101 protein-coding genes and 2 riboswitches (2 of these 103 cut by a window edge) are annotated in these 115343 nt (G+C 63.7%); of the genes, 40 read left to right on the top strand and 61 right to left on the bottom strand.

Annotation, left to right across the window (positions count from 1 at the left end; translation table 11 throughout):
- Window positions 1-138, bottom strand: partial view of a UvrD-helicase domain-containing protein gene (locus G5S42_RS29465; RefSeq protein ID WP_176109948.1) — the 5' end (the start) only. Its footprint begins 1947 nt before the window's first position; only the first 138 of its 2085 coding nucleotides appear in the window; it begins with the start codon at window positions 136-138; its stop codon lies off the left edge, out of view.
- Window positions 139-387: 249 nt separating this feature from the next.
- Between G5S42_RS29465 and G5S42_RS29460 the strand changes: the two genes are divergently transcribed.
- The 8 genes from G5S42_RS29460 (at window position 388) to G5S42_RS29425 (ending at window position 11636) form a co-directional block, all read left to right on the top strand.
- Entirely contained in the window at window positions 388-1437 is a 1050-nt protein-coding gene (locus tag G5S42_RS29460; protein ID WP_176109947.1) for an oxidoreductase, read from the top strand.
- Window positions 1438-1655: 218 nt separating this feature from the next.
- Window positions 1656-2006 carry a hypothetical protein gene (locus G5S42_RS29455; protein ID WP_176109946.1) on the top strand — a complete coding sequence of 117 codons (351 nt, stop codon included), beginning with the start codon at window positions 1656-1658 and terminating at the stop codon, window positions 2004-2006.
- 49 nt (window positions 2007-2055) lie between these two features.
- A riboswitch (glycine riboswitch) is annotated at window positions 2056-2157 on the top strand.
- A gap of 21 nt (window positions 2158-2178) precedes the next feature.
- A riboswitch (glycine riboswitch) is annotated at window positions 2179-2339 on the top strand.
- Window positions 2340-2419: 80 nt separating this feature from the next.
- The gene (gcvT, locus tag G5S42_RS29450; protein WP_176109945.1) at window positions 2420-3538 is read left to right on the top strand and encodes a glycine cleavage system aminomethyltransferase GcvT; all 1119 of its coding nucleotides are present in this window, start codon (window positions 2420-2422) and stop codon (window positions 3536-3538) included.
- A 60-nt stretch (window positions 3539-3598) separates the two neighbouring features.
- Window positions 3599-3979 (top strand): glycine cleavage system protein GcvH, encoded by a 381-nt coding sequence (gcvH, locus tag G5S42_RS29445; RefSeq protein WP_013090937.1) that lies wholly within the window; start codon window positions 3599-3601, stop codon window positions 3977-3979.
- 81 nt (window positions 3980-4060) lie between these two features.
- Complete coding sequence (gcvP, locus tag G5S42_RS29440; RefSeq protein WP_176109944.1) at window positions 4061-6997, top strand: aminomethyl-transferring glycine dehydrogenase; 2937 nt, start codon at window positions 4061-4063, stop codon at window positions 6995-6997.
- 124 nt (window positions 6998-7121) lie between these two features.
- Window positions 7122-8252, top strand: coding sequence for an alginate lyase family protein (locus tag G5S42_RS29435; protein ID WP_176109943.1), 1131 nt, complete (start codon window positions 7122-7124; stop codon window positions 8250-8252).
- 28 nt (window positions 8253-8280) lie between these two features.
- The gene (locus G5S42_RS29430; protein ID WP_176109942.1) at window positions 8281-9669 is read left to right on the top strand and encodes an L-serine ammonia-lyase; all 1389 of its coding nucleotides are present in this window, start codon (window positions 8281-8283) and stop codon (window positions 9667-9669) included.
- A 239-nt stretch (window positions 9670-9908) separates the two neighbouring features.
- Entirely contained in the window at window positions 9909-11636 is a 1728-nt protein-coding gene (locus G5S42_RS29425) for a thiamine pyrophosphate-binding protein (RefSeq protein ID WP_176109941.1), read from the top strand.
- 102 nt (window positions 11637-11738) lie between these two features.
- Here G5S42_RS29425 and G5S42_RS29420 read toward each other — a convergent pair whose 3' ends face one another.
- Window positions 11739-12887 (bottom strand): branched-chain amino acid ABC transporter substrate-binding protein, encoded by a 1149-nt coding sequence (locus G5S42_RS29420; protein ID WP_176109940.1) that lies wholly within the window; start codon window positions 12885-12887, stop codon window positions 11739-11741.
- A gap of 88 nt (window positions 12888-12975) precedes the next feature.
- Window positions 12976-16914, bottom strand: coding sequence for a trifunctional transcriptional regulator/proline dehydrogenase/L-glutamate gamma-semialdehyde dehydrogenase (gene putA, locus G5S42_RS29415; protein WP_176109939.1), 3939 nt, complete (start codon window positions 16912-16914; stop codon window positions 12976-12978).
- 323 nt (window positions 16915-17237) lie between these two features.
- Here putA and G5S42_RS29410 point away from each other — a divergent pair, with 323 nt between their 5' ends.
- On the top strand, window positions 17238-17408 hold the full coding sequence (locus G5S42_RS29410) for a hypothetical protein (protein WP_176109938.1): 171 nt from the start codon (window positions 17238-17240) through the stop codon (window positions 17406-17408).
- Between the two features lie 107 nt (window positions 17409-17515).
- On the opposite strand, the gene G5S42_RS29405 is transcribed toward G5S42_RS29410, so the two are convergent.
- The 4 genes from G5S42_RS29405 to hemE all read right to left on the bottom strand — a co-directional run bounded on the left by G5S42_RS29405 (window position 17516) and on the right by hemE (window position 23167).
- Window positions 17516-17752 (bottom strand): hypothetical protein, encoded by a 237-nt coding sequence (locus G5S42_RS29405; RefSeq protein ID WP_246392092.1) that lies wholly within the window; start codon window positions 17750-17752, stop codon window positions 17516-17518.
- A 5-nt stretch (window positions 17753-17757) separates the two neighbouring features.
- On the bottom strand, window positions 17758-19188 hold the full coding sequence (locus G5S42_RS29400) for a YeiH family protein (RefSeq protein ID WP_176109936.1): 1431 nt from the start codon (window positions 19186-19188) through the stop codon (window positions 17758-17760).
- A gap of 169 nt (window positions 19189-19357) precedes the next feature.
- Window positions 19358-21601: a primosomal protein N' gene (locus G5S42_RS29395; RefSeq protein ID WP_176109935.1), complete on the bottom strand. Its 2244-nt coding sequence runs from the start codon at window positions 21599-21601 to the stop codon at window positions 19358-19360.
- A gap of 465 nt (window positions 21602-22066) precedes the next feature.
- Window positions 22067-23167, bottom strand: coding sequence for a uroporphyrinogen decarboxylase (gene hemE / locus G5S42_RS29390; RefSeq protein WP_176109934.1), 1101 nt, complete (start codon window positions 23165-23167; stop codon window positions 22067-22069).
- A 294-nt stretch (window positions 23168-23461) separates the two neighbouring features.
- Here hemE and G5S42_RS29385 point away from each other — a divergent pair, with 294 nt between their 5' ends.
- Window positions 23462-24253 carry a transporter substrate-binding domain-containing protein gene (locus G5S42_RS29385; protein WP_176109933.1) on the top strand — a complete coding sequence of 264 codons (792 nt, stop codon included), beginning with the start codon at window positions 23462-23464 and terminating at the stop codon, window positions 24251-24253.
- Between the two features lie 818 nt (window positions 24254-25071).
- Here the strand turns inward: G5S42_RS29385 and G5S42_RS29380 are convergent.
- The 26 genes from G5S42_RS29380 to G5S42_RS29255 form a co-directional block, all read right to left on the bottom strand.
- Entirely contained in the window at window positions 25072-26802 is a 1731-nt protein-coding gene (locus tag G5S42_RS29380; protein ID WP_176109932.1) for an AMP-binding protein, read from the bottom strand.
- A 221-nt stretch (window positions 26803-27023) separates the two neighbouring features.
- Window positions 27024-27449 (bottom strand): F0F1 ATP synthase subunit epsilon, encoded by a 426-nt coding sequence (locus tag G5S42_RS29375; RefSeq protein ID WP_008917918.1) that lies wholly within the window; start codon window positions 27447-27449, stop codon window positions 27024-27026.
- Between the two features lie 158 nt (window positions 27450-27607).
- Window positions 27608-29002: a F0F1 ATP synthase subunit beta gene (gene atpD, locus G5S42_RS29370; RefSeq protein WP_176109931.1), complete on the bottom strand. Its 1395-nt coding sequence runs from the start codon at window positions 29000-29002 to the stop codon at window positions 27608-27610.
- A 101-nt stretch (window positions 29003-29103) separates the two neighbouring features.
- On the bottom strand, window positions 29104-29988 hold the full coding sequence (gene atpG, locus G5S42_RS29365; RefSeq protein WP_176109930.1) for a F0F1 ATP synthase subunit gamma: 885 nt from the start codon (window positions 29986-29988) through the stop codon (window positions 29104-29106).
- 140 nt (window positions 29989-30128) lie between these two features.
- Window positions 30129-31670, bottom strand: a complete 1542-nt coding sequence (atpA, locus tag G5S42_RS29360) for a F0F1 ATP synthase subunit alpha (RefSeq protein WP_176109929.1) — start codon at window positions 31668-31670, stop codon at window positions 30129-30131.
- A 56-nt stretch (window positions 31671-31726) separates the two neighbouring features.
- On the bottom strand, window positions 31727-32266 hold the full coding sequence (locus G5S42_RS29355) for a F0F1 ATP synthase subunit delta (RefSeq protein WP_176109928.1): 540 nt from the start codon (window positions 32264-32266) through the stop codon (window positions 31727-31729).
- Window positions 32267-32268: 2 nt separating this feature from the next.
- Window positions 32269-32739, bottom strand: a complete 471-nt coding sequence (locus tag G5S42_RS29350; RefSeq protein ID WP_176109927.1) for a F0F1 ATP synthase subunit B — start codon at window positions 32737-32739, stop codon at window positions 32269-32271.
- A gap of 136 nt (window positions 32740-32875) precedes the next feature.
- Window positions 32876-33145, bottom strand: coding sequence for a F0F1 ATP synthase subunit C (atpE, locus tag G5S42_RS29345; protein WP_007180033.1), 270 nt, complete (start codon window positions 33143-33145; stop codon window positions 32876-32878).
- Between the two features lie 81 nt (window positions 33146-33226).
- A complete protein-coding gene (gene atpB / locus G5S42_RS29340) occupies window positions 33227-34078 on the bottom strand; it encodes a F0F1 ATP synthase subunit A (RefSeq protein WP_013090956.1) in 852 nt (283 codons plus the stop codon).
- Between the two features lie 164 nt (window positions 34079-34242).
- Complete coding sequence (locus G5S42_RS29335) at window positions 34243-34788, bottom strand: ATP synthase subunit I (RefSeq protein WP_176109926.1); 546 nt, start codon at window positions 34786-34788, stop codon at window positions 34243-34245.
- A gap of 574 nt (window positions 34789-35362) precedes the next feature.
- On the bottom strand, window positions 35363-36250 hold the full coding sequence (locus G5S42_RS29330) for a ParB/RepB/Spo0J family partition protein (RefSeq protein WP_129956626.1): 888 nt from the start codon (window positions 36248-36250) through the stop codon (window positions 35363-35365).
- Between the two features lie 18 nt (window positions 36251-36268).
- Window positions 36269-37060, bottom strand: coding sequence for a ParA family protein (locus tag G5S42_RS29325; RefSeq protein ID WP_176109925.1), 792 nt, complete (start codon window positions 37058-37060; stop codon window positions 36269-36271).
- Between the two features lie 70 nt (window positions 37061-37130).
- Complete coding sequence (gene rsmG, locus G5S42_RS29320; protein WP_176109924.1) at window positions 37131-37814, bottom strand: 16S rRNA (guanine(527)-N(7))-methyltransferase RsmG; 684 nt, start codon at window positions 37812-37814, stop codon at window positions 37131-37133.
- Complete coding sequence (gene mnmG, locus G5S42_RS29315) at window positions 37811-39769, bottom strand: tRNA uridine-5-carboxymethylaminomethyl(34) synthesis enzyme MnmG (RefSeq protein WP_176109923.1); 1959 nt, start codon at window positions 39767-39769, stop codon at window positions 37811-37813. Before mnmG ends, rsmG begins: the two co-directional genes overlap by 4 nt.
- A gap of 174 nt (window positions 39770-39943) precedes the next feature.
- Complete coding sequence (locus tag G5S42_RS29310; protein WP_176109922.1) at window positions 39944-40720, bottom strand: ABC transporter ATP-binding protein; 777 nt, start codon at window positions 40718-40720, stop codon at window positions 39944-39946.
- The gene (locus G5S42_RS29305) at window positions 40720-42504 is read right to left on the bottom strand and encodes a branched-chain amino acid ABC transporter ATP-binding protein/permease (RefSeq protein WP_176109921.1); all 1785 of its coding nucleotides are present in this window, start codon (window positions 42502-42504) and stop codon (window positions 40720-40722) included. The genes G5S42_RS29310 and G5S42_RS29305 overlap by 1 nt, the downstream gene beginning before the upstream one ends.
- A gap of 4 nt (window positions 42505-42508) precedes the next feature.
- Window positions 42509-43564 (bottom strand): branched-chain amino acid ABC transporter permease, encoded by a 1056-nt coding sequence (locus G5S42_RS29300; protein ID WP_176109920.1) that lies wholly within the window; start codon window positions 43562-43564, stop codon window positions 42509-42511.
- 220 nt (window positions 43565-43784) lie between these two features.
- On the bottom strand, window positions 43785-44945 hold the full coding sequence (locus G5S42_RS29295; RefSeq protein WP_176109919.1) for an ABC transporter substrate-binding protein: 1161 nt from the start codon (window positions 44943-44945) through the stop codon (window positions 43785-43787).
- 417 nt (window positions 44946-45362) lie between these two features.
- Entirely contained in the window at window positions 45363-46529 is a 1167-nt protein-coding gene (locus G5S42_RS29290) for an ABC transporter substrate-binding protein (protein ID WP_176109918.1), read from the bottom strand.
- 558 nt (window positions 46530-47087) lie between these two features.
- Window positions 47088-48059, bottom strand: coding sequence for a branched-chain amino acid ABC transporter permease (locus tag G5S42_RS29285; RefSeq protein ID WP_176110669.1), 972 nt, complete (start codon window positions 48057-48059; stop codon window positions 47088-47090).
- Complete coding sequence (locus G5S42_RS29280; RefSeq protein ID WP_176109917.1) at window positions 48059-48943, bottom strand: branched-chain amino acid ABC transporter permease; 885 nt, start codon at window positions 48941-48943, stop codon at window positions 48059-48061. Before G5S42_RS29280 ends, G5S42_RS29285 begins: the two co-directional genes overlap by 1 nt.
- A 190-nt stretch (window positions 48944-49133) precedes the next feature.
- Window positions 49134-50348: an ABC transporter substrate-binding protein gene (locus G5S42_RS29275; RefSeq protein ID WP_176109916.1), complete on the bottom strand. Its 1215-nt coding sequence runs from the start codon at window positions 50346-50348 to the stop codon at window positions 49134-49136.
- Window positions 50349-50410: 62 nt separating this feature from the next.
- Window positions 50411-51169, bottom strand: a complete 759-nt coding sequence (locus tag G5S42_RS29270) for an ABC transporter ATP-binding protein (RefSeq protein WP_176109915.1) — start codon at window positions 51167-51169, stop codon at window positions 50411-50413.
- On the bottom strand, window positions 51166-51945 hold the full coding sequence (locus tag G5S42_RS29265) for an ABC transporter ATP-binding protein (RefSeq protein ID WP_018418872.1): 780 nt from the start codon (window positions 51943-51945) through the stop codon (window positions 51166-51168). The genes G5S42_RS29270 and G5S42_RS29265 overlap by 4 nt, the downstream gene beginning before the upstream one ends.
- A 300-nt stretch (window positions 51946-52245) precedes the next feature.
- Window positions 52246-53961: a GMC family oxidoreductase gene (locus tag G5S42_RS29260; RefSeq protein ID WP_176109914.1), complete on the bottom strand. Its 1716-nt coding sequence runs from the start codon at window positions 53959-53961 to the stop codon at window positions 52246-52248.
- Between the two features lie 139 nt (window positions 53962-54100).
- Entirely contained in the window at window positions 54101-55654 is a 1554-nt protein-coding gene (locus tag G5S42_RS29255) for a CoA-acylating methylmalonate-semialdehyde dehydrogenase (protein WP_246392091.1), read from the bottom strand.
- A gap of 147 nt (window positions 55655-55801) precedes the next feature.
- On the opposite strand from G5S42_RS29255, the gene G5S42_RS29250 reads away from it, so the two are divergent.
- Together G5S42_RS29250 and G5S42_RS29245 are read left to right on the top strand one after the other, a co-directional pair.
- Window positions 55802-56701 (top strand): LysR family transcriptional regulator, encoded by a 900-nt coding sequence (locus G5S42_RS29250; RefSeq protein ID WP_176109913.1) that lies wholly within the window; start codon window positions 55802-55804, stop codon window positions 56699-56701.
- 239 nt (window positions 56702-56940) lie between these two features.
- Window positions 56941-57477 carry a class IV adenylate cyclase gene (locus tag G5S42_RS29245; protein ID WP_176109912.1) on the top strand — a complete coding sequence of 179 codons (537 nt, stop codon included), beginning with the start codon at window positions 56941-56943 and terminating at the stop codon, window positions 57475-57477.
- An 87-nt stretch (window positions 57478-57564) separates the two neighbouring features.
- Here the strand turns inward: G5S42_RS29245 and G5S42_RS29240 are convergent, their stop codons facing one another.
- Window positions 57565-58056 (bottom strand): Lrp/AsnC family transcriptional regulator, encoded by a 492-nt coding sequence (locus G5S42_RS29240; protein ID WP_013090976.1) that lies wholly within the window; start codon window positions 58054-58056, stop codon window positions 57565-57567.
- Window positions 58057-58202: 146 nt separating this feature from the next.
- On the opposite strand from G5S42_RS29240, the gene phhA reads away from it, so the two are divergent.
- A complete protein-coding gene (phhA, locus tag G5S42_RS29235; protein ID WP_176109911.1) occupies window positions 58203-59093 on the top strand; it encodes a phenylalanine 4-monooxygenase in 891 nt (296 codons plus the stop codon).
- A 92-nt stretch (window positions 59094-59185) separates the two neighbouring features.
- The gene (locus G5S42_RS29230; RefSeq protein WP_312883622.1) at window positions 59186-59500 is read left to right on the top strand and encodes a 4a-hydroxytetrahydrobiopterin dehydratase; all 315 of its coding nucleotides are present in this window, start codon (window positions 59186-59188) and stop codon (window positions 59498-59500) included.
- Window positions 59501-59604: 104 nt separating this feature from the next.
- On the opposite strand, the gene G5S42_RS29225 is transcribed toward G5S42_RS29230, so the two are convergent.
- On the bottom strand, window positions 59605-59829 hold the full coding sequence (locus tag G5S42_RS29225; protein WP_176109909.1) for a DUF3717 domain-containing protein: 225 nt from the start codon (window positions 59827-59829) through the stop codon (window positions 59605-59607).
- A gap of 149 nt (window positions 59830-59978) precedes the next feature.
- On the opposite strand from G5S42_RS29225, the gene G5S42_RS29220 reads away from it, so the two are divergent.
- Both G5S42_RS29220 and G5S42_RS29215 read left to right on the top strand, forming a co-directional pair.
- Entirely contained in the window at window positions 59979-60665 is a 687-nt protein-coding gene (locus tag G5S42_RS29220) for a response regulator (protein WP_013090980.1), read from the top strand.
- A gap of 155 nt (window positions 60666-60820) precedes the next feature.
- Window positions 60821-62335 (top strand): sensor histidine kinase, encoded by a 1515-nt coding sequence (locus G5S42_RS29215; protein WP_176109908.1) that lies wholly within the window; start codon window positions 60821-60823, stop codon window positions 62333-62335.
- Window positions 62336-62418: 83 nt separating this feature from the next.
- Here the strand turns inward: G5S42_RS29215 and G5S42_RS29210 are convergent, their stop codons facing one another.
- The 7 genes from G5S42_RS29210 to mnmC form a co-directional block, all read right to left on the bottom strand.
- Window positions 62419-62952: an SET domain-containing protein gene (locus G5S42_RS29210; RefSeq protein WP_176109907.1), complete on the bottom strand. Its 534-nt coding sequence runs from the start codon at window positions 62950-62952 to the stop codon at window positions 62419-62421.
- 212 nt (window positions 62953-63164) lie between these two features.
- Window positions 63165-64277, bottom strand: coding sequence for an NADH:flavin oxidoreductase/NADH oxidase (locus G5S42_RS29205; RefSeq protein ID WP_152852608.1), 1113 nt, complete (start codon window positions 64275-64277; stop codon window positions 63165-63167).
- Between the two features lie 110 nt (window positions 64278-64387).
- A complete protein-coding gene (locus tag G5S42_RS29200) occupies window positions 64388-65101 on the bottom strand; it encodes a glutamine amidotransferase (RefSeq protein WP_176109906.1) in 714 nt (237 codons plus the stop codon).
- A gap of 142 nt (window positions 65102-65243) precedes the next feature.
- On the bottom strand, window positions 65244-65882 hold the full coding sequence (locus tag G5S42_RS29195; protein WP_176109905.1) for a MarR family winged helix-turn-helix transcriptional regulator: 639 nt from the start codon (window positions 65880-65882) through the stop codon (window positions 65244-65246).
- Window positions 65883-66451: 569 nt separating this feature from the next.
- On the bottom strand, window positions 66452-67567 hold the full coding sequence (locus G5S42_RS29190) for a YbdK family carboxylate-amine ligase (protein ID WP_176109904.1): 1116 nt from the start codon (window positions 67565-67567) through the stop codon (window positions 66452-66454).
- 87 nt (window positions 67568-67654) lie between these two features.
- Window positions 67655-68860, bottom strand: a complete 1206-nt coding sequence (locus G5S42_RS29185; RefSeq protein WP_176109903.1) for a cation:proton antiporter — start codon at window positions 68858-68860, stop codon at window positions 67655-67657.
- A gap of 971 nt (window positions 68861-69831) precedes the next feature.
- Entirely contained in the window at window positions 69832-71799 is a 1968-nt protein-coding gene (gene mnmC, locus G5S42_RS29180) for a bifunctional tRNA (5-methylaminomethyl-2-thiouridine)(34)-methyltransferase MnmC2/FAD-dependent 5-carboxymethylaminomethyl-2-thiouridine(34) oxidoreductase MnmC1 (RefSeq protein WP_176109902.1), read from the bottom strand.
- A gap of 230 nt (window positions 71800-72029) precedes the next feature.
- On the opposite strand from mnmC, the gene G5S42_RS29175 reads away from it, so the two are divergent.
- A complete protein-coding gene (locus G5S42_RS29175) occupies window positions 72030-72227 on the top strand; it encodes a hypothetical protein (RefSeq protein WP_176109901.1) in 198 nt (65 codons plus the stop codon).
- A gap of 18 nt (window positions 72228-72245) precedes the next feature.
- Window positions 72246-72524 (top strand): HU family DNA-binding protein, encoded by a 279-nt coding sequence (locus tag G5S42_RS29170; protein WP_013090989.1) that lies wholly within the window; start codon window positions 72246-72248, stop codon window positions 72522-72524.
- Window positions 72525-72623: 99 nt separating this feature from the next.
- On the opposite strand, the gene G5S42_RS29165 is transcribed toward G5S42_RS29170, so the two are convergent.
- The gene (locus tag G5S42_RS29165) at window positions 72624-73985 is read right to left on the bottom strand and encodes a GTP-binding protein (RefSeq protein WP_176109900.1); all 1362 of its coding nucleotides are present in this window, start codon (window positions 73983-73985) and stop codon (window positions 72624-72626) included.
- Window positions 73986-74129: 144 nt separating this feature from the next.
- Entirely contained in the window at window positions 74130-74573 is a 444-nt protein-coding gene (locus tag G5S42_RS29160) for a lytic transglycosylase domain-containing protein (RefSeq protein ID WP_176109899.1), read from the bottom strand.
- A 496-nt stretch (window positions 74574-75069) separates the two neighbouring features.
- Between G5S42_RS29160 and gspD the strand changes: the two genes are divergently transcribed.
- Genes gspD through gspF form a run of 3 tightly spaced genes read left to right on the top strand, consistent with a single transcriptional unit; the run spans window position 75070 to window position 80244 of the window.
- Window positions 75070-77502, top strand: coding sequence for a type II secretion system secretin GspD (gspD, locus tag G5S42_RS29155; RefSeq protein WP_176109898.1), 2433 nt, complete (start codon window positions 75070-75072; stop codon window positions 77500-77502).
- A gap of 5 nt (window positions 77503-77507) precedes the next feature.
- Window positions 77508-79022, top strand: a complete 1515-nt coding sequence (gspE, locus tag G5S42_RS29150; protein WP_246392220.1) for a type II secretion system ATPase GspE — start codon at window positions 77508-77510, stop codon at window positions 79020-79022.
- Between the two features lie 4 nt (window positions 79023-79026).
- Window positions 79027-80244: a type II secretion system inner membrane protein GspF gene (gene gspF / locus G5S42_RS29145; protein ID WP_013090994.1), complete on the top strand. Its 1218-nt coding sequence runs from the start codon at window positions 79027-79029 to the stop codon at window positions 80242-80244.
- A 76-nt stretch (window positions 80245-80320) separates the two neighbouring features.
- Here gspF and G5S42_RS29140 read toward each other — a convergent pair whose 3' ends face one another.
- Window positions 80321-80734, bottom strand: a complete 414-nt coding sequence (locus G5S42_RS29140; protein WP_176109897.1) for a type II secretion system protein N — start codon at window positions 80732-80734, stop codon at window positions 80321-80323.
- A gap of 136 nt (window positions 80735-80870) precedes the next feature.
- Between G5S42_RS29140 and gspG the strand changes: the two genes are divergently transcribed.
- From gspG to G5S42_RS29100, 8 genes are all read left to right on the top strand, one after another.
- Complete coding sequence (gspG, locus tag G5S42_RS29135; protein WP_176109896.1) at window positions 80871-81335, top strand: type II secretion system major pseudopilin GspG; 465 nt, start codon at window positions 80871-80873, stop codon at window positions 81333-81335.
- Between the two features lie 177 nt (window positions 81336-81512).
- Entirely contained in the window at window positions 81513-82052 is a 540-nt protein-coding gene (locus G5S42_RS29130; RefSeq protein ID WP_176109895.1) for a GspH/FimT family pseudopilin, read from the top strand.
- Between the two features lie 7 nt (window positions 82053-82059).
- Complete coding sequence (gene gspI, locus G5S42_RS29125) at window positions 82060-82497, top strand: type II secretion system minor pseudopilin GspI (protein ID WP_376776967.1); 438 nt, start codon at window positions 82060-82062, stop codon at window positions 82495-82497.
- Entirely contained in the window at window positions 82475-83149 is a 675-nt protein-coding gene (locus G5S42_RS29120) for a PulJ/GspJ family protein (protein ID WP_176109893.1), read from the top strand. Before gspI ends, G5S42_RS29120 begins: the two co-directional genes overlap by 23 nt.
- A 1-nt stretch (window position 83150) precedes the next feature.
- Entirely contained in the window at window positions 83151-84260 is a 1110-nt protein-coding gene (gene gspK, locus G5S42_RS29115; protein ID WP_176109892.1) for a type II secretion system minor pseudopilin GspK, read from the top strand.
- 28 nt (window positions 84261-84288) lie between these two features.
- Entirely contained in the window at window positions 84289-85698 is a 1410-nt protein-coding gene (gene gspL, locus G5S42_RS29110; RefSeq protein ID WP_176109891.1) for a type II secretion system protein GspL, read from the top strand.
- On the top strand, window positions 85695-86198 hold the full coding sequence (locus G5S42_RS29105; protein ID WP_176109890.1) for a type II secretion system protein M: 504 nt from the start codon (window positions 85695-85697) through the stop codon (window positions 86196-86198). Before gspL ends, G5S42_RS29105 begins: the two co-directional genes overlap by 4 nt.
- A gap of 28 nt (window positions 86199-86226) precedes the next feature.
- Window positions 86227-87006 carry a type II secretion system protein N gene (locus G5S42_RS29100; RefSeq protein WP_176109889.1) on the top strand — a complete coding sequence of 260 codons (780 nt, stop codon included), beginning with the start codon at window positions 86227-86229 and terminating at the stop codon, window positions 87004-87006.
- Window positions 87007-87112: 106 nt separating this feature from the next.
- On the opposite strand, the gene G5S42_RS29095 is transcribed toward G5S42_RS29100, so the two are convergent.
- Window positions 87113-88714: an efflux transporter outer membrane subunit gene (locus G5S42_RS29095; RefSeq protein ID WP_176109888.1), complete on the bottom strand. Its 1602-nt coding sequence runs from the start codon at window positions 88712-88714 to the stop codon at window positions 87113-87115.
- 255 nt (window positions 88715-88969) lie between these two features.
- Entirely contained in the window at window positions 88970-89374 is a 405-nt protein-coding gene (locus G5S42_RS29090) for a hypothetical protein (protein ID WP_176109887.1), read from the bottom strand.
- Between the two features lie 257 nt (window positions 89375-89631).
- Here G5S42_RS29090 and G5S42_RS29085 point away from each other — a divergent pair, with 257 nt between their 5' ends.
- Window positions 89632-90138, top strand: a complete 507-nt coding sequence (locus tag G5S42_RS29085) for a MarR family winged helix-turn-helix transcriptional regulator (protein WP_176109886.1) — start codon at window positions 89632-89634, stop codon at window positions 90136-90138.
- Between the two features lie 212 nt (window positions 90139-90350).
- Window positions 90351-91913, top strand: a complete 1563-nt coding sequence (locus tag G5S42_RS29080) for a DHA2 family efflux MFS transporter permease subunit (protein WP_176109885.1) — start codon at window positions 90351-90353, stop codon at window positions 91911-91913.
- Window positions 91914-91964: 51 nt separating this feature from the next.
- Here the strand turns inward: G5S42_RS29080 and G5S42_RS29075 are convergent, their stop codons facing one another.
- The 4 genes from G5S42_RS29075 to ada all read right to left on the bottom strand — a co-directional run bounded on the left by G5S42_RS29075 (window position 91965) and on the right by ada (window position 96614).
- Window positions 91965-92480 carry a hypothetical protein gene (locus G5S42_RS29075; protein ID WP_176109884.1) on the bottom strand — a complete coding sequence of 172 codons (516 nt, stop codon included), beginning with the start codon at window positions 92478-92480 and terminating at the stop codon, window positions 91965-91967.
- A 221-nt stretch (window positions 92481-92701) separates the two neighbouring features.
- Window positions 92702-94318: a glutamate--cysteine ligase gene (gshA, locus tag G5S42_RS29070; protein ID WP_176109883.1), complete on the bottom strand. Its 1617-nt coding sequence runs from the start codon at window positions 94316-94318 to the stop codon at window positions 92702-92704.
- Window positions 94319-94536: 218 nt separating this feature from the next.
- A complete protein-coding gene (locus G5S42_RS29065) occupies window positions 94537-95457 on the bottom strand; it encodes a DNA-3-methyladenine glycosylase family protein (RefSeq protein WP_176109882.1) in 921 nt (306 codons plus the stop codon).
- A complete protein-coding gene (ada, locus tag G5S42_RS29060) occupies window positions 95454-96614 on the bottom strand; it encodes a bifunctional DNA-binding transcriptional regulator/O6-methylguanine-DNA methyltransferase Ada (protein ID WP_176110666.1) in 1161 nt (386 codons plus the stop codon). The genes G5S42_RS29065 and ada overlap by 4 nt, the downstream gene beginning before the upstream one ends.
- Before the next feature lie 437 nt (window positions 96615-97051).
- Here ada and G5S42_RS29055 point away from each other — a divergent pair, with 437 nt between their 5' ends.
- Window positions 97052-97477: a VOC family protein gene (locus G5S42_RS29055; protein WP_176109881.1), complete on the top strand. Its 426-nt coding sequence runs from the start codon at window positions 97052-97054 to the stop codon at window positions 97475-97477.
- 44 nt (window positions 97478-97521) lie between these two features.
- On the opposite strand, the gene G5S42_RS29050 is transcribed toward G5S42_RS29055, so the two are convergent.
- Entirely contained in the window at window positions 97522-98076 is a 555-nt protein-coding gene (locus G5S42_RS29050; protein ID WP_176110665.1) for a YaeQ family protein, read from the bottom strand.
- Between the two features lie 142 nt (window positions 98077-98218).
- Window positions 98219-99196, bottom strand: a complete 978-nt coding sequence (locus G5S42_RS29045; RefSeq protein ID WP_176109880.1) for a LysR family transcriptional regulator — start codon at window positions 99194-99196, stop codon at window positions 98219-98221.
- Window positions 99197-99367: 171 nt separating this feature from the next.
- On the opposite strand from G5S42_RS29045, the gene G5S42_RS29040 reads away from it, so the two are divergent.
- From G5S42_RS29040 to araH, 4 genes are all read left to right on the top strand, one after another.
- Window positions 99368-100816 (top strand): aldehyde dehydrogenase family protein, encoded by a 1449-nt coding sequence (locus tag G5S42_RS29040; protein WP_176109879.1) that lies wholly within the window; start codon window positions 99368-99370, stop codon window positions 100814-100816.
- A gap of 178 nt (window positions 100817-100994) precedes the next feature.
- Window positions 100995-101999 (top strand): arabinose ABC transporter substrate-binding protein, encoded by a 1005-nt coding sequence (locus G5S42_RS29035; protein WP_176109878.1) that lies wholly within the window; start codon window positions 100995-100997, stop codon window positions 101997-101999.
- A 93-nt stretch (window positions 102000-102092) separates the two neighbouring features.
- Complete coding sequence (gene araG / locus G5S42_RS29030) at window positions 102093-103652, top strand: L-arabinose ABC transporter ATP-binding protein AraG (RefSeq protein ID WP_176109877.1); 1560 nt, start codon at window positions 102093-102095, stop codon at window positions 103650-103652.
- Window positions 103653-103726: 74 nt separating this feature from the next.
- Window positions 103727-104731, top strand: coding sequence for an L-arabinose ABC transporter permease AraH (araH, locus tag G5S42_RS29025; RefSeq protein WP_018436979.1), 1005 nt, complete (start codon window positions 103727-103729; stop codon window positions 104729-104731).
- A gap of 254 nt (window positions 104732-104985) precedes the next feature.
- Here the strand turns inward: araH and sap1 are convergent, their stop codons facing one another.
- Window positions 104986-105324, bottom strand: a complete 339-nt coding sequence (gene sap1 / locus G5S42_RS29020) for a surface attachment protein Sap1 (protein ID WP_013091020.1) — start codon at window positions 105322-105324, stop codon at window positions 104986-104988.
- 491 nt (window positions 105325-105815) lie between these two features.
- Here sap1 and G5S42_RS29015 point away from each other — a divergent pair, with 491 nt between their 5' ends.
- Complete coding sequence (locus G5S42_RS29015) at window positions 105816-105995, top strand: hypothetical protein (protein WP_176109876.1); 180 nt, start codon at window positions 105816-105818, stop codon at window positions 105993-105995.
- Between the two features lie 203 nt (window positions 105996-106198).
- Here the strand turns inward: G5S42_RS29015 and G5S42_RS29010 are convergent, their stop codons facing one another.
- Window positions 106199-106624 (bottom strand): HIT family protein, encoded by a 426-nt coding sequence (locus tag G5S42_RS29010; RefSeq protein WP_176109875.1) that lies wholly within the window; start codon window positions 106622-106624, stop codon window positions 106199-106201.
- A 103-nt stretch (window positions 106625-106727) separates the two neighbouring features.
- A complete protein-coding gene (locus G5S42_RS29005) occupies window positions 106728-107663 on the bottom strand; it encodes a GlxA family transcriptional regulator (protein ID WP_176109874.1) in 936 nt (311 codons plus the stop codon).
- Window positions 107664-107838: 175 nt separating this feature from the next.
- Here G5S42_RS29005 and G5S42_RS29000 point away from each other — a divergent pair, with 175 nt between their 5' ends.
- Window positions 107839-108678, top strand: coding sequence for an SDR family NAD(P)-dependent oxidoreductase (locus tag G5S42_RS29000; protein ID WP_176109873.1), 840 nt, complete (start codon window positions 107839-107841; stop codon window positions 108676-108678).
- A 27-nt stretch (window positions 108679-108705) separates the two neighbouring features.
- Here the strand turns inward: G5S42_RS29000 and G5S42_RS28995 are convergent, their stop codons facing one another.
- A complete protein-coding gene (locus G5S42_RS28995) occupies window positions 108706-109821 on the bottom strand; it encodes a diguanylate cyclase (protein WP_176109872.1) in 1116 nt (371 codons plus the stop codon).
- A gap of 256 nt (window positions 109822-110077) precedes the next feature.
- Between G5S42_RS28995 and G5S42_RS28990 the strand changes: the two genes are divergently transcribed.
- Window positions 110078-110407: an ecotin precursor gene (locus G5S42_RS28990; RefSeq protein WP_176109871.1), complete on the top strand. Its 330-nt coding sequence runs from the start codon at window positions 110078-110080 to the stop codon at window positions 110405-110407.
- Window positions 110408-110505: 98 nt separating this feature from the next.
- Here G5S42_RS28990 and G5S42_RS28985 read toward each other — a convergent pair whose 3' ends face one another.
- The 3 genes from G5S42_RS28985 to mnmE all read right to left on the bottom strand — a co-directional run bounded on the left by G5S42_RS28985 (window position 110506) and on the right by mnmE (window position 113686).
- Complete coding sequence (locus tag G5S42_RS28985) at window positions 110506-110667, bottom strand: hypothetical protein (RefSeq protein WP_176109870.1); 162 nt, start codon at window positions 110665-110667, stop codon at window positions 110506-110508.
- A gap of 245 nt (window positions 110668-110912) precedes the next feature.
- Window positions 110913-112103 carry a tyrosine-type recombinase/integrase gene (locus G5S42_RS28980; protein WP_176109869.1) on the bottom strand — a complete coding sequence of 397 codons (1191 nt, stop codon included), beginning with the start codon at window positions 112101-112103 and terminating at the stop codon, window positions 110913-110915.
- 188 nt (window positions 112104-112291) lie between these two features.
- Complete coding sequence (gene mnmE / locus G5S42_RS28975) at window positions 112292-113686, bottom strand: tRNA uridine-5-carboxymethylaminomethyl(34) synthesis GTPase MnmE (RefSeq protein WP_176109868.1); 1395 nt, start codon at window positions 113684-113686, stop codon at window positions 112292-112294.
- Between the two features lie 379 nt (window positions 113687-114065).
- On the opposite strand from mnmE, the gene G5S42_RS28970 reads away from it, so the two are divergent.
- Window positions 114066-114473 carry an XRE family transcriptional regulator gene (locus tag G5S42_RS28970; RefSeq protein WP_176109867.1) on the top strand — a complete coding sequence of 136 codons (408 nt, stop codon included), beginning with the start codon at window positions 114066-114068 and terminating at the stop codon, window positions 114471-114473.
- A gap of 95 nt (window positions 114474-114568) precedes the next feature.
- Here the strand turns inward: G5S42_RS28970 and yidC are convergent, their stop codons facing one another.
- A protein-coding gene (yidC, locus tag G5S42_RS28965) for a membrane protein insertase YidC (protein WP_176109866.1) crosses the window boundary here: on the bottom strand, window positions 114569-115343 show its final stretch. 884 nt of this gene lie beyond the right edge of the window; the window shows 775 of its 1659 coding nt (coding positions 885-1659); its start codon lies beyond the right edge, outside the window — the gene reads right to left on this strand; its stop codon occupies window positions 114569-114571.

Below are 115343 nucleotides of genomic sequence, written 5' to 3'. Positions count from 1 at the left end.
GCCCTTCGCTTCGATCAGGTGAGCGATTTTCTGCGTGATCACGCGCGTCTTGCCACTGCCGGCGCCGGCGAGTACGAGACAGGGACCGTCGAGATAACGGACCGCTTCACTTTGAGCGGGGTTCAGGCCTGCGGACATCGTTTGTGGATGGGTAAGACGGTTGAGGGCCGCTGAGATCGGACCGGCGGGAGGCGCCGGCCGAAGGCCCGGGACATGCTGCGCGGCTCGATGCGCGCGAGAGGTGCGATGTTAACATGGACAACCGCGATGGACTCCGCGATGGGGGTCATGCTCAGCCCCCGGTCCAGCCCACAAATGCCACAATGATGAGATTGCGCGCCGCCGCCGCGGTGGCAAGGCGGCGCGCCGTTCCTCAGGAAGAATCGCATGTCCGCATCGCTGAAGGTTGGATTGATGGGCTACGGCTTCGCCGGCGCGACGTTTCACGCACCGGTGATCGAACATTGCGGACGCGCGAGCGTCGCCGCGATTGCGACCGGGCAATCCGAGAGAGCGCACGCCGACTATCCGCACGCGAAGATCGTCGCCGATCTCGACGCGTTGCTCGCGCTCGACGACATCGACTGCGTCGTGATCGCAACGCCCAACGACACCCACTTCGACCTCGCGCGCCGCACGCTCGAAGCCGGCAAGCACGTGGTCGTCGACAAGCCTGTCACGCTGAGCGCCGCCGACGCCCACACCCTTGCCAATATCGCGCTCGCCCGCGGCAAGCTGTTCGCACCCTTTCACAACCGCCGCTGGGACGGCGATTTTCTGACCGTACGCGACCTGCTCGCGCGCGTGGAACTGGGTCGCGTCACGCATTACGAATCGCATTTCGACCGCTTCCGGCCGGGCGTGCGTCAGCGCTGGCGCGAGGATGTGACGCGCGGCGGCGGTCTGCTGTTCGATCTCGGTCCGCATCTGATCGATCAGACGCTCGCCCTCTTCGGCGCACCGCAGACCGTCTCGGCGACGGTGCGCACGCATCGCGACGACGCAAGCGCACCCGACTACGTGCACATCCAGCTCGGCTACGAGGAGTTCGAGGTCGTGCTGCATGCAAGCGCGCTGACCGCGTTGCCGGGACCGCGCTTTGCGATCCATGGAACGCGCGGGAGCTATGTGAAACACGGCCTCGACACCCAGGAAGATCAGCTGAAAGCCGGCCTGCGCCCCGGCGACGCAGGCTTCGGCGCCGGCAACACCCCCGGCGTGCTGCGCGTGCTCGAAGGCGACGAGGAAGTCGAGCGTGAATTGCCCACCCGCAACGGCGAGTACGCAGGCTTCTATATTGCGTTGGCCGACACGATCCAGAACGGCGTCGCATTTCCGGTCAGCACGCGCGACGCGGTCGACGTCATGACGATCATCGAACTGGCCGCGCGCAGCTCCGAGCAGGGCGTGCGGCTGCCGTTCGAGCGCATTCGCTGAGCCTTGCATCGCTGCGCGTGGCACCGTGCTCGCGCGGTCTGTGTACCGAAAACAGGATGACCTTCCGCGCCGTAAAGGCCGTCGGCGCGGGCCTTTCCTGACGTTCCAGAAAGGAACATAACGTTACAAATTCGCCCGCTGCCGAGGTCAGCGGGCGTTCCTCGTCATCCGTTGCTAGCGAGGTAGCAATCGATACGACAACGACTCCTGGAGAATCCATGTCTCGAATCATCCGTGCCCTTGTTGCATGCGCGCTGCTCGGCTCCGTCGCCGCCTGCGTGGTAACGCCGCCGCCGGCCCCGCACCCGAGCCCCACTCCGCAGCAGATCGCGGACCAGCGCCTGCATCAGGTCGAGGGCCGCATCGACAATCTCGCGCGCCGTATCGACACTCGGGTGAATCAGGGCTATTACCCCCCGCCGCAAGGCGCCGCGCTGCATCACCGCCTCGAGACGATCCGTCAGGAAGCGCGTGACATGGCCACGCAGCACGGTGGCGGTTTGTCCGCGGAAGAACAGCGCGTGCTGAACCAGGAACTGGACAATGCGGCTCATGCGATCGGCGAGTGAGCGCTCCCGGCCCTTTATTTGACAAGCCCCGGCCCGTCGCGTACATTCGCCGCACGCGTCGGGAGAGCGTGCTGGCAAGCGGAAAATCGCAGGCCGCGCCGCCGAAGGGGCACACCCGCAAACTCTCAGGCAAAAGGACCGACCGCGTCGAAAAACCCGTCTTCCGGCGGTTTTTTCGCACTCTGGAGAGCGGCAGTAGCCATCCGCGTCGCACGTGGTGCACCGCAGGCAAGCTGCCCACCGAAGGGGCGCGCGTTTCCCCGTGACGAATCGAGCTCATTGAGCCAGTCGCGGCGGCGCAATCTCTCAGGTATCGAGGACAGAGGGGTCATGCAGAACCACGCCCGCAGGCACAAGGCCGCGAGGCAGTGCGCCGCATGGCCTTTTTTGTTCCGCGAGACGCCCGAGGCCCCATGACCGAACTCAAACACACCCCGCTCCACGCCGCTCACCGTGCGCTCAATGCCCGCATGGTCGACTTCGGCGGCTGGGACATGCCCGTCAACTACGGCTCGCAGATCGAGGAACATCGCGCAGTGCGCACCGACGCCGGCATGTTCGACGTGTCCCACATGTGCGTGGTCGACTTCACCGGCGAGCGCGTCCGCGCGTTCTTCGAATACGCGCTCGCGAACAACGTCGCGAAGCTGCAAACGCCGGGCCGCGCGCTCTACTCCTGCATGCTGAATCCGAACGGCGGCGTGATCGACGACCTGATCGTCTATTACTTCGGCGAAGACCACTTCCGCGTGGTCGTCAACGCCGGCACCGCCGACAAAGACATCGCCTGGTTCGGCCAGCTCAACGCCGAAGGCGGCTTCGGCCTCACCATCACGCCGCGCCGCGATCTGGCGATCGTCGCGGTGCAAGGCCCGAACGCGCGCGAAAAAGCGTGGCAAACGGTGCCGGCCGCGCGCGCCGCGACCGAAGCGCTGAAGCCGTTCAACGCCGCGCGCATCGACGGCACGCCGTTTGGCGAGCTGACCGTCGCGCGCACAGGCTACACCGGCGAAGACGGTTTCGAGATCATCGTGCCCGCTGCGCATGTCGAAGCGCTGTGGAATGCGCTCGCCGCCCAAGGCGTGCGCCCGGCCGGTCTCGGCGCACGCGATACGCTGCGCCTCGAAGCCGGCATGAATCTTTACGGCCAGGACATGGACGACAATGTCTCGCCGCTCGACGCCGGCCTCGCATGGACCGTCGACCTCACCTCACCGCGCGACTTCATCGGCAAGAGCAGCCTCGAAGCCGACGGCTCGCGCGCCGGGTTCGTCGGCCTGATCCTGCTGAAGGACAACGGCAAGGCTGCCGGCGTGCTGCGCGCGCATCAGAAAGTCGTCACGCCGCACGGCGACGGCGAAATCACCAGCGGCACGTTCTCGCCGACCATGCAGGAATCGATCGCCTTCGCGCGCGTGCCGAAAGGCGTGCAGCCGGGTGACACCGTGCATGTCCAGATTCGCGACAAGGCCTGCCCCGCAAGCGTGGTAAAACTGCCGTTCGTGCGCAACGGCAAGGTGCTGGCGGTCTAAGCGGCCGGCGCACGCCCCTACATTCAAACCACTACCGAACATACCGTTCAGGAGCATCCAATGAGCATCCCGGCCGATCTGAAATACACCGAATCGCACGAATGGGTCCGCACTGAAGCGGACGGCACGCTGACGGTCGGCATCACCGACCACGCGCAGGAAGCGCTCGGCGACATCGTCTTCTTCGAAGTCCAGGAACTCGGCAAGTCCGTGACCGCCGGCGACACCGTCGCCGTGATCGAATCGGTGAAGGCCGCTTCCGATATCTACGCGCCGGTTTCGGGCGAAGTCATCGAAGCGAACACGGCCGTCGGCGACTCGCCGGACACCGTCAACAGCACGCCGTATGACAGCTGGCTGTTCAAGATCAAGCCGGCCGCCGACGCGTCGCTCGAGCGTCTGCTCGACGCCGACGCGTACGCGAAGTCGATCGGCGCCTGAGTTACTGCCTGATTCACTTTCGTTTTAACCGTCAGGCGCGGCGCTCGCACAACGGCGCCCGCCGCGCCGCCAGGAACACCCATGAAGCTCGAACACCCGGATCGTCTGATGAACCGCACTCCTCTCTCGCTCGCCGCGCTCGAAGTGCACGACGCCTTCGCCGAACGGCATATCGGCCCGGATGCGGCCGACCAGCAAGCGATGCTCGAAGCACTCGGCTTCGCATCGCGCGCGGCATTGATCGACGCCGTCATCCCGAAGACGATTCGCCGCACCGAAGCGCTGCCGCTCGGCCCCTTCGCGCAACCGAAGAGCGAGGCCGAAGCGCTCGCCGCCTTGCGCGAGCTCGCGGACAAGAACCAGGTGTTCCGCTCCTACATCGGCCAGGGCTATTACAACGCCCATACGCCGACGGTGATCCTGCGCAACGTGCTGGAAAATCCGGCGTGGTACACCGCGTACACGCCGTATCAGCCTGAAATTTCCCAAGGCCGTCTGGAAGCGCTGCTGAACTTCCAGCAGATGATCACCGACCTGACCGGCCTCGCGATCTCGAACGCATCGCTGCTCGACGAAGCGACCGCCGCCGCCGAAGCGATGACACTGCTGCAACGCGTCGGCAAACCGAAGTCGAACGTGTTCTTCGTCGCCGACGACGTGCTGCCGCAAACCATCGAAGTCGTGAAGACGCGCGCGACGCCGGTCGGCATCGAAGTGAAGGTCGGCCCGGCCGCTGAAGCCACCGACGCCAACGCATTCGGCGTGCTGCTGCAATATCCGGGCGTGAACGGCGACGTGCGCGACTACCGCGCGCTGACCGAAGCGATCCACGCGGCGGGCGGCCATGTGGTCGTCGCCGCCGACCTGCTCGCGTTGACAGTGCTGACGCCGCCGGGCGAATGGGGCGCGGACGTCGCGGTCGGCAATACCCAGCGTTTCGGCGTGCCGGTCGGCTTCGGCGGCCCGCATGCCGCGTACCTCGCGGTGCGCGACGAATTCAAGCGGCAGATGCCGGGACGTCTGGTCGGCGTGACCGTCGACGCGCAAGGCAACCCCGCGCTGCGTCTCGCGCTGCAAACGCGCGAGCAGCACATCCGCCGCGAGAAGGCGACCTCGAACGTGTGTACCGCACAGGCGCTGCTCGCGATCATGGCGAGCATGTACGCGGTCTATCACGGCCCGCGCGGCCTGAAGACGATCGCGCTGCGCGTGAACCGCATCGCCACGCTGCTCGCCGCAGGCGCGAAGCAGCTCGGCTATAAGCTCGTCAACGAAACGTTCTTCGACACGGTCACGTTCGACACCGGCGCACGCACGCAAGCGCTGCACGACGCGGCCACGGCCAGGCGCATCAACCTGCGCCGCGTGAGCGCGACGCAAGTCGGCCTGTCGATCGACGAAACCACCACGCGCCACGATCTGGCCGACCTGCTCGCGGTGTTCGCGCAAGCGGCCTTCGCAAGCGACGTGCCGCAAGTCGACGCGCTCGACGCCGCGCTGAGCGCATCGAACACCGCGTCGGTGCCGGCCGCGCTCGAACGTACGAGCGCGTACCTCACGCATCATGTGTTCAACCGTCATCATTCGGAGACGGAAATGCTGCGCTATCTGCGCAGCCTGTCGGACAAGGACCTCGCGCTCGATCGCTCGATGATCCCGCTCGGCTCGTGCACGATGAAGCTGAACGCGACCTCGGAAATGCTGCCGGTCACGTGGCCCGAGTTCGGCCAGATCCATCCGTTCGCACCGGCCGAACAGACCGTCGGCTACCGCGAGATGATCGATCAGCTCGAAGAGATGCTGGTCGCCGCAACCGGCTATGCGGCCGTGTCGCTGCAACCGAACGCGGGCTCGCAGGGCGAATACGCGGGTCTCTTGATCATCCACGCATATCACGCGTCGCGCGGCGAAGCGCATCGCAACGTCTGTCTGATTCCCGCTTCGGCGCACGGCACGAACCCGGCGTCGGCGCAGATGGCCGGCATGCAGGTCGTGGTCGTCGCATGCGACGCGCAGGGCAACGTCGATATCGAGGATCTGAAGAAGAAGGCCGCGCAGCACGCCGATAAGCTCGCTGCGATCATGATCACGTACCCGTCGACGCACGGCGTGTTCGAGCAGAACGTTCGGGAAATCTGCGAGATCGTGCATGCGCACGGCGGCCAGGTGTACGTGGACGGCGCGAACATGAACGCGATGGTCGGCCTGTGCGCGCCGGGTCAGTTCGGCGGCGACGTCTCGCACCTGAACCTGCACAAGACCTTCTGCATTCCGCACGGCGGCGGCGGACCGGGCGTCGGTCCGGTGGCGGTCGGCGCGCACCTCGCGCAGTTCCTGCCGAACCAGACTTCGTCGGGCTATCAGCGCGCGGAGAACGGCATCGGCGCGGTGTCGGGCGCGCCATACGGCTCGGCGTCGATCCTGCCGATCTCGTGGATGTACATCGCGATGATGGGCGCGAAGAACCTGACCGCCGCGACCGAAACCGCGATCCTCAACGCGAACTACGTCGCGAACAAGCTCGCGCCGCACTATCCTGTGCTGTACTCGGGCCCCGGCGGTCTCGTCGCGCACGAGTGCATTCTCGATCTGCGTCCGATCAAGGACACGAGCGGCATCACCGTCGACGACGTCGCCAAGCGCCTCGCCGACTACGGCTTCCACGCGCCGACGATGAGCTTCCCGGTGCCGGGCACGCTGATGGTAGAGCCGACCGAATCGGAGTCGAAAGAAGAGCTCGATCGCTTCATCGAGGCGATGATCGCGATCCGCGAGGAAATCCGCGCGGTCGAGGAAGACCGCTCGGACCGCGAGGACAATCCGCTGAAGCACGCGCCGCACACCGCGGCGGTCGTGATCGCCGACGACTGGAAGCATGCGTATGCGCGCGAGACCGCTGCGTATCCGCTGAAGACGCTGATCGCGAACAAGTACTGGCCGCCGGTCGGTCGTGCGGACAACGTGTACGGCGATCGCAACCTGTTCTGCTCGTGCGTGCCGATCGCCGATTACGAGTAAGAGCGAGTCAAGGGAAGTCACGCGCGGCGCTGCGAAGGTCCGTCAGCGTCCGCGCGCGATCCTGTTGTTGAAAGCCGCAACCGGCTAACATCACACACCGAATCAGCCTAACGAGGAGTTTCGCATGGCGCGAAAGGTGCGATTGATGCAAAGCCGGGACGAGGCGGCGGGTCTCCGTCCGTGGCGACCCGCTTACGCTGTGCTGCTGGCCGCTACGGCCGTGCTGCTGCCGCTGCGCGAGGCGCAGGCCGCGATGAATTTCTGCGCGGCGCCGGCGCTGCAAACGAGCGAGCGCACCAATGCCGATCCCGGCGTCAAGGCGCTCGTCGCCAACGTGCAGGCGCATCTGAACGAGCCGCCCCATGCGCTCGCGAAACTGCACACCGAAGGCACGCTGCCGCACGAGGGCATCTACGATCAGAGCGTCGAAGCGCAGAAGGATCTCGACCTGCTGCGCGATGCCGCGCTCGCGTGGCGCGCGACCAGCGACGACCGCTTCCTGAAGCTCGTCGATCGTCTGCTGTATGCATGGGTCACGACCTATCAGCCGAGCTTCAATCCGATCGACGAAACGGGTTTCGAAGGGCTGATCCTCGCCTACGACATGACAGCGAGCGCGCTGCCCGTCAAAACGCGCAATGCGGCGATGGCGTTTCTGACGAAGTTCGCCAACGGCTATATCGCACAGATCGACGCGCAGCCGCGGCCGCTCACTGGCACGTTCCGTAACAATTGGCAAAGCCACCGTATCAAGCTGATCGCGATGGCCGCGTTCACGCTCGACAATCGCAAGATGATCAACGCCGCGCAACGACTGTTCGTCGAGCATATCGGCGACAACATCGCGCCGGACGGCTCGACGATCGACTTCGGCGAGCGCGATGCGCTGCACTACGTCACCTACGATCTGCAACCGCTGGTGACGGCCGCGCTCGCCGCGCGCCGCCACAACCGCAACTGGCTGCAGGAGAAGGGCGCGAACGGCGCGACGCTGCTCGCCGCGCTGAACTGGCTCGTGCCGTTTGCGATGGGCGCCCAGACGCATGAGGAATTCGTGCATTCGAACGTCGCGTTCGATGCAAAACGTCGCGAGGCCGGCTTGCCCGGCTATTCGGGTCGGTGGGATCCGAAGAACGCGGCGGAACTGTTTCACCTGGCGGCGCGTCTCGATGGACGCTTTACGCCAGTCGCGCTGCAGCTCGCACCGACGCCGCCCGCGTGGCTCGCCGTGTGCTTGCCGCTGGCGGCGCGCTAAACTCTTATCTATAGGCAGGGAGCAGTACATGGCAGTCAGCGTTTTCGATCTCTTCAAAATCGGCATCGGTCCGTCGAGCTCGCATACGGTCGGGCCTATGCGCGCGGCGCTGATGTTCGTCCAGGGACTCGAGCGCGACGGGCTGCTCGATTCCACCGCAGCGGTGAAAGCGGAGCTGTACGGCTCGCTCGGCGCGACCGGCAAGGGGCACGGCACCGATCGCGGCGTGATGCTAGGCCTGATGGGCGATGCGCCCGACACCGTGAATCCCGACACGATCGCGCAACGGCTGGAAGCGGTGCGCACATCGCGCAAACTCGCGCTGCTCGGCACGCACGAGGTGCCTTTCGTGCAGAAGGAGCAGATCGCGTTTTATCGCCAGGCGTTGCCCGAGCATCCGAACGGCCTGAAGCTGTTCGCGTTCGATGCGCAAGGCGCGACGCTGCGCGAGTCGACCTATCTGTCGGTCGGCGGCGGCTTCGTCGTGACGGCTGGCGCACCGAACACGAAGGTGTTGAGCGCCGTCGATCAGCTTCCGCACTCGTTTCGCACCGCCAACGAGTTGCTCGCACTGTGCGCGTCGAGCGGCAAGAGCATCGCGCAGCTGATGTGGGAAAACGAACGTGTCTGGCATAGCGAGGAAGAGACGCGCGCGGGTCTGTTGAAGATCTGGGACGTGATGCAATCATGCGTCGCGCGCGGATGCGGCATCAACAATCCCGACGCCGATGGTCACTTGCCCGGCCCCTTCCAGGTGAAGCGGCGCGCGCCGCAGCTGTATCGCGCGTTGACGGGCAACCCTGAGCGCGCGTTGCAGGACCCGCTGTCGATGGTCGACTGGATCAATCTGTACGCGATCGCCGTCAACGAAGAGAACGCCGCGGGCGGGCGCGTCGTCACGGCGCCGACCAACGGCGCGGCCGGCATCATTCCGGCGGTGCTGCATTACTACACGCGCTTCATGCCGGGCGCGAACGAGCAGGGCGTGATCGACTTCCTGATGACGGCCGCCGCGATCGGCATCCTGTACAAGCTGAACGCATCGATCTCCGGCGCGGAGGTGGGCTGCCAGGGCGAAGTCGGCGTCGCTTGCTCGATGGCCGCGGGGGCGCTGGCCGCCGTGATGGGCGGCACGCCGAAGCAGGTCGAGAACGCCGCGGAAATCGGCATGGAGCACAACCTCGGGCTCACGTGCGATCCGGTTGGCGGCATGGTGCAGATTCCGTGCATCGAGCGCAATGCGATGGCATCGGTGAAGGCGGTCAATGCCGCGCGCATGGCGCTGCGCGGCGACGGCAGCCACTATGTGTCGCTCGATTCGGTGATCAAGACGATGCGTGAAACCGGCGCGGACATGAAGACCAAGTACAAGGAAACGTCGCGCGGCGGCCTCGCGGTGAATATCGTCGAGTGTTGAGTCGGTGAGCGCGGCATTCAATTGCATGCAATCGCATCGGAAAAGCGCGGGCTCTGTGGCCCGCGTTTTTCATTTGGGCGACCGCGTTGCGCCCACGCCGATCGAACAGTTGCGCTGCGCCATGACAGCGCCCACGTGCTCGGCGTAAGCTGTCGAAGCACCCATCGGCCGCTGTTGCAGGTTCCGCCGATGCGGCTCCATCACAACGCACTCACGCACTGCCAGGAGGCTTCTTCGCAATGTCGCTGCCGAATGCTCCCGCTGCCAATTCCGCTTCCCATACCGCACGCACGACCGGCGCGCGCCTCGTCGTCGATGCGTTGCTCACGCACGGCGTCGAACGTGTGTTCTGCGTTCCCGGTGAAAGCTTTCTCGCCGTGCTCGATTCGCTGCACGACGAAACCGAGCGCATCCAGACGATCGTCTGTCGTCACGAAGCCGCGGCCGCGAACATGGCCGAAGCGGTCGGCAAGCTGACCGGCCGCCCGGGTGTCGCGCTGGTCACGCGCGGACCGGGCGCGACGCATGCGTCGATCGGCGTGCACACCGCGTTTCAGGACTCCACGCCGATGATCCTGCTGATCGGCCAGTGCGCGCGCGAACATCTCGATCGTGAGGCGTTCCAGGAGATCGACTACCGGCGCATGTTCGGTCAGATGGCGAAGTGGGTCGCGCAGATCGACGACCCTAAGCGCATCCCCGAATATCTGAGCCATGCGTTTCATACGGCCACCTCGGGACGGCCGGGGCCGGTCGTGCTGGCGCTGCCCGAAGACGTGTTGAGCGATGCCTGCGACGCGGTGCCTGGCGCGCCCGCTTATCACCGCGTGGCCGCATCGCCTTCAGCAGCGCAGATCGCGCGACTAAGCGAGTTGCTCGAAGGCGCGCAACGGCCGATGGTAATCGCCGGCGGCAGCGGCTGGACAGCGGCCGCATGCGCGGACCTGCGGCGCTTCATCGAAAACTGGCAGTTGCCGATCGGCCTCGCGTTCCGCTTCCAGGACACCTTCGACAACGAGCATCCGAACTATGCGGGCGACGTCGGTCTCGGCGTCAATCCCGCGCTCGCTCAGCGCATTCGCGACGCGGACCTGCTGCTCACGCTCGGTCCGCGCCTCGGCGAAGCGACGACCAACGGCTACACGCTGCTCGACATCCCGAAGACGAAACAGACGCTGGTGCACGTGCATCAGGGTGCGGAAGAACTGGGGCGCGTCTATGCGGCCGATCTGCCGATCGTCTCCGGCATGCCTGAACTCACGGCGATGCTGGCGGAACTGAAGCCGTCGACGTCCGGCAAGCTCGCCTGGGCGGGTGCCGCTGAAGAAGCGCATCGCGCGTATCTGGAATGGCGCAAGCCGCGTCCGACTCCCGGCGACGTGCAGATGGGGGAAGTGATCGAGCAATTGCGCGCGCACTTGCCCGAGGACGCGATCGTCACCAACGGCGCGGGCAATTACGCGACGTGGCTGCATCGACATTTCTCATATCGACACTTCCGTTCGCAGCTCGCACCGACGAGCGGCGCGATGGGTTACGGCGTGCCGGCGGCGCTCGCGGCAAAGTCGCTGTGTCCGCAACGCGCGGTGGTCGCGCTCGCCGGCGATGGCTGCTTCATGATGGCCGCGCAGGAACTGGCGACAGCGATGCAGTATGACCTGCGCGTGCTGTTCATCGTCGTCAACAACAGCCATTTCGGCACGATCCGCATGCACCAGGAGCGGCACTATCCGCATCGCGTGCATGGCACCGGTCTCACGAATCCGGACTTCGCGGCATTCGCGCGGTCGTTCGGTGCGCATGGCGAGACCGTTGAACGTACCGCGGATTTTCTGCCGGCGTTGCAGCGCGCGATCGAATCGCAACTGCCGGCCGTGATCGAAATTCGCATGCCGCAGGAAGCGAGCACGCCCGCGGCGACGCTCGAGATGATTCGAGAGCAGGGGAGGAGAATGCGGGGGGAGTGAAAATCGCCACCTGAACTGACTGCGCGGCTTCGAATGCGCCGTCAATCAAAAAACCCCGCCGAAGCGGGGTTTTTTATGGTCAACCGGGTTCAGCAAATAAACTTACTTGCCGCCCACGCTTTGCAGCGTCGTCCACTTGCCATCGACGACCTTGTACAGCGTGATACCGCCGTTCTTCAGATCGCCGCGCTCGTCGTACGCGAGGTTGGCCGTCGTGACGGCCGGCTTCGAGGTCTTCGCGAGCACCGGCAGGTACTTGGCCGGATCGGTCGAGTTCGCGCTCTTCATCGCGTTGAACATCGCCATCGCGCCATCGAACGCGTACGGCGAGTACGTTTGCACGTCTTCGTTGAAGCGCGCCTTGTACTTCTCGACGTACGCCTTGCCGCCCGGCATTTCATCGAGCGGCAGACCGGCGAGCGATGCCACCGTGCCGTTCGCCGCGTCGCCGGCGAGCTTGATGAAGGTCGGCGTGTGGACCATTTCGCCGCCCATCAGCGGCGCCTTCACGCCGAGCTGCTTCATCTGCTTCACCATCGGTGCCGCTTGCGAATCCGCGCCGCCGTAGTAGATCAGATCGGGGTTCGACGACTTCAGCTTGGTCAGGATCGACTTGAAGTCGACGGCCTTGTCGTTCGTGTATTCACGATCGACGATCGTCGCGCCGGCCGCCTTCGCTGCCTTCTCGAACTGATCCGCGAGGCCCTGGCCGTAAGCGGTGCGATCGTCGACGATCGCGATCTTCTTCATGCCGAGGTTCTTCACCGCGAACGTGCCAGCGACCGAGCCTTGCTGCGTGTCGGACGTCATCATGCGGAAGGTGGTCTTGAAGCCCTGCTGCGTGTATTCCGGCGCGGTCGCCATCGCGATCTGCGGAATGCCCGCGTTCGCATAGATGCGCGAGGCCGGAATCGTCGTGCCCGAGTTGAAGTGGCCGAGCATGCCCTTGATGCCGTCATCCACGAGCTTCTGCGCGACCGTCGTGCCGGTGCGCGGGTCGGCCTGGTCGTCGGCCGAGTCGAGCACGATGCGAACCGGCTTGCCGCCGATCACCGGCTTCGTCGCGTTGAACTCTTCGACCGCGAGCGTGATGCCGTTCTGGAAGTCCTTGCCGTAGTGCGCCTGTGCGCCCGTCATCGGACCGGCGAAGCCGATCTTCACGTCTTCCGTCGATTGAGCGTTGGCCGTCCCCGCCAGCGACATAGCGGCAACCAGAGCTGCGCCTGCCAGCTGTTTCATTTTGTGTTGCATAGCTTCTCCTTGATACCAGGTGTGGATGAAGCGGTGTCGGGGTCGCCGTGCCCGCTTCCTTTCTATTGAAGAAATCGCCGAGGTTCGCTCAACCGATCGTCATCAAATTCGCATTACCGCCTGCCGCCGCGGTATTCACGCTGACCGAGCGCTCGGTCAGCAGACGCTCGAGCGCGTAGTCCTCTTCGCCGCTCGCAAGCGCCCGGGCCGCGACGCCCTGCACCGACACGATCGGCCCCGCGCGCTTCGCGACCTCTTTCACGAGCGTGAGCAGCTCGTCGCTGTCGCCTTCGAACAGCACGGCGTCGAACGGTGCGTCGGCGCTCTTCTTCACGCTCGCATGCGCCTTCAGCGACGCCGGCAATTGCGAGACCAATTGTTCACCGGCCGCGCCTTCGAACAACGCACGATTTCCCGTAGCCAGCGCCGCCGCGAACTGCACGCGCGCGCCGCTCGCCGTCGAGGCGATGCACAGCACCGTGCCGCGCGGGCCCAGCGTGTATGTATTGCGCTCGCCCGTCGGCCCCGACAGTACCGCGGTTGCGCCCGCGGGCACATGCGACAGATAGCCGTCACAACGCGCGGCAAGCTGCGGCTCGCGCTCGGCGATCAGCCAGTCGCGCAACGCGGTCAGCGCGGCCGCCGGATTGTCGCCCTTTTCGGCTGCCTGCGCCGCCTGCGGCACTTCGACCACCAGCGCCTGCGCGAGCGACTTCGGCAAACCAGCCGGACGGGTCGCGAGCAGACGCTGCAGATACAGCGCGCCGCCGGCCTTCGGCCCCGTACCGGACAGTCCTTCGCCGCCGAACGGCTGCACCCCGACCACCGCGCCGATCACGTTGCGGTTCACGTAGATGTTGCCCACGTGTGCGCGGCTGATCACGTGCGCGATCGTTTCGTCGATGCGCGTGTGAATGCCGAGCGTCAAACCGTAACCCGTCGCGCGAATCTGTTCGAGCAGCTTGTCGAGCTGGCTGCGGTGATAGCGCACCACGTGCAGCACCGGGCCGAACACTTCGCGCTTCAGCTCGTCGATGCTGTCGAGCTCGATCAGCGTCGGCGGCACGAACGTACCCTGCGTCGCGCCTTCCGGCAGCGGCAGTTGCTCGACCTTGCGGCCCTTGTCGCGCATCGTCGCGATGTGGGCGTCGATGCCGCGCTTGGCGTCGAGGTCGATCACCGGGCCGACGTCGGTCGACAGCCGGTCCGGGTTGCCGAGCGCGAGCTCGCGCATCGCGCCCGTCAGCATTTCGAGCGTGCGGTCTGCAACATCGTCCTGCAGACATAGAACGCGCAACGCCGAACACCGTTGACCAGCCGAGTCGAATGACGATTGCAGCACGTCGGCGACGACCTGCTCGGCGAGCGCCGACGAGTCGACGATCATCGCGTTCTGGCCGCCGGTTTCGGCGATCAGCGGGATGGGTTTGCCATCCGGATCGAGTCGGCCGGACAGTGTCTTGTTGATCAGACGCGCGACTTCGGTCGAACCGGTGAACATCACCGCCCGCGTACGCGGATCGGCGACCAGCGCGGCGCCGACCGTCTCGCCGTTACCCGGCAGCAGTTGCACCGCGCCCGCCGGCACGCCCGCTTCGCGCAGAATCCGCACAGCTTGAGCTGCGATCAGCGGCGTCTGCTCGGCCGGCTTCGCGAGCACCGTGTTGCCGGCTGCGAGCGCGGCGGCCACCTGGCCCATGAAAATCGCCAGCGGGAAATTCCACGGGCTGATACAGACCACCGGACCGAGCGGCCGATGCGTGTCGTTCGAAAACTCGTCGCGGATCTGCGCCGAGTAATAGCGCAGGAAGTCGATCGCCTCGCGGATTTCCGCGACCGCATTGGCGAGCGACTTGCCCGCTTCGCGCACCACGAGTCCCATCAGCGTGTGCATCTGCGCTTCGAGTAGATCGGCGGCACGCGCGAGGCAATCGGCGCGCGCCTCGACCGGCGTCGCCTGCCAGATCGGCGCGGCGGCCACCGCATGACCGAGCGCGGCGCTCACGTGCTCCGGCGTCGCTTCGACGACCGTGCCGACGAGATCACGATGGTCGGCCGGGTTGCGCACGTCACGTGCGGCGCCGGCGGCGATCTCGTTGTCTTCGAGCATCGGCGCGGCGCGCCACGGATGATGCGCGCTCGCGAGCAGCGCCGATGACAGCGACGCGAGCCGATGCTCGTTCGATAGATCCAGACCCATCGAATTGAGCCGCTCGGCGCCGTACAGATTGCGCGGCAGCGGAATGCGCGCGTGCGGCGCGCCGAGCGGCGCGATCTTCGACGCTTCCTCGACCGGATCGGCGACCAGGTCCTTGATCGCGACGGATTCGTCGGCGATGCGATTCACGAACGACGTGTTCGCGCCGTTTTCGAGCAGCCGGCGCACGAGGTACGCGAGCAGCGTCTCATGCGTGCCGACCGGCGCGTACACGCGGCACGGGCGGTTCAGTTTGTCGCGGCCGGTTACTTCTTCGTACAGCGGCTCGCCCATACCGTGCAGGCACTGGAACTCATACTGGCCGGGGTAGTAGTTGTTGCCGGCGAGGTGATAGATCGCCGACAGCGTGTGCGCGTTGTGCGTCGCGAACTGCGGATACACGGCATCGGGCGCGCCAAGCAGTTTCTTTGCGCAGGCGAGGTACGACACGTCGGTATAGACCTTGCGCGTGTAGACCGGATAGCCCTCGAGGCCATCGACCTGCGCGCGCTTGATTTCCGTATCCCAGTACGCGCCCTTCACGAGCCGCACCATGATGCGGTGACGGCTGCGACGTGCCAGATCGACGATGTAGTCGATCACGAACGGGCAGCGCTTCTGATACGCCTGCACGACGAAGCCGATCCCGTTCCAGCCTTGCAGCTCCGGATCGAAGCACAGCGCTTCGAGCAGATCGAGCGACAGTTCGAGGCGGTCGGCTTCTTCGGCGTCGATATTGAGGCCGATGTCGTAGCGGCGCGCGAGGATCGCGAGCGAACGCACGCGCGGCAGCAGCTCGCTCATCGTGCGTTCCTGCTGCGCGCGCGAGTAGCGCGGATGCAGCGCCGACAGCTTGATCGAAATGCCCGGGCCTTCGTAGATGCCGCGGCCGCCCGCGGCCTTGCCGATCGCGTGGATCGCCTGTTCGTACGAGGCGTAGTAGCGCTGCGCGTCGGCCTCGGTGGTGGCCGCTTCGCCGAGCATGTCGTACGAATAGCGGAAACCGCGCGCCTCGTACTTGCGGCTGTTCGCGAGCGCTTCGGAAATGTTCTCGCCGGTGACGAACTGCTCGCCCATCAGGCGCATCGCCATGTCGACGCCCTTGCGGATCAGCGGCTCGCCACCCTTGCCGATCAGCCGCGTAAGCGCCGACGACAGGCTCGTCTCGCTATTGGTCGTCACCAGCTTGCCGGTGATCATCAGACCCCAGGTCGCCGCGTTGACGAACAGCGACGGCGCCTGGCCGACGTGCGATTTCCAGTCGCCCTTGCTGATCTTGTCGCGGATCAGCGCGTCGCGGGTCGCGCGGTCGGGAATGCGCAGCAGCGCCTCGGCGAGGCACATCAGCGCGACGCCTTCCTGGCTCGACAGCGAAAATTCGTGAATCAGCCCTTCGACGCCCCCGCCCTTGCTCTTCGTGCGCAGCGTTTCGACGAGCTTGCCGGCCATCGCCTGCACGTCGCCCGCGAGGTTGGCCGGCAGACGCGCCTGGCCGAGCAGGAACGGCACGCATTCGGGTTCAGGGCGGCGATACGCGGCGGTGATCGCCGCGCGCAGCACCGACTGCGGCTGCACGTTCTGCGCGAAATCGAGGAACGGATGCGACGCGCCATCTTCCTCGTTCTCGACCGCCGCGCCGTCGGCGAGATCGGCCGTGCCGGTTGCGCCCGACAGTTCGGCCGGCAACTGGCCGTGCTCGATCTTTTCGAGGTAGGCGAAAATCGCCTGCTTGATCAACCAGTGCGGGGTGCGCTCGAGGCGGGTGGCGGCATCTTTGAGCCGGGAACGCAGGAGGTCGTCGACCTTGACGCCAAGGGTGGTGCTAGCCATGTTTCCTTCTTTGATACCGGGCGTGAGCCTGGCGAAAGACTAAAAGTTGGGCGAATCGTACGCCTACAAATAAAAAGGTGCAACCAGTTCGACAGGTTGGTTGCACCATGCCGCGAGCCTTGTGGGACGGGGCTTTCCGCGCGGTGAGCGAGAGTCGGACCGTGGTGTTTTCGATCGGTACTTTCCCTGGCGTGATTCTTTTTGAAATAAGCCTTATCAAACGGCTTCGCGCGCCGATATACAGAAGCACGATGATGGACGGCCGGGAACGTCGGTTTCAGGGCACGCAGAAAAGATAAACGGGGTTCTCGAGGGTTGGTGTGATGGAAAAGTGGCTGGTAATACTGGGCATCTGGGTGATGTGCGCGGCCTGTGCGGTGTTTTTCATTCGAGGCGCGACCAGAAGCTCGAATCCGCGCGAAGACGAGCGCAAACAGGCAAGCGCGGCCTCGCGTGGATCGGCGGGCGATACGCGAAACGCGCTGAACGACTGAGATCGGGGGGAGCCCGCGCAACGGCTCATGAAGCCGGACGCGCGCGGGTGTGCGAACTTGCAGTTGGATTGGTGCGCGGAGCTTGGCGCCTGCAGGTCGCTTACGGGTCAGCGCGGCCCGAGCGACGGCGCAACGGGCTCGAACTGCGCACAGACATCGCCGGGGGAAACCAGCTGGTCGTGCAGACGACACAGCCTGCTATCGGCGACGCTCGCGCCGAACCCCGAACTAAACGCGACAAGCCCTGGAATACGCTGCTCGAGCGCGTCCCGTTCACTCACGCGATGCCGGCATCCGGCGCAGCACGGCGTGTTTGCCGCGCCACGATCGTTGGAAACCTTCACGGGCATTATCCGAGGCTGTTCCAGTACGACGCGAACACGTGCGCGGACAGCGCATAGCCGATCGCGATATTGACCACCACGCCCGCCGTGAACGCGAGGAACGGCTTAAGACCGGTCGCCGCAAGCGAGCGGAAGCGCGTCGTCAGACCGATGCTCAGGAAGCAGAAGGTGAACGCCCACGTGCGCAGCACCGTGATCGGCGCGACGAACTCCGGCGTGACGACCTTGCGGTAGTCGGCGAGCGAATAATGGCTCGCGATCCACGTGACCAACGCCGACGCGATCACGAAACCGATCACGAACTTCGGGAAACGCGCCCAGATCTCACCGGCATTCGCGCGCGCGGTGACGCCGCTGTCCTGCGCTTCCCAGCGCGTCGTCGCGACGATTGCGAGCACGAACGCCCAAATGCCGATCCAGATGTCGCGGCCGACCACCTTCATCAGCGTGAACGCCTGCAACGACGCTTCCGGCGCGCCGGCGATCGCGCCGCCTGCGTGCCGCGCGAAATCGCCGTAGGCCTGGGCGGCGGCGATGCCCGCGGCGTCGGCGAATTCGGAGGTGCCGATCCAGGCGCCGGCGACGGCCGTCGACAGGCCGAGCGAGCGCGACACGAACGGCAGCACGAAGATCATCACGACCGCCCATAGGACGACCAGCGTGATCGCGACCGACGCCTGCTCGCGCTTCGCCCGTACCGCGCCGGCAATCGCGATCGCCGCCGACACGCCGCACACTGCGCCACCGACACCGAGCACGGCGGCAAAGCGCCGATCGAGCCCGAACGCGCGCGCAACGAAGAAGATCACGAAGAACGTCACCAACGACACGATGCTCGCCTGCACGACCGCGACCGGCCCGGCCCACACGAGCAACGTGAACGGAAGCGTCGCGCCGAGCAGCACGATACCGACCTTGATGTAAAACTCGACGCGCAACCCCGCCCCGAGCCACTGCGGCAGCGTGAACAGGTTCGATACGAGGAGCCCGAGCGCGAGCGCCACCAGCGGCGGCTCGAGGTTGTACTTCGACGCGTCGACCCACGCGCCGAGCGTCAGGATCAGCGCGGAAGCGACGAATACGACGACGAACGCCGCGAGAAACGCGCCGACGCGCTGCCTGAGCAGAGCGACGCTCGCTCCGAACAGCACCGCGAATGTCGCGAACAGCGCGAGGTAGTTGGGTAGACGTTTGCCGATGTCCTGCGCGGCCTGCGCGACGCTCGACCATTTGGCCGGCGCGACCGCGAGCCACCTGATGCTGCTGCCCGACGCGAACAGCGCCCACGCAATCACGATCACGAGCAGGCCGACGCCAGCGGCGAGCCAGTCTTCGGTCAGCGAAAAGCCGCTGCCTCGTGCGGTTTGCGCGTCTTGTGTACCTTGCCGATGACCCGGTGCGGCGCCCGCCGGTGCGGGATGATGGGTGTCGCTCATTGCAGATGCCCCGAGAAAGTTGAGTGGCATCGGCGCGAAATTATTGTCGTTTAGCCGCAAAATGCGCCGATTTGGCGAATATAGGCGAGCGCTATCGCAAAGCGAAACGATCATTCGCTCTATGGATATGACTCAAAGAAGTAAGGCCGGCGTCACCTGGGCCGTGGCGTCAGATGTCGAGCGGATCGACTTCGAGATTCCAGCGCAGCACGCCCTTGAGCGCGCGCAACAGCGGCTGCCATGCACGCAACGTGGCCTGCAGCGCGGCGCGCGACGCGCTTTCGATCAGCAGCTGCGCGCGATGAACGTGCATCACCTTGACGATCGTGAGCGGCACCGCGTCGTATACGGTGACACGCTCGGCGGCCGGAATCTGCGCAAGCTCGGCGGCGGCCTGCTGCAGGAACGCGAGCGCCGCTTCGAGCGTGCGGCCTTCGGCTCGCAGCAGCGCCTGATAGACGAACGGCGGCAGGTGCGCGTCGCGTCGCTCCGCGAGCGTCGAGTTGGCGAAACCGACGTAGTCGTGACGGCCCAGCGCGTGATACAGCGCGTGACGCGGATAGCGCGTCTGCACCAGCACTTCGCCCGGCAGACCGGCGCGGCCCGCGCGGCCGCTCACCTGCATCAGCTGTGCGAACAGGCGCTCGCTCGCGCGGAAATCATGCGAAAACAGCGCGGTATCGGCGTTCAGCACGCCTACCAGCGACACGCGCTGGAAATCGTGTCCTTTGGCGATCATCTGTGTACCGACCAGAATATCGACCTCGCCTGCGTGCACGTCGGAGAACAACGCCTGCGCGCTGCCTTTGCGGCGCGTGCTATCGGCATCGATACGCAGCACGCGGGCGCCCGGAACCGCGCTGGCGAGCGTTTCCTCGACGCGCTGCGTGCCGCGTCCGAGCGGTGCGATGTCGACGTTGCCGCACTCCGGGCACGAACGCGGGATACGAGACTCCCAGCCGCAGTGATGGCAGCGCAGCGCGCGCTCGGGCTTGTGCAGCACGACGTAGGCGCTGCAGCGCGGACAACCGGCCACCCAGCCGCACGCGTCGCAGGCGAGTTGCGGCGCGTAGCCACGTCGGTTCAGGAACACGAGGCTCTGCTCGCCGCGTTCGAGCCGCGCCTTCATCGCGGCGATCAACGGACCCGACAAGCCTTCGATCGACGCCCGCCCGCGGCGGCGCTCGTCTTCGAGATCGATCAGGCGTACGGCCGGCAGCGCTGCGTCGGCGACGGCCCGGCGCGACAGCGTGAGCCGCTTGTAGCGGCCCTGATCCGCCTGCCACCAGCTCTCGAGCGATGGCGTCGCCGAGCCGAGCACGACCGGCACATCGAGCTGTTTCGCCCGATAAATCGCGAGATCGCGCGCCGAATAGCGCAAGCCCTCCTGCTGCTTGTAGGCCGGATCGTGCTCTTCGTCGACAACGATGATCGCCAGCCGCGGCAGCGACGCGAGTACCGCGAGCCGTGTGCCGAGCACGATGCGCGCACGGCCGGTGTGGGCGGCAAACCAGTTGCGGGCGCGCTCGCCTTCGGCGAGGCCGCTGTGCAGCGTGACGATCGCGCTGGCGTCGAGCGCGGCGAAGCGGGCACGGAACGCCGCCTCGAACTGCGGCGTCAGGTTGATTTCCGGCACCAGCACGAGCGCTTGCGCATCCGGCCTGGCGGCCAGAATCGCGGCAAGTGCGCGCAGGTACACCTCGGTTTTGCCGCTGCCCGTCACGCCGTGCAGCAGAAACGGCGCGAAGCCGTCGGCGGCGCGGATAGCTTCGACAGCACTCGCCTGCTCGTCGGTGAGGGTCGGCAGAACCGGCGCGGGCGCGTCCGGCAGCGAGGCGGCGGGCACCGCGGCGGCGTCGATCACGTTGAGCGTCACCCAGCCAGCGGCCTGCCATGTGTCGAGTGTCGCCAGCGCTTTCGGATGCAGCGCGCGGGCGTCGGCGGCGAGCAGGAAGTCGGCTTGCGCGAGTGCCTGCGCGAGCCCTCGGAGGGCCGTCGCGCGGGCCGGCAACGCGTCAGGCAATGCCGTGCGACCCTCGGGCGTCAACCGATAGCGCTCTTCCGGCGCGAACAGCCGCGACCAGCGCGACGCGTCGCGCAGCGCCTGCGGCAGCGCGGGCAGCGCCACTTCGCCGAGACCGCGTTGATAGTAGTCCGCGGCGAACCCGGCGAGCGCGAGCCAATGCGCCGACACCGGCGGACACGACGCGCAGACCTTATCCACATCCCGCAGGCGTTCGGCGGGCACCTCGCTGTGAGCGGCCACCTCGCAGATCAGCCCCACCACGTGCCGTTTGCCGAACGGAACGCTGACGAGCGCGCCCACGACAGCCGCCTCGGATGTGCCGCAGCGGTAGTCGAACAAGGTCGGCAGCGGATGATCGAGCGCGACGCGGACGAACACTTCGTTCACTCGGCGAGGCGCTGAGGACGAGCCGGCACGAGGCCAAATCGCGGCGCGCGGTGGCTCGCGCGGGAGGCGATACGGCCGAAGTTAAAGTAAAACCTTAATTTCACCGCTAAGTTTTGGATTCGGCTGAACAATTCCGCTCGGCGCGTGGCCCTGTGGATAACTTTGTTGAGAACTTCGCTTCGACGGGCCGCAAATGGCCTAGCGACGGCCTTGTGTGGGATTCCGCACATTTCATCCCGCTCGCCGCAAAGCCTTGCCCGACAAGGCTCAGATCAAATGCGCCGGCTTTGTGCAAGGGTCCGGCCACGATTAAAGCCTCTACTGCGCCGCAGCGTGCGAAGTGTGCATAAGTCAACTCTTGACTTTCGTAAGACCACCATCTGACGGCCTCTTCACGGAACTACGGTCCTTAGGCCCAGAGCCCAATTCGCTGCGACGCAACACGAAACGGTAACGATTACAGTCTCACGAGGTCGTATGTGCACCACTACGAATCGCGCGGCTGTGACGATGCACTTCGTCGACCAACTCGGCAACATGCTCTGGCGGCGTGAACTGCGAAATGCCATGACCCAGGTTGAAAACGTGGCCGGGATGATTGCCGAAGCTGTCGAGCACCGCGCGCGCTTCCATGCGGATAGCGGCGGGCGGTGCAAACAGCACCGACGGATCGATGTTGCCCTGAAGCGCCACCTTGCCACCGACACGCTCGCGCGCCTTACCGAGGTTCACGGTCCAGTCGAGGCCCACCGCGTCGACACCGCTCGCGGCGATATCGTCGAGCCACAGGCCACCGCCCTTCGTGAAGGCGATCACGGGCACTTTTTCGCCGTCGTGCTCGCGCTTCAGCTGACTTACCACCTGCTCGATGTAGCGCAGCGAAAAGCGCTGATAGATGCCATCGGCGAGCGCTCCGCCCCATGTGTCGAAAATCATCACTGCTTGCGCGCCGGCTTCGATTTGCGCGTTCAGATATGCCGCGACCGAGCGCGCGTTGATCTCGAGAATCCGCTGCAGCAAATCGGGACGCGCATACAGCATCGATTTGATCGTGCGGAAGTCCGCCGAGCCCCCGCCTTCTACCATGTAGCACGCGAGCGTCCACGGACTGCCCGAGAAGCCGATCAAAGGCACCCGCTGGCGGCCTTGCGCGTCCTTTAGCGCCGAGCGGATTTCACGCACGGCGTCGGTCACGTAACGCAGTGTCGCGTCGATGTCCGGCACCGCGAGGCGCGCGACGTCGTCTTCGGTGCGCACCGGACGGGCAAATTTCGGCCCCTCGCCGTTGACGAAATCGAGGCCGAGGCCCATCGCGTCGGGCACGGTCAGGATGTCGGAGAACAGGATCGCGGCGTCGAGCGGATACCGATCGAGCGGCTGCAGCGTGACTTCCGTCGCGAAAGCCGGATTCTTCGCGAGACCGAGGAAACTGCCCGCGCGGCCGCGCGTGGCGTTGTATTCCGGCAAATAGCGGCCAGCTTGCCGCATCAGCCAGATCGGCGTGTAGTCGGTGGGCTGGCGCAGCAGCGCGCGCAGGAAAGTGTCGTTCAGGAGTTGATGGGCCACGTTGCGTGCGACTGTAGAGCTGAGGGCAAAAGAGCATTTTACCGGAGGCGGCCGCGGTCATCGCGCATCGCGGGGTAATCGACGTTGCGACGGCGCGTCGTGGGAAGCGGGCGAAGTACAGCTCGGGCGCACCTCCGCCAGCTGCCGGCCGCCACTGCGTGTACGGCTTCGGGTCGCTGTCTTTCGCTGCCCCGGTCACCCTGGCTGAACGGCCGATGTTCAAGCCCGCGCTGCCAAGCTACTATCCGACAGCTTTACCGATGAATTACACACTACACACCACCAGGAGACTCGATGAAGAAGGCAGCACTCGCAATGCTCGGCGCGCTCGCCGGCGTCCTGATGCATGTCGGCGTGGCCAACGCCCAAAGCACCGCGGCCGCGCCGTCCAGGCTCGACGACATCATCAACCGCGGCACGATACGCGCCTGCACTACCGGCGACTACAAGCCGTACTCGTTCTACAAAGGCGATGGCCAGTTCGAGGGCATTGATATCGACATGGCTGAGTCGCTCGCGAAGTCGCTCGGCGTGAAGGTCGAGTTCGTCAAGACGTCGTGGTCGAACCTGATGAACGACTTCGTCGCGAAGTGCGACATCGGCATCGGCGGTGTGTCGCCGACGCTCGAGCGCCAGAAGCATGCGTTCTTCACTCAGGCTTACATGATCGACGGTAAGACGCCGATCGTCCGTTGCGACGACGTCAACAAATATCAGACGGTCGCGCAGATCGATCAACCGTCCACGCGAGTGATCGTCAACCCGGGTGGCACCAACGAGAAGTTCGCGAAGCAATACTTCACGCACGCGAACGTGACCGTTTATCCGGACAACGTGACGATCTTCAAACAGATTCTCGCGGGCAAGGCGGACGTGATGGTAACGGATGCGTCGGAGACCTTGCTACAGCAGAAGCTCAATCCCGGCCTATGCTCGGTGCATCCGGACAAGCCGTTCCAGTACGGCGAGAAGGCATGGCTGCTGCCGCGCGGCGACGTCGCGTTCCAGCAATACGTCGATCAGTGGCTGCACCTCGCCCGAGCGACCGGCGAGTATCAGGCTATTTCGGACAAGTGGTTGAAATAGGCCGACCGTGTCCGTGCCGGGCCGTCATCTGCTAAATAATTGCGGCAAGGGCGGTTGGCGCAGGCCTGAAGGCGTCGCGTCGGCGAGGATGTAACGAAGGGCGACGTCTTCCAGCTGTAATAACTGCCGGATCAGCTCTATAGGGAAGACATTCGCCCCTTTTTAACCAGCAGCGCACGCGGCTTCGTGTCGCTGCATTGCAGCGCAAATTTTCGCCAGTTTGCGAGTATTTGAAGGCATAGCCGCAGTGCTTGTTGCGCAGGAAGTTCGTCGCTCAAAAGCTGCAAATGCAACCATTTCACGCTGATGAATGACCGAATCTATACTGCGATGTGCGTCATGACTGGCATCAATCATGCGTCTCGAGTTGCGTCGCAGGCATCGGTAAAAACTACGTTTCACACGCTTTTATTTTGGCAATAAATCCCGCAACGCCTTATCTGGCGGGCGTTACAACCTGAAACACTTTGTTACCGCCTTCGTAGGTTAATTCGCCCACAATGCCCTCAACGGTTTCAACACGGATGTGGCTGTGTGCGTGGTGTGAGCGGATACGATGCACTTGCCGGTCGGCGGTTGCCGAAGCCCTGTGAAGGGGCATCCCTGCTGGGGCCGTGATCGACGCAGGGTCGTCGGCATAACCGTCCCATCATTGGTCTCCTCGCGCTAACCCCGTAGCGTGTGGTTTTTAGCGGGCTCCAGGCCCGCTTTTTTTTCGTCTGCTCAAACGTTTGCGCGCGACGAATGTCCGCCGCGCAACTTCAGTTCTACTCCTCACCCATTGCTCATGTTTGGCTGCGGAGCCTGCCGCGGCAGCGTCATGCCGTCTTGTCCTCTCTGAGTTTCAATTCGCTGATCATGCTTTCGCGCATCACGAATTTTTGTACCTTGCCGGTTACGGTCATAGGTAGTTCGTCGACGAAGCGGATATATCGCGGCACCTTGTAGTGCGCAATCTGTCCGTGGCAGAACTGCTGGATCTCTTCTGCCGTTGCCTGTTCACCCGTCCGCAGCACGATCCACGCGCATACTTCTTCGCCGTACCTGGTATCGGGCACGCCGAAGACCTGCACGCTCTGGATCTTCGGATGGCGGAACAGAAACTCCTCGATCTCGCGCGGATAGATGTTTTCGCCGCCGCGAATCAGCATGTCCTTCAGCCGGCCGACGATGTTGCAATAGCCTTCGGCGTCGAGCGTCGCCAGGTCGCCCGTATGCATCCAGCCGTCGACGATGCTCTCGTGCGTCTTCGCTTCGTCGCCCCAGTAACCGAGCATCACCGAGTAGCCGCGCGTGCATAGCTCGCCGGTTTCGCCAACCGGGACGATATTGCCCAGTGGATCGACGATTTTCACTTCGAGATGCGGCTGGATGCGCCCGACAGTCGTCGTCCGCTTATCGAGCGGATCGGTCGTCGAGCTTTGAAATGAGACCGGGCTGGTTTCCGTCATGCCGTAGGCGATCGTGATCTCGCTCAGGTGCATCTTCGAGACGACCTTCTTCATCGTCTCGATCGGGCACGGCGAGCCCGCCATGATGCCGGTGCGCAGCCGCGAGAAGTCGTAAGACGCGAAGGTCGGATGGTCGAGTTCGGCGATGAACATCGTCGGCACGCCGTGCAGCGCGGTGCATTTTTCCTCAGCTGTCGCGGCGAGCGTCGCGGCGGGATCGAAGCCCTCGCCCGGGAACACCATGTTCGCCCCAACCGACACGCATGCGAGCACCGCCAGCACCATCCCGAAGCAGTGGTACAGCGGCACTGGAATGCACAGGCCGTCCTGCTCACTGAGCCGCATCGCCATCGCGATATAGCGCGCGTTGTTCACGATGTTGCGATGCGTCAGCGTCGCGCCCTTTGGATTGCCCGTTGTGCCGCTGGTGAACTGGATGTTGATTGGTTCACGGCACGACAGCGTCGCGCCGATCGCATCGAGCCGGGTGGCGTCGAACGACGCGCGCCCACGCTCGATCACATCGGAAAAGCTCAGCATGCCTGGCGTCTCCGTGTCGCACATGCGGATCACGTAGCGCAGCTCCGGCAGCCGCGCGGCATGCAGTCCGCCCGGCGGCTGCGTCGCGAGTTCGGGCGCAAGCTCCTGCAGCATCTCGAGGTACATCGACGTCTTGAAGCGCTCCGCGGTGATGATCGCCTTGCAACCGACCTTGTTCAGCGCATATTCGAGCTCCGCGAGCCTGTAGGCCGGATTGATATTGACGAGGATCGCGCCGATACGCGCGGTCGCGAACTGCGTCAGCAGCCACTCGACGCGGTTCGGCGACCAGATGCCTACGCGGTCGCCCTTGGCGATGCCGAGTGCAAGCAGCCCGGACGCAAGCACGTCCACTTCTTGCGCGAATTCGCTCCACGTCCAGCGAATGCGCTGCTCGCGAAACACCACGGCCGGTCGTTCGGGAAAGCGCGCCGCGGTGTCGCGCAGAAACTCGCCGACGGTCGCTTCGCTCAACGGATTTTCAGTCGACCCGCGCACGTACGACAGTCCATCTGCGGGTTCGATGAGCGCACCTTCGCCCGAGCTATGCGTTGCCATGGTGTTGTCTCCGTGAGCGCGAGCGCGCTCGATTGAAATGAATTTGAAATCGATTGTGCACCGGCGCGTACCGGGCCGGCATCAAGTCTTACCCGCACCGCATCGCGCCGAGCGACGCCTATGTCTCCACCCTCATGGATTTTGCCGTCCTTTACGTAAACGTCAACCAGATACCAAAAAAAAGCAGCCGCGTGGGCTGCTTTCTTCTGCTACGTGCTGCTTTAGTGCTGGCCGCGCAGCTTGCGCAGACGCTGGATTGCCGCGAGTTGTGCGGTCGCGTACGCGAGCTCCGCTTGTGCGGTCGCGTACTCGAGGTTCGAACCCGTGTTCTGCAGCGCCTCTTCCGCACGCTTGCGTGCGTCTTCGGCCTTGGCTTCGTCGAGATCCTTGCCTCGAATCGCGGTGTCGGCGAGAACCGTCACTGCGCCCGGCTGGACTTCGAGGATGCCGCCGGCGACGAACACAAACTCTTCTTCGCCGTTTTCAACTTCGATGCGCACCGCACCCGGACGGATCCGTGTGATGAGCGGCGTGTGGCCCGGCAGAATGCCGAGTTCACCCGCTTCGCCTGGCAGCGCGACGAACTTCGCCTGGCCCGAGAAGATTTCCTCTTCCGCGCTGACGACGTCTACTTTAATGGTTGCCATATGTGTCGACTCCTGTCGACGAGAGTTAGCGCTTTAGTGCTGACCCCCGTCCCATGCAAGGCGGGTTGAGCGTAATAAGAGACGCTGGCTCTGCTCAACACTACCGTTTTGGCAGTCGTGATGCGCGAGGCCCGCGCCCGCTTCGTTACACCCGACCTTTACTGGATCTTCTTGGCCTTTTCGAAGGCTTCGTCGATCGTGCCGACCATGTAGAACGCTTGCTCCGGCAGGTGATCGCACTCGCCTTCGACGATCATCTTGAAGCCACGGATCGTTTCCTTCAGCGGCACGTACTTGCCCGGCGAACCCGTGAACACTTCAGCGACGTGGAACGGCTGCGACAGGAAACGCTGGATCTTACGAGCACGCGCGACAGCGAGCTTGTCTTCCGGCGCGAGTTCGTCCATGCCCAGAATCGCGATGATGTCGCGCAGTTCCTTGTAGCGCTGCAGCGTTTGCTGCACGCCGCGCGTGATCGAGTAGTGCTCTTCGCCGATCACGTGCGGGTCGATCTGACGCGAGGTCGAATCGAGCGGATCCACTGCGGGGTAGATACCAAGCGAAGCGATGTCACGCGACAGCACGACGGTTGCGTCCAGGTGGCCGAAGGTCGTAGCCGGCGACGGGTCGGTCAAGTCGTCCGCAGGGACGTACACGGCCTGCACAGACGTAATCGAACCAGTCTTGGTCGACGTAATACGCTCTTGCAGCTTACCCATTTCTTCAGCCAGCGTCGGCTGATAGCCCACTGCCGACGGCATACGGCCGAGCAGCGCCGACACTTCGGTACCGGCCAGCGTGAAACGGTAGATGTTGTCGACGAAGAACAGCACGTCGAGGCCTTCGTCACGGAAGTGCTCGGCCATCGTCAGACCGGTCAGCGCAACGCGCAGACGGTTGCCCGGCGGCTCGTTCATCTGGCCGTACACCAGCGCGACCTTGTCGAGAACGTTCGAGTCCTTCATTTCATGATAGAAGTCGTTCCCTTCGCGGGTACGCTCGCCCACACCGGCGAACACGGAATAACCGCCGTGTTCCTTCGCGATGTTGTTGATCAGTTCCATCATGTTCACGGTCTTGCCCACACCGGCGCCACCGAACAGACCCACCTTACCGCCCTTTGCGAACGGGCAGATCAGGTCGATAACCTTGATGCCGGTTTCGAGCAGCTCGGTCGACGGCGACAGTTGGTCGAACGCCGGAGCCTTCTGGTGGATCGCACGCGTGGTTTCGCTCGAAATCGGGCCGGCTTCGTCGATCGGACGGCCCAGCACGTCCATGATACGGCCGAGGGTCGGCTTGCCGACCGGCACGCTGATCGGGTTGCCGGTGTTCTTGACGATCGTGCCGCGGCGCAGACCGTCAGAAGCACCCAGACAGATGGTACGGACCACGCCGTCGCCCAGCTGCTGCTGGACTTCGAGCGTCAGCTCCGAACCTTCGAGAATGAGCGCGTCGTAGATCTTCGGCATGGATTCACGCGGAAATTCCACGTCGATCACCGCGCCGATGCACTGTACGATCTTGCCTTCTACCAAAGCAGTAGTACTCATCGCTTTTCCTTTAGATACTCAATTCTTCACTCGCGCAAAGGCGCAGTTTCTCCGATGGGTGCGCCGCTCGGGCGCACACGCAACGACCTGTCTGACCGAGGTCAGACAGCCGCCGCTCCACCGACGATTTCCGACAGTTCTTTCGTGATCGCGGCCTGACGGCTCTTGTTGTACACGAGCTGCAGATCGCTGATGACCGTCTTCGCGTTGTCCGAAGCGGCTTTCATCGCGACCATGCGGGCCGACTGCTCCGATGCCATGTTTTCCGCGACGGCCTGATAGACCAGCGCTTCGACATAACGCACCAGCAGTTCGTCCACCACTGCTTGCGCATCCGGCTCGTAGATGTAGTCCCACTGCGTGTTCGGCGTCGTACCGTCTTCTTCCGTGCGCTCGAACTGGTCCGCCGACAACGGCAGCAGTTGCTCGATCACCGGCTCCTGCTTCATCGTGTTGACGAAGCGCGTGTACGCGAGGTACACCGCCGAAATCTTGCCTTCCGAGAACAGGTCGAGTTGCACCTTCACGGCGCCGATCAGCTTTTCCAGATGCGGCGTATCGCCCAGTTGCACGACGTTCGACACGACCTTCGCCTGCAGACGGTTCAGGAAGCCCAGACCCTTGCTGCCGATCGCGGTTGCCTCGATCGTCTTGCCCTGACCTTCAAGTTCCTTGAACCTCTGCAGCGACGCGCGCAGCACGTTGGTGTTCATCCCGCCGCAAAGACCTTTATCAGTCGTGACGAGGATGATACCGGCCGCCTTCGCACCTTCGTTCGACACCATGAACGGGTGACGATACTCCGGGTTCGCACGGCTCATGTGCGCGGCGATGTCGCGGACCTTGTCGGCATACGGGCGAGCAGCGCGCATGCGCTCTTGAGCGCGGCGCATCTTTGATGCGGCCACCATCTCCATCGCTTTCGTGATCTTGCGCGTGTTTTGCACGCTCTTGATCTTGCCGCGAATTTCCTTCATTCCAGCCATTGCTTGCTCCTTTGTCGGCCCGGGTTAGCGCTTCAGCGCTCACCCGGGTCCCATGCAAAGCGGCCGAAGCAGCGCGGGAGCATTCGCATGCGGCCCGCGCCGCTTCAAGGTCCGTTTATGCCTTGCGGATCACTCGCGGATCAATAAGCGCCGGACTTCTTGAAGTCTTTGACGGCCGCGTGCAGCAGGCCTTCGTCGTCCTTCGAGAGTTCCTTGGTATCTTCGATACGCTTGACCAGGTCAGCATGGCTCGACTTCAGGTGATCGCGCAGGCCCTTCTCGAACGGCAGGACTTGGGCAACTTCGAGGTCGTCGAGATAGCCGTTGTTCGCTGCGAACAGCGACACAGCCAGTTCCCACACTTGCAGCGGCTGATACTGCGGCTGCTTCAGCAGTTCCGTCACGCGGCGGCCGCGCTCGAGTTGCTTGCGGGTCGCTTCGTCGAGGTCCGAGGCGAACTGCGCGAACGCAGCGAGTTCACGGTACTGCGCGAGGTCGGTACGGATACCGCCCGACAGCTTCTTCACGACCTTCGTCTGAGCCGCACCACCCACACGCGACACCGACACGCCAGCGTTAATTGCCGGGCGGATACCTGCGTTGAAGAGGTCGGTTTCAAGGAAGATCTGGCCGTCGGTAATCGAGATCACGTTCGTCGGAACGAATGCGGTCACGTCGCCTGCCTGCGTTTCGATGACCGGCAGTGCCGTCAGCGAACCGCTCTTGCCCTTCACTTCACCGTTGGTGAACTTCTCGACGTACTCTTCCGAGACGCGAGCAGCACGCTCGAGCAGACGCGAGTGCAGATAGAACACGTCACCCGGGTAAGCTTCACGGCCCGGCGGGCGGCGCAGCAGCAGGGAGATCTGACGGTATGCCCAAGCCTGCTTGGTCAAGTCGTCATAAACGATCAGCGCGTCCTGGCCGCGATCGCGGAAGTATTCGCCCATCGTGCAACCGGCGTACGGCGCGAGGTATTGCATCGCGGCCGAATCCGAAGCCGAAGCGGCCACGACGATCGTGTATTCCAGCGCGCCCGATTCTTCGAGCTTACGCACTACGTTCATGATCGACGAAGCCTTCTGGCCAATCGCGACGTAGATACAAACGAGGTTCTTGCCCTTCTGGTTGATGATCGCGTCCACGGCGACTGCGGTCTTGCCGCACTGGCGGTCGCCGATGATCAGCTCACGCTGGCCACGGCCAATCGGCACCATCGAGTCGATTGACTTCAGACCGGTTTGGACCGGTTCCGAAACCGACTTACGCCAGATCACGCCCGGTGCAATCTTTTCGATTGCGTCGGTCATCTTCGCATTGAGCGGGCCCTTGCCATCGATCGGGTTGCCGAGCGCGTCGACCACACGCCCGAGCAGTTCCGGACCAACCGGCACTTCGAGAATGCGGCCCGTCGTCTTGACGATGTCGCCTTCCGAAATGTGTTCATATTCACCCAGAATCACGGCGCCGACCGAGTCGCGCTCGAGGTTCAGCGCCAGACCGAAGGTGTTGCCCGGGAATTCGAGCATTTCGCCCTGCATCACTTCCGACAGACCGTGGATACGCACGATACCGTCGGTCACGGAGATCACGGTGCCCTGGTTGCGAACGTCTGCGCTCGCTTCAAGGCCCTGGATCCGGCTCTTGATCAGCTCGCTGATCTCAGAGGGATTGAGTTGCATTATTCGCTCCTGATAGTCAATTCTGTTGCGTGCCAGCCGCTAAAGCGCGAAGCGCTTCAGGCCGTCAGGGCCGTTTGCATCCTGGCGAGCCGCGCGCGGACCGAGGTATCGAGCACTTCGTCGCCGACCGTCACGCGTACGCCGCCGATCAGCGACTGATCGATTTCGACCGTCGGCTTCAGCTTGCGCTTGAACTTGCGTTCGAGGCTTGCGACGAGTTCGTTCAACTGCGCACCTTCGAGCGGGAATGCGCTGACGACCAGCACATCTGCCGCGCCTTCGCGGGCGTTCTTCAACTCTTCGAACTGCGAGGCGATTTCAGGCAGCAGCTGCAGGCGATGGTTGTCCACCAGCATCTGCACCAGATTCTTCGCTTGCGCGTTGTCCTTGAGCGGCGACTTGACCGCAGCCAGCAGCAGATCGCTAACCTGGGCGCGGCTCACTTTCGGGCTCGAGGCGATCGACAGCACATCGGGCAGACGCGCAACCTGTGCCAGCTCCTGCACGAGCGTGGACCAGGCGGCGATGTCACCAGCTTCGGCCACGCCAAACAGCGCTTCCGCGTAGGGACGGGCGATGGTTGCAAGTTCGGCCATGATCAGAGCTCGGCTTTCAGTTGATTCAGCAGGTCAGCGTGAGCTGCCTGGTCGACTTCGCGCTTCAGGATCTGTTCAGCGCCCTTCACAGCGAGTGCAGCGACTTCGCCACGCAGCGCTTCGCGCGCCTTCACGACTTGCTGCTCCGCGTCGGCCTTCGCCTGCGCGATGATGCGGGCGGCTTCCGCCTGCGCCTGAGCCTTGATTTCGTCGGCGACTGCGACAGCGCGCTTTTCAGCGTCGGCGATGCGTTGCTGGCCATCGTTGCGAGCCTGAGCCAGTTCCTGGTCGACGCGCTTATGAGCGGCTTCGAGTTCCTGCTTGCCCTTTTCCGCGGCGGACAGACCGTCGGCGATCTTCTTCGCGCGCTCGTCGAGGGCGTTGATCAGCGGCGGCCACACGAATTTCATCGTGAACCACGCGAGGATCAGGAACACGACCATTTGCGCAAACAGGGTTGCGTTGAGATTCACGGTGTTTCCTTAAACGTTGCTTGTTCGGAAAGTGAAACGGCAAGGCGCTCATCGATTCTGCTCGATCAGCGCCCCAGTACCCGTTCCGCCCTGCGCCTTTACTTGTTATAGCTCAGGCGCAAACCTCCGAGGAACCTCAGCCTGCCAGTTTCGAGAGCAGCGGGTTCGCGAACGCAAACAGCATTGCCACACCAACGCCAATCAGGAACGCCGCATCGATCAGACCAGCCAGCAGGAACATCTTGGTTTGCAGCGGGTTCATCAGTTCCGGCTGACGGGCACATGCTTCGATGTACTTGCCGCCCATCAGACCGATACCGATACAGGCGCCGATAGCACCCAGGCCGATGATGATGCCGATACCGATGGCGGTCAGACCCTGGATGTTGGCGATGAAAGCTTGCATGATCACTCCTTTGTGAAAAGTCTTTTAGAACTGGTTGGAACTGGGATTTGAAAAACTACGATTCTTTGCCGACAACGCGGGTTAGTGCGCGTCGTGTGCCTGGCCGATGTACACCAGCGTCAGCATCATGAAAATGAACGCCTGCAGCAGAACGATCAGGATGTGGAAGATTGACCACACTGTGCCGGCGACCACGTGGCCGATGAAGCCAAGCACCGTCGTGTCCGCGCCGAAGCTCCAGATGCTGCCGAGCAGGGCAATCAGCAGGAACAACAGTTCGCCCGCGTACATGTTGCCGAATAGCCGCATGCCGAGCGAGACCGTCTTCGCGACGAACTCGATGATGTTCAGTGCCAGGTTCGGGATCCACAGCAGCGGATGCGCGCCGAACGGAGCGGACAGCAGTTCATGCACGAAGCCGCCAGCGCCCTTGATCTTGAAGTTGTAGTAAATCATCAGCACGAACACGCCGAGTGCGATGCCGATCGTGCCGTTCAGGTCGGCGGTGGGCACGAGGCGGTGGTGCGGAATGACTTCGGAGAGGCCCAGCCAGCCGATCAAGCGGCCCGGCAGGTCGACGGGGATAAAGTCGAGCGAGTTCATCAGCGCGACCCAGACGAACACCGTCAGCGCGAGCGGCGCGATGAAGGTGCGCGAGCCGTGGATCATGGCCTTCGATTGATCCTCGACCATTTCGACCAGCATTTCGATCGCGCATTGGAAGCGGCCCGGCACGCCGGACGTCGCCTTGCGGGCTGCCAGATGCAGCACGAGGATCGTGACGAGACCGCACACGATCGACCAGAAAAGGGTGTCGAGATTCCACACATGGATGTCGAAAATCGACGTCTGGTGTGCGGTGGAAAAGTTCTGCAAGTGGTGCGCGATGTACTCGGACGGATCCATTGCGCGCGTGCCTTCGCTAGCTGCCATATCGTTAAAGCCACCCAAATTGTCGAAAATCGTTCTAGGCCGTTCCCACCGAAATACCGTATGCGGGAACGCGCCGGGTGCGGGCCCAGTCTCGTCCGCACACCCGTGCCGGCGCTCCGCGCCGGCCTTAAATTCTTTTTGCTACTATTTTTTGTGCTGCTACCTTAGCGCCACGCCAAGGCGATCCAGTAAGTCTTCAGCGCGATGAGGTAGGTCACCAGCAGCGGAATCCAACGTACGTCGTGATACCAGAAGGCGATTGCGACAAACATCGCAATCGTTGTCCCCATCTTTAATGCTTCGCCGATCATCCAACTCATCACGGTCTCGGCGCCGCCCAGCTTTTCCAGTCGCGCCGCGAACAACGCACCCGGCACCCAGCAGATCGCCCCCCCCAGGAACGCTGACAGCGCAGTAGCACCCGGCGGCTTGTAGAACAGCCACCACAACAGCGTTGCAACCAGGGACAAAACCATTTGCGCTGCGACGACCCTGAACGGCGTCACGCGCGATGGACGACCCACGCCGGGACCAAACAGCTTTTCCGCCTCGGCCCGCGTGAGCGGAACGATATTGTTATCTTCATGCGCGTCATCCCACGCTTCGGCCGGATCGAACTGCCGACTGGCGGACGTCTCGGGTGCGGAGCGTTCAGCGCGGTGTCTGTCGTCACCATTTTCCGGCGACAGATTCGACGTTTTAACCGCCATCCCAATGTTCCGAAAGTCTCGTTCAGCCCGCGAATTTACGCAGCGCTTACGGGGTTGCCGTGCAATTAAATCCGGGCGATTGTAAGCGATAGTTGCAGGCAATTCAAGACTTTAGGCCAACCTATAACGGCGTGAAACGTGCCTTCACGATGCGGTAAAACATATGCTAACGACGCGAATCACGTCAAATGTAAGGTGGACGGGGGGCGGCAAAATCCGTGGGGGTAGTCGCGTGGATCGAAGCTCTTTGGCAGGCCGTTTCGACGCTGCGGCGGACGTCTCGAAAATGCAACAAACGCCGCTTTTTTAAGGGCTAAACGGGACGGATCTTCAATTGAACTGAGCCATAATCGCCGCGATTTTCATGATGATCGAGCCGCTTTGCGATAGTGGCTCGTAAGGATGATTACCGCGTCGATGTCGAAGGCTTGAAACTAGGATTCCTGATTATTTTTGCATCGTTTGTTTGGAATCCACGATAGTTGCTCGCGCTGAGGTAAACCAACTCGCGGCAGTGCTCATGCACAGGCCGCCAGCCGTTCACCACCCTTCCCTGCTAAGCGCCATTCTGCGCTCAGACGTTCGCGTTCCCGCGCAAGCGGACAAGAATGCCTTCCAACGCGTCGAGATCGCCAAAGTCCACCAGCACCTGGCCGCGACCGCGTCGACCGAGCTTGATTTTCACCGTCGCCGACAACAGGTCCGACAGTTCCTCTTCTAGCCGTCGCGTGTCGCGGCCGCCATCCGGGTTCGCGCGCGCCTTGACCGCCGGCGTCACTTTCGTAGTCATCGCGACCAGCTTTTCGGTCTCGCGCACAGACAGGCGCTTATTGACGACCTGATTGGCCAGCGTGATCTGCGTCGCGGCATCGACCGCGAGCAGCGCGCGAGCGTGACCCATGTCGAGATCGCCGGCGAGCAACATCGTCTGTACCGGTGTCGCGAGATTCAGCAACCGCAGGAGGTTCGACACCGCGCTGCGCGAACGGCCCACCGACTCTGCCGCCTGCTCATGCGTGAAATTGAATTCGTCCAGCAGGCGCTGGATGCCCTGAGCCTCTTCGAGCGGATTCAGATCCTCGCGCTGGATGTTCTCAATCAGCGCCATCGCCGCGGCGGCCTGATCGGGCACGTCCTTCACGAGCACCGGCACCTCATCGAGGCCTGCGAGTCGCGCTGCGCGAAAACGCCGCTCGCCCGCGATGATCTCGTAGCGATCCGCCGCGATCGGACGCACGAGAATCGGCTGCATCAGCCCTTGCGCGCGGATGCTTGCCGCGAGTTCCTGCAGCGCACCTTCGTCCATGCGCGTACGCGGCTGGTATTTGCCAGCCTGCATCTTGCCGAGTGGCAGTACGTTCGGCGCACCATCGATCACCGCTGCTTCGGTGATATCCGCGGTGCCGCCGAGCAATGCCTCCAGACCGCGGCCCAGTCCCTTCTTTCTTGCTACTGCGTTCATCGTGCTTCCTCGATCCGCTTAGGATGCCTGGGGCGCGTCATTCAGCGCGCGCACCCGCTCAATCATTTCGACGCCGAACTGCACGTACGCCTGCGCGCCTCGCGACGCCCTGTCGAACACCACACCGGGCAGCCCGTAGCTGGGTGCCTCGGCCAATCGCACATTGCGTGGAATCACCGCGTCGAACACCTTGTCGCCGAAGTGCTCTTTCAATTGATCCGAGACTTGCTGTTGCAACGTGATGCGCGGATCGAACATCACGCGCAGGAGCCCGATCACCTTGAGGTCGCGATTCAGGTTCGCGTGCACCTGCTTGATCGTATTGACGAGGTCGGACAGCCCTTCGAGCGCGAAGTATTCGCACTGCATCGGAATGACGACGCCGTGCGCGGCGCATAGTCCGTTGAGCGTCAGCAGCGACAGAGCCGGCGGGCAATCGATCAGCACGAAATCGTACTCGCCCTCGACCGCAGCGAGCGCCGTCCTAAGTTGACGCTCGCGATTCTGCATTGTGACGAGCTCGACCTCGGCGCCCGCGAGCTCACGGTTCGCGGGCACCACGTCGTATCCGATCGCCTCGGGCCGCACGCGCGCATCGGCCACCGACACGCTGTCAACGAGCACTTCGTAGACCGTGTTCGTACATTCGGCTTTGTCGATACCGCTGCCCATCGTGGCGTTGCCTTGCGGGTCCAGATCGATGAGAAGGACTCGCTGTCCCTGCGCTGCCAGGCTCGCGGCCAGATTGACTGCGGTGGTCGTCTTGCCGACACCGCCCTTCTGGTTCGCAACGCAGAAGATTTTTGCCATCGTTGGTGTGTCCCTTTTGCTGCTTGGATGAAGTGAAAATCGTTGGGGGTGCCTAGAGGCCGCGTGGCCGTTAGCTTTCGCTGTCCACTCGCACCTCAATCAGGTGCCGTTCGGCGTCGAGCGACGGCACGTTCAGCCGGATGATCTGTTCCACGTGGGCACCCGCCGGTAGACGCGCGATTTCGGCATCCGGCCGCACACCCTTCATCGCCCAGATCGCGCCCTGCTCCGCAATCAGATGACGGGCCAGTGTAACGAAATCCGCGAGTTCTGCGAATGCGCGCGAGACGATTACGTCGAACTTTGCCGGTACTTCGGCGCCAGGCTGCAGCGTCTCCACCCGGCCGGTCACGACCGACAGGTTCGCGAGACCCAGTTCGGCCTTTGCCTGCGCTTGAAATGCCGTCTTCTTATGGACGATGTCGTTCGTCGTGACGGTCCAATCGGGCAGCATAATCGCGAGTACGATGCCCGGCATGCCACCGCCCGAGCCCACGTCGAGCACCGACGACGGACCGCGCGGCGCCAGGTGCGGCACGATCGACAGCGAATCAAGGATGTGCTGAATCAGCATCTGCCGCGGATCGCGGATTGCCGTCAGGTTGTAGACGCTGTTCCACTTCGCGAGCAGCGCGACGTAATCGAGCAGCTTGCGCTGCTGCACGTCGCGGAGTTCGAGGCCAAGTTCACGGACACCGTCCGCCAGCAATGACGCCAACGCCTGCTGGTCGATTCCCCTTTGCGCTGCCGTCATTGCACCACCGGCGAGCTGTCGGCGCCGGGCTCGGCAGGTTTCGACGGGCGACGCCCGAGGCCACGCTTCAGATGGACCATCAGCAGCGAGATCGCGGCAGGCGTGATGCCCGAAATACGCGACGCCTGGCCGATCGTTTCCGGCCGGAACTGCATCAGCTTCTGGCGGGCTTCGAACGACAGTCCACGCACCTCGGTGTAGTCCAGCCCTTCGGGCAGACGGGTATTCTCTTGCGCCTCGTTGCGTTCGATCTCACCGGCCTGTCGGTCGATATAGCCTTGATATTTGACGCCGATTTCGATCTGCTCCTTAATCTGCGCGAGCAGCACGGGGTCTTCCGCTAGTGCTTCAGGCGCGCCACAAGTGCCATCGCGCAGCGCGCAGACGCCGTCGTAGCTGACACCCGGACGACGCAGCAAGTCCGCGAGACTGTATTCGTGGTCGATCGGCTTGCCGAGCAATGCGGTGGCTTGTTCCGCGGATAAGGTCTTAGGATTGACCCAGGTTGAACGCAAGCGCTGTGTTTCACGTGAAACAGCGTCACGCTTGCGACTGAAGGCGTCCCAGCGGGCGTCATCGACTACACCGAGCTCGCGCCCGATCTCCGTCAACCGCATGTCGGCATTGTCCTCGCGCAAGCTCAGACGGTACTCCGCACGGCTCGTGAACATCCGGTACGGCTCGGACACCCCGCGCGTGACCAGATCGTCGACGAGGACGCCGAGATAAGCCTGGTCGCGCCGCGGGCACCATGCTTCCTTGCCTTGCACGAACAGGCCCGCATTGATGCCCGCCAGAACGCCCTGCGCTGCCGCCTCCTCGTAGCCAGTCGTACCGTTGATCTGTCCGGCGAAGAACAGCCCACCGATCACCTTGGTTTCCAGCGATGCCTTCAGCCCACGCGGATCGAAATAATCGTACTCGATCGCATAGCCGGGCCGCAGGATATGGGCATGCTCCAGACCGCGCATCGATCGCACCAGCTCGAGCTGCACGTCGAACGGCAGGCTCGTCGAGATCCCGTTCGGATAGAACTCGTTAGTGGTCAGACCTTCCGGCTCGAGATAGATCTGATGCGATTCCTTCGACGCAAACCGGTGAATCTTGTCCTCGATCGACGGGCAATAGCGTGGCCCCACCCCCTCGATCACGCCCGTGTACATCGGTGAACGGTCGAGACCGCCGCGAATGATGTCGTGTGTCCGTTGATTCGTATGCGTGACCCAGCACGGCACCTGGCGCGGGTGCTGCTCGACGCGCCCGAGGAACGAGAACACCGGCACCGGGTCCAGATCGCCCGGCTGCTCTTCGAGTTGCGAATAGTCGATCGTGCGACCGTCGATCCGCGGCGGCGTACCCGTCTTCAGGCGGCCCTGCGGCAGCTTCAGCTCTTTCAGCCGAGCCGACAGCGAGACCGCGGCGGGGTCACCCGCGCGGCCGCCGGTGTAGTTGTTCAAGCCCACGTGAATCTTGCCGTCGAGGAACGTGCCAGCCGTCAGCACCACCGCGCGAGACCGGAAACGAATACCCACTTGCGTGACGGCGCCGACCACGCGGTCGCCCTCGACCATTAGATCGTCGACGGCCTGCTGAAACAGCCACAGATTCGGCTGGTTCTCCAGACGATGGCGGATCGCCGCCTTGTACAGCACGCGGTCGGCCTGAGCGCGCGTCGCGCGGACCGCCGGTCCTTTCGACGAATTGAGGATGCGGAACTGGATGCCGCTTTCGTCGGTGGCAGCCGCCATGGCGCCGCCGAGCGCATCGACCTCCTTGACCAGATGGCCTTTGCCGATGCCGCCAATCGACGGATTGCAGCTCATCTGACCAAGGGTTTCGATGTTATGGGTCAAAAGCAGCGTTCTATTGCCCATGCGCGCCGACGCCAAAGCGGCTTCGGTGCCGGCATGACCGCCGCCGACGACGATTACGTCAAATTCTGTGGGAAAAAGCATCGCGGGATCTCACGCCAGATCGTCGCGTGAGCCTTCAAAGGAAAATGTATGGGCGAATTATAACGGGTTAAGTTTCGGCCCGAATTTCGTCCGAATGATGAAACATAAAAAAACGGTGTGTTTCACGTGAAACACACCGCCTTCAAACACAGCGATCGCCGAAAAAGTGCGCGTTTATGCGACCTTTTTAGCCAGGCCGAGATAGGTTTCGATCACGCGAGGATTCTGCGCGAGGTCGGTCGCTGGTCCCTCCAGCGCCAGCTCACCGGTCTCCAGCACATAGCCGTAGTCCGAGATTTGCAATGCGGCGCGCGCATTCTGCTCGATCAGTAGCGTCGCGACGCCCGTCTGCCGCAACGCGCTGATGATGTGGAAGATTTCCTTCACGATCAGCGGCGCGAGACCGAGGCTCGGCTCGTCCAGCATCAGCAGATCGGGCTTGCCCATCAGCGCGCGGCCGACCGCGAGCATCTGCCGTTCGCCGCCCGAAAGCGTGCCCGCCGCCTGCTTGCGCCGCTCCTTCAGCCGTGGGAACAGTTCGAACACCGGCTCCAGCTGATCGAGAAAGTTGCGCTCTCCTGCCCGCTTGCGTCGGTAAGCTCCAAGCAGCAGATTGTCCTCGACGGTCATCGAAGCGAAAAGCTCGCGCTTCTCCGGCACCAGACACATACCCAGCGCGACCCGCTTTTCCACCGGCATCGAGCTGACGTCCTCTCCCTGATACGAAACCGCGCCTTTCGCATGACCAGACGGCGGCAACGCGCCCATGATCGCATTCAGCAGGGTCGACTTCCCCGCGCCGTTCGGACCGATCACGGAGACGATCTGCCCCGCCCGCACCTTGATCGCCGCATTGTGCAGCGCCTCGACCTTGCCGTACCGGACCGACAGATGGTCCACCTCGAGAATCGGTCCGGCGGCCGCCACGCCGGTCGTTGTCATGTTGTCCATCATTCCACCCCGCCCAGATACGCTTCGAGCACCGCCGGATCCTGCTGCACTTCCTGCGGCAGACCTTCAGCGATTCGCGTGCCGAACTCCATCACCACGAGCCGGTCCGTCAGATTCATCACAAAATCCATGTCGTGCTCGACGAGCAGCACACTCATCCCTTCCGCCTTTAGCTTGCGCAGCAGATCGGCGAGCTGCAGCTTTTCCTGATAGCGCAGACCAGCTGCCGGTTCGTCGAGCAATAGCAGAGTCGGATCGCAGCATAACGCGCGCGCAATTTCGAGAATCCGCTGTTGACCGAGCGCGAGGCTGCCCGCTTCGTCATACATATGCTGTTCGAGGCCGACGCGGCGAATCTGCCGAGCGGCTTCGGCCATCAGCCGCGCCTCTTCCGAGCTGTTCAGCCGCACGACACTGCGCCACACACCTGCATGGCCTCGCAGATGCGCGCCGATCGCGACGTTCTCGAGCACGGTCATGCCCGGCAGCAGCTTTACGTGCTGGAAGGTCCGGCCGATGCCACGCTTAACGATTTCACGTGAACTCAGCGCATCGATGCGCTCGCCGCGGAACGTGATCTCGCCCCTCGTCGCCTGCAGCACGCCGGTCACCAGATTGAACGTGGTCGACTTACCCGCGCCATTCGGTCCGATTAGCCCGATGATCTGCCCCGCTTTGACTTCGAAGCTGACATCGTTCACGGCGACGAGACCGCCGAACTGCTTGCGCGCCTTGTTCACCGTCAGCAGGTCCTCGCCGGCCTGCGGCTTGTTGCGCTGCGGCAGAGGGACCGCGTGGTCTGCGAGATGCGCCCGCGGGCCACGCGGGAAAAAGCGTGCGACGAACGGCCACACGCCCTGCCGCGCATACTGCAGCAACAGCACCATGATGATGCCGAACACGATCACTTCGAAGTTGCCGTTCTCGCCGAGCAGTTTCGGCAGCAGCGTCTGTAGATAATCCTGCAGCACCGTGAGGATTGCCGCGCCAAGCACCGCGCCCCAGACGTGCGAGACACCGCCCACCACTGCCATGAACAGAAACTCGATGCCGTGATTCAGCCCGAACGGCGTCGGATTCACCGCGCGCTGCAAGTGCGCGTACAGAAAGCCCGATACCGACGCAAGCACCGCCGCATAGACGAAGATCACGACGCGCATCCAGCCGGTATTGACACCCATTGCCTCGGCCATCAGACCACCGCCGCGCAGCGCGCGAATTGCGCGACCCGGACGACTATTAAGCAGATTCTGAACAGAAACGACCGAACCGAGCACGACAACCCAGATCAGGTAATAGATATGGCGGCCGGACTCGAGGTTGATCCCAAAAACATTCAGCACCGGGATGCCGTTGATGCCGTCGTACTTGCCGAGCATCTCCAGATTGCCGAACAGGTAGAACAGCGCGAGCCCCCACGCAATCGTGCCGAGCGGCAGGAAGTGGCCGGACAGGCGCATCGTCACGAGACCGAGCATCAGCGCGACCAGCGCAGTCACGATCACGCCCGCGATAAGTGCAAGCCACGGCGACACACCGAAGTTCGTCGTCAGATACGCGGTTGCATAAGCGCCGATGCCGACGAACGCGGCCTGCCCGAAGCTCGTCATGCCGCCGATACCGGTCAGCAGCACGAGGCCGATCGCAACGATCGAATAGAGACCGATGTAGTTCAGCAGCGTGACCCAGTACTCCGGCACATGAATCGGTTGCGGCAGAACCGGCAAAGCGAACAGCACCACGAGGAACAACCAGAAGAACTTCTTTTGCATGGTCCGTTTCATCGTGTCACTCCTCTTCCTCTTCGGCATGCGGGCTCGCAAGGCTGCGCCACAGCAGCACCGGGATGATTAGCGTGAACACGATCACTTCCTTATAAGCACTGGCCCAAAACGACGAATACGACTCCAGCAGACCGACGAGAATCGAGCCGGCCGCCGCGAGCGGATAGCTGACCAGACCGCCGATGATCGCGCCCACGAAGCCCTTCAAACCGATCAGGAAGCCCGAGTCGTAGTAGATCGTCGTGAGCGGCGCGACGAGGATGCCGCACAGGGCGCCGAGTCCAGCCGCCAGCGTGAACGCGAGGCGTCCCGCCTGCGTCGTGCCGATACCGACGAGGCGTGCGCCGAGCCGGTTCACCGACGTCGCGCGCAACGCCTTGCCCGAGATCGAGCGATCGAAATACAGATACAGCGCACCGATCAGCACGACCGCGGTGCCGATCACCCACAGGCTCTGCCCGGAGATCGACAACGTGCCCACGTTGAACGTCGCATCGGAAAACGCGTTGGTGCGCGAGCCTTCGGCGCCGAACATCACGAGGCCGAGACCGACCATCGCGAAATGTACGGCCACCGCGACGATCAACAGCAGCAGCGTGGCCGCCTCCGCGATCGGCTCATAGGCAAGGCGATAAACGAACGGACCCATCGGGATCACGATCAGCAGCGTCAGCGCGATCTGCACGATCATCGGCAGCGGCTGCAGGAAGATGCCGCGCGTGAGCGCGTAGACCGCGATCGGAAACAGCAGGTACTTCCCTGCCAGCACAGGCAGCGTGCGCGCCGCATGACGACGCCGCTCAGCATGCCGCAATACGGCCACCGTCTCGACGACGAAGCATGCTGCGCCCATCGCCATCAACAGCCAGCAGGTGGCGGGAAACCTCTGCGTTTGCAGTGCGGCGAGCGTCAACGCGCCGTACGAAACGAACTCCCCTTGCGGGATGAAGATCACCCGCGTGACGGAGAACACCAGCACCAGCGCAAGCGCGAGCAGCGCGTAGATCGCGCCGGTCGTAATGCCGTCTTGCGCGAGGATCGCCGCGATTGATAGATCCATACTTCCTCGTCCTGAAGCGTCGAAAACGAAAAACCGGGAAACAGTCGTGACGGCGCGGCGCGTAGCCGGCCATCCATCTGCAATGTCTGAAAAGACAACCGCCGCGCCGTGACCCGGCGCGGCGGTCGATGCCATTGTCGTCGAACACAATGGCAATGCGGCGTCATGCACCGCAGATTGCGCGAGAGGCGCGTACCGCTAGTTGTTTTTGTAAATCGTCTCAGTCGTTCTGCAGCTTCCACTTGCCGTCGACGATCTGCACGATCACGCGCGCGCGCTGGTCGAGGCCGTTGTGGTCGTTCGCGGTGGTGTTCATGATGCCGTGCGACACCGGCAGCTCCTTGATGTTTTCGAGCGCGTTGCGCAGCGCCACGCGGAACTCGGGCGTACCCGGCTGTGCGGTCTTCAGCGCGACCGGAATCGCGGCCTGCAACATCTGGCCGGCATCCCATGCGTGACCGCCGAAGGTCGCGACCGAACCCACGCCATAAGCCTTCTCATAGGCGTTCTTATAGGCTTCCGACGACTTCTTCACCGGGTTCGAATCCGGCAATTGATCGACGACGAGAATCGGACCGGCCGGCAGCAGTTCGCCTTCGCAATCCTTGCCGCACACACGCAGGAAGTCGTTGTTCGCGACACCGTGCGTCTGATAGATCTTGCCCTTGTAGCCACGCTCCTTCAGCGTCTTGGCCGGCAGCGCCGACGGCGTACCCGAGCCCGCGATCAGCACCGCGTCGGGATTCGCGCCCATCGTCTTCAGCACCTGGCCCGTCACCGAAGCGTCAGTGCGGTTAAAGCGCTCGTTCGACACGATCTTCAGGTTGTGCGCTTTCGCGACGGCCTCGAACGTCGAGTTCCAGCTGTCGCCATAGGCGTCCGAGAAACCGATGAAGCCGACCGTCTTCACGCCGTGGTGCTGCATGTAATCGGCGATTGCGTCGGCCATCAGGCTGTCGTTCTGAGGCGGCTTGAACGCCCATGCACGCTTCGCATCCATCGGCTGAATGATCGCTGCCGACGCCGCGAGCGAGATCACCGGCGTCTTGCCCTCAGCGGCCGGATCGAGCATCGCGAGCGAATTCGGCGTGACGGTCGAGCCGATGATCGCGTCGACGTGGTCTTCGTCGATCAGCTTGCGCGTGTTCTGCACGGCCTTGCTGGTGTCCGACCCGTCGTCGAGGATGATGTATTGCACGCTCTTGCCGCCGATCTCCTTCGGCAACAACGCGATCGTGTTCTTCTCAGGAATTCCGAGCGACGCGGCCGGCCCCGTCGTCGACAACGTGACGCCGATCTTCACCTGCGCGAATGCCGTCCCCGCGCCGCACATCAGCGCCATCGCGATGCCGGTGCGTACCCAATGCCTTGTCTTTTTCATTGCGAGTCTCCAAACGCCTTCAAAAGCGCCTATCTATAAGCCGGCTTGCTGGGCCGGGTGTCTGAATCTAGTGAGCGAGTTCAGGTGTGCCAAGCATGGTTTTCCCTGCTCGGCGCGCATACCTTCCCCGCTTTATCGGGTACCGCTCCTCTCGCGTCGCGCGAGTGCGCATTCGCGTCATACGCCGCGTTTCTTTGCCGCGGCTCCATTCCAACCAGACCTTCATAAACCACTAATATGTTAGTAGCTTGCGTTCTGCATTATCGACGGTCAAGAGAGCGTGCGCTAAATGCGGGTTTGTCCTGAAGCACCGAAACCACACTTTTAAGCGCTGCAGACACCTCGCCCGGGTAATAAAAAAGACGCGTCAACTGCACGCGTCTTTTTCGATGAGGTCCTGTGGCGCAGAGCCTTCGCTCAGTCGCCGGCCAGCTTCCACTTGCCGTCGACGATCTGCACCATCACACGCGCCCGCTGGTCGAGTCCGGCGTGGTCGTTCGCGCTCATGTTGAAGATGCCGTGTGACGCGGGCTCATCTTTCGTGCCTTCGACTGCGGCACGCAGCGCGTCGCGGAATGCCGGCGTGCCCGGTTGTCCCTTCTTCAACGCGAGCGGGATCGCACGCTGCAGCAGCAGACCCGCGTCCCACGCATGACCACCGAACGTCGACACCGAACCCGCGCCGTACGCCGTTTCATACGCATGCTTGTACGCGAGCGCGCTTTTCTTCACCGGATTCGCCGCGGGCAATTGCTCGGCGACCAGCAGCGGGCCGGCGGGCAGCCACGTGCCTTCGCAATCCTTGCCGCACACGCGCAGGAAGTCGTTGTTCGCGACGCCGTGCGTCTGATAGTACTTGCCCTTGTAGCCGCGCTCCTTCAGCGTTTTCTGCGGCAATGCGGCCGGCGTGCCCGCGCCGGCGATCAGCACCGCGTCCGGATTCTGCGACATCATCTTCAGCACCTGGCCCGTGACCGACGCGTCGTTGCGCGCGAAGCGCTCGTTCGCGACGATCCTGATCTTCGCGAGGTCAGCGGCTTTGCTGAATTCCTTGAACCAGCTCTCGCCGTACGCGTCGGAAAAGCCGATGAACGCGACCGTTTTCACGCCATGATTGGCCATGTGCTGCGCGATCGCCGTGGCCATAAGAATGTCGTTTTGCGGCGTCTTGAAGACCCATGCGCGTTTCGCGTCCATCGGTTCGACGATGCCCGCGGCCGCGGCCAGCGAGATCATCGGCGTGGAGGTTTCGGCGGCAATGTCGATCATGGCGAGCGAATTTGGCACGACGGTCGAGCCGATCAATGCATCGACGTGGTCTTCGCTCGTGAGCTTGCGGGCGTTCTTGACCGCCTGGGTGGAATCGGTTGCGTCGTCGAGGACGATGTAGTCGATCTTCTGGCCCGCTACTTCTTTCGGCAGCAGCGCAATGGTGTCTTTTTCCGGAATACCGAGCGATGCGGCCGGTCCTGTTGCCGACACGGTGACGCCGATTTTCACGTCCGCGAATGCATGGCCGCTCCATGCAGCCAAAATCCCGGTGGCGACCAATGCCGCGCTGATCCAACGCAATGCCGACTTCATCCTGCTCCTCTATTAAATCCGTTATTCAATTGCAATTAAATCCACGGATTTAATTGCCAACCCAGTGGTCGGTGAATAGCGAGTTTAGCGGACGCAAGTGCCGTGCTGCAAGCGCTTCGAAGGCTTCTGATGTTTAGCTGCAGCGGCTGCCGAAGAATAAAAAATGGCGCGCGAAATAAGCGGGAGATCGCATCAAGTAATTCGAAAAACACAAATGAAAAAGCGCTGTTGGATATCAATCCAACAGCGCTTTCTTCTGGGCACTTAGTGCCTCAATTGTCTCCTCGTTCTCCACCTGCAAATTCGTGGTGCATCAGAACTGGATGAAGATTAAACGACGACCCCAGCAGTCACAACTAGCAATTACCCTAGTGGTGCACTGCGGCACCGGATTGGGGCGTGTTATGCCCATTTCATCACAAGGTTCGCCACAGGTTCGCCCACACTCCTGATCCAGCGGACCTTCAGCACAAGCCGCAATTAGATCGGAGATCGAAGCAATCGCGTATCGCACTGCATCAAGCACATGCCCTCCCGAGCGGGACCAGGCAGCCAATGTCAAGCCCGCAACGGTCGCACCCGCGCAACGATCTCACCGACGATGCCGCGCCGGAACGCCAGCACACACGCGATGAAAATCAGCCCCGTGACGATCGTCACCGATTCGCCGAGCGAGCGAAACCACTCGATGCCGGTCATCGACGCGAGCGCCGAGCCGATATCGCCGAGCCGGTCTTCGAGCGACACGATCAGCGCGGCGCCGAGCAGCGGCCCGAACAGCGTGCCCATGCCGCCCACCAGTGTCATCAGGATCACGAGGCCGGACATCGTCCAATAGGCATCGCTCAGCGTTTCGAAGCCTTGCACGAGCACCTTCAGCGAACCCGCGAGACCCGCGATGCCGGCCGACAGAATGAAGGCGAGCAGCTTGAAACGGTCGGTATCGTAGCCGAGCGACACCGCACGCGGCTCGTTTTCCTTGATCGCGACGAGCACCTGCCCGAACGGCGAATGCACGATCCGCACGATCAGCAGGAACGCCAGGACGATCACCGCGAGCACGACGAAATACAGCGCGACATCGGACGAAAGACTCAACAGGCCGAACAGCTTTCCGCGCGGCACGCCTTGCAGACCGTCTTCGCCGTGCGTGAATGGCGCTTGCAGGAACACAAAGTAGACCATCTGCGCGAGCGCGAGCGTCACCATCGCGAAGTAGATGCCTTGACGGCGAATCGCGAAGAAGCCAACGACGAGGCCAAGCAGCGTGGCCGCCGCGGTGCCGCTCAGCACGCCCACCTCAGGCGAAAAGCCGAGCGTCTGCATCGCATAGCCGGTCACATAACCGGCCGACGCGAGAAACATCGCATGGCCGAAGGACAGCAAGCCCGTGTAGCCGATCAGCAGATTGAACGCGGCCGCGAACAGCGCGAAGCACAGCACCTTCATCACGAAGAGCGGATAGATGCCGAGCACCGGCACCGCGAGCAGCACGATCAGCAGCAGACCGTAGAGCACTTTTCTCTGCATCATTTTTCCCTGCCGAAAAGACCCGCCGGACGCACGAGCAACACGAGCGCCATGATCACGAAGACGACGGTCGCCGACGCCTCGGGGTAGTACACACGCGTCAGTCCTTCGACTACGCCGAGCATCAGGCCGGTCAGAATCGAGCCCATGATCGAACCCATGCCGCCGATCACGACCACCGCGAACACCGTGATGATCATCGGCTGGCCCATCAGCGGCGAGACCTGAATCACCGGCGCGGCGAGCACGCCGGCAAACGCCGCGAGCGCGACGCCGAAGCCGTAGGTCAGCGTGATCATCAGCGGCACGTTGACGCCGAATGCCTCGACGAGCTTCGGGTTTTCGGTGCCCGCTCGCAGATACGCGCCAAGCCGTGTCTTCTCGATCACGAACCATGTCACGAAGCACACGATCAACGACGCGACGACCACCCACGCGCGATAGTTCGGCAGATACATGAAGCCGAGATTGGTCGCACCCGACAGCGCCGACGGCACGTCGTACGGCTGGCCCGACGAGCCGTAGATCGAATGGAACACGCCTTCGATCACGAGCGTGATGCCGAACGTCAGCAACAGGCCATACAGATGATCGAGCTTGTAAAGCCAGCGCAGCATCGAGCGCTCGATCGCGACGCCGACGAGTCCGACGATCAGCGGCGCGAGCACGAGCATCACCCAGTACGGCAGATTGAAATACGACAGCCCCATCCACGCGAGCATCGCGCCGAGCATGAAAAGTGCGCCATGCGCGAAGTTGATCACGTTGAGCAGGCCGAAAATCACAGCCAGCCCGAGGCTCAGAATCGCGTAGAACGAGCCGTTCACGAGCCCGAGCAGAAGCTGGCTCAGCATCGCCGGCAGCGGAACGCCAAAGATGTCCATTGAAGCCCTTAGCCCTTCAAGCCATCGTCAAGGTGAGATCGGTAACGCACGGTCCGGCCGGCACGCGACGTGCGGCGACGCTGCCCATCGCGTGCGGCTCTGAAACGGTTACCGCCAGCGCGTACCGCTGCAGCGCCGGCGGTTCTCTCAGGTCTGCGCGGTCCTGGACCGCATCCTGCCCTCCCGGGGCTTACTTCCACAGCGCGCAGCGAGTCTGCGCCTTGGTCGTGAAGGCCTGATCGCCCGGAATCGTCGCCATGATCTTATAGTAGTCCCACGGCTCCTTCGATTCGGCCGGCGTCTTCACCTGCATCAGGTACATGTCGTGGATCATGCTGCCGTCCTGACGGATGTAGCCCTTCGCGTAGAAGTCGTCGATCTTCGTCTTGCGCAACTGCGCCATCACCTTGTCCGGATCGGTCGAGCCCACCGCCTGGACCGCCTTCAGATAGTTCATCGCCGCCGAGTAGTCGGCAGCCTGCAGGCTCGACGGCATCTTCTTCATCTTGTCGAAGTAGCGCTGCGACCACTTGCGCGTGTCGGCGTCCTTGTTCCAGTACCAGCTGTCGGTCAACACGAGACCCTGCGTCGTTTCGAGACCGAGGCTGTGCACGTCGTTGATGAACATCAGCAGCGCAGCGAGCTTCATCGTCTTCGTGATGCCGAATTCCTTCGCGGCCTTGATCGAGTTGATCGTGTCGCCGCCCGCATTCGCGAGGCCGAGGATCTGCGCCTTCGACGCCTGCGCCTGCAACAGGAACGACGAGAAGTCCGACGCCGACAGCGGATGACGCACCGAGCCGAGCACCTGACCGCCATTCGCCTTCACGACGTCCGAGGTCGCTTTTTCGAGCGCCTTCCCGAACGCGTAGTCGGCGGTCAGGAAGTACCACGTCTTGCCACCCTGCTTCGTAACCGCCGAGCCCGTGCCGTTTGCGAGCGCGGTGGTGTCGTATGCGTAGTGGATCGTGTACGGCGTGCATTGCTCGTTGGTCAGCGTATCGGCGCCCGCGCCGACGTTGATGTAGACCTTGTGCTTCTCGCCCGCGACGGTGTTCGTCGACAGAGCGGTCGCCGAGTTGGTGCCGCCGATCACCACGTCGACGCCATCGCGGTCGAACCATTCGCGAGCCCGCGACGCCGCGATGTCCGCCTTGTTCTGGTGATCCGCGTACAGCACCGTGATCGGCTTGCCGTTGACCTTGCCGCCGAAGTCGGCGACCGCCATCCGGATCGCTTCAAGACCGCCCTGCCCGTCGATATCCGCGTACAGTCCCGACAGATCCGTGATAAAGCCGATCTTCACGGCATCGTCGGCCGCTTGCGCGCTGCCCAGCGTCAGTGCGGCGCCGGCGGCGACCGCGAAGCAGAGTGAGGCAATTCGCGCGAGTGGGTTCTTTTTCATGCATGTCTCCTGGTTCTTCGCTTGTGGTTATCAGAGGCAGTCGGGCGCGTGCGTGTCCGTGTCTATACGCCCAGCAAATCATGCAGCACCGGCATCTTGCCTTCGAGCTCGCTAGCCCCGAAATGCTCGACGATCATGCCGTGCTCCATCACATAGAAACGATCCGCGAGCGGCGCCGCGAAGCGGAAGTTCTGCTCGACCATCACGATCGTGTAGCCGCGCGCCTTCAACGTGATGATCATCCGTGCAAGCGCCTGCACGATCACGGGCGCGAGCCCCTCCGAGATTTCGTCGAGCAGCAGCAGATTCGCGCCGGTGCGCAGAATCCGCGCGACCGCGAGCATCTGCTGTTCGCCGCCCGAGAGCCGCGTGCCCTGGCTCATGCGCCGCTCGTGCAGATTCGGGAACATCGCATAGATTTCCTCGAGCGACATCATGTGCGCCTTGTCGCCGACGGGCGGCGGCAGCAGCAGATTTTCCTCGCACGACAGACTCGAAAAAATACCGCGCTCTTCGGGGCAATAGCCGATGCCGCAATGCGCGATGCGATGCGTGGGCAGGCCAATCGTTTCGCGTCCATCGATCCGGATCGAGCCGGTACGGCGGCCGGTGAGACCCATGATCGCGCGAAGCGTCGTGGTGCGGCCCGCGCCATTGCGCCCGAGCAGCGTCACGACCTCGCCACGGCCAACCGACAGATCGACGCCGTGCAGAATATGGGATTCCCCGTACCAGGCTTGCAGTCCCGCGATGTCCAGCGCGGGTGCGCCGCTTTTCGTTTCGTTCGCTTCGAGGCCTTCGCGCTCGACCGTCGTATTCATGCGTGGGCTCCGGCGAGCGCCGCGTCGGCGCTGCCCATGTAGGCTTGCATCACGAGCGGATTCTTCGACACTTCCGCGTAGCTGCCCTCGGCGAGCACTTCACCCCGTTGCAGCACGGTGATCGTGTCGGAGATACCGGCGATCACATTCATGTTGTGTTCGACCATCAGGATCGTGCGGCCCGCCGATACTTTCTTGATCAACGCAGTCACGCGGTCGACGTCCTCATGTCCCATGCCTTGCGTGGGCTCGTCGAGCAGCATCAGTTCGGGCTCCATCGCGAGCGTGGTCGCGATTTCGAGCGCGCGCTTGCGGCCGTAGGCGAGCTCCACCGTCAACACATCGGCGAAATCGGTCAGGCCGACCTGAGTCAACAGATCCATCGCGCGATCGTTCAGACGCCGCAACGTACGCTCGCTCTTCCAGAAGTGAAACGCGGTGCCGAGCGAGCGCTGCAACCCGATGCGCACATTCTGCAATGCCGTCAGATGCGGAAATACCGCGGAAATCTGGAACGAACGGATGATGCCGCGCCGCGCGATCTGCGCCGGACGTTCGCCGGTGATATCGACACCGTTGAAAACGATCTGGCCCGCGGTGGGTTCGAGAAATTTGGTGAGCAGATTGAAGCAGGTGGTCTTGCCCGCTCCATTGGGCCCGATCAGCGCATGGATCGAGCCACGGCGCACGCGCAGATTCACGCCGTTCACGGCGACAAAGCCTTTGAACTCGCGGGTGAGGCCACGCGTTTCGAGAATCGTATCGCCGAGAATCATGTTCCCTTCCATACGGAGTAAGGCGAAGCACTACGATCTTTCCGCGCGAAGTTCTGCGCGACTTGTTATGTTGGCGGCACCCCTTGCCGCTCGTTGGCGTGCTGCACCAATACGGACGGTGATCCATGACGCGGCACGCAGCATGGCTGCCATTGTCGCCCCAATGATGCAGCGCATTCATTGGGATTTGCACTAAGTGAACGAGGCCCGCGCCACGCGCACGTGGCATGCGGTTAGCACGCTTCACGTACGCGGCGGAAAACATGACCGATCCGCTCAGTTTCCATCGCACGGTGCATGTCACACAGACGACATCGACGCAGCCACACCCATTTGCGCTGCGATGCTGCCGCTCACGCGCGCGCGACGATCCTCGCGGATCATGTCGCTCGCGCGTTCGGCGATCATCAGCGTCGGCGAATTGGTGTTGCCCGACGTGATGTTGGGCATCACCGATGCATCGACGACACGCAAGCCTTCCACTCCGATAACCCGTAGCCGGTTGTCGACGACCGCGGCGGGATCGTCGGTCGTGCCCATGCGGCAGGTGCCGACGGGATGGAAGATCGTCGTGCCGACCGCGCCCGCGGCCTGCTGCAATTCTTCTTCACTTTGATACTGCAGGCCCGGCAGAATCTCCCGCGGCTGATAGCGCGCGAGCGCGGGCGCCGCGACGATGCGGCGCGTCAGACGTAGCGCGTTTGCTGCGACGTGGCGGTCGTACCCGGTCGACAGATAATTTGGAGCGATCAATGGTGGTGCGGACGCATCGGCCGACGCAATATGAATGCTGCCGCGCGACGTGGGGCGCAGCTGACACACCGACGCCGTGAACGCATTGAAGCGATGCAGCGGTTCGCCGAAGCGGTCGAGCGACAAAGGCTGCACGTGATACTCGAGATCGGGTCGGGTCAGCGAGCGATCGTCGGCATCGGACTTCGCGAACGCGCCGAGTTGCGACGGCGACATCGACATCGGTCCGCTCTGAAACAACGCGTACTGCATGCCGATCATCAGCTTGCCCCACCAGTGCGCGGACATCGTATTCAACGTGCGCACGCCCTGCACCTGAAACGCCATGCGCAGTTGCAGATGGTCCTGCAGATTCTCGCCGACGCCGCGCAGATCCTGAACGATCTCGATGCCGAGATTCTGCAGACGTGCACCATTGCCGACGCCGGACAATTCGAGCAGTTGCGGCGAGTTGACCGCGCCGGCGGAAAGGATCACTTCACAACGCGCTTTGGCGACATAGTCGACATCGGCGCCACGATATTCGACTCCGGTGCAGCGGCGGCCGTCGAACACGACACGCTGCGTGTGGGCACCGGTAATAACTGTGAGGTTCTCCCGCTTCAACGCGGGCCGCAAAAACGCCTTCGACGCATTCCAGCGAATGCCGCGCTTCTGGTTGACGTCGAAGTAGCCGACGCCGGTGTTGTCGCCGCGATTGAAATCGTCGGTGGCGGGAATGCCGGTTTGCTGCGCCGCTTGCGCGAACTCTTCCAGAATCTTCCATTTGAGGCGCTGCTTCTCGACGCGCCAGGGTCCGCCCGCGCCGTGCGCTTCGGTGGCGCCGCCGTGGTGATCCTCGCTGCGCCTGAAGACCGGCAGCACCGCGTTCCATGACCACGTGCTGTCGTTGGTCACACGCGCCCACTCGTCGTAGTCTTCACGCTGGCCGCGCATATAGATCATGCCGTTGATCGACGAACTGCCGCCGAGCACACGCCCGCGTGGATACGACAGCGTGCGGCCGTTCAGACCCGGCTCTGCCTGAGTCTTGTACAGCCAGTCCGTGCGCGGATTGCCGATGCAATACAGATAGCCGACCGGCACATGAATCCAGTGATAGTCGTCTTTCCCGCCAGCTTCTAGCAGCAGCACGCGGATCTCGGGATCTTCGGTGAGCCGGTTCGCCAGCACGCAGCCCGCAGTGCCCGCGCCGACAATGATGTAGTCGAACTCGCCTTCGAGCCGCCGTACGGCGCGAGGCGTACTGTCGGTATGACCCATCGTTCAGTCTCCTAAGCATTTTTTGCAGCGCAGGCGTGGAAGCTCGATCGCTTCCACGCTTGCGCCGCGACGCGCTTTTATTCGCTTTTACTCTTTTGCTCGCGCGTTCGCCGACTTGATGCGGCGCAAAGCCGCCAGCTTATTTGGCGACCGGCATCGTGAACTCCGCGCCCTTCGCAATGCTGTCGGGCCAGCGCTGCATGATGCTCTTGTAGCGCGTATAGAACCGCACGCCTTCCTCGCCGTACGCGTGATGATCGCCGAACAGCGACTTCTTCCAGCCGCCGAACGAATGCCAGGCCATCGGCACCGGAATCGGCACGTTGATGCCGACCATGCCGATCTCGATCTGCCGGGAAAACGCGCGCGCAATGCCGCCGTCGGTCGTAAATAGCGACACGCCGTTCGCAAACTGATTCGCGTTGATCAGCTCGACCGCCGAGGCAAAGTCGGGCACGCGCACGACGCACAGCACCGGTCCGAAGATTTCTTCGCGGTAGATCTTCATCTCGGGCGACACTTCGTCGAACAGCGTCCCGCCGAGGAAAAAGCCCTTCTCGTGCCCCACGACCTGATGAGCGCGTCCATCGACGACGAGCTTCGCGCCCGCGGCGACGCCGGCGTCGATATAGCCGACCACCTTGTCCCGATGCGCGCCGGTGACGAGCGGCCCCATCTCGGCCGCCGCTTCCATGCCGTTGAGGATCTTCAGGCTCTTCACGCGCGGCGTCAGACGCTCGATCAGTTCATCGGCGATATGCCCCACCGCGACCGCCACCGAAATCGCCATGCAGCGCTCGCCGGCCGAACCGTAGGCGGCGCCGATCAGGGCGTCGACGGCCTGGTCGAGATCGGCGTCGGGCATTACAACCAGATGATTCTTCGCCCCGCCCAACGCCTGCACCCGCTTGCCGTGCTTCGTGCCTTCCGTGTAGATGTATTCGGCGATCGGCGTCGAGCCGACGAACGACAGCGCGCTCACTTCGGGATGTGCGAGCAGCGCATCCACCGCGACCTTGTCGCCGTGCACGACGTTGAACACGCCGTCCGGCAGGCCCGCTTCCTTCAGCAGTTCGGCGAGCCGGATCGATGCGGACGGATCGCGTTCGGACGGCTTCAACACGAAGGTGTTGCCGCACGCGAGCGCGACCGGGAACATCCAGCACGGCACCATCATCGGGAAATTGAACGGCGTGATGCCGGCGACCACACCGAGCGGCTGGCGCAGATTCCAGTTGTCGATGCCGCCGCCGATCTGATCGGTGAAATCGGTCTTCAGCAGGTTCGGGATGCCGCACGCGAATTCGACGATTTCGATGCCGCGCATCACTTCGCCCTTGGCGTCGGAAAACACCTTGCCGTGCTCGCGCGTGATCAGCTCCGCGAGTTCGTCGTGATGGCGGTCAAGCAGTTCCTTGAACTTGAACAGCACCCGCGCGCGTTTGATCGGCGCGGTTTCGCTCCACGCGGGAAACGCGGCGTTGGCCGCGGCAACAGCAGCGTCCACCTCGGCGACGCTCGCGAGCGGCACGCGCGCGCTGACGCTGCCGAGCGCCGGATTGAAGACGTCGCCGAAGCGCCCGCTCGTGCCTTCGACGGTCTTGCCGTTGATGAAATGGCTCAGCGCGCGTGCGCTCGCCGCGCTGCGTGCGGCCTCGTGCTGCGCGGTTGCGTCGGAATATGTCTCACTCATCTCGTTCCTCTTTTGCTGTGAAATCTCCCGCTTCGCGCTCGATACCGCGCGCCGAAGCATTGCTCAACGCTCAGCGTACGGCGTCTAGGAGCGACAAATCCAATGAGTAATGCTCAACTGCGCTATAAGCCGCGCTAATATCAGGATATGGATCTGACTCTGCTTAGGGCTTTCGTCACCGTCGCACGCGAGGGCAACCTCACGCGCGCCGCGGTGCAGCTACATCTGACCCAACCCGCCGTCAGCCTGCAAATCAAGCACTTGCAGGAAACGCTCGGCGTGACGCTGTTCACGCGGACTTCGCACGGGCTCGCGCTGACTCGCGACGGCCAGGCGCTGCTGCCGCACGCCGAACGCGCGCTCGGCGCGGCAGCCGACGTACAGCGCGCCGCGCAGACGCTCCGCCAGGAAGTGCGCGGGCGCCTGCGCATCGGCACCATTCTCGACCCCGAGTTTTTGCGCCTGGGCGGCTTCCTGAAGCAACTCGTCGAGACCTGGCCGCAGATCGAAACCGCGCTGCGCCACGGCATGTCGGGCTGGGTACGCGAGCAGATTCGGGCGGGCGAGCTCGACGTCGGCTATTACATCGGCCTGCCCTCCGACGACGACACCCGCGACGGCGCCACGTTTCACGCGGTCACGCTCACGCATTTCCAGTATCGCGTGCTCGCGCCGGCGGGCTGGAAAGATCGCGTGAAGGGTGCGCGGGACTGGCGCTCGCTCGCGGCGCTGCCGTGGATCTGGACGCCGCCGGCGTCCGCGCACAACCGGCTGCTGTCGCGCTGTTTCGGCGAGGCGGGTGTGAAACCCGTCAAGGTGGCCGAGGTGGACCAGGAGCCGTCGATGCTCGATCTGGTCAAGTCGGGAGTCGGTCTCACGCTTGCTCGCGACGCAACCGCAATCGCCGAGGCGCATGCGCACGCGCTGACGATCGTCGATGGCATCACCGTGCCGACGCAGTTGAGCTTCATCACGCTCGCCGAGCGCAAGGACGAGCCGGCGATCGCGGCGGCCTTGAAGCTGATCGATCAGCAGTGGGCGATCTGAGCGAGGACCGTCTGACGCGCTGCGATATGAGTCTCGCTAATGCCCGCACTCGTCCCACCTGCCGCGCGGGCTGAAAGCATTCGGTCACGAAGTTTTTGCTAGATTGTCGGTTTGCGCTCGCGCAGCGCCCTCGTAGCGCTTTCCGTTCCGCCCGACTTCGTCCTTCCTGGCGGCTTCTCCCCGGCACCACCAGTGGCCCCGGAAGCCGTCGATCACTCCGCCCATCCAAAGGAGCCCACATGGCACGCAACATCGAAATCAAAGCCCGCGCCCAGCATTTCGACCAACTGCGCGAGCGCGCCGCGCAGCTCGCGACGGACGCGCCACTGATCTTTCGCCAGCAGGACTTTTTCTACGACGTGCCGCGCGGCCGCCTGAAGCTGCGCCAGTTCGACGACGGCACGCCGGCCGAGCTGATCTTCTATCAGCGCGACGACCGCGACGGCCCGAAGGCGTCGTACTACACGCGCAGTCCGGTCGCGAATCCCGAAGCAATGCATGCGCTGCTCGCGACCGCACTGACCACGCGCGGCATCGTCTCGAAAGAGCGGCACGTGTATCTGAGCGGGCGCACGCGGATTCATCTGGATCGCGTCGACGGTCTCGGTGATTTCGTCGAACTCGAAGTGGTGCTCGCGCAGGACGACGACGAAGAAGGCGGCCACGCCGAAGCGGAAGCGCTGTTCAAGAGCCTCGGCGTATCCCAAGCGGATCTGGTGCCGGTCGCGTATGTCGATCTGCTGAATGCGGACGACGAGCCGAAGCGAGCGGCATAAGGATCGCGTCACTGCAGGGGCCGCGGCGGCGCGCGCGCGGCTCCCTCTGCCGGCTTGTCGACACCCGCCGGCAACGGCCTCAAACCTTCAGACCGGCGCAGCCCCCGGCGCAAGATGCCCGAGCGGCAACGGCCCATTGCGCTTGAACGTGGTCAGCACGATATTCGAGCGCACGCTATCGACACCCGGCACGCGCATCAGCTTCTTCATCACGAAGGTCGACAGATAATTCAGATCCGGCGCGACGATGCGCAGCAGATAGTCGGCATCGCCGACGACCGCGTGACACTCCAGTACTTCGGGCAGCACGTCGATCTGCTGCTGAAACTGCTCGATAATCGAATCGCCGTGATGCTTCAGCTTCAGGCTCGTGAAAGCGGTGACGCCGAGGCCGAGCTTTTCCGGCCGCAACACGACGCGATAGCCATCCACCACGCCGACCTGTTCCAGCCGCTGCAGCCGTCGCCCGATCTGCGACGGCGACAGCGGCACCTGCTCGGCCAGCTGCTGATGCGTGGCGCGGCCAAAGCGCTGCAGCACGTCGAGCAGCGCTAGATCGAAGTGGTCGAGTTCAAGCATGTTGATGTCCCGCATAAATTGGCTAGTTAACGCACGATTATCGCATACCTGCTGATTTTCACGCCCAACTTGCGCCCCTTCCGCATGTACTCCGCTCTACACTCGCATGTACCGATTTCCTGCGATTTCCCCGTTAAAGCTTCGCCATGTCCGCCGCCAGCACCGCCAAACTCAAAGAACAGTTCGACGCCGGTCTCGAGACCCGAGCCGACTTTACGATCGACCAGCCGCTCGAACGCTACGGCACGGTTGACCATGCCGTCTGGCGACAGTTGTACGCGCGCCAAACCGCCTTGCTGGAAGGCCGTGCGTGCGATGAATTCCTCGCGGGCGTCGAGCGTATCGGCCTGCCGTCGGAGCGCGTGCCGTCTTTCGACGACGTCAACGCGAAGCTGACGCCCTCAACCGGCTGGCGCATCGTCGCCGTGCCTGGCCTCGTGCCGGATCAGGTGTTCTTCGAGCATCTGGCGAATCGCCGCTTTCCGGTTACGTGGTGGATGCGCCGACCCGACCAGCTCGACTACCTGCAGGAGCCCGACTGCTTTCACGATCTGTTCGGCCATGTGCCGCTACTGATCAACCCGGTGTTTGCCGACTACATGGACGCATACGGCCGCGCCGCGCTCGCCGCCAATGAAGCGGGCGCGCTGCCGCTGCTCGCGCGGCTCTATTGGTACACAGTGGAGTTCGGGCTGATCCGCGATGCCGCGAGTCCGAACGGCGTGAAGATCTACGGCGCCGGCATCGTCTCGAGCAAGGCCGAGACGGTATACAGCGAGCAAAGCGCGGCGCCGAACCGGCTCGGCTTCGCGCTGGAACGTGTGATGCGCACGCGTTACCGCATCGATACGTTCCAGCAAACCTACTTCGTCATCGATGACTTCGCGCAACTGTTCCGCGTCGCACAAACGGACTTCGCGCCGCTGCTGGCGAGGCTCGCCAATGCACCGGCCTACGCAGCGGGCGACGTGCTCGACGGCGACCGCGTGATCTCGCGCGGAACCCGCGAGGGATGGCAAACCAGCGGCGACGTTTAAACGCCAAGCCGCCTTAGACCCACCCGGCCCGGCGCACGGCGAGCGTTGCACAATCGTGAAAAAATACCGGTTTCGCCCGCCTGCCGGCGAGCGTGTTCGACCAACGAGGTAACTCCATGATTCAGAAACTGACTTCCGAGGAGCGCACCCAGCAACTGGCCAAACTGGATCGCTGGGAAAGCGTGGCGGAGCGTGACGCGATTCGCCGCAGCTTCGAATTCGCCGACTTCAACGAGGCGTTCGGCTTCATGACGCGCGTGGCGATCAAGGCGCAGGAAATGGATCATCATCCAGAGTGGTTCAACGTGTACAACAAGGTCGATATCACGCTGTCCACCCATGAAGCGAACGGCGTTACCGAGCGCGACATCGCGCTTGCGACATTCATCGACAGTGTTACTACCTAATACAAATAATTACGGGCCCTTATGCGTGTTTATATACAACTTGCCGCGTAATCGGTCCACAATGAAAGGACAATGCAGGCAATACCCTGGGCAAACCTTCAGTTCTACAGGCTATCCTTAAGTTGAACGTAAGCTTCCCAGGCCTGCCTTGCAATCGGGTCAAAACGATCGAGTGATAGCGACTTCTGACGCTGTACAATCAGCAGCGCATACGGCTTGGATAGTGCGCTTGCCTCCTTGCACAGAACGTGTTCGTCGCCGCTCGAAGGTGAGCGGGCGCGCCAGAAGTTGATCGCGGCTTCCAGTTCGTGAATGCTGATCTCGGACATGACTTCGTGATGACTGGCACGGCGCTTCGAGTCGGCTCGACAGCTGCTTCGTGGGGCCTCTGCCGCCGCGTCGCACGCTGGCTGTGTTGCAGGCGCCCCGGCGAACCGCTTGCCAAAACGCCTAAACCCATTGTACTTGAGCGAAATCCATGCGACTCCTTCTGATCGAAGATGACCGCCCCATCGCACGCGGCATCCAAAGCAGTCTCGAACAAGCCGGCTTCACCGTCGACATGGTCCATGACGGCATCTTTGCCGAACAGGCCCTCACCCAAAACCGCCACGAACTCGTGATCCTCGATCTGGGTCTGCCGGGTATCGACGGCATGACGCTGCTGTCGCGTTTCCGCCAGAGCAACCGTCACACGCCGGTGATCATCCTGACCGCGCGCGACGAATTGAACGACCGCGTGCAAGGCCTGAACTCCGGCGCGGACGACTACATGCTGAAGCCTTTCGAGCCGGCCGAGCTGGAAGCGCGCATTCGCGCGGTGATGCGCCGCAGCGGTCCGCACGGTGACATGCCGCGTCCGGAAGTGTCACTGGGTGGCGTGCGGCTGTCGGGCGTCGACCGCCGCATCTTCAACGACGACAAACCGCTCGAACTGTCGCCGCGCGAATTCGCAGTGCTCGAAATGCTGCTGCTGCGTCACGGCCGCGTCGTCAGCAAGGCGCAATTGCAGGATCACCTGACGCACTTCGGCGGCGATCTCGGCGATACCGCGATCGAAGTCTACGTGCACCGTGTGCGCAAGAAGCTCGAGAACTGCCGTGTCGAAATCGTCACCGTGCGTGGCTTTGGCTATCTGTTGCAGGAAATCCGCCAGGCCGCATGATCGTCGTGAAGGCCGCGCATTGCGTCGCGGCCTGACGGCGCCGGACCGGCGCCGCGCATCGGCTGTGCCCGCTGCGCGTCGTGCCGGACACCGGACTGCCTCAAGGCGCTTCGCGCCGTTGCTACCGCAGTCACAACTTTCCCGCGCCTAAGATCATGCACCAGCCGGCCGCCAATAGTCTGCGCCGCACGCTGCTGCGGCGCCTCGCTGCTCCCCTGTCGCTGCTCGCGCTGATGAGCGGCCTGATCGCCTACTGGCTCGCCTGGCAGTACACGCAGCACGTGGTCGACCGTTCGCTCGCGGACCTCGCGACCGCTATTTCCAAACAGATCCAGATTGCCGGACCGGAAGCGGCGATCACGGTGCCGCCGCTCGCGCAAGCGATGTTCTCCGACCCGGTCGAACATCTGGTCTACCGGATCAGCACCGGCGACAGCGAAATCGCCGGCGACCACAATCTGCCGCTGCAAGGCACCAACGTGCGCCGCATGCATTACGCGTACGTATTCGAGACGCAGCACGAAGGCGTGACCGTGCGGGTCGCTCAGGTGCGCGTCGATCAGCCGGGCGGCAATCCGATCGTCGTCGAAGTCGGGCAGCCCGTGCATCACCGTTACCGCATCGCCGCGGAGTTTCTGATCGCGATCATGATGCCGTTGCTGCTGCTGCTGCTCGCCGGCTGGGTGATCGTGTGGCGCGTCGTCAATCAGCAGCTCAATCCGCTGACCGCGCTCGCCGATTCGCTGAACCGGCAAACGCACACGTCGCTCGAGCCGGTCGACGAAACCTATGTGCCGGTCGAGATCCGTCCGCTGACGGGCGCGCTGAACGCGCTGCTCGATCGTCTGAAAGCCGCCCTCGATGCGCAACGTAAATTCATCGCAGATGCCGCGCATCAGCTGCGCACGCCGCTCACCGCGGTGAAGCTGCATGCGGAGCAGGCGGTCGTCGCGCGCGATCCGCAGCAGACGCTCGCCGCCGTGCGCGAACTGCGCGCCGCGGCCGATCGGGCCGTGCGGTTGTCGAATCAATTGCTGTCGCTCGCGCGCGCCGAGCCGGGTGAACAGGCGGCCCGCTTCGTCAATGTCGACATGGCCGGGCTCGCCTTCGACACGGGCGCCGAATGGGTGCCGCGCGCGCTAGCGGTACACGTGGACCTCGGCTTCCAGCGCCTCGACGATCCGTCGAACGACGACCCGTTGATGGCGCGCGGCAACCCGGTACTGCTGCACGAAGTGATCGCGAATCTGCTCGATAACGCGCTGAAGTATGTGCCGCCTTCGCGGGCCGACGGCGGACGCATCACGGTGAGGGTTTCGCAGACCCTGATCGACGATCTGCGCATGGCCGAGATCGTCGTCGAAGACAACGGGCCGGGCGTGCCGCGTTCGCAGCAGGCGGATCTGTTCAAGCGGTTCTTCCGCGGCGACGGGCAGACCGAGGCGGGCGTCGACAGCGGCGCGGGTCTGGGCCTTGCGATCGTCCACGACATCATGGTGCTGCATCACGGCAGCGTGCATTACGAGGACGCGCCGGAGGGTGGCGCACGCTTTATCGTGAGGATTCCGTTGCTGCCGCCCAGTGCGTCGGCAGACGCTGCCACCGCCAGCGATGCCAACGAGCGACGCGCCACGAAAAAACCGGCGCACTCGGCGCCGGTCGATTTGTAGAAGGTTTGCCGGGCTGCCCCGGCGGCATTCGCCTTGGCGCCTCGATCAGTGCAGACAGCTAACGCCGCGCGCCGGCCCGTGGCTCATTTCTTCTTCGATTTCTTCGCCGATTTGCTGGACTTCTGGTCCTTGTCGGCACCTTTACCCGACTTGCCGCCGCCCTTGCCCTTTTGCGGCGGCGCCAGCATCGTGCCGCGGCACTTGCGCGCGCCGCAACGGCATTCGTACTCCTTTTTCAGCTTCTTCGTCTGCCGCGCGTCGATCACGAGGCCGTAGTCGTAAAAGACTTCCTCACCCTCCGCGATATCGCGCAGCGCATGCACGTACACATGTCCGTCGATTTCCTCGGCTTCGCAGTTCGGCGCGCATGAATGATTGATCCAGCGCGCGCTATTGCCATTCACCTTGCCGTCGATAACCTTGCCGTTATCCAGCGCGAAATAAAACGTGTGATTCGGTTCAGCCGGATTATGCGGATGACGGCGCAACGCTTCTTTCCAGGTAATCCGCTCGCCCTTGTATTCGATCAGTCGTTCGCCCGCCGCGATCGGTTCGAGAGCAAACACGCCTTTGCCGTGCACACCCGAACGGCGCACGGCGATCCTGCGTGAATTCATTGAATGAATCCTTGTGAAGAACTGGGGGATCAAGTCTGGCAATCGTCAGGCGCGTCTCGCGCGCGGCTTTTTCTGACGCGAATAGCAAACGCGGCGCCCTGCGAGCGCCGCGTCGACTTGCGACGCGCATCGCGCCACAACCGGCATCCTACACGCTGTCGACGGCTTCCTTCAACCGTCAGCCGATGCGTGTGTTCAACGTGCGACGAGCGTCACCGTTGACCGAACGTAATGTCGCCGAACAGCGCTTTCTGGTCGCGCGGTTGTGAACGCCAGTACTGCGGCGGCGCTTCGACGGTCGCGCCGAGGTTGGCGGCCGCATGCCACGGCCAGCGCGGGTTATAGAGCAGCGCACGAGCCAGCGCGATCAGGTCGGCATCGCCCGCTTCGATCAGCTGCTCGGCGTGCAGCGGATCGGTGATGAGCCCGACGCCGATCGTAGCCAGACCCGTTGCGTGCTTGACCGCCTTCGCGAATGGAATCTGATAGCCCGGCTCAAGCGGAATTTTCTGCAGCGGCGACACGCCGCCCGACGACACGTCGATCCAGTCGCAGCCGCGCCTTTCCAGCTCGTGTGCAAACGCAATCGTGTCTTCCAGCGTCCAGCCGCCCTCGACCCAGTCGGTCGCCGACACGCGCACGCCGACCGGTTTGTCGGCAGGGAATGCGGCCCGCACGATGTCGAAGATTTCGAGCGGGAAACGCATGCGGTTTTCCAGCGAGCCGCCATAGTCGTCGGTGCGCTGATTCGCGATCGGTGACAGGAACTGATGCAGCAGATAGCCATGCGCGGCATGCACTTCGAGCGCATCGATGCCAAGACGCGCGGCGCGGCGCGCGGACGCGGCGAACGCCTCGCGAATCCGGTGCAGGCCGGCGACATCGAGCGCAAGCGGCGGCTCCTCGCCCGGCTTGTGCGGCAGCGCCGACGGCGCATGCGGCAGCCACCCGCCTTGCGACACCGGAATCAGCTGGCCGCCTTCCCACGGCACATGGCTCGATGCCTTGCGGCCCGCGTGCGCCAGTTGCATCGTCACGTTGATGTGCGAATGCTTGCGGATCGCGGCCAGCACCGGCACGAGCGCTTCTTCGGTCGCGTCGTCCCACAAACCGAGATCGCCGGGGGTGATGCGGCCATCCGGCTCGACGGCGGTCGCTTCGATGCACAGCATGCCCGCGCCGGATAGCGCGAGCCCGCCGAGGTGAATCATGTGCCATGCGGTCGCTTCGCCGCGTTCGGCGGAGTACTGGCACATCGGGGAGACGACGATACGGTTGGGAAGCGTCACGCTACGCAGCGTGAGCGGAGAAAAAAGCGCGCTCATGGATTACGTCCAGTGAAAGCCCGAGAGCGATCGAGCATAGCACCGCGCGCGGTTTGCTGCAGAAACGGGGGCACCTCGCTGGCCACTTACGTCGCCATGCGGCCAGCCATTTAGACCTTCGTCTCGACCTGATCGAGCCATTCGCCGAACATCCGACACCCGGCGGCTTCGAGCGCGGGACCGTATCGAGCGGTGTCGGCGCGCAACTGTCGCGCGTCGATGCCGTGACCCGACAGTTCATTGGCATTGCCAATCAGCCAAGGTTCGAACCGATCGGTGCGGATCTCAGGATGACACTGCAAGCCCAGCACGTGATCGCCCCATGCGAAGGCCTGATTCTCGCAGGCCCGAGTCGAAGCCAGACGGGTCGCGTTGGTGGGCAGATCGAAGGTGTCGCCGTGCCAATGCAGCATCGACGTATGAGCGCCATCGAGATGACGCAGTGGCGATGCGCGGCCCGCATCGGTCAGCGTAAGCGGTGCCCAGCCTAGTTCGGCCTGAGCCGCGGGGTAGACGCGCGCACCCAACGCCCGGGCGATCAGCTGTGCGCCAAGGCAGATACCAAGTGTCGGCAAACCGGCCGCAATGCGCTTTTCGATCAACGACAGCAGCGGCGCTAGCGTGGGGTACAGCGCATCGTCGGTGGCACTGATCGGGCCGCCCAGCACGACCATCAGCGACGCGGCAATCGGATTGGGCGCCTCGATACGGGCGACGCCCACGTCGAGATAGCGGACCGGACGCCCGCGCTCACCGAGCACGAGCTCGAGACTGCCCAGATCCTCGAAGTGCACATGGCGGATGGCGAGTACTTCCCGATTCATCGGCCTGCCCTATCTTCAGGTTGACTAACGACTTGCCGCCAACGACTTTATCCTTGCACGGCACCAGCCGGCAAGCAGGCGGCGTATACCGCCCGCCGTAGCCGGCCAGGTCATGTTAGCGGATTGTTCCGGAAGACGCCGGTTATTGCGCGAAGATCTTCCAGGTCTTCTTCTGGGTGGCTACGTCCGCCGTTTCGTGCACGGAACAGTCGAGACGCACATCGGTATCCGACATGTTCAGGTCGAGCAGCGCGCAATGATGCGGCGTCTTCTTCGGATTCTTGCTTGCCTGGAAATGCGTGCAGCTCAGGCACATGCGATGCGACGGAATCGTGTTTTGCGCTTCGAGCTGATAGATGGTCTTGAGCAGCGTGCGATAGAACACCGACTGTTCGTCCTCGCGCAGCGTGCCGACCGCCTTGGACAGGAAGTCCGGCCATTGCGCGGCGCGTTTGGCAGCGGTGCGGCCACGCGAGGTCAGGCGTACCGCGAGCGCGCGACCGTCGTCGAGTGCGCGACGCTTTTCGACGAGACCCTTGGTCTCGAGCGTGCTGACCGCATCGCTGGTGGTCGCGGCGGTCAACGCCGTTTCGCGCGCGATCTCGCCGAGACGCATCGGCCCCTTGCGTTGCATCAACAGCACGAGGATCTCACCCTGGGTCGGCGTCAGGCCCGCGCCTTCCGCCCATTCCCAAGCCTGGCTTCGCATCGCCGTGCTCAATCGCAAGAGGCTGTGGGTCACTCGCCCGTTTGCCTGTTCTCCGTATACGCCTTCGCTCATAATCTTCGATTCGTTTATTTACCGCTTTGGTGCGATGCCGGCGGTTGCCTGCCGGGGTACGCCTGTCGCGTGTGTGGGTAGCTTCGTCCAACCGCGGATGAAGCCGTTTGTACTATCTCAAAAATACACCGCCTTGGAAGCCGAAGGCGGCGAAAAACGACATTCTATGCGAGACCCGCAAATCGTACAGCTAACTTATCCAACGCGAGCTGTGGATAAGCAGGGGAAAACGTTTGGATAGCCTGTGTACCGTTTTGCAACAAGGACTTGCAGCGTGTCGAGCGTTTCCTCGGTTGGGCTTGCCAGGCTTGGCCGGAGCGTCTCTCGTCAGCCCGGTTATCAATTCCCCAGAGCATTGACTTTGCAGGTATTTATTCAGTTGTCCACAGCCTTTGGCAACGCCTGCTCACTGCCCCTAGGCTGGTATACGTAAACTTTCGACAAACCTGAAGGGTTGCGCGCACGAAAAGGCGTAAAAATTTTTTTACGAAAAAAAACCCGCACGGGGCGGGTTTCGTCGGAACGTCGCGTAACTGCCGCACGCAAACGGTTTCATGAGGTATTCGCGGCTAGGCTCGCCACTGCAAACACTGCTGCCGAACCGCTTCATGCAAGGACTTCTCCTGCGCGAACACGCTGCGCAACCACGTCGCGTCGTTGACCTGGCCACGCGCGATCGCGCCGACTTCGGCCAGCGCATTGACCGAGCCGAGCGCTTGCGCATGCGATCCGATCTGTTCGAGCGTTTCGAGGATATCTTCGGAAATCGTCTTTCGTTCACCGGTTTGCGGATTGATGCAGGTGCCGCCGAGTCCGAAACGGCAGGCTTCGAAACGGTTGAACGTGTAGACCAGATAGTCGTCTTCCTGCGGCGTGATCGGCTTGTCGAGCAGCAAATGACGCGCGAGCGTCTGGATGTAGCAGGCGATCGCCGCGGCGCGATCCACCGAAAACGGCGTATCCATCACCCGAACCTCGATCGTGCCGAACCCCGGCTTCGGACGGATATCCCAGTAGAAATCCTTCATGCTGTTGACCACGCCCGTGTGGACCATCTTCGAGAAATACTCCTCAAAGCTGTCCCACGTCAGCACGAACGGCGCGCGGCCCGACAGCGGAAACGCGAACACGGAATTCAGTCGTGCCGAATGAAATCCGGTATCGACACCCTGTACGAAAGGCGACGACGCGGACAGCGCAATGAAATGCGGGATGAAGCGCGACATCGAATGCAGCAGATACAGTGCGCTGTTCGGATTCGGGCAACCGATGTGCACGTGCTGGCCGAACACCGTGAATTGCTTCGCGAGATAGCCGTACAGCTCGGAAAGATACTGAAAACGTGGCGTATCGACGATCTGCCGCTCGCTCCATTGCTGGAAGGGATGCGTTCCGCCGCCGCACAAACCGACGTTCAGATGGTCGGCGGCGGATACCAGCGTGTCACGAATCTTGCGCAGATCGGCGACCGCCTGTTCGTGCGACGTGCAGATGCCGGTCGACAGCTCGATCATGCTTTCGGTGATTTCCGGCGTGATGTTGCCGGGGATTTTTTCGTCCTTGATGAGGCGCAGCAGATCGGTGCCGGCTTTGGTCAGATCATAGTCGTGCGTATTGACGATCTGCATTTCGAGTTCGATACCGAACGTGAACGGTTTCGAATCGATGAAGGGTTCGAGTGACATGGCGTCCCCTGAGTCAGGTCGTTTGAGGCGAAGGAATTGAAAAGACGGGTTCGTGAAACGCGCATGGCACCCACGCGCGTTTCACGCTCACCCCACGCGCCGCTCGGCGACGAGCGCGAGGCTGCGATAGACGAGCCACGGCCCGAGAATCTGCAGCACGAAAATCGAACACATGACGATCGCGCGCAATTGCGGATCGAAGCTCGGATACAGGTTGTACGTGTCGTCGACGAGCAGGTACGCGAGCGCCGACATCGGTGACAACGACAGGCCGAGTGCGATGCCCTGCTTCAGGTTCAGGCCGCTCGGCTTCGCGAAAGCCAGCACGCCGACCAGCTTCGCGACGAGGCGAGCAACGATCAGGCCCAGCGCCGCGACTCCGCCCAACGCGATGTGCCTCCATTCGAACGACGTCAGCGTCAGAACGAACAGGATCACCGTCAGCAGCCAGCCCGCGGTGCCGAAATGCTGCGGCCACAACTGCGGACGCGCTTCGTGATTCTTCACGATGATGCCCGCGGCGAGCAGCGCGAGAATCGTCGATAGCTTGAACAGATGCGCGATTGCGATCGCAAGCAGCACGAGACCGAACAGCGCGACGAACGAATGCTCGTCGTGCATGTTCAGGCGCCGATAGAAGAACGTGCAGGTGCGCGCGAGCAGATATGCGAGCACGAGCGAGCCGACCAGCAGGTACAACGGCTGCAGGATCGTCGCGAACACGTTGCCGTAAACCTCCTGATGCAGCCAGCTCGACACGAGCTTTTCGATCACGACCGCGTACATGCTGTTCAGCGCGGTCAAGGTCAGAAGACGCTGCGTGACCTGGCCTTCGGCGCGCAGTTCGGTTTTGAGCTGGATCACCATCGCGGGAGATGTCGCCATCGCGATCGCGGCCAGTACGGTCGCGACCATCAGCGGCACGTGCAGGAATAGGAGCACCGGCAGCACCAGCACGAAAGTCAGCGTGGCTTCGGCCACGCTCGACAGAATCAGCCACGGATTACGGCGGATCCAGCGCAGATCGAGCCGGCTGCCCAGTTCGAACAGCAACAGGCCGAGCGCGACGTCGAGCAGCGGCCGCGCGGCGCTCGCGGAATCCGCATCGATTACGCCAAAGCCGGCCCCGCCGGCTATGAGGCCGATCACCGCATAGCCGGAAATGCGCGGTAAACGCCACGCGCGAAAGCAAAGCTCGCCGCACAGACCAGCGACAAGCAATGCGAGACCTGCCCAGAAAATGGCGTCGGGTGAAAGCGGCCACGCAGGCAGAAACGAAAACGCCGAATTCATCGTAATGGGTTCTCCTTGGCAGCAACGGCAGACGACACGAACCGGCGCACACGCACGCCGTGGCACGAGCGAACCGAGAGCGCTCGTTGTCGCAAGCGCTTCGCGAAGTCAGCGTTGCGAGGTTTCAATGATCGGATGATCGGAATGCGCCGCGGCCGCAAAAAACCGCACTGAGTCGGGCACATTCACGGGATGCGGCAGTAGCAACAGGCACGGTGAAGGAACGCCGTCGACCTTGAATCAGATTCTGTTTGACCGGCACCGTTCCGTTGCTGCGCGTGCCGTCAGATGCGGTGGCACGACGCGGAAAAGAACCGGGATTGTGCCATAGCTTGTTCCGCGTTAACCGAAAAGACGTTAACTCGCTGGCAAAACGGTAAAAAAGTACGTTATTTTCATACCGAACGGAAAAAGCGACCTTTTTTCGAGGTATCCCGTCAATTTCAACAACATCGCGAACGGTGAATCCGCTCCCTGGCATTACGCCCGCGTGTGTGACCTTGATGTGCGGTTTGGTCTGCGTTTCTTTCGCGCTCTTCCCAGGTTAACCGCGCGCATCGAGCAATCCGTTTACGTCAGCTCGAACGAAATTCATCCAGCCGATAGGCGGGGCGCTAGCCCCCGTCTTTGCTGTTTACTGGTTTACCGTATGTATACGTAGTAACAGTTAACAAGCTGCCTCGGTTTCTGTGGATAACCTATGTTTTCCGAAATAAATCATCAGGTTGTCGGCCGCATAACCGGATGGACAGCATGTGCGGCTGCGGCCGGTATACGCGAGCAACTTTTCGCACTTTTTCGTGATGTCCCAGTTACCCCGTTTACGTCCACAACGGCTCCACACCACTTGCGCCGGCTAACTGCGTGGTTATCCACAGGTTGCGGTGGATAAGCGGAGGTGTCGGTTAACGTGGTTTACAGCGCGGGCGGAGTTAACGTGCCGGGCGTTAACTCCGCAATGGTCGAACCGGTTAACCGATCGTCCCTTGTCGCAACGAACGCAGCAGAAAACGCCCGGGGTCGATGTCCTCGGCGAGATCGCGTTCCAGCGGCCACGGCTCGCCTTCGATCTGTGATGCGATCAGTTCAGCGCCGAGCGCGGCCCACACCAGCCCGCGAGAACCATAAGCGAATGCGCCGTATAGACCGTCGACGCGCGGCAGATCGAGCGGCCAGGCGCCGCGCAGGCGAGCAGCATCGCGTGCGGCGGCGGCTTCGTCAGCGAGCTGGCCGATCATCGGCATGCGGTCCGAGGTCACGCAGCGAAACGCAACGCGTCCGCTGAGCGAGTTCAGCGACGCCTCATCGAGTGCGCTTGCGAACGACGGCAGCATCTGCGCGACGCGCTCGAGATTCTCGCGGTGACCGTCCGCGCGCAGCGACGTGTCGGGGTCGTCGAGCTCATAGGTCGCGCCTGTCAGCGTGACGCCGTTCGCGAGCGGCACGGCATAGCCCTCGCCGATCACCGGCAGCGCGAGCGGCGCGACGGTCCCCGCCGGCAGCAAGCTCAACTGACCGCGAATGCTGCGAGTCGGCGCATGACGCAAGCCAGCGATGCGCGCAGCTTCATGCGCACCGGCGACGATCACGACCGGCGCTCGCGCGACCATCTTTCCCGCGATATCGAAGACGGTCCACTGGTCGCCGCAACGTTCGAGCCGCGCGACTTCGACGCCGAAGCGTCGTTCAAGCAAGCCGCCTGCCGATGCCAATTGCGCCGCGCAAAGAGAGGCGGGATCGATCCAGCCGCCGCGCGGAAAGAACCAGCCGCCACGCGCGAGCGGCATGCCGGCGAGTTGCGCTGCATCGGCCGCGGAGACCGGCGTCACGTATTCGGACGGATAGCGAAACGTGGCGATGGCCGCGCCGATCGCGCGCGATTCGTCGTCGTCCGCGGCGATCTGCAGCAGGCCGCGATCTCCGCGGGCCAGTCGATGCCCTGCGTTTTCGAGTACGGTCCAACGATTGAGCGAGTACAGAAAGCCCGCCCGCGTGACGCGCGACGCGACACTGTCGTCGCGCGAAATCATTGGGTGGAATACGCCGGCCGGATTGCCCGACGCATCCTGGGCAACCGACCCATGCCGCTCGAGCGAAGTCACGCGCCAGCCGCGTGCCGCAAGCCGCTCGATCACTGCGCAGCCGGCCAGCCCCGCTCCGATCACGACCGCATGTCGTTCATCATGGCCGAACGGCGCGGGCGGTTCATAACGGCGCACACGCCAGCGCGGCGCGAAGCGGCCGACCAGCATCGCGCGTTTCCAGCCGAAGCCGTCGACCTTGCGATACTCGAAGCCGCATTGCGTCAACGCGCGTTTGACGTCGCCCGCGCTGCTATAGGTGGAGAAGGTTGCGTCATCGCCGGCGACACGCGCGAGCGCCTTGAAGATCGCCGGACTCCACAGCTCGGGATTTTTCGCGGGCGCGAAGCCATCGAGATAAAACGCATCGGCACGCAGCCGCAATGCGGGCAGGCTGTCGAGCGCATCGGCGAAGATCAACGTCAGCACGACGCGGCCGCCTTCGAATTCGAGCCGGTGCGTACCGGGCACGAGCATCGGCCATGCGTTCACGAGCGTGTCCGCGAGTTCGGTGATGAGCGGATCGGAGATCGTCGATTCGTGGACGCGGCGCAGATCGGCCGCGCTAAACGGATGCTTTTCGGTCGACACGAAATGCAGCCGCTCGCAGCGTGCGGGATCGGCGCGCCACGCGGCCCACGTGACGAGAAAGTTGATGCCGATGCCAAAGCCGGTTTCGAGCACGGTGAAGGTTCGACGGCTCTGCCATCTTTCGGGCAATTCGTTGCCGCGCAGAAAGACGTAGCGAGCCTGCTCGAGCGCGCCGACGGCGCTGTGATAGATGTCGTCGTAGTGCGGTGAAAAGGGGCTGCCGTTGTCGCGGAAAGCGAGGACGGCGGGGATCAGCGGATCGGTCATGCGCGACGGGAAAACACGCTCAAAAGATCGCTCGAAAGAGCGGGTTCGATGGTCGGAGTCGGCGCGCGCCGCGCGCGAGTCGCCGCAAAAGACCCATCAGGACGCTTTCAGACGCTTTGCTGCGTTGGCAAAAACCAACGCTAACCCCCGCCAGGACTGGGTTTCAGCCCTCGTTTAGGGGGTGCTGAAGGGCAAAATTTCGATTTACTTGCAAGAACGGCCCGAAAACCGTGCAATTCCTCGAAACCCTTATCCTGATTGGGTTTGCGCTGCGCTATCATAGCAAGCGCCGCGAAGGGAGCGGCAGCACGGCCGCCGAACAGTATCCTGTCCGGCGTGGGAGATCTTCAGGATCGGGGCCGCAGCTGCTCGACGGCGCGGTGCGCGCACGTATAATCGGCGCGGTCGCGCTGTTCGTATCAACCTAAACTCAGAAAGGAACCTTAATGAACAAACAGGAACTGATCGACGCTGTCGCAGGACAGACGGGCGCCAGCAAGGCTCAAACCGGTGAAACGCTGGACACGTTGCTTGAAGTGATCAAGAAGTCTGTGTCGAAGGGTGAGGCGGTCCAGTTGATCGGCTTCGGTAGCTTTGGTTCGGGCAAGCGCGCAGCGCGTACGGGGCGTAATCCGAAGACCGGCGAAACCATCAAGATCCCGGCTGCCAAGACTGTCAAGTTCACGGCAGGCAAGGCGTTCAAGGACGCAGTCAACAAGCGCTAAGCAGACTACTGCCGGGCAGTTGACACCCGCGAGAAAAACCCGCCAGTGGCGGGTTTTTTTTCGTCCGTGCATGAGGTTCGAATGCGCGGCGTGCTTCGTTCAGTCATGACGATGCGCGTTCTTGCCGTGGTCATGTCCACAATGCTCGCAGTCGTCGCCGTGCCCGTGATGATGATGGTGATGCTGGTCGTCATCGTGATCGTGATCGTGGTCGTCGAACTCCCATGCCGGGAACGGATCGGGGAACTGCTGCCAGGCTTGCGGCCCGAGCGCGTATTCGTCGTCGGTGAGCAGACAGGCATCGAACTTCGCGCGCCACAGGGCGGGATCGATATCGACGCCGATCAGCGCGAACTCCTGACGACGATCGCCGATGCTCATATCGTCCGGCTCGCCGTACCAGTCGGCGGCGATTTCGGCGGCCAGCTCGTCGTCGCCTTCCGGCCATTCGCTGCGATCCTGCGCGGCCCACCACATGCCCGCGGGGCCGTGCCGGCAAGCACCACCGGCCTGCGAGAGCGAACCGCCGATATCGTTGCGCGTCGCGAGCCAGAAGAATCCCTTGCTGCGCAGTACGCCCTTCCACTCCTGGTGCAGCAGCTCCCATAGCCGCTGCGGATGAAACGGCCGGCGTGCGCGATAGACGAAATAGCCGACGCCGTATTCGTCGGCTTCGCTGTGATGCATGCGGCCATCTTTACCGCCGTGCTCATTCTCGTGCTTGTGCTCGAGCGCCGCGAGCCAGCCCTGCGCATTCGACGCTTCGTCGAAATCGAAGCGTCCGGTGTTCAGCACCTGATCGAGCGGCACGTCGGCAAAGCGGCTCACGAGCTGCACCGCGCGCGGGTTCAGGCGCGCGAGGATGCGCTGCAAACGCGCGAGCTCGTCCGCGCTGACGAGATCAATCTTGTTCACGACGAGCACGTCACAAAACTCGATCTGCTCGATCAGCAACTCCCCGATCATGCGGTCGTCGCCTTCGTCGACCGTGACGCCGCGTTCGGAGAGCGCATCGGCAGACGCGTAATCGCGCAGGAAGTTGAACGCATCGACGACCGTGACCATCGTATCGAGCCGGGCGGCTTCGCCGGGCGACGGGGCTTCGTCGCCATCGTATGTGATGGTTTCGGCAATCGACATGGGCTCGGCGATGCCAATCGATTCGATCACCAGCACGTCGAAGCGCTTTTCGCCGGCGAGGCGACGGATGTCGCTTTGCAGATCGTCGCGCGGTGTGCAGCAAATGCAGCCGTTCCTGAGTTCGACGATCTGCTCGCCGACGCCCGGCAGCTCGGCCGCATCACGCACGAGCGTCGGCTCGATATCGACGTCGGCCAGATCGTCGACGATCGCGGCGACGCGCAAACCGGCGCGATTCGCGAGGATGTGGTTCAGGAGCGTGGTCTTGCCAGCGCCCAGAAAACCGGAGAGCACGGTGATGGGCATTAGCGGCTGGTTCATCGCGGTACGAAATACGGGAAGATTGGAAGGCGTGCGGGGCGTGGGGCCAAATCGTCGGCGTCGCTGCGACGGCGCGAAAAAGCACGAAATCGCATTGTGCATTAAAATGCGTGCGGCTCGTGCGAGCGACAGCGTTGGAATGGCTTACTGCGCGGGCATCAACTTCCAGCTGCGCAGAATCGCAGCGATCTGTTGCGCGTATTTGTCCCGCAACGTCGGCGTCTCCGAGTGGTATGCTCCGACCGCCTGCCAGGTATTGCCGTACTTGTTCATCTGGCGGCGCAGATGCCACGCCGCGATGTAAACGTTCTTGCACGGCTCCATCAGCGTGCCCTGCGAGATCCCGTACTGGGAGAGCACCGGCAGATGCACCGAATTGATTTGCATCACACCGTAGTCGGTCGAGCCGTTCGCGTTCTTGTGCTGCGCATCCGGCCGGTTGTGCGACTCCTGCCACGCGATAGCCCGTAAGATCAGCGGATTGACCTTCTGATACTTCGCCGCTTCATCGAAGCAGTCGGCGCGCGCGGAACCGGCTGCGGCGAGCAGCGCGAGGGTGGCGGCAAAGGTGACGAGCGGACGTATCATCGGTCAATAGGACTAAGCAAACCCGAGGTAAGAATCGGTAAGGCAGTTCGCCGACCGCGTCTCGGCCGCAACGGCAAGCTGGCCGGGCGTTCGTCGAGCATCGGGGAAAACCCGCGTCAGCAAACACATAACAGTGGGTCGAACGGCTCGTATCATACCGGCAGTCCGACCTTCGTCAAGTTGGCTAACCGACATAAGACCGTACAAAGCCGGGTAATGGCGTGAGTGTACGGTGATGGTTAGCTTTCAATTTAATAACAGCTCTGCGATCTTCATGGATTCGCATGAGGCCCCTTGTTTTGTTTCAATTCCGACATGAAAAGCTGTTACTGTTCGATTTTTTCGGACGTCGGGACGCTGGAGCTCGAAGCGAAACTCGCTTTTAGGGCCGGCTCACAAACCGACCAGGCGGTAGCTTGCCGCCGGGTCCGCATCGCATGACCGTCGGTGGCAGAGGCTGCCGGCATCGATATCACATCCCATGAGAAGAAATTGTATGGCTTTGCGTCGGGCGGCAACGGCGCTGCTGGTGGCTGGACTGATCACCGCGCAAACTGCACAGGCGCAGGTGACACTCAACTTCGTCAACGCCGACATCGACCAGGTCGCCAAGGCGATCGGCGCGGCAACCGGCAAGACGATCATCGTCGATCCGCGGGTGAAGGGGCAACTGAACCTCGTGTCCGAAAATTCTGTGCCTCAGGATCAGGCGCTCAAAACCCTGCAGTCCGCGCTGCGCATGCAGGGGTTCGCGCTCGTGCAGGATCATGGCGTGCTGAAAGTGGTGCCCGAGGCCGACGCCAAGCTACAGGGCGTGCCGACCTACGTCGGCAACGCGCCGACGGCGCGCGGCGACCAGGTCGTCACGCAGGTTTTCACGCTGAGGAATGAATCGGCCAACAATCTGCTGCCGGTTCTGCGTCCGCTGATCTCGCCGAACAACACGGTCGCGGCCTACCCCTCCAACAATACGATCGTCGTCACCGACTACGCCGACAACGTGCGGCGCATCGCCCAGATCATCGCGGGTGTCGATAGCGCGGCCGGCCAGGCGGTTGCAGTCGTGCCGTTGAAGAACGCGAATGCGATCGACATCGCGCAGCAGATGAACAAGATGCTCGATCCGGGCTCGATCGGCAGCACGGACGCGACGCTCAAGGTGTCGATCTCGTCCGATCCGCGCACCAACTCGCTGCTGATGCGCGCGTCGAACACCGCACGCCTCGCGGCGGCCAAGGAGCTCGCCAAGCAGCTCGACATGCCGACCGCGATGCCGGGCAACATCCACGTCGTGCCGCTACGCAATGCCGACGCGACGAAGCTCGCGCGCACGCTGCGCAGCATGCTCGGCAAGGGCGGCGGCGAGGGCTCGTCGGGCGGCGCGAATGAGGCGAACTCGTTCAACCAGAGCACGAGCGGCGGCGGCGGTGGTGGTGGCGGCGGCGGTGGCGGTCTGTCGAACAGCAGCTATTCGACGGGCTCGTCGGGCACGCCGCCGTTGCCGTCGGGCGGCCTCGGCGGCGGCTCGATGAACTCGCCGATGGGCGGCGGCGCTTCGGGCTCGAGCAGCAGCAGCGGTGGTTTTCTGAGCAGCGACAAGGAGAAGAGCGAGGACCAGGGCGGCGGCATGATCACGGCCGATCCCGCGACGAACTCGCTGATCGTCACGGCGCCCGAAGCGACGTACCGCAACTTGCGCGCGGTGATCGACCAGCTCGATGCGCGTCGCGCGCAGGTGTATATCGAGGCACTGATCGTCGAGCTGAACTCGAATACGAGCGGCAACCTCGGCATTCAGTGGCAGGTCGCGAACGGTAACCTGTTTGCCGGTACCAACCTGGCGACCGGCTCGGGCAACAGCATCATCAACTTGACGGCTGCTGCGGCGGCTGCTGGCTCGACCGGCGGTCTCGCGACGGCGCTGGGCAGCCAGGGCCTGCAACAGGGCTTGAACGTCGGCTGGATCCACAACATCTTCGGCGTGCAGGGTCTCGGCGCGCTGCTGCAGGCGCTGTCGCAGACCGCCGACGCGAACGTGCTGTCCACGCCGAACCTCATCACGCTCGACAACGAAGAAGCGAAGATCATCGTCGGTACCAACGTGCCAATCCAGACCGGTTCGTACTCGAACCTGACGAGCGGCACGACGAGCGCGGCGTTCAATACGTTCGACCGGGTCGACGTCGGTCTGACGCTGCACGTGAAGCCGCAGATCACCGACGGCGGCATCCTGAAGCTGCTGCTCTACACGGAAGATTCGGCAATCGTGAACGGCACGAACAACGCGGCGACGAACCCGGCGGGCCCGGAATTCACGAAGCGTTCGATCCAGTCGACCGTGCTGTGCGATAACGGCGAGATCATCGTGCTCGGCGGCCTGATGCAGGACAACTACCAGGTCAGCAACAGCAAAGTGCCGCTGCTTGGCGACATTCCGTGGCTGGGCCAGCTGTTCCGCTCCGAGCAGAAGACGCGCAACAAGACTAACCTGATGGTGTTCCTGCGTCCGGTCATTCTCGCCGACCGCGACACCACGCAGGCCGTCACGGCGAACCGCTACGACTACATCCAGGGTGTGCAGGGCGCGTACCGTCAGGACAACAACATCATGAGGGATCGCGACGATCCGGTCGTGCCGCCGATGCCGCTCGGCCCGAGCCAGGGCGGGGTGCCGGCGATGAACCTGTTCGACCTGAACCAGATGCGCCGCCAGCAAATGATGCCGCAGCAGGCACCGCAACAGGTTCCACAACAGGTACCGCCGCAGGCCGTACCCCAAGCTGGCGCGCCGGCCGTGCCGCAAGCTGGCGCGCAGACTACAACCCAACCCGTGCCGCAGACGGTGCCGCAAACCATGCCGCAACCGGCCGTCGTCGAGCCGGCGAGCGGCCCGGTGCCGAGCACGGTGTCGCCGGGAGCGCGTCCGTGACGCAGATGCCCGCGCAAACCGCGCCCTCGCAACGTCCGCTGAACGGCGATGCCGCGGCCGGCGAGCGCGCGGCGCCCTCGCCGCTTGCCGCCCGGCTCGTGCCATACGGTTTTGCGCGCAGCGGCCAGATCCTGGTCGCGCATCAGCATGCCGATAGCCTCGAAGTCTGGATCAGCGAACGCACGAGCGAAGCCGCGCTTGCCGAAATCGCGCGCAACTACGGCGTAGTGTCGGTCGTGCGCGTGCCCGCCGACGATCTCGCGCAGGCGATCAACCAGGCCTATGCGCGCCAGGACGGCAGCGCCGCGCAGGTGGTCGGCGAAGTGGAAGGCGAAGTCGATCTGTCGCGGCTGATGCAGGACATCCCCGAGGTCGAGGATCTGCTCGAATCGGAAGACGACGCGCCGATCATCCGCATGATCAACGCGCTGCTCACGCAAGCCGCACGCGAGCAGGCATCGGATATTCATATCGAACCGTTCGAGAATGCGTCGGTAGTGCGTTTTCGCGTCGACGGCACGCTGCGCGACGTGGTGCGGCCCAAGAAAGCGCTGCACGGCGCGCTGATCTCGCGGATCAAGATCATGGCGCAGCTCGACATCGCGGAAAAACGTTTGCCGCAGGACGGCCGCATCACGCTGCGCGTTGGCGGTCGTCCAGTCGACGTGCGGGTATCGACGCTGCCGACGGGCCACGGCGAGCGCGCGGTGCTGCGTCTGCTCGAGAAAGACGCGGCGCGGCTCAATCTCGAAGCGCTCGGCATGGCATCCGACACGCTCGGCCAGTTCGACAAGCTGATCGGCAAGCCGCACGGTATCGTGCTCGTGACGGGCCCGACCGGCTCAGGCAAGACGACGACGCTGTATGCGTCGATGTCGCGACTGGAGACGGCAACCACCAACATCATGACGGTGGAAGACCCGATCGAATACGACCTGTCCGGCATCGGCCAGACCCAGGTCAACGAGCGGATCGGCATGAGCTTCGCGCGCGCATTGCGCTCGATTCTGCGTCAGGACCCGGACGTCATCATGATCGGTGAAATCCGCGACCTCGAAACCGCGCAGATCGCGGTGCAGGCATCGCTGACCGGTCACCTTGTGCTCGCCACGCTGCACACGAACGACGCGGCATCGGCCGTCACGCGTCTGACCGACATGGGCGTCGAGCCGTATCTGCTCGCCTCGTCGCTGCTCGGCGTGCTCGCGCAGCGGCTGGTGCGGCGGCTGTGCCCGGTGTGCCGCGAAGAGCGCACCGAAGAAGATGGCAGCAAACGCTGGCATCCGGTCGGCTGCGACCGTTGTGGCCAGTCCGGTTACGCGGGACGCCGCGGCGTCTACGAGCTGTTGCTGATCGACGAATCGATCCGCTCGCTGATCCACCGCAACGCGGCCGATGCCGAAATTCTCGAAGCGGGCCGCGCCCAAGGCATGCGCACGCTGCGCGAGGATTCGGAGCGCTGGCTCGCATCGGGACTGACGTCGCTCGAAGAAGTGATTCGCGTGACGGGCGGAGCATAAGCGCATGCCGGCATTCCGTTTTGAAGCGATCGACGCGGCGGGCAAGGCACAAAAAGGCGTGCTCGACGCCGACAGTGCGCGCGGCGCGCGCACCAACCTGCGTTCGCAGGGACTCACGCCGCTCGTCGTCGAACCGGCGGCGTCGCGCACGCGCGGCGAGCGCAATCAGCGGCTCGCGCTCGGGCGTCGTCTGTCGCAGCGCGAGCAGGCGATTCTGACGCGGCAGCTCGCGAGTCTGCTGATCGCGGGCCTGCCGCTCGACGAAGCGCTCTCGGTGCTGACCGAGCAGTCGGAGCGCGACTACATCCGCGAGCTGATGGCGGCGATTCGCGCCGAAGTGCTCGGCGGTCATTCGCTTGCGAACGCGCTGCAGCAGCATCCGAAGGATTTCCCCGAGATCTACCGGGCGCTCGTCGCGGCCGGCGAACACACGGGCAAGCTCGGCCTGGTGCTGTCGCGGCTCGCGGATTACATCGAGCAGCGCAATGCCCTGAAGCAGAAGATCGTGCTGGCGTTCACGTATCCGACGATCGTCACGATCATCGCGTTCGGCATCGTTACGTTCCTGCTCAGCTATGTGGTGCCGCAGGTCGTCAACGTGTTCGCGAGCACCAAGCAGCAGCTGCCGTTTCTGACGATCATGATGATGGCGCTGTCCGGTTTCGTGCGGCACTGGTGGTGGGCGATGCTGATCGGCGTGATCGTGGTCGTCTATCTGGTGCGCGCGACGCTCAGGCAACCGGGGCCGCGCCTTGCCTTCGACCGCTGGCTGCTGACCGCGCCGCTGCTCGGCAAGCTGGTGCGCGGCTATAACACCGTGCGCTTCGCCAGCACGCTCGGCATTCTGACCGCGGCGGGCGTGCCGATTCTGCGCGCGTTGCAGGCCGCGGCCGATACGCTCAGCAACAACGCAATGCGCGAGAACATCGACGATGCGATCGTGCGGGTGCGCGAAGGTACGTCGCTGTCGCGCGCGCTGGGCAACACGAAGACGTTTCCGCCGGTGCTCGTGCACCTGATCCGCTCGGGTGAAGCGACCGGCGACGTGACGACGATGCTCGATCGCGCGGCCGACGGCGAAGCGCGCGAACTGGAGCGTCGCACGATGTTCCTGACGAGCCTGCTCGAGCCGCTGCTGATTCTGGCGATGGGGGGCGTGGTGCTCGTGATCGTGCTTGCGGTGATGCTGCCGATCATCGAACTGAACAACCTCGTGCAGTAGCGGCAGCCGTAGCGCGAGGAGGGAAAAGAAAGGATTGGCGCGGCGTGCCGTATCAGCCGCGCAACCGCTTCAAGTTTCAGCGCACGTAAATGGTGGGACCGCTGGAATTGGCGGGCAGGAAGATTTCCGAGTGGGCGCCGTTGCGGTCGATGATGATCGAGCGGGCGCGAACTTCGGAGAGCCTGGTGCCTTGCATCAGCGTGCTGCCGAGCGACACCGCGTGCGGCGGCTCGCCACCGACGCTGACGATCGCCGCGGCGCCTTCGCTCAACGCGAGGATGCCGAACAGATGGATGTCCTGATTGACGTTGCGCGCGAGCTGTCCGCCGAACAGCGTCGCGGCCTGGTCGGTCGAGACCTGCGCGTGTGCGGCGGCAGCCGGTAGCGGCGCGCCGGACATCGTGGTGAGCGTGATGACCCAGTAGGTGAGCGTCGCGCAGAAAGCGGCGAACAGCGCGAGCGACAGGAGGCGGATTTGGATGGCGTTCATGCGCACATTGTACGGACTATTGTGAATATTGCGGTGGGTTGAAAGCCTTCAACTGCATGACATTAAAATGACCGGCCCGGCGTGTTCAATTTGACAACCCGAGCCGAAAATTTCACCTGAAAAGAGGTAGCAAGCTATGCAACTGTCGACCATTCGCCGCGCTGACAACGCGGGTTCACGCGGCCGTCGTCAACGCGGTTTCACGCTGATCGAAATCATGGTCGTGATCGCGATTCTCGGCATTCTAGCCGCGCTCATCGTGCCGAAGATCATGAGCCGTCCGGACGAAGCGCGGCGCGTCGCCGCGAAGCAGGATATCGGCACCGTGATGCAGGCGTTGAAGCTCTATCGCCTCGACAACGGCCGCTATCCGACCCAGGAGCAAGGCCTGCACGCGCTGATCGAAAAACCGTCCACCGACCCGGTGCCGAACAACTGGAAGGACGGCGGCTATCTCGAGCGTCTGCCGAACGATCCGTGGGGCAATGCGTATCAGTATCTGAATCCGGGCGTGCACGGTGAGATCGATGTGTTCAGCTACGGTGCCGATGGCAAGCCGGGCGGCGAAGGCAACGATGCCGACGTCGGGTCCTGGCAATAAGCACGCTGAACAGAGCATCCCGCCAGGCTCGATGATGTTCACGCACGCGCCCTCGTTGCCACTGGGTTGGCCGCTGGTTTCACCGGGCGCCCTGCCCGCCGCGCCGCAATTTGCGTGGCGCGACGAAGCGTGCGTGCTTCACCGATGCATTGCTGTTTGAATATTCGTTGATCGTCGATGGCCGGCACTATGCGCACGTCCGCTTGCAAGTCCCGTCTGGACACTCCGTGTACGGCTTCACGGCCGCGCTCCCGGCAACCCCGCGGCCGCGCGGCTGGCTTCACGCTGCTCGAAATGATGGTCGTGCTCGTGATCGCGGGTCTGCTCGTGTCGCTGACCGCGCTGACGATGACCCGCAATCCGCGCACCGATCTGAACGAAGAAGCGCAGCGTCTCGCGCTGCTGTTCGAATCGGCTGGCGACGAAGCGCAGGTGCGCGCGCGGCCGATCGCGTGGCAGCCGTTCGAAGGCGGCTTCCGTTTCGATCAGCGCACCCAGGACGGCTGGCGTCCGTTGCGTGACGATCTGCTCGGGCCGCGTAAGTGGGAAGGCGGCGTGACCAGTGTCGCGATCAGTTTCCCGGGTTCGGATTCGCACGCCGATCGCATCGTGTTCGGTACCGAGGCGATCGACCTGCCGGTGCAGGTCACGCTGTTTTCGGCGGCCGGACAGGCGACGATCGTCAGTACCGGCAATGGCCGCTACGAGGTGCGCTGACATGCGGATGCGACGTTATGGCAGGGCCACCCATGCCTCTTCTCCTTGCAACACGCGCGCTATAGCGTGCCGCAACCAGCGCGGCTTCACGATGATCGAGGTGCTGGTCGCGCTCGCCATCATCGCGGTGGCGCTTGCCGCGTCGCTGCGCGCGGTCGGCAGTCTGGCGAGCGGCGAAGCGGATCTGCACCGGCGTCTGCTCGCCGGCTGGAGCGCGGACAACGCGCTCGCGGACCTGCATCTGAAGCATGCATGGCCGAACATCGGCTCGACGAGCTTCGATTGCTCGCAAGGCAATCTGCAACTGCGCTGTACCGAGCATGTGACGGCGACGCCGAATCCGGTGTTTCGCCGTGTCGAAGTGATGGTGACGATGCCCGGCCAGTCCGGCAATCTCGCCCAGATGGTCACGGTGGTCGCGAATGAAATCAACCGCTCGCTGTGAGCGCCGCCGCCGTTACGGCGCGCGCGGCTTCACGCTGATCGAACTGCTGGTCGCGATCGCGATCCTCGCGGTGATCGCCGTGCTGTCGTGGCGCGGGCTCGATCAGATCATCCGAGCCCGCTCGACGATCACGAACGCGATGGAAGACGAGCGGGTGTTCGCCCAGCTGTTCGACCAGATGCGCATCGACGCGCGCCAGGCAGCCAGCGATGACGAAGCCAGCCAGGCCGCGGTCTCGGTCTCCGGCAACACGCTGCAGATCGTGCGGCACATGGTGCTGCCGGGCACCGCGCCGCGTCTGCAGGTGGTGCGCTATCAGATCTCGAACGGCCGCGTGGTGCGCTATGCGTCGCCGCCGATCGGTAACGTCGGCGACTTGCGGCGCGCGTTGCACGGCAGCGACGAAGATTGGACCGCGGTGCCGCTGATGGGCGGCGTCGGCTCGATCTCGGCGCGCATGTATGTGCCGAAGCTCGGTTGGACCATCCAGATGAACGACGTGCAAACCGCGATGAACCAGGCCGTCAACAATCTGAAGGTGCCGCAACTTGGCAACGCGCCGATGCCCCGCTCGGTGACGGGGCTCCAGATCAGCATCGGCGCGACATCGCTCGCAAAGCCGGTCACGCGCGTTTTTCTGGTCGGAGAATGACATGACGTTCTCCTCGTCGTTGCCGAAGAAGTCCCCATCCGCTTCGCGCGCACGTGCACGCGAGCGAGGCGCCGCCATCATCAGCGCGCTGCTCGTCGTCGCGTTGTCGGCGATCCTCGTGTCCGGCATGTTGTGGCGCCAGCAGGTGCAGATCCGCCGCATCGAGAATCAGCGGCTGCTGTCCCAGGCGCAATGGGTCGCGCGCGGCGCGCTCGACTGGACCCGGCTGATCCTGCGCTCCGAAGGCGACACGTCGGCGGGCATCACGTATCTGGGCGGCTTGTGGGGCGTGCCGATCGCGAAAACGCGGCTGTCGGATTTTCTCGGCCAGATCGGCGAGGTGCGCGCTGAGCAAGGCGCGGCCACGTATCTGTCGGGCTCGATCGAGGACGCGCAGTCCAGATTCAATCTGCGCAATCTGGTCGCGAGTCCGGCGCCCGGCGTGACGCAAATCAGCGCCGAGCAGACGGCCGCGTATCAGCGCCTGCTGGTGTCGCTCGGCCTGAGCGGGCAGCTGGCCAAAGTGACCGCGCTGCACGTGCGCGCGGGGCTGTCGCAATCGGCGACGCGCTTTCAGACCGGCACGTCGATCAGCAGCTCGCCGCAGGTCGGCGGCGGCGGGATGACGGGCGGCAACTTCACGAACCAGCCCGGCATCGAGGACGGCGAGGACAACGTGGCGGTCGCGCCGCTCTTGATGACGGGCGTCGATTCGCTGCTCGACATTCCGGGCTACACACCGGAGATCGTCGCAAAGCTGCGGCCGTTCGTCACCGTGCTGCCGACCGTCACCGCGATCAACATGAACACCGCGTCGGCCGAAGTGATCGCGGCGGTGGTGCCGGGCATGACCGTGTCGCAGGCGCAGGCCTTGGTCGCGCGGCGCCAGACCGTGTTTTTCCGCAACGCCGGCGACGTGCAGCTCGCGCTGACCGCCGCCGGCGTGCAATCGGCGTCGATCGATCCGAATCAGTTCGACGTCAATTCGAGCTACTTTTTAGTCCACGGCAGTGTGCAGCACGAGCGCGCCGAAGTGGATCGCACGACACTCGTCTATCGCGATCCGCTGACTCACACTACGCGTATCGTGCGGGTACAAGACCAACTATGAATAACGCAATCCACAGAGAGAGTGGCCTTTGAGCACGCTGATCGTCCTATTGCCGCCGCGTGATCCGGCGGTGCCCTCGCAGGAGTGGCAACTGCCCGAGCTGCCGTTCGTGCTGCTCGACAAGGCCGAGCGCACGCAGCGCGCCGGGCGCTCGGCGCTCGCGCTGCTGCCGCGCGCGAACACGACGGTGCTGATGGTCGCCGCGCGCGACCTGCTGCTGATGCCCGCGACGCTGCCGCCGCTGCGCGGCCCGAAGCTGCGCCAGGCGCTGCCCAATATCGTCGAGGATCAACTGATCCAGGACCCGCAGACCTGTCATATCGCGGTCGATCCGCAGGGGCTTGGGGAAGGCCGGCACCTGCTCGCGATCATCGATCGCGGCTGGTTCCGTTTCATCTGCGAGGCGTTCACGGCGGCCGGTCATCGCAGCCTGCGCGCGGTGCCGGTCACGCGTTGCCTGCCGCCGGCGCCGGTGACCGAAGTCGCCGGGAACGTCGACGAAACCGCCGAGGTGCGCGAGCCGGTGATGGCTGGCGCGGCGAGCGTCGCGACGTCGCCGCCGGGCGTCGCGCCGGTGGTCGCGCCCGAAGCGCCGTCCATCGTGCCGATGGTGGCCGCGGTGCTCGGTGCGGTCGTGCAGACCGCGCCCGCGCTGCTGGTCGAAGGCGCGGTCGACAGCGGCGTGCCGCGCGTCGAACTGGCGATTGCGCGCGGCGTGCAGGGCGAGGGTCTCGCGGCCCCGGCCAATGCGGTGAACGCGACGCTCTCCGCACTGGCGGGAGCGGCGCCGGTGTCGCTGTACATGCTGACCGAAGTGCCGGGTAACGAGCCCAACCAACCCACGACGAGTCCCGCGCGGCTCGCCTCGCATATCCACGGCGCGAGTCCGCTGCCGTTCGAGCAGCTCGCTCGGCGCGCGCTCGAATGCCGCTTCGACCTGTGCCAGTTCGAATTCGCGTCGCAGCCGTGGCGCCTCGATCGCGCGACGCTGCGGCGTCTGCGTTTGCCGATCGTGCTCGCGGTCGCCGCGCTCGTCGTCGCGATCATCGGCGCGAACGTGCAGTGGCTGATGCTCGCGCGTCAGCGCGACGCGATCAACACGCAGATGACGGAGCTGCTGCTCAACACGTTCCCGAAGACGACCGTCGTGCTCGACGCGCCTGATCAGATGGCGCGTCAGTTGCAACAGCTGCGCGTCGCGGCGGGCGAGCTGTCGCCGGAGGATTTCCTGTCGCTCGCCGACGGCCTCGCACGCTCGTTGTCGCCGCTGCCGGTCAACGGCATCGCCGCGCTCGACTATCACGAGCACCGCCTCGACGTGACCTTCAAACCCGCGATCAAGGTCGACCCCGACTTCGCCAAGCGCCTCGCGCGCAACGGCCTGACCGGCGCGATCGACAGCAGCACCGGCAAGTGGACCATCAGGAACGGACAATGAAAGCTGAACTCGCTCAAACATGGGCTGGCTTCTGGGACCAGCGCACCGATCGCGAGAAGGCGCTGCTGACGTGGGGCGGCGCCGCGCTCGCGGTGGCGATCGCATGGTCGGTGCTATGGGCGCCCGCGCAGGAAGGCCGCGCGCATTTGCGTCAATCGCTGCCCAGCCTGCAGCGGCAGCTCGCGCAGATGACCGCGCAGGCGAACGAGGCGCGTTCGCTGTCGGCGGCCGCGCAAGGTGTCGCGCCGACCGGCGCGGCGCTGAAGGACGCGCTCTCCGCATCGCTCAGCGAGCACGGCCTCGCCGCGACGCAGGTGCAGTTCGTCGGCAACGCGGTGCAGGTGCAGATGAAAAACGTCGCGTTTCCGGCCTGGACCGCGTGGGTCGATGACGTGCGAAAGCAGTTCAAGGTGCAGGTCTCCGAGGCGCATATCACCGCGTTGAAAGACGACGGCCAGGTGGATCTGACGGTCGCGCTGCAACCGTCGAGCGCGAAATAACGACGCGCCGCTCGCTACAGGATCTCGCATGAATTACTGGATGTGGCGCCTGCGTAGGGCGCTGCCGTGGCTGGTGGTCGCCGCTTTGTCGGTGGCGGCCGTGACGCTCGCGCTGCTGCCGGCCGCGTGGATTACGCCGCAGTTCGCTCGCCAAACGCACGGGCACGTCAATCTTGTCGACGCCGAGGGCTCGCTGTGGCACGGCTCGGCGACGCTGATGCTGGCCGCCGGCTCCGATATGAGCGCGGCGACGCTGCTGCCTGGGCGGATCGAGTGGCGCACCGCGTTCTGGCCGCTTTTCACCGGACGCGTGCGCATGGTCATGCGCCATAGCGAGGCAATGCCCGACCCGATCACGGTCGATGCGACGCCGCGCGGCGCAACCGTCACGCCGGGCGTGCTCGCGGTGCCGGCGTCGCTGCTCGCGGGGCTTGGCGCGCCATTCAACACGCTCGATCTGCAGGGCAATGTGCAGTTGTCGTGGACCGACTGGCGCAGCTTCAACGGCGAAGCGTTCGGCCAGCTGACGATGACGCTCGACGACGTCAGCTCGCGTGTGTCGCTCGTGAAGCCGCTCGGGTCGTACCGGGTCAGGTTTCAGGCGCAGGGCAAGTCGTCGGCGCTCGATCTGAGTACGATCAAAGGACCGTTGACGCTGACCGGCAGCGGCACGATGTCCGCCACATCGACGTCGTTTCGTGGCACGGCGAGCGCCGCGCCGGAACAGCACGATAACCTCGCCGGCCTGCTGAATCTGCTTGGCCGGCCGAGCGGGCCGGATACGGTGGCGCTGACGTTCATGCACTGAGGTGCGCTTCGCGCGCGTAGCGCGATGAAAAAAGAGGCATGGCCGCGAATCGCGGTCATGCCTCTTCTACATTGCGATTCTGCTGCGCGGCGGGCGCAGCGGGCAATTATTTGCTTTGCACCCGCGCTTGCGGCGCGTTGCCCTGTGCGATGGACGCCGCGCCGACTGCCGCTGCCGCTGCCGCAGCCGCCGGAGCCGATGCCGGCAGAGGCGCGGGCGCCGCGACATCGCCGGTCTCGCGATTCATCTGCGACGCATCCCAGCCGCCGCCGAGCGCCTTCACGAGCCCCACCGACGACACCATCCGCTGCCCGGCGATATTCTCGAGCTTCTGTTCGGCCGTGAACGCCGTGGTCTGCGCGGTCAGCACGTTGACGAAGCCGACCGTACCCGCCTTGTACTCGTTCGTCACGATGGCGAGCGCCTGGCGCGCCGAGTCAACCGCCTGCCGTTGCACGACGATTTCCTGCTCGAGGATGCGCAGCGACGCAAGGTTGTCCTCGACGTCCTGGAACGCGGCGAGCACCGTTTGCCGATAGGTCGCGACATCCGCGTCATAGGTGGCGCGCGCGGCCTCGGTTTGGGACTTGCGCAGGCCGGCGTCGAAGATCGTCCCGGCCAGTTGCGGGCCGAGCGTCCAGAAGCGCGACGGCAACGTCAACAATTGCGAGAACACCGAGTTCTCGAAGCCTCCGGTCGCCGACAGCGTGAGCGACGGGAAGAACGCGGCGATCGCCACGCCGATCTGCTCGTTGGCTGCCGCGGCCTTGCGTTCCGCCGATGCGATATCCGGCCTGCGTTCGAGCAGCGCGGACGGCATCTGCGCGGGCACGGCGGGCGGCGTGGCGGTGAGCGGCATCGGCGGCAGCGAGAACATCGACGCGGGCACGCCGATCAGCACCGCGATCGCGTGCTCGTCCTGCGCGCGCTGGATGCCGTTCTCAATTGCGGCGGCCTGCGCCGATTGCAGCTGCGTTTGCGCCTGGATCACGTCCGAGCGCGCGGCGACGCCGGCCGCGTACTGATTCTGCGTGAGCTGCAGTGAGCGCTGATAGGCGAGAACGGTGTCGTCGAGCAGCTTCTGCGTGGAGTCGAGCGCGCGCAGCAGGAAGTAGGTCTGCGCGAGCGTTGCCTGAGCGGACAGGCGCGCGTTTGCGAGTTCGGCGGCCGCGCCCTGCTGGCCGGCTTTCTGTGCGTTGACCGAGCGCGTGACCGAGCCCCACAGGTCCGGCTCCCAGCTCGCCGTCATCTGGACGTTGAAGCTGTTATTGATGCCTTCGCGACTCGTCGCCGTCGTCGCATTGCCGCCGGTTTGCGAGCCGTTGCCCGAGCGGGTCGCGCCCGCCGACGCACCGATGGTCGGGAAGTACGCGGCCCGCGCTTCGCCGACGAGCGCGCGCGCCTGCCGGTAGTTCGCGGCGAATTGCGCGATGGTCTGGTTCGCTGCGTTGAGCTTGTCTTCGAGTTCGTTGAGCTTCGGGTCTTCGTAGATCGCCCACCAGTCGCCGCGGTCGTGTTGATCGGCGGGCTCGGCAACCTTCCAGCCGGGCGCGGCCTCCTTGAACGACGCGGGGATCTCGGTGGCCGGCCGCTGATAGTCCGGGCCGACCGCGCAGGCGGCGACGAGTGCCGCGCAGGCCGCGCTGACGGCAACGGATAGGACGCGCGGTGCAAATGCCCGCGCGCGCGCGATTCGAACAGACTGCATGCAATGAATTCCTTCTGGACGCCGCGGTATGGCTGGGAAGGGCGCCAGCGACCGGGCGAGATCGTGGTCTGCCGGAATGTTAGCGTATGGGCCCGCGCGAGCGCGGGAAACCGAAAGCTGAAAGGTTAATGCGAGGCGGTGCGCAGGTGTGTTACTTGCGGTGACGCGATGGTTACGCGTTGTTACCGGTGGAGCGAGGGGCAGCGGGTTTGCGGTGTTTGAATGGCGAGAAAAGCGCGGCGAATCGGTACCCCTTCAGAGCCTCGTTTTCGTGGATTGGGTCTGCTGGCGTTGACGCTGACGCTGACACGCGAGCTTGCCAGCCGAGGCCCGGCACGACGCACCACCGGATGCGATGCAAGCGTTGCCGCTGTTGGCTGTCGCGGCGGCGACGTTTTCCGTCTCAATCGCGAAGCTTTCCTTCGGCAATACGATTTCGCTGGATTCCACGATTGCGGTGTTGCCCTTCTTCGCCCGCTTCGTTTCCCGTCGATGCTCGGCCCAAGCGAGCAGCGCGACGCCCACGGACCCGCCCGGCAGCACGAGCAATCCCGCGAAAAGCGCGAGCTTCCACCAGCGGTGCCGGCCCTGGAAGCTATGGAGTGCGGAATCGGTCAGTGAGCGGCTGAGGCCGCCAAGCGTGTTTTTGAGGTACAGCATAGGGGAAATCCTTTGGCGCGCGTCGCGAGGCGGGCGGCGTGCGGTCGATCGGTCAGAACATGGTCTCGAATAGCGCAGGACGCGCGAAACTCATTGCTTGTCATAATATTGACCATGCAATCAAATTTCAAGATACTGTGCGGCGCAAATGATTCGACTGTTGTTTTTAGGCTGGCTCGTTGCGCACCGCAAAATGTGATTTGACTTGTCTGCTTAGGCAGCTAAACTTCGTCTTGCCTGGATGTTTCGGATACCCCATGGTTGATGGCCCCTACAAAGCGGACGAAGTCGAGCTCACGAGCAGTCTTGGCTACTACCTGACGAAAGCGCGCAATGTGCTGGTCGAGCGCACGGACCGTGCGGTCAAGCCGCTCGGACTCACCGCGCAGCAGATCGGCGTGATTCTGATGCTGTCGTCGCGCCGCGCGAGCACGCCTTTCGAGCTGTCGCGCGCGATGTCGTACGACAGCGGCTCGATGACGCGACTGCTCGATCGCCTGGAAAAGAAAGGCTTCGTCGTGCGCACGCGCAGCAACGACGACCGACGCATGGTGAAACTGGAGCTGACACCGCAAGGCCATGAGGCCGCGCGGCAACTGCCGAACCTCGGCGCGACCGTGCTGAACGACCAACTGCGCGGCTTTACCGCCGAGGAGCACGCGACGCTGATTCACCTGCTCGCCCGTTTCATCGCAAACGGGCCGGAGGGGGAAGCCGACGTGGGTTGCGGACCGCCGCCACCGCCGGACGAGCCGCAGCGATGAGCCGAAGCGTGCGTCGAGGCGCGATCGTCGTCGGAGGGCGGCGGCGCTTCATCACGAAGTACTAGCAAGACAATCCTAAGGCGCCTTTCCAAGGCGCCATTGTCATCAGATATCTGTCTGGGCAGAGGGTGATCCGGCATGTAAGCATCGGGGCTGGGACGCCCGATAAAGCTGCCACGACAAGCTTTTGCCGCCTGAGGAGAACCAAAATTATGGATGCCACGGCTTCCAACGCCGCGCTGCCCGCCGCCGAACCCGCTCCACTCAAAGGCGGCACGCTCGCGCTGCTGACCGTCGGCCTTGCGCTCGGCACCTTCATGGAGGTGCTCGACACCTCGATTGCGAACGTCGCAGTGCCGACCATTTCCGGCAGCCTCGGCGTCGCGGCCAGTCAGGGCACCTGGGTGATCTCGTCGTACTCGGTCGCCTCGGCGATTGCCGTGCCGCTGACCGGCTGGCTCGCGCGACGCGTCGGCGAAGTTCGGCTCTTCACGCTGTCGGTGCTGCTGTTCACGATCGCGTCGGCGGCCTGCGGTTTCGCGCATAACTTCGAATCGCTGATTGCATTCCGGCTTGCGCAAGGGCTCGTGTCCGGGCCGATGGTGCCGCTGTCGCAGACGATCCTGATGCGCTCCTACCCGCCCGCGAAGCGCGGCCTTGCGCTCGGCTTATGGGCGATGACGGTGATCTGCGCGCCGATCTTCGGCCCGGTGATGGGCGGCTATATCACCGATAACTTCACGTGGCCGTGGATCTTCTACATCAACGTTCCGATCGGCCTGTTCTCGGCGTTCTGCGCGTATCTGCTGCTGCGTGGCCGCGAAACGCAGACGACGCGCCAGCGCATCGACGTGGCGGGCCTCGTGCTGCTCGTGACCGGCGTGTCTTGCCTGCAGATGATGCTCGACCTCGGCAAGGACCGAGACTGGTTCAACTCGACGTTCATCGTCGCGCTCGCCGTGATCGCGCTCGTGTCGATTGCATTCCTGCTCGTGTGGGAGTTGACCGAGGAGGAGCCGATCGTCGACCTGTCGCTGTTCAAGGATCGCAATTTCGCGCTTGGCGTCGTCATCATTTCGTTCGGCTTCATGGCGTTCTTCGGCTCGGTGGTGATCTTTCCGCTATGGCTGCAAACGGTGATGGGCTACACGGCGGGCCTCGCGGGTCTCGCCACGGCACCGGTCGGACTGCTTGCGTTGTTTCTATCGCCGATGATCGGCAAGAACATGCATCGGCTGAATCTGCGCATGGTCGCGAGCTTCGCGTTCATCGTGTTCGCGATCGTGTCGTTCTGGAACTCGACGTTCACACTGGACGTGCCGTTCGGCCACGTGATCCTGCCGCGGCTCGTGCAGGGCATCGGCGTCGCGTGCTTCTTCGTGCCGATGACAACGATCACGCTGTCGAGCGTGCCCGACGAGCGTCTTGCGAGCGCGTCGGGTCTGTCGAACTTTTTCCGCACGTTGTCGGGCGCGATCGGCACTGCGATCAGCACGACGTTCTGGGAAAACGACACGATCTATCACCACGCGATGCTCGCCGATACGGTCAACACGTATTCGGCCAACACGAACGCCTATACGAATGCGCTCGCGGGCGCTGGGCTGTCCGGCGACAGTCTCACCGCGCAGCTGAACCAGGTGGTGACTAGCCAGGCGTACATGATGGCCACCAACGATTTTTTCCGCATCTCGTGCGCGGCGTTTATCGTGCTGGCCTTGCTCGTGTGGATCACCAAGCCACGCAAGGGCAGCGGGCCCTCGTTAGGACACTGAAGCAAACACGCGGCAGCGGCGAATGCATCGCCGCTGCCGCCACAGCTTCAGCTATTGCGACATCGCCTCGCCATTCGGCAGCCTGGTGGTCTTTCCGGGCATCGTCTCCGGATGCGTCGCATCGGGCGCGTTCTGCGATTGCGTCGCACTGCCTTGCGGCGCGCTGGCGGCTGTGCCCGTGGTGCCCCTCACATACTGCTTGAAATCAGCACCGGCTTCCCACGGATTCGGCTTGCAGCCGAGCGAGCTGTCGCAGTGCGCGGAAAAGCCGATCGTAACGGTGCCATCGGGTTCCGAGGCGCGCGTGATCTGAAACGCGAGAGCCCGCTTGCCACCGTCGGGGCCGGCGGTCTGGATTAGCGAGTCGTTAGCGGTCTCGATCTTGTACTTCGAATGACTCGCGACCCACGATTGCGCCCGTTGCCACCAGAGGTCGCATTCGGCCTTGTTCGAACACGTCAACGGCTTGGTCGCGATCTGCATGACGTCCGGATTGACCTGACCCTGCGTTGAGCATCCCGCAGTCGCTACGAGACACAGTGCGGCCAACAGAGCTTTGTTCTTCACGTCGGTACCTCCGCTGCGAAGCCTGTCATAACATTTTGGACCACCCCATCCAGGCGGTGTTTCACCCAGATCAGAGAATCGCGACGGCGCGTGGAGAATTTGCCGATTGCGCGCGCTCGCAGAGAGCAATCCGTAGAGCTTACTTGCGGTTTCGCACGGACAAAGAAAAAGCGGCCACGTGGGCCGCTTGATTACTTCTCGAGTTGTTGTGGTCCGAGCGCTCAGACACTGAAGCGATTGAGCGTATAGGCCCGATACGCGGCGACGAACGCGTCGAACGAACCAACCTCCTCGCGTTCGAGCTTCGCCTGTTCGTCGAGCGATTGCACCGCGAGGTCCGCAAACGCCTTGGACTGCTCGGCATCGAGCGGACGCGCGCGGAAGTACGCGGCGTGCGCTTCGCTTTGCGCGAGGCCGAACGCGAGAAAGCTCTGCTGCTGGTCACGCATCGTTTGCAGCACGCGCGCCGATGGCGTCAGCGATACGTCCGCGAGCTTCGCGCGTTGCGCGGCGACCGCGCGCGCGTGTTCGTCGCCGCCCCTCAAGCCGTCGAGCAGGGCCGCCGCGGCGTCGATTTTCACGAGCAGTTCGTCGGCCCATTCGGTCATCGCGACCGGCTTGCCGTCGCGAACCAGTTCGAGGCCCGGCTTGCGGCCTTCCATCGTCACGCGGCCGAAGTTCTGATTCGCTTCGGTGTAGGCGGGCGGAGGCAATGGCGCGCTGTCGTCGAGCGCGCATACGAGCAGGTACGCGTCGAGAAAGCGCGATGTTTCGAGCGAAATGCCGCTCGGCTCGAACGGATCGATATCCATGCAACGCACTTCGACGTATTGCACGCCGCGCACGGCGAGCGCATGGAGCGGCCGCTCGCCCGGATAAGTGACGCGCTTCGGACGGATCGTCGAATAGAACTCGTTTTCGATCTGCAGCACGTTGGTGTTGATCTGCACCCACTCGCCGTCGCGTTGCGTACCGATCTGCTCGTAGGCGGGATACGGCTGGCTCACGGCTTTCGCGAGCGCGTCGAGATAGCCGGGCAGCGTGTCGTAGTCGGCGTGCAGCGCGGCCTGCGCGGTCGTGTTCGAATAGCCGAGATCGCTCATGCGCAGGCTCGTCGCGTACGGGCGATACAGCGTGTCGGCGTCGAACGTGTCGAGCGTGTGTTTGCGATCGCGGAGGAATCGACGATCGAGCGCCGGCGACGCGCCGAACAGATACATCAGCAGCCAGTTCGTGCGGCGGAAATTGCGGATCAGCGCGAGGTAGCGGTCGGACTGGAAGTCGACGGCGTTCGCGGTGGATTGCTGATCGGCGTGCAGCAGGCGCCACACTTCTTCGTTCAGCGAATAGTTGTAGTGGATGCCCGCGATGCACTGCATCGTGCGGCCATAGCGCAGCGCGAGGCCGACCCGGTACACGTACTTCAGCTTGCCGATGTTCGACGTGCCGTAGTGCGCGATCGGAATGCCGTCGTCGGTGGCGGGCAACAGCCCCGGCATCGAGTTGTTCCACAGGATCTCGTCGCCGAGCTCCGCGTAGACGAAACGATGCAGCACGTCGAGCTGCGCGAGCGTTTCGGCGGCGTCCTGCTCGGCCGGCGTGATCAGCTCGAGCAGCGCCTCGGAGTAGTCGGTCGTCAGCGACGGATGCGTGAGCGCCGAGCCGAGCGCGCGCGGATGCGGCGTCATCGCGAGCTGGCCGTCGCGCGTTACGCGCAGGCTTTCCCTTTCGATGCCGCGCAGGCCGCGTATCAGCGCATCGCGCTGCGGGCTCGAGTCGAGCACGGACAGGCGGTGCGAAAGCACGTCGGTCGTGCCGGATGGTGTGGTGTTTGGCATTGATGCAGGTCGGGCGTTGCCGGTCGCCGTGTATCGCCAGACGATTCACAGGCGATACAGCGGCTGACAACGTTCGGCGGAATTTTCAGTAGCGGGCACTTTAACATCTCGCCAGAACGGCTGCTTGCGGCCGCTTCGGCGGGGTTTGAGCGCGCATGGCGGGGTCGCACTGAACTGCGGCATCGCCATCAGCGCGTCGTGACGACGCTCAGCTCAACTCACCCGCCGCGCGCCGCGCCCGCCCGATCCGCTACCGCGTTCCACAGATGCATCGCGGCATACGCGCGATACGGTCGCCACGCATCGCTGCGGCTGCGTTGCTGTGCAGGCCGTATCAGCGAAGGATCGCGCGCACAGATCGACTGCATCAGCACGAGATCCGACGCGGGCCATGCATCGGGATCGCGCCATGCGCGCATCGCGACGTATTCGACGGTCCATGGGCCGATGCCCGCGAGCGCGAGCAACGCGGCGCGCAGGCTCGCGGCGTCGACGGTGTCGCTGCTGTCGAGCGGGACGTCGCCGCTCGCGACTGCGCGCGCGAAGCCCTGTAACGCGGCGACGCGTTTGCCGGGCATGCCGATCTGCGCGAGATCGACTTCGGCGAGCGCGGCCGGCGTCGGAAAACGCCACGCGGTGTCCTGGTGCTGATGGCCGTCGATGCGTTGGCCCGCGCGCTGCACGAGCCGTCCGATGATGGTCGTCGCGGCCTTCACGCTGACCTGCTGACCGACGATCGCACGCACCACCAGTTCGAAGCCTGACCATGCGCCCGGCACCCGCAGGCCAGGCACCGCGGCGACGAGCGGCGCGAGCCACGGGTCCGCGGCGAGTCCGGCGGCGATCTTCTTCGGATCGGCGCGCAGATCGAACATCTTCACGATCGGCGCGGCGAGTGCATCGGCATGCCGGCTCGCCGGCCCTTCGATGCTCGCGACGACGCAGCGCTTGCGAGGATGCAGCCGCACGCTGAGTGTGCCGCTGTCGCCGTTCCACTCGATCGCGCGACGATACGCGCCGTCCTCGACGGCTTCGACGCCAGGCGTCGCGCGGCCGCTGAAAAAACGCAGCAGCCGCGGCCAGTCGAACGGTGCCTTGAACGGTAATTCCAGAGTTGCGACGTCGTTAAGCGTACTCAAGCGGCGTGATCCAGGTTGGAGTGGCGGGAATCGGCGTCGGGGCGGCTTGCGCGGCGGCGCGGCGCGTCGCCGGCTGAAGCGCCGCCTGCGTGCTGCGCCTCATTGTCGAGCAACGCGGCCTTGCGCGGCAGCCCCCAGCGATAGCCGGCGAGCGCCCCGCCTTTCTGCACGACGCGATGGCAAGGAATCGCGAGCGCGACCGGATTGGTCGCGCAGGCACTTGCGACGGCGCGTACCGCGCGCGGCGAACCGACCGCCTCGGCGATCTGCGAGTAGCTGCGCGTTTCGCCGTACGGAATGCGTCGCAAAGCATCCCACACGCGCTGCTTGAACGCGGTTGACGCGATGTCGAGCGGCAGGTCGAAGTCCTGGCGCGTGCCGCGCAGGTACGCATCGATCTGCGCGATGAACGGTGCTAGGCGCCCAGCGTCCTCGCGCAGCTCTGCGTTCGAGAACTCGCCGCGCAATTCGTCGATCAACAGCGCGGTGTCGTCGCCGAAACCGATCTTGCAGATGCCCTTATCGGTCGCCGCGACCAGCACGAAGCCGAGCGAGGTCGGCGCGCTCGCATAGCGCACCGTGAGCCCGGCGCCCTTGCGCCGGTAAGCGGAGGGCGCCATGCCGAGCTCGGCCGGCGCGCTGTCGTACATGCGCGAAGGCGAGCCGAAACCGGCGTCGAGTGTCGCTCGCGTGACATCGGCGCCGCCCTGTAGCGCGTCGCGCAGCGCGGCGCCGCGCTGCGCGGCCTGGTACTGACGCGGCGACACGCCGACGACGCGCTTGAACAGGCGCTGCAAATGAAACGGGCTCACGTGCACGGCGTCGCTCAGTTGCGCGAGCGTGAGGCGCTGCTGCGGATCGGCGTCGAGCGCCGCGCAGGCCCTCGCGACGATGTCAAGCTCGCGTGGCAGGCCGCCCGGCTGGCAGCGCTTGCAATCGCGGAAGCCCGCGGCGCGCGCGGCGGCGGCATCGGTGAAGAAGGCGACGTTTTCGCGGCGCGGCTGGCGCGACGCGCACGACGGCCGGCAGAACACGCCGGTCGTCCTGACCGCGTAGAAGAATGCGCCGTCGGCATCGTGGTCGCGGTGGGTGACGGCGTCCCAGCGCTCGTCGTCGGTGAGCCACTGGGTGGCACCGACGTCCGCGGTGGTGCGCATGGGGGTGGAATGGCGAGTGGTGGCGTTCATGATGTCCTGGGGCCCGGATGGGCAGTCAGTGTCGATGCTCATCAATCTAGGCCTGTTCGCTGCACAGTACGCGCCGGTTCTTGCTCTGTCATTCGGACGCGCTTGTCCTCACCCGTAGTGGGGTCAAACCGGACAAATCGCGGTCCGAAACGCCGCGGAACGCCCCGCGGCCGGGCGTTTTGCCTCAAACTGCGACAATTTTGCAAGATATCGGGTTTTCCCTTAAAAAGTTATTGCGTCGCACCAAGCCGATGTGTATATTAGTACTTGTCTCCTCCATGTCTCCTCCTGATATGGATTCAGCCCGCTCCACTTGAGCGGGCTTTTTTTTTGCCCGCCGATCCGCCCCCCGCCCTTTCTCCTACACTTCCTAATCGGTTCTCCGTACTAGCGAAAGGGCGTTCAGCATGAAAATCCACATTCGCGAGATCGACCACGTCGTGATCCGGGCGACGCACGTCGACACCCTCGCGCGCTTTTACTGCGACGTACTCGGTTGCAGCGTTGAAAAGGAGCAGCGCGAACTCGGCCTCACGCAGCTGCGCGCGGGCCGATCGCTGATCGATCTGCTGCAGGTCGGCGCTAAGCTCGATCGCGCGGAAAACGGTGAGGCGGGCACGGGGCGCAACATGGATCACCTGTGTCTGCGCGTCGAGTCGTTCGACGCCGACGCGCTGAAGGCGCATCTGAGCGCGCGTGGCGCGCGGCTCGGCGAACAGGGGGTGCGTTATGGCGCGGACGGGTTTGGACCGTCGCTGTATCTGTTCGACCCGGAGGGCAACATGGTCGAACTGAAGGGGCCGCCGGAGGCGGCGCGAATCACGTCGCTCTGAAAGCGAAAACGAAACTGCGCAAAAACCGGTTCAGACCGGTTCCATCATGCGTCGGCGGGCGCTTTCAGTACGGTCCAGTCGATCTTCACCGCGTCGGCTTCGGCACTGCCGAGCCAGGCTTCGCCGTCCTGCACCGTGCATTGCAGCCGCATCGTGCGCTCGGCGAGTGAGCCGAGCGATACCGCGACGTCCTCGCCGAGCGTCCAGACCGTCACGTTGCGCAGGCGCTCGACCTTGTTGCGCACGCCCTGCCACCAGATTTCCGAGGTCCGCCCGCCATACGCGATCACGATCACGTGACTGGCACGGCCGCTCGCCTTCGCGATGCGGCGCTCGTCGGGCTGGCCGACCTCAATCCAGGTGTCGATCGCGCCGGTCAGATCCTTCGCCCACAGATCCGGCTCGTCGACATCCGACAAACCTTTGCAAAACTCCAGCCGCTCCTGTGCGAACAGCGCGAACGCGGCGACGCGGACCATCATCCGTTCGTCGGTTTCCGAGGGGTGACGGGCGATCGTCAGTGAATGGTCGGCGTAATAGTGCCGGTCCATGTCCGCGATCTGCACTTCAGCCTTGTATATCGTCGATTTGAGAGCCATGCCGTTGCTAAACCAGGCGCTCGCTCCACCGGAGCGCAGCGAAAATGAATCGTCGACGGCGCGTTGCCGTTTCTTGTGTTTGCTGTACATCGTCTGTTCCTCCCGCGCCGTCGGCCGGTGCCTATGACACGGAAGGAAGCATTTACCGGGCCACCACCGGTTCCATGGCGGTGCCGTACACGTCGCGGGCCGCCTCCCGCAGCGCCTCGAGCACGACGGCGGCCGCCGGAGACAACAGATGCGACTGGCGCGTGATGATACCGAATGTGTCCATCCTGCACGGTAAATCGATCGGTACGCGTTTCAATACCCCGTACTGTTGGTACTGACGCGCCACTTCATCGGGCAATACAGCCAACATGTCGCTTTGCAGCAGCAGGCTCGAAATCGCGAGGAAGTTATTCGTATTGACGACGTTCTGCGGCGGATTCAGGCCAATCTGCGAAAACATCAGATCGAAGCGGTGGCGCAGCACGCTGCCAGGCGGATGCAGCACCCACGCCGCGTTGACGATACCGCGCAGCGTCAATCCCGTTTCGTTTTCGAGCGGATGGCCAGGCCGGGCGACCACGCACAGCGGTTCGTCGGCGAGCGGCTCGTAGCGCACGTCGGTCTTGAACTGATTCTGCCGTTCGAGCACGCGGCCGATCATGATGTCGAGGTCGCCTTCGGCGAGCCGCGGCAGCATCACGTCGGAGGTCTCGACCTCTGTCCAGATCTGCAACTGCGGATAACGCTCCTTCACGCTCGCGATCGCGCGCGGCACCATCGTCGCGGCAGCCGCGGCGATCACGCCGATGCGCACCTGACCCGCGAGCCCCGAGCGCAGCGCCGAGATTTCGTCGTGCGCCTGGCTCAGGTTCGACAGCACCATGCGCGCGTGGCGGATCATCACCTCGCCGTACAGCGTCGCGTGCATACCGTGCGGCGTGCGGTCGAACAGGCTCACGCCGAGCATGTCCTCGAGTTCTTTCAACAGGCGCGACGCGGCCGGCTGCGTCATGCCGAGCACGTCAGCCGCGCGGCGCACGTTGCCCTCCTCCTCCATCGCGGCAAGCAGCAGCAACTGGCGCGTCTTCAGGCGCGCGCGCACGAACCAGTTCGAATAGCTACGCGTCATCGCAGGGGTCTCCAGGTTTTTACGGGCGATGTTTGTACGTTCTGCTTTGAAGTTCCCATGATGCCATATCGAAACTGATATCGGAGAAGCCTAAAAAGGGATTGGAAAGTTATTGGGACGACTCATACCATTCGTGGACTTTTGTGAACTTCCGGTGCGCCTTTTCCGCCGATGAACCGCGATCCGCTCGTCCCCCTCGTTAACAGCCCGTTTCGCCATTACATCAATGGCGGATGGGAGACGGGTGCGACCGCGGGCGTGTCGCTCAATCCGTCGGATCTCGACGAACCGGTCGGCGAATACGTGCGGGCCGACGTGCGGCAGACCGACAGCGCAATCGAGGCGGCGCACGCGGCGTTTCGCGACTGGTCGCTCGCCTCCGCGCAGCGCCGCGCCGACGCGCTCGACGCGATCGGCAGCGAAATGCTCGCGCGCCGCGAGGAACTGGCGCGTCTGCTCGCGCGTGAAGTCGGCAAGGTGCTGCCCGAGGCGCTCGCCGAAGCGACGCGCGCGGGGCAACTGTTCAAGCTGTTCGCCGCCGAGGCGCTGCGCGCGTTCGCCGAACCGCTCGCGTCCGCGCGTGCCGGCGTCGAAATCGACGTGACGCGCGAGCCGCTCGGGGTGGTCGGCGTCATCGCGCCGTGGAGCGCGCCGCTCGCGATCGCCGCGGCGAAGATCGGTGCCGCGCTCGCGCATGGCAACTGCGTCGTGTACAAGCCGGCCGAATCGGTGCCGGCCTGCGCGGCGGCGCTCGCGTCGATCGTCAGTCGCGCGGGCTTGCCGGCCGGCGTGTTCAACCTCGTGATGGGCAGCGGCCGCAAAGTCGGTGCGCGAATCGTCGCGCATCCGCTCGTCGCCGCGATCAGCTTCACCGGTTCGTCCGATACCGGCACACGTGTGCTACAGGCCGCCGCGACGCGCCAGGCACGCGTGCAGCTCGAGATGGGCGGCAAGAATCCGTTCGTCGTGCTGGCCGACGCCAATCTCGACGGCGCGGTCGATGCCGCGCTGACCGGCGCCTTCAGCGCGACGGGCCAGCGCAGCACCGCGGCCGCGCGGCTGATCGTCGAGCGCGCGGTGTTCGCGCAGTTCGTCGACGCGTTGCAGGCGAAGCTCGCGAAACTCACCGTCGATCACGCGCTGAAGCACGGCACCGACATCGGCCCGGCGGCGAACGCCGCGCAGCTCGAACGCAATCTCGAATACGTGCGCATCGGCGAACAGGAAGGCGCGCAGTTGCTGCGCGGCGGTCGGCAGCTGCAGCGCGCGACGCGCGGCTATTTTTTCGAGCCGGCGCTGTTTGTCGGCGAACCGGAGCATCGCATCGCGCGCGAAGAGATTTTCGGGCCGCTCGCGGTCGTGCTGCGTGCGGACGATTACGAACACGCGCTGCATCTCGCGAACGACACCACCTACGGATTGTGCGCCGGCATTTGCACGCGCTCGCTCGAACGCGCGCGGCATTTCCGCCGCCACGTGCAGAGCGGTCTCGTCACGATCAACCTGCCGACCACGGCCGTCGAACATCACGGACCCGGCGGCGGGCGCAAGGCGTCGGCCTATGGCGCGAGCGATGCCGCGTTCTGGACCGCCGTGAAAACGGCGTACGTGGCGGGCTAGAACCGATGAGCCGCACCACGGTTTTCGCCGCGCCACTGGCCGTGCGCCCCGCTCCACGAATCGCCCGGCTTGCCGAGCCGAGATCCACCCCGATCCGCGCGTCGGCTGACGCCGCCCGCGTTACCCCGCTGCAACTACCACGACATCAATGCAGCTTTTCAACCTCAGGAGACAGTAGATGACCAGCAAGCTTCGCCGTTTGACTCTGACCGCGATCGCCGCCGCCGCCCTCGCCGCGCCGTTTGCCGCGCAACTGTCCGCGCATGCGGACGAGCCGCTCAAAGTCGGCTTCCTCGTGAAGATGCCGGAACAGGCGTGGTTCATCAACGAACAGAAAGCCGCGACCGCGCTCGGCCAGAAGGACGGATTCTCGGTCGTCAACATCGGTACGCCCGACGGCGAAAAAGTGCTGGCCGCGATCGACAACCTCGGCGCACAAGGCGCGAAGGGCTTCGTGATCTGCGCACCCGACGTGCGTCTCGGACCGGCGATCCAGGCACGCGCGAAGCGCTACAACATGAAGTTCGTGACGGTCGACGACCAGCTGGTCGATTCGACCGGCAAGCCGCTTGCCAACGTGCCGCACCTCGGCATGTCCGCGTTCAAGATCGGCAATCAGGTCGGCACGGCGATCTCCGAGGAAATGAAGCGCCGCGGCTGGAAGCCCGAGGAAGTCGGCGCGCTGCGCATCACCGACTACGAACTGCCGACCGCGAAGCTGCGCACCGACGGCGCGACGCAGTCGCTGCTCGCCGGCGGCTTCAAGAAGGAAAACATCTTCGACGCTCCGCAGAAAACCACCGACGACGAAGGCGGCTTCAACGCGGTGTCGCCGGTGCTCGCGCAGCATCCGAACATCAAGAAGTGGGTGATCTTCGCGCTCAACGAGGAAAGCGTGCTCGGCGGCGTACGCGCGACAGAACAGCTGCACATTCCGGGCACGGACGTGATCGGCGTCGGCATCAACGGCGCGGGCGAGGCGTTCGCCGAGTTCCAGAAGAAGGAACCGACGGGCTTCTACGGCACGATCGCGGTCAGCTCGACGAACCACGGCAAGGAGAGCACCGAAAACCTCGTCGAATGGATCAAGGACGGCAAGCAGCCGCCCGCCGATACGCAGACCACCGGCAAGCTGATGGTCCGTAGCAACTGGCAGGACGTGCGCAAGGAACTGGGTATTTAAGCGAAGTTCTCGCAGCAGACGGCGGGCCGCATCGCGCGTTGCGATTAGCGTGAGCGTGGCCCGCTCTGGTTACATCCGTTCGAGGTTTTTCCGATGACGTCCTTATTCACCGGGTCTCATGCCGGCGACGCGGCGCTTGCGCCCTCGCCTGCACCGACGCCCGCATCCGACGCTCCCTATCTCCAGCTCGAGGGGATCACCGTGCGCTTCCCGGGCGTGCTCGCGCTCGACCAGGTGTCGCTCGAAGTGCGCCGCGGCGAGGTGCACGGCCTGATGGGCGAAAACGGCGCCGGCAAGTCGACGCTGCTGAAGGTGCTGTCCGGCGTCAATCACCCCGTGTCGGGCACGCTGTCGCTCGATGGCGTCGAGCAGCAGTTCGCGACGACCAAGGCGGCAATCGCCGCGGGCATCGCAATCATCTATCAGGAACTGCATCTGGTGCCGGAGCTGACCGTCGCCGAGAACCTGATGCTCGGCGCGCTCCCGAATCGCTTCGGGGTTCTGGACGAAAAGGCCTTGGTCGCGCGCGCGATGCGCGAGCTCGAACGGCTCGGCGAAAAGCTCGATCCGTCGCAGCAGGTCAAGCATCTGTCGATCGGTCAGCGGCAGATGATCGAAATTGGCAAGGCGCTGATGCGCGACGCGCGGGTGATCGCGTTCGACGAACCAACCAGCTCGCTGTCGTCGCGCGAAACCACGCAACTGTTCCGCATCATCCGCGCGCTGAAGGCCGAAGGCCGCGCGATCATTTACGTCACGCACCGGATGGATGAAGTCTACGAACTGTGCGATCGCGTCACCGTGTTTCGTGACGGCCGCCGCATCGACACCTTCGAGGCAGGCGCGGGACTCGATCGGGATCGGCTGATCAGCTGCATGGTGGGCCGCTCGATCACCGATGTGTACGGCTATCGCGCGCGCGAGCACGGCGACGTGCAGCTTCAGGTCGACGGTCTGATGGGGCCGGGCCTGCGCGAACCGGCGTCGTTTTCGGCGCGCAAGGGCGAGATCGTCGGCTTTTTCGGGCTCGTCGGCGCGGGCCGCTCCGAGCTGATGAAGCTGATCTACGGCGCGGTCAAGCCGAGCGCCGGCGGGGTCGCGCTGAAGGGCAAGCGCGTGCAGTTCGCCACGCCGCGCGACGCGGTGCGCGCCGGTGTCGCGCTATGTCCCGAGGATCGCAAGCAGGAAGGCATCGTTTCGATTGCGTCGGTGTCGGACAACCTGAACATCAGCTGCCGCCGCCACTTCAGTCGCTTCAACGTGCTCAACGGCCGCAAGGAAGCGCAGACCACGCGTGAGTTCATCGGCAAGCTCGCGATCAAGACCCGCAACGGCGACACGCCGATCGGCACGCTGTCCGGCGGCAATCAGCAGAAGGTGATCCTGTCGCGCTGGCTCGCCGAAGAGATCGACGTGTTCCTGATGGACGAGCCGACGCGCGGCATCGACGTCGGGGCTCGCAGCGAGATTTATGGGCTGTTGTATGGGCTCGCCGAGGCGGGCCGCACGGTCATCGTCGTATCGAGCGATCTCGCCGAAGTGATCGGCGTGACCGATCGCGTGATCGTAATGAAGGAAGGCCGCATCGTCGGCGATCTGCCGAAGGCGCAAGCCACGCCGGATGCGCTGATCAAGCTGGCGTTGCCGCGCTGATCGGCCAACGGCTCTCGCCACCAGACCTCTTATCGAATACCGCAACGAAAACGGCATTGAATGGAACAGACATCATGAGCATACCTTCCACCGATTCCTCGACCCCCGCCGTCGCCTCCGCCGGCTTGACCGCGCGTGCCGCGCGCACCTGGGACCTGATCAACAAATCCGGCATCGTGATGGTGTTCATCATCCTGTTCGCGGTGCTGTCGTTCACGGTCCCGGGCTTTCTGAGCTCGCGCAATATCCAGGGCTTGCTGCTGTCGGTCACGCTGATCGGCTCGATCTCCGTCACGATGATGTTCGTGCTCGCGCTCGGCGAGGTGGACCTGTCGGTCGCGTCTATCGTCGCGTTTTCCGGCGTGGTGGCTTCCGTGCTGATCACCGCCACGCATAGCGTGTTCGTCGGCGTCGCGGCCGGCGTGCTCGCGGGCGGCGCGGTCGGGCTCGTCAACGGCACGCTGGTCGCGCGCTACAAGATCAACTCGCTGATCGTCACGCTCGCGATGATGGAGGTCGTGCGCGGCCTCGCCTACATCACGTCGAACGGCGACGCGGTGATGATCTCCGAGGAGCGCTTCTTCGATCTCGGCGGTGGCTCGTTCCTCGGCATTTCTTATCCGATCTGGAGCAACATCATCGGCTTCGTGCTGTTCGGCTTCCTGCTGAAAAAAACCGTGTTCGGCAAGAACGTGCTGGCCGTCGGCGGCAATAGCGAAGCGGCCGTGCTCGCGGGGCTGCCCGTCACGCGGATCAAGATCACCGTATTCGTGCTGCAAGGGCTCGTGACCGGCTTCGCGGGCGTGATGCTCGCGTCGCGCATGAGTCTCGGCGATCCGAAGACGTCGGTCGGGCTCGAACTCGGCGTGATTTCCGCTTGCGTGCTCGGCGGCGTGTCGCTGACGGGCGGTGTCGCGACGATCTCCGGCGTGCTGGTCGGCGTGCTGATCATGGGTTCGGTACAGGACGCGATGAGCCTGCTTAACGTGCCGACGTTCTATCAGTACCTGATCCGCGGCGGCATCCTGCTGCTCGCGGTGCTGTTCGACCAGTTCCGCCGCAGCAAGCGCGTGCACTGACGCGCCGCTGCACCTGGCCGGTTTCCTGCGCTTTGCGAGAAGGCGTACTGCCGATGCGGGTCGATAAAACCCGCATCGGCTTTTTTATTGCGCGTGAAGCCTGGCCTGTATGAGAAGTAATAAAAAAAACGGCTTGGCATCTGAATGCCTAAGCCGTCCTTTTTTAGCTCACGCGTTCACGGCTGCGACTTTAAAGCCGCAGTGGAGACGCATGCGACCGTGTTCCGGCTTTTGCCGGAATACCGGTGTTGTACTTATTGCTTGATAAATCGGTCGTTCGCCCAGAGCCCCTCGGTGTCGCTATTGGCCGCATTTACGAACTCGACGTCGTGGCCGACCACGCGCACCACCCGGAAACTCGAGTCGGTCGGTGTCGATACGCATTGATATCCGGAGAAGAATTCCTGCATCTGCTGCTGTTCACCGGCTTGCGCATGGTGATCGACGGCATCGAGCTTGTCCTTCGATACGCAGCCATACGCATTGGCCTTGAACTGGATCGTTTGCTGCGGCTTGATCACGACGTCTTGCGCCTGAACGCTAGCGGCAGCCAAACCCGCGATGGCGAAAACAACGGCAATTCGAGTTTTCATTCATTCCTCCGGGGCGGGCCGAAAAAATACTCGGTTAGCTATGTATTTAACTTTAACGATGGACCCACAGCTTGCACTTTAGGAGAACCAACAAGAACGACAAGCACATCTTGTGTGCGGTCGCAACAGTGGCTAATTGTCGCACCCGCTGTCAGGGCTGATTAAAGCCTGAGCAGACGCCTGATCGAACAGCAATGAAAAGAATTACTAAAAGTCCAACTCGCTCATCGCTTTAGCTGGTAAAGCTTCGCGCCCGCATTCGAGTAAACGCGTAGCGCCAATTAAGTAATTTAGTACAATTTAATCAACCAGTTTGTGCATCGCACACAAAGTCATTCGGCGGGCGAAAGCCGCTACGTGCATAACGCGGCAGATGCAGAAAACAAATAGTGCCAGCCGTCCCTCGCAGCTTTCGTGAAGGGCCTGCAACGGCTTGCGGGTACAGGCGCTGCTCTACAATTGGAACAAATCTCCCGCACCTGGAGGCTATCGTGAACGAGCACGTAATACTCGGGATTTTTCTGGTCGTTCCGCTGCTCATCGTGATGTTTCTTTTTTCCGACGAACTGTGGCAAGAACATCGCGACCTCCACGACGGTCGGCCGTTGTCACCGCGTCCCCGGCGCATCGACTGGCGGCATCCGCTACGCCGTTCTCGCGATCGGCTCTGAGACTGCGAGCGGACCCCTGAAGAAAAAAGCCTGCCACAAGGGCAGGCTGAAAAAAGAGATCCACACTCAATGCCTTGAACACAAGGCAATAGCAGTCTAATCGCGACGCGCCAAGCGGTGGTTTCAACGGCTTTTACAGTTGTTACCGCACGTGACCGTTATGCCTGGCGCGGCAATTTGTCGGCAGGCGCACACGTCGCGCTTCAATGGACGCGCCAGTGTGCGCGAATCCGTTTGGCGAGCGCTTCAAGCGTGTCGGCGTCGGCGACCTCGCGCGCATGCAGCTTCAGCGGCTGGCCTTCCCAGCGCGGAATCACATGGAAATGGACGTGCGGCACCGTCTGTCCCGCCGCCGCGCCGTTGAACTGGCCGATGAACACACCGTCCGGACGCAGCGCCGCGCGCACCGCGATCGCGAGCTTTTGCGCCATGCGCGCGGACGCGACGAGCGCCACATCCGACAGATCGAAAATCTCCGCAACCGCTTCCTTCGGCACGACGAGCAGATGACCGTCGGCTTGCGGCATCAAGTCCATGAAAGCCAGCGCCTGGTCGTTTTCGGCCACCTTGATGCACGGTAGTTCGCCGCGCAAGATTTTGGCGAACGGGTTGCTGTCGTTGTAGCTCATCGCGTTTCCTTTCGTTTGGTCTGGTTTCGATTCATGGGTCGAGCGGGACGCCGCTGTTTCGCGCAGCTTCGCATCGCGGGCTTCCTATTTTCTACCCGAATGCTTACGCCACGCGTGCGGCGCGCCGGATCGCTTGAGGCGGCTGGCCGAACGCGCGCAAAAACGCGCGCCGCATCCGCTCGGGGTCGATGAAGCCAGTGTCGGCTGCGACCGTTTCGATCGAATGACGGCCGGTTTCGAGCATCGTGCGGGCCGCTTCGACGCGCAGCGCCTCGATCGCGCGGGCCGGCGACTGGCGAGTCTCGTCGCGAAACGCGCGGCTGAACTGACGCGGGCTCAGATGCGCGACGTCGGCGAGCTGCTCGACGCTCAGCGGCTCGCGCAGATGACTCTTCGCATACGACAGCGCGTTCTGGATCCGATCGGACTTCGGTTCGAGATCGAGCATCGCCGAGTATTGCGACTGCCCGCCGGTGCGGCGGTGATAGACGACGAGCTTTTTCGCGATCGCGCGCGACGCCGCGACGCCGAGGTCGTTCTCGACCAGCGCGAGGCACAGATCGATGCACGCGGTCATGCCGGCCGACGTCCACACCGAGCCGTCGACGATGAAGATGCGGTCCTCGTCGACCCGCGCGCGCGGAAAGCGCCGCTGCAGATCGCGCGCATGCGCCCAATGAGTGGTCGCGTGGCGGCCGTCCAGGATGCCCGCTTCGGCGAGGACGAACGCGCCGGTGCAAATGCTCGCGGTGCGGCGTGAGGCGGCGAGGGCCTCGTTCAGAAACGCGAGCAGTCCCGGCGACGACGGCGCGATTTCCATCGCGCCGGTGACGATCACCGTGTCATAGGCGGGATCGCCGAACGGCCGCGTCGCGACCTCGACGCCCGCCGAACTGCGCACCATGCCACCGTGCTCGGAGATCACCGTGACGTCGTACGCGGGTTCGTCGGTGTCCTGATTGGCGAGTTCGAAAATCGATACCGCGACCATGTCGAGGATCTGGAAGCCCGGAAACACCACTACACCGATGCGTTTCATCTGCGATGTCCTGAAATGAGGGAAATATGACGTTTGAGACAAGACAGTACGCGCCTAGACTCAGCTCGTCAACACCGCCGGACCAGCGCGAAACCCGCGAGACGGCGAGTTCACGGATGTTCCCATTCACCAGTCAGGGCGGTCGCATCGTGCGCAGCCCACAAGGAGAGCTTCAATGGCAACGCAGGCAGAGAAGGGCGTACAAGGCGATTCGAACGGAGGTAAGGGCACGGCGGTGGTCACTGGCGCATCGTCGGGGATCGGCGCGGTCTACGCGGACCGGCTCGCGCGACGCGGCTACGATCTGCTGCTGATCGCGCGCGACGGCGCGCGCCTCAGCAGCCTCGCCGAGCGGCTGACTAAGGAGACCGGCCGGCGCGTGAGCACCGTCAGCGCCGATCTGTCCAACAAGGCCGACGTGCGCCGCATCGAGAACCAGTTGCGCGCCGAGCGCGGCATCACGATGCTGGTCAACAACGCGGGCGTCGGCGCGACCGCGACGCTGCTCGACTCCGATATCGATGAACTCGAGAAGATGATCGATCTGAACGTGACCTCGCTCACGCGCCTGACGGCGGCGGTGTTGCCGGGTTTCATCGCGCGTGGCGCGGGCACGGTGATCAATATCTCGTCGATCGTCGCGCTGTCGCCGGAATTGCTGAACGGCACCTATAGCGGCACCAAGGCGTACGTGCTGAACCTCACGCAGTCGCTGCATCACGAGGTGGGTGGCAAGGGCGTGCGGCTGCAGGCGGTGCTGCCGGGCGCGACGAGTACCGCGTTCTGGGATCGCGCGGGTCTCGCGGTCGAAAACCTGCCTGCGCAGATCGTGATGAGCGCCGAGGACATGGTCGACGCGGCGCTTGCCGGTCTCGACCAGGGTGAGTTGGTGACGATCCCGTCGTTGCCCGATGCCGCCGACTGGGAGCGTCTGAACAGCGCGCGTCTGCATCTGCAGCCGAATCTGTCGCGCAGCGCGCCGGCCGAGCGCTATACGCGCGCCGTGGCGGCGTGAAACAAAGGGGGTAGGGCAGCGCAAGACTCAGCCGCTCACCGCGACCTGATTCTTGCCGTCGTGTTTCGCGCGATACAGGCCGACGCTGGCGGCCTCGATCAGCGACGTGACCGGTTCGGCCGCCGACGGCAGCACCATCGCCGCGCCGATGCTGATCGTGACGACACCCTCTGCCGAGCCCGCATGCGTGATCGCGAGGTCTTCGACCGCGATGCGGATTTTCTCCGCGAGCAGGCGCAAGCCGCCCGCCGACGTGCCCGGCACGACCACCGCGAACTCCTCGCCGCCGAAGCGCGCGGCGAGATCCGGTGAATGGCCGAGGCACGCTTCGATCGTATGCGCGACGCTCTTCAGCACTTCGTCGCCGGCGACGTGCCCGTAGGTGTCGTTGTAGGCCTTGAGGTGATCGACGTCGATCATCAGGAGGCCGAGGCCGGTCTTGTCGCGCGTGCCGCGGCGCCATTCGTCGGCCAGATGCTGGTCCAGGTAGCGGCGGTTCGACAGGCCGGTCAGACCGTCCGAATGCGTGCGCCGCTGCAACTCAAGATTCGTCGCCAGCAGTTGCTGCTGTGACTGCCGCAGCGCGCGGTATGCCTCGTCGCGCTGCTGCAGGTTCAGATACGAGCGCGAGTGATAGCGGATGCGCGCGATGAGCTCGATGCGATCCGGCAGCTTGACGAGGTAATCGATCGAGCCGGCCGCGAACGCCGCGCTTTTGACGAGGGGCTCTTCTTTGGTCGACAGCGCGATGATCGGGATGTCGCGCGTGGCCGGGTTCAGCCGATATTGCCGCACCAGCGTCAGACCGTCGGCGCCCGGCATCGCGAGATCTTGCAGAATCACCGTCGCGCGCGTTTCCTCGGCGCAGCGCACCGCGTCTTCCCAGGACGCGCAGTAGTGAAAGTCGACGCCCGGCTCGTCCGCGAGCGCCGAACGCACCGCGTCGGCGATGACCGGCTGGTCATCGACCAGCAGCACTTTGATCGGGCACTCGCCCGCTGGCGCGCCGGCGAGGATGCGCGCGAACGAGTCGTCGATGGCGAGACGCGGTGGATCCTCCGCGACGAGCGCATGCGCATGCGCCTGTGCTTCGTCTGCGGGATGCAGCGTTGCGACGTTCTGGGGCGGTTTAGAGGTGTCCATGTGGTTCAGCCCGAATGACGGTCAGGGAAGGCACGTTGCGGAGAGGCGGGGCGCTCTTTGACCATTGCCCTTGGTCAGATAATAGTCGGCGCCCGCGACAAGACCAGCCCGGCTGGAGCCACGCAATGCTCTGCGTGGGCTGACGCATCCGGCGTTATGCACCTGTTACAGAGTTAATGTCCGGTTACCAACTGCAGCATCTATTTCCGCCAGCGCCAGCGACAATTCGTCCATGCCTGAACGGCGGGAGCTCAATATGAAAAAGATCGCAGTGGCGTTGGTAATGGCGGGTAGTTTGACGGTGGCGGGCCAGGCGTCGGCGCACGGACACGGCGGCGACGTGGTGGGTGCGCTGATCGGCGGCGCGGTGCTGGGCGCGGTGGTCAGCTCGGCGTTGACGCCGGCACCATTGGTCGCGTATCCGCAGCCGGTTTATGCCGAGCCCGCGTATCAGCCCGCGCCCGCCGACGTGGCACCGCCGCCCGGATATTGCTATGACCAGTATCAGCGCGCCTATGTCGCGTGCGGCGCACCGCCGCCCGGACAGTACGGCTATGCACAGCCGCAACCCGAGCCGCAGTGGTGAACGTGGCATGGCTCCGATGCGCGCATGATCCAGACTGGCAGCGCGCAGACAAAAAGGCCGTCGCTCGATGCGACGGCCTTTTTTCATTGAGGCACGCCTTAATGCTTGTGATGCAGCCACTCCGCGTAATGCGTGTCGAGCCAGCGCTCGAGCTTGGGCGGTTTGGACGGGTCGCGGTGACGCGACATCATCCAGATGGCAAAGCCGACCACCAGCATGACCGCAGGCCCCATCAGATAGGCGAGCATTGATTCAGGCATCGAAACCTCCGTATCTGCTTGCATCCATCTCTCAGTGTAGGCGAAGGAAGCGGGGAAAGAACGATGATGTGAACCGGTCGTGAATAGCGGAAAAAGGCGCATTTTCGCGCGGTTTAGAAACCTTATTTTTTAATGACTTTCCTTTGTTCGATTAGGTTTGCGACGAGGTCGCATCGGCCTGTGTACCATCCCGATTCCGGCATGGCGGCAAGCGTCACATCTCGCCAAAACCCATGACGATGCCGTCAAGCCGTCCCGTTCACGCTCTGCCGTGCGACTTCCATCTGGCTATCGACAAAGTCCGCCCAACTCTGAAGCATGCGACGGTCCCGCGCTGCTTCATCGGTTGGTTCACGATTCGTGATGTCGCGTGCCGCGGCTGATTGCTGCTCCATGTCGCGCAGATGCGTCGACGCGGTGCGACGAAAGTCATGCAGCACGAAATGCTCCACGTCGAGCCCCAATGCCTTGACCGCCTGGTTCAGCGTACTTTTCGCGATTGGCCGATCGTCGCCCCTGACGCTCGGGAACACGTACGTCTCGCTGGTGCGCGCGCGCTGCAGCTCGCGCAGCAGCGCAACCGCCTGACGCGGCAGACGTACGATGCGGTCCTCGCGCGCGTTCAGGCGGGCCGCGGGGATTGTCCATAGCGCGTTGTCGAGATCGAACTCGGCCCATCTGGATTCGATGAGGTCCGATTTGCGCGCCATCGTCAGCACCAGCAGGTGCAGCGCTAGCTTCAGCGGGCGGCGGATATTCGACGTATCGATGGTGCGCAGCATGACGCCGATCTCGGCGCCGGACAACACGCGGGTGCGGCTGTCGAAGGTCGCGATCGAGCGCGCCGGCACGACTTCCGCGGGGTTGCTGGTCGCAAGCTGACGTGCGATCAGGTATGCGTACAGGCGCTTCACGACGTTGCGCGTGTGCAGCGCCATTTTCGGCGCGCCACGGCTTTTGATGCGCTCGCAGATCGCGACGATGTCGTCAGCGGTGACCGCGCCGATCGGCTTGTTGCCGATCGCGGGCAGCACGTCCTTGTCGAGCGCGCGCCGGGTGGTGCGGCGATATTCGTCCGACTTGCCGGCCAGCGCCGTCGCGACATAAAGCTCGGCCGCTTCGCGCAGCACGTCGGCCTTGCTTTCGGCACCTCGATCGCGCCGCGCGGTCGCGACCGGCGAGATGCCCTGCGCGACGAGTGCCGCGTACCTCTGGGCCTTCGCGCGCGCGACGCGCAGCGAAATCATCCGGTAATCGCCGATCGTCGCGAGCGGCTGACGCTTGCCATTCAACGTATAGCGGAAGCGCCAGACCTTGGTGCCGGTCGTCATGACTTCGATCACGAGGCCGTTGCCGTCGGCGACACAGTAGCGGGTCGCGCGCGGTTCGAGCGCGCGGATCTCTGATTCGGTGAGCGGGGTGGCGAGGCGAGGCATGCTTTCGGGACGCTGTACGTCGTTTAGGTTCGGACAGCGGGGATTTTAGACTTTTACCACGGTTGTGTACCAAAAATCTGAGGGGTTTTTGGTTGACAGAATGCGATTTTCGATTGCGTGGCAGCAGCGGCTATTCGACCGCAGAACGTTATGTCGCCGCGCAATCTTGCCGACTCACGAGTTCGGCGTTACTTGCCGATACAGAATCGGCTGAAAATCACTCCGAGCAGATCGTCCGAGCTGAACTCACCCGTGATCGAATTCAACTGATCCTGCGCGAGCCGCAATTCCTCGGCGAACAGATCGAGTGCCTGCGCGTTCTGCTCCGCATGCGCGGCGGCGGTCGCCAGATGCTCGCCGGCCGCGCGCAATGCAATCAGGTGACGCTCGCGCGCGAGATAGACGCTCTCCGCGCCCGCCTGCCAGCCGGCAATCCGCAGCAGTTCGTCGCGCAACAACGAGACGCCGTCACCCTTCTTCGCCGACAGCCGCACCTCGCTGAGTTCGAGATCGGCGTCGAGCGCCCGCGTGGCGGGCGCGAGTCCGGTCAGGTCGGTCTTGTTCAGCACACGCACGACCGGCACGCCGCGCGGAAAACGTCCGGCGATCGTTTCGTCGTCGGTCGTCATGCCGGCGCGCGCGTCGAGCAGATGCAGCACCACGTCCGCGCGTTCGATCTCGCCCCATGTGCGCTCGATGCCGATCTTCTCGACCTCGTCCTCGGTGTCGCGCAGTCCCGCCGTGTCGATCACGTGGAGCGGGATGCCTTCGATCTGGATTGTCTGCGCGACCTTGTCGCGAGTCGTGCCGGCGATCGGTGTGACGATCGCGAGTTCGGCGCCAGCGAGCGCATTCAGCAGTGACGACTTGCCGACGTTCGGCTGCCCCGCCAGCACGACCGACAAACCCTGGCGCAGCAGCGCTCCCTGGCGTGCCTCGCTCAGCACATGCGCGAGACGCTCGCGAATGCGCGCGAGCTTGCCGCGCGCGTCGGCGGCTTCGAGGAAGTCGATTTCCTCTTCCGGGAAGTCCAGTGTGGCTTCGACCAGCATCCGCAGCGTGATCACTTCTTCGACCAGCGCGTGGATGTCGCGCGAGAACGCGCCGTCGAGCGAGCGGCCGGCCGAACGCGCGGCGGCCTCGGTGCTCGCCTCGATCAGATCGGCGACGGCTTCGGCCTGCGCGAGGTCGAGCTTGTCGTTCAGAAACGCGCGACGCGTGAATTCGCCGGGCTCGGCGAGCCGCAGACCGAACGCGCGGCCGGCGTCGATGCAGCGCTGCAGGACCAACTGCAGCACGACTGGGCCGCCATGGCCCTGCAGTTCGAGCACGTGCTCGCCGGTATACGAATGCGGCGCCGGAAAGTACAGCGCGATGCCGCGGTCGAGCGGATTGCCGCTCGCGTCGAGAAACGGCACGTAGCTCGCGTGACGCGCCGCGAGCGTCTGGCCGGCGAGGGCCTGCATCAAAGGCTGGGCCGCCGCCGCGCCGGCACGGCCGAACGAAATCCGCACGACACCGATGCCTCCCCGGCCGGGCGCGGTAGCAATGGCAACGATGGGATCGGAGTCGGTCGTGAGCATGTGAAGTCTGCGAAACGGAGGGGAAGGGCAGGGCCGCGTTGGTCGAGTCGGCGCGAGGCATTGTAACGCGCGCGCTTCGGACGAAAGGGCTCGCGGGAAGGACACGAAGCGGATGACGCGTCTGTTTTCGCTATCGCTTGAACACCTCAGATTTATCCCAAGTAAGCTAGGATTATTATCGCGCTACTTAAGAATAATTGAGACTCGGCAGCACCTGCTGTTCAGGCAAAGCCAAGCCAGGCAATAAAGAGATGAAAAAAATCGAATTCGCGCAACGCTTTATCGGGCGCACGCTGCAAGCTAAAACTATCTCAAATAAGAGAAAACAAAGCTTGGTCGGTTGTCAACTGGTTGAACGCTGAATTGCACAATCTGGCCCATGCCGACCGACAAAGAAAAAGCCGCCTTCGCCAAGAGGCTGAAGGATCTGCTCGAGCCGCTGAAAATCCGCGGCGGGACCAAACTCGCCGAGCAGTTCAATCTTCGCTATCACGGCGAGCGTCCCGTAACACCACAGACCGCGCACAAATGGCTGACGGGTACGACGATTCCGAAGCCGGACAAGTTGCGCACGCTCGCCGAATGGTTGAACGTCAAGGAGCACTGGCTCCATTACGGACCGCCGCCCGGCGCCAGCGCACGGCCGATGGCCCGTGGCGAAAAATATCCGCCGACACCCGAAACGATCGAGCTCGCGTCGAAGATTGCATCGTTGACCCCAAAGGATCGGAATCTGGTCGAGGAAATGATCGTGCGCTTTTACGGCGAAGATTCCGACGAAGAGTGAACGTCGAAACCGTCGCATTTGCTTCGACCGCACCATAAAAAAAGCCGCCCGGTTCGCGCCGGGCGGCTTTTCGTTTTCAGCTTTGCGACGCAATATCAGGCCGGCTTCGCCTTCGAAGTGCCCATCATCCGCGTGATGTAGTACTGCTGCGCGATCGACAGCACGTTGTTCACGACGTAGTACAGCACGAGACCCGCGGGAAAGAAGAAGAACATCACCGAGAACGCGATCGGCATGAACATCATCATCTTGGCCTGAACCGGGTCTGGCGGCGTCGGGTTCAGCTTGGTCTGCAGGAACATCGATACGGCCATCAGCACCGGCAGGATGAAATACGGGTCCTGCTGCGACAGATCCTGAATCCACCAAATCCACGGCGCGCCGCGCATTTCCACCGACGACAGCAGCACCCAGTACAGCGAGATGAACACCGGAATCTGGATCACGACCGGTAGACAGCCGCCGAACGGATTGACCTTCTCGGTCTTGTACAGCTCCATCAACGCCGCGTTCATCTTCTGCGGATCGCCCTTGAAGCGCTCGCGCAGTGCCTGCATGCGCGGCGTGATCGCCTTCATGCGCGCCATCGACTTGTAGCTCGCGGCCGACAGCGGGAAGAACACCGCCTTGATCAGCAGCGTGAGCAGCACGATCGACCAGCCCCAGTTGCCGACGTAGCTGTGGATCTTCGACAGCAGCCAGAACAGCGGCTTCGCGATGATCGTGACCCAGCCATAGTCCTTCACCAGATCGAGGCCCGGCGCAATGCCCGCGAGCATCTGCTCTTCTTCCGGACCGGCGAACAGACGCGCGGACACGCTGACGGTCTGGCCCGGCTGGATGGTCGGCATTGCCTGCTTCATACCGACG

Source organism: Paraburkholderia youngii, assembly GCF_013366925.1.
Classification (GTDB): domain Bacteria; phylum Pseudomonadota; class Gammaproteobacteria; order Burkholderiales; family Burkholderiaceae; genus Paraburkholderia; species Paraburkholderia youngii.
Note: the sequence above shows the minus strand (reverse complement) of the source record. Positions and strands in the feature narration are given on the sequence as shown.

What these genes read in the sequence shown, in the direction of transcription:
- G5S42_RS29195 (WP_176109905.1), bottom strand. Translation starts at nt 65,882, where the DNA reads ATGAGCGAAGGCGTATACGGAGAACAGGCAAACGGGCGAGTGACCCAC.
- G5S42_RS29250 (WP_176109913.1), top strand. Translation starts at nt 55,802, where the DNA reads ATGGATCTGACTCTGCTTAGGGCTTTCGTCACCGTCGCACGCGAGGGC.
- G5S42_RS29255 (WP_246392091.1), bottom strand. Translation starts at nt 55,654, where the DNA reads ATGAGTGAGACATATTCCGACGCAACCGCGCAGCACGAGGCCGCACGC.
- G5S42_RS29035 (WP_176109878.1), top strand. Translation starts at nt 100,995, where the DNA reads ATGACCAGCAAGCTTCGCCGTTTGACTCTGACCGCGATCGCCGCCGCC.
- G5S42_RS29055 (WP_176109881.1), top strand. Translation starts at nt 97,052, where the DNA reads ATGAAAATCCACATTCGCGAGATCGACCACGTCGTGATCCGGGCGACG.
- atpA (WP_176109929.1), bottom strand. Translation starts at nt 31,670, where the DNA reads ATGCAACTCAATCCCTCTGAGATCAGCGAGCTGATCAAGAGCCGGATC.
- G5S42_RS29225 (WP_176109909.1), bottom strand. Translation starts at nt 59,829, where the DNA reads ATGTCCGAGATCAGCATTCACGAACTGGAAGCCGCGATCAACTTCTGG.
- G5S42_RS28990 (WP_176109871.1), top strand. Translation starts at nt 110,078, where the DNA reads ATGAAAAAGATCGCAGTGGCGTTGGTAATGGCGGGTAGTTTGACGGTG.
- G5S42_RS29385 (WP_176109933.1), top strand. Translation starts at nt 23,462, where the DNA reads ATGAAGAAGGCAGCACTCGCAATGCTCGGCGCGCTCGCCGGCGTCCTG.
- gcvH (WP_013090937.1), top strand. Translation starts at nt 3,599, where the DNA reads ATGAGCATCCCGGCCGATCTGAAATACACCGAATCGCACGAATGGGTC.
- G5S42_RS29300 (WP_176109920.1), bottom strand. Translation starts at nt 43,564, where the DNA reads ATGGATCTATCAATCGCGGCGATCCTCGCGCAAGACGGCATTACGACC.
- G5S42_RS29140 (WP_176109897.1), bottom strand. Translation starts at nt 80,734, where the DNA reads ATGAACGCCATCCAAATCCGCCTCCTGTCGCTCGCGCTGTTCGCCGCT.
- G5S42_RS29285 (WP_176110669.1), bottom strand. Translation starts at nt 48,059, where the DNA reads ATGCAGAGAAAAGTGCTCTACGGTCTGCTGCTGATCGTGCTGCTCGCG.
- G5S42_RS29160 (WP_176109899.1), bottom strand. Translation starts at nt 74,573, where the DNA reads ATGATACGTCCGCTCGTCACCTTTGCCGCCACCCTCGCGCTGCTCGCC.
- G5S42_RS29090 (WP_176109887.1), bottom strand. Translation starts at nt 89,374, where the DNA reads ATGCTGTACCTCAAAAACACGCTTGGCGGCCTCAGCCGCTCACTGACC.
- G5S42_RS28980 (WP_176109869.1), bottom strand. Translation starts at nt 112,103, where the DNA reads ATGCCTCGCCTCGCCACCCCGCTCACCGAATCAGAGATCCGCGCGCTC.
- G5S42_RS29420 (WP_176109940.1), bottom strand. Translation starts at nt 12,887, where the DNA reads ATGCAACACAAAATGAAACAGCTGGCAGGCGCAGCTCTGGTTGCCGCT.
- gspI (WP_376776967.1), top strand. Translation starts at nt 82,060, where the DNA reads ATGCGACGTTATGGCAGGGCCACCCATGCCTCTTCTCCTTGCAACACG.
- gspD (WP_176109898.1), top strand. Translation starts at nt 75,070, where the DNA reads ATGGCTTTGCGTCGGGCGGCAACGGCGCTGCTGGTGGCTGGACTGATC.
- mnmE (WP_176109868.1), bottom strand. Translation starts at nt 113,686, where the DNA reads ATGCTCACGACCGACTCCGATCCCATCGTTGCCATTGCTACCGCGCCC.
- G5S42_RS29215 (WP_176109908.1), top strand. Translation starts at nt 60,821, where the DNA reads ATGCACCAGCCGGCCGCCAATAGTCTGCGCCGCACGCTGCTGCGGCGC.
- G5S42_RS29100 (WP_176109889.1), top strand. Translation starts at nt 86,227, where the DNA reads ATGAATTACTGGATGTGGCGCCTGCGTAGGGCGCTGCCGTGGCTGGTG.
- G5S42_RS29000 (WP_176109873.1), top strand. Translation starts at nt 107,839, where the DNA reads ATGGCAACGCAGGCAGAGAAGGGCGTACAAGGCGATTCGAACGGAGGT.
- G5S42_RS29265 (WP_018418872.1), bottom strand. Translation starts at nt 51,945, where the DNA reads ATGATTCTCGGCGATACGATTCTCGAAACGCGTGGCCTCACCCGCGAG.
- gspE (WP_246392220.1), top strand. Translation starts at nt 77,508, where the DNA reads ATGCCCGCGCAAACCGCGCCCTCGCAACGTCCGCTGAACGGCGATGCC.
- araG (WP_176109877.1), top strand. Translation starts at nt 102,093, where the DNA reads ATGACGTCCTTATTCACCGGGTCTCATGCCGGCGACGCGGCGCTTGCG.
- G5S42_RS29005 (WP_176109874.1), bottom strand. Translation starts at nt 107,663, where the DNA reads ATGAAACGCATCGGTGTAGTGGTGTTTCCGGGCTTCCAGATCCTCGAC.
- G5S42_RS29210 (WP_176109907.1), bottom strand. Translation starts at nt 62,952, where the DNA reads ATGAATTCACGCAGGATCGCCGTGCGCCGTTCGGGTGTGCACGGCAAA.
- G5S42_RS29380 (WP_176109932.1), bottom strand. Translation starts at nt 26,802, where the DNA reads ATGGCAACGCATAGCTCGGGCGAAGGTGCGCTCATCGAACCCGCAGAT.
- G5S42_RS29460 (WP_176109947.1), top strand. Translation starts at nt 388, where the DNA reads ATGTCCGCATCGCTGAAGGTTGGATTGATGGGCTACGGCTTCGCCGGC.
- G5S42_RS29305 (WP_176109921.1), bottom strand. Translation starts at nt 42,504, where the DNA reads ATGAAACGGACCATGCAAAAGAAGTTCTTCTGGTTGTTCCTCGTGGTG.
- rsmG (WP_176109924.1), bottom strand. Translation starts at nt 37,814, where the DNA reads ATGACGGCAGCGCAAAGGGGAATCGACCAGCAGGCGTTGGCGTCATTG.
- G5S42_RS28985 (WP_176109870.1), bottom strand. Translation starts at nt 110,667, where the DNA reads ATGCCTGAATCAATGCTCGCCTATCTGATGGGGCCTGCGGTCATGCTG.
- atpD (WP_176109931.1), bottom strand. Translation starts at nt 29,002, where the DNA reads ATGAGTACTACTGCTTTGGTAGAAGGCAAGATCGTACAGTGCATCGGC.
- gspG (WP_176109896.1), top strand. Translation starts at nt 80,871, where the DNA reads ATGCAACTGTCGACCATTCGCCGCGCTGACAACGCGGGTTCACGCGGC.
- G5S42_RS28995 (WP_176109872.1), bottom strand. Translation starts at nt 109,821, where the DNA reads ATGGACACCTCTAAACCGCCCCAGAACGTCGCAACGCTGCATCCCGCA.
- G5S42_RS29400 (WP_176109936.1), bottom strand. Translation starts at nt 19,188, where the DNA reads ATGAGCGACACCCATCATCCCGCACCGGCGGGCGCCGCACCGGGTCAT.
- G5S42_RS29220 (WP_013090980.1), top strand. Translation starts at nt 59,979, where the DNA reads ATGCGACTCCTTCTGATCGAAGATGACCGCCCCATCGCACGCGGCATC.
- G5S42_RS29310 (WP_176109922.1), bottom strand. Translation starts at nt 40,720, where the DNA reads ATGGACAACATGACAACGACCGGCGTGGCGGCCGCCGGACCGATTCTC.
- mnmG (WP_176109923.1), bottom strand. Translation starts at nt 39,769, where the DNA reads ATGCTTTTTCCCACAGAATTTGACGTAATCGTCGTCGGCGGCGGTCAT.
- sap1 (WP_013091020.1), bottom strand. Translation starts at nt 105,324, where the DNA reads ATGAAAACTCGAATTGCCGTTGTTTTCGCCATCGCGGGTTTGGCTGCC.
- G5S42_RS29200 (WP_176109906.1), bottom strand. Translation starts at nt 65,101, where the DNA reads ATGAATCGGGAAGTACTCGCCATCCGCCATGTGCACTTCGAGGATCTG.
- G5S42_RS28970 (WP_176109867.1), top strand. Translation starts at nt 114,066, where the DNA reads ATGCCGACCGACAAAGAAAAAGCCGCCTTCGCCAAGAGGCTGAAGGAT.
- G5S42_RS29040 (WP_176109879.1), top strand. Translation starts at nt 99,368, where the DNA reads ATGAACCGCGATCCGCTCGTCCCCCTCGTTAACAGCCCGTTTCGCCAT.
- G5S42_RS29010 (WP_176109875.1), bottom strand. Translation starts at nt 106,624, where the DNA reads ATGAGCTACAACGACAGCAACCCGTTCGCCAAAATCTTGCGCGGCGAA.
- G5S42_RS29290 (WP_176109918.1), bottom strand. Translation starts at nt 46,529, where the DNA reads ATGAAGTCGGCATTGCGTTGGATCAGCGCGGCATTGGTCGCCACCGGG.
- G5S42_RS29240 (WP_013090976.1), bottom strand. Translation starts at nt 58,056, where the DNA reads ATGCTTGAACTCGACCACTTCGATCTAGCGCTGCTCGACGTGCTGCAG.
- G5S42_RS29335 (WP_176109926.1), bottom strand. Translation starts at nt 34,788, where the DNA reads ATGGCGGTTAAAACGTCGAATCTGTCGCCGGAAAATGGTGACGACAGA.
- G5S42_RS29245 (WP_176109912.1), top strand. Translation starts at nt 56,941, where the DNA reads ATGGCACGCAACATCGAAATCAAAGCCCGCGCCCAGCATTTCGACCAA.
- G5S42_RS29355 (WP_176109928.1), bottom strand. Translation starts at nt 32,266, where the DNA reads ATGGCCGAACTTGCAACCATCGCCCGTCCCTACGCGGAAGCGCTGTTT.
- G5S42_RS29270 (WP_176109915.1), bottom strand. Translation starts at nt 51,169, where the DNA reads ATGAATACGACGGTCGAGCGCGAAGGCCTCGAAGCGAACGAAACGAAA.
- G5S42_RS29455 (WP_176109946.1), top strand. Translation starts at nt 1,656, where the DNA reads ATGTCTCGAATCATCCGTGCCCTTGTTGCATGCGCGCTGCTCGGCTCC.
- mnmC (WP_176109902.1), bottom strand. Translation starts at nt 71,799, where the DNA reads ATGACCGATCCGCTGATCCCCGCCGTCCTCGCTTTCCGCGACAACGGC.
- G5S42_RS29280 (WP_176109917.1), bottom strand. Translation starts at nt 48,943, where the DNA reads ATGGACATCTTTGGCGTTCCGCTGCCGGCGATGCTGAGCCAGCTTCTG.
- G5S42_RS29330 (WP_129956626.1), bottom strand. Translation starts at nt 36,250, where the DNA reads ATGAACGCAGTAGCAAGAAAGAAGGGACTGGGCCGCGGTCTGGAGGCA.
- gcvT (WP_176109945.1), top strand. Translation starts at nt 2,420, where the DNA reads ATGACCGAACTCAAACACACCCCGCTCCACGCCGCTCACCGTGCGCTC.
- G5S42_RS29430 (WP_176109942.1), top strand. Translation starts at nt 8,281, where the DNA reads ATGGCAGTCAGCGTTTTCGATCTCTTCAAAATCGGCATCGGTCCGTCG.
- phhA (WP_176109911.1), top strand. Translation starts at nt 58,203, where the DNA reads ATGTCCGCCGCCAGCACCGCCAAACTCAAAGAACAGTTCGACGCCGGT.
- G5S42_RS29085 (WP_176109886.1), top strand. Translation starts at nt 89,632, where the DNA reads ATGGTTGATGGCCCCTACAAAGCGGACGAAGTCGAGCTCACGAGCAGT.
- G5S42_RS29190 (WP_176109904.1), bottom strand. Translation starts at nt 67,567, where the DNA reads ATGTCACTCGAACCCTTCATCGATTCGAAACCGTTCACGTTCGGTATC.
- araH (WP_018436979.1), top strand. Translation starts at nt 103,727, where the DNA reads ATGAGCATACCTTCCACCGATTCCTCGACCCCCGCCGTCGCCTCCGCC.
- G5S42_RS29205 (WP_152852608.1), bottom strand. Translation starts at nt 64,277, where the DNA reads ATGAGCGCGCTTTTTTCTCCGCTCACGCTGCGTAGCGTGACGCTTCCC.
- G5S42_RS29410 (WP_176109938.1), top strand. Translation starts at nt 17,238, where the DNA reads ATGGAAAAGTGGCTGGTAATACTGGGCATCTGGGTGATGTGCGCGGCC.
- G5S42_RS29275 (WP_176109916.1), bottom strand. Translation starts at nt 50,348, where the DNA reads ATGAAAAAGAACCCACTCGCGCGAATTGCCTCACTCTGCTTCGCGGTC.
- G5S42_RS29130 (WP_176109895.1), top strand. Translation starts at nt 81,513, where the DNA reads ATGGCCGGCACTATGCGCACGTCCGCTTGCAAGTCCCGTCTGGACACT.
- G5S42_RS29185 (WP_176109903.1), bottom strand. Translation starts at nt 68,860, where the DNA reads ATGAATTCGGCGTTTTCGTTTCTGCCTGCGTGGCCGCTTTCACCCGAC.
- G5S42_RS29165 (WP_176109900.1), bottom strand. Translation starts at nt 73,985, where the DNA reads ATGAACCAGCCGCTAATGCCCATCACCGTGCTCTCCGGTTTTCTGGGC.
- G5S42_RS29295 (WP_176109919.1), bottom strand. Translation starts at nt 44,945, where the DNA reads ATGAAAAAGACAAGGCATTGGGTACGCACCGGCATCGCGATGGCGCTG.
- G5S42_RS29105 (WP_176109890.1), top strand. Translation starts at nt 85,695, where the DNA reads ATGAAAGCTGAACTCGCTCAAACATGGGCTGGCTTCTGGGACCAGCGC.
- G5S42_RS29425 (WP_176109941.1), top strand. Translation starts at nt 9,909, where the DNA reads ATGTCGCTGCCGAATGCTCCCGCTGCCAATTCCGCTTCCCATACCGCA.
- G5S42_RS29170 (WP_013090989.1), top strand. Translation starts at nt 72,246, where the DNA reads ATGAACAAACAGGAACTGATCGACGCTGTCGCAGGACAGACGGGCGCC.
- G5S42_RS29435 (WP_176109943.1), top strand. Translation starts at nt 7,122, where the DNA reads ATGGCGCGAAAGGTGCGATTGATGCAAAGCCGGGACGAGGCGGCGGGT.
- G5S42_RS29325 (WP_176109925.1), bottom strand. Translation starts at nt 37,060, where the DNA reads ATGGCAAAAATCTTCTGCGTTGCGAACCAGAAGGGCGGTGTCGGCAAG.
- gspF (WP_013090994.1), top strand. Translation starts at nt 79,027, where the DNA reads ATGCCGGCATTCCGTTTTGAAGCGATCGACGCGGCGGGCAAGGCACAA.
- G5S42_RS29375 (WP_008917918.1), bottom strand. Translation starts at nt 27,449, where the DNA reads ATGGCAACCATTAAAGTAGACGTCGTCAGCGCGGAAGAGGAAATCTTC.
- putA (WP_176109939.1), bottom strand. Translation starts at nt 16,914, where the DNA reads ATGGCTAGCACCACCCTTGGCGTCAAGGTCGACGACCTCCTGCGTTCC.
- atpG (WP_176109930.1), bottom strand. Translation starts at nt 29,988, where the DNA reads ATGGCTGGAATGAAGGAAATTCGCGGCAAGATCAAGAGCGTGCAAAAC.
- gshA (WP_176109883.1), bottom strand. Translation starts at nt 94,318, where the DNA reads ATGCCAAACACCACACCATCCGGCACGACCGACGTGCTTTCGCACCGC.
- ada (WP_176110666.1), bottom strand. Translation starts at nt 96,614, where the DNA reads ATGCGCACCACCGCGGACGTCGGTGCCACCCAGTGGCTCACCGACGAC.
- G5S42_RS29050 (WP_176110665.1), bottom strand. Translation starts at nt 98,076, where the DNA reads ATGGCTCTCAAATCGACGATATACAAGGCTGAAGTGCAGATCGCGGAC.
- gcvP (WP_176109944.1), top strand. Translation starts at nt 4,061, where the DNA reads ATGAAGCTCGAACACCCGGATCGTCTGATGAACCGCACTCCTCTCTCG.
- G5S42_RS29120 (WP_176109893.1), top strand. Translation starts at nt 82,475, where the DNA reads ATGAAATCAACCGCTCGCTGTGAGCGCCGCCGCCGTTACGGCGCGCGC.
- atpE (WP_007180033.1), bottom strand. Translation starts at nt 33,145, where the DNA reads ATGCAAGCTTTCATCGCCAACATCCAGGGTCTGACCGCCATCGGTATC.
- gspK (WP_176109892.1), top strand. Translation starts at nt 83,151, where the DNA reads ATGACGTTCTCCTCGTCGTTGCCGAAGAAGTCCCCATCCGCTTCGCGC.
- G5S42_RS29260 (WP_176109914.1), bottom strand. Translation starts at nt 53,961, where the DNA reads ATGGGTCATACCGACAGTACGCCTCGCGCCGTACGGCGGCTCGAAGGC.
- G5S42_RS29095 (WP_176109888.1), bottom strand. Translation starts at nt 88,714, where the DNA reads ATGCAGTCTGTTCGAATCGCGCGCGCGCGGGCATTTGCACCGCGCGTC.
- G5S42_RS29080 (WP_176109885.1), top strand. Translation starts at nt 90,351, where the DNA reads ATGGATGCCACGGCTTCCAACGCCGCGCTGCCCGCCGCCGAACCCGCT.
- G5S42_RS29045 (WP_176109880.1), bottom strand. Translation starts at nt 99,196, where the DNA reads ATGACGCGTAGCTATTCGAACTGGTTCGTGCGCGCGCGCCTGAAGACG.
- atpB (WP_013090956.1), bottom strand. Translation starts at nt 34,078, where the DNA reads ATGGCAGCTAGCGAAGGCACGCGCGCAATGGATCCGTCCGAGTACATC.